This window comes from Streptomyces sp. NBC_01314 (genome assembly GCF_041435215.1).
Classification (GTDB): Bacteria; Actinomycetota; Actinomycetes; order Streptomycetales; family Streptomycetaceae; genus Streptomyces.
In genome coordinates this window covers 2,069,823-2,185,165 of record NZ_CP108394.1, presented here as the reverse complement: position 1 = coordinate 2,185,165, position 115,343 = coordinate 2,069,823, and the positions used below count along the sequence as shown (strand labels likewise).

The following is a 115,343-nucleotide window of genomic DNA, read 5'->3' as shown; positions in this document are numbered from 1 at the left end:
AGCGACTCCGCGTGGATCGGGAGTCCGCCGCTGCCCTGGTTCTTCGGATCCGTGAGCACCGCGTGGCGCGGCTGGTCGGCGTCGTAGAAGTCGCCGACGAACCACTTGCCGTCCCAGTAGGCGGGCCAGCGACCGGAGTTGCCGTCCGAGGCGGTGTACCGGTAGACCGGCCCGTTCATCGTGGCCTGACCGCCGCCCTTGAGCCACGGCAGCAGGTACGTGGCCTCCTCGTTCTTGTACGAGGGGATGCCGTTCGCGTCGCGCGGGAAGTCGGGGGCGCCGCCCTGCGGCGAGTACCAGATGTTGTTGCCGGTCACCGGCGGCAGGTTGACGAGCCCGTCGTTGTTCGGGGACTCGTTCTTCGGGTGGTCGCAGTCGTACCAGCCGAGCGCCTTCGACGGGTCCGGCAGATTGCGGTCCCGGTAGGGCTGCTTGTTGCCCATGCAGTACGGCCACCCCCGGTTGCCCGCCTCGGTGATGGCGGCGAACGTGTCGTACTTCGCGGGGCCCCACGTCGTCGAGGGCGCGCTCGCGTCCGGGCCGACCCAGCCGGCGTAGAGGACGTCCGTCTGTCTGTCGACGAAGATCCGGGCGGGGTTTCTGACGCCCATCACATAGATCTCACCGCGTGTTCTGCCACCCCCCTCGGCGGTCTCCTTGCCGGTGAAGAGGTTGCCCGCGGGCAGGGTGTAGGTGCCGTCGGGCTCCGGATGGACGCGGAGGATCTTGCCGTTGAGGTTGTTGGTGTTGCCGGCGGTGCGGCGCGCGTCGGCGAATGAGACGCCCTTGTAGTTCGGCTCGGGGTTGTTGCCCGAGTAACCGCCGCTGAAGCCGCTGGAGTTGTTGTCGCCGGTCGCGATGTACAGGTTGCCCTTGGAGTCCCAGGTCATCCCGCCGCCCGCGTGGCAGCAACTGTGGATCTGCACCGGCCACTTGAGCAGTACCTTCTCGCTGCCCAGGTCCAGCTTGTTCGTCGCGAGGTCGAGAGTGAAGCGGGAGACCCGGCGCTCGGCCATGCGGGTGTCGCGGTTGATCCGCGAGTGCGGCGTGTAGTGGAGGTACACCCAGCCGTTCTGCTCGAAGCCGGGGTCCAACTCGATGCCCAACAGGCCCTCTTCGACCTTGATGAGCTCGTCGCCGCCGCCCTTGTTGCCGAAGACGGTGAGGGCGCCCGCGAGGGTGACCTTCTTCGTCCTGGGGTCGTAGACGTGTATCTCGCCCTTGCCCTTGCCGATGTCCGGGCTGTTCCAGTCGGTGACCACGGGCTGGGCCGAGTCGGCGCCGCCCCTGCCGATGTAGAGGATCCGCCCGTCGGGCGCGGTGACCAGGCCGTGCGGCTCACCGATCTGGTCGTTCTGCCCCGGCTGGTTGGGCTGGGTCAGCCGTTCCGCCTTGTAGTTGGCGTCGATCGTCGCCTTGCAGTCGGCCCGCGCCAGACGGGACGTCCACAACAGGGCGCCGCGCAGATGTGTACGGAAGTCCGTCTCGTCGTATGCCGAGACCGTCCCGCCCATGCCCGTGTAGAAGGAACGCCCGCCGTCGTAGTCACGACACCAACTCACCGGATGATCCCAGCCGTTGGCGCTCGCACCCGGCTGGTACGTCGACTCGCGCAGCCGGGCCACGGTGTGCACGGTGCCGGACGGGTTCTTCGTCCAGTTGAGCCACTTGTCGGGCCGTTTCCACTGCACGGGCAGGCTCTTGGTGGCCGGATGCCGGCGGTCCCCGACCTCGACGGTCGCGCGCTGTACGGCCGTCGGGCTGGAGGCCGCCGGGCGGGCGCCGATCAGCCCTGTGAACCAGTCCGAATACGGCTCGGCGCGGGCCGCGTCGTGGACGCCGACGAAACCGCCGCCCGACTCCATATAGGTCTCCAGCCCCGCCTCCTGCTCGGGATCCAGGACGTCACCGCCGCCGGTGAGGAAGACGACGGCGTTGAAGCCGCTCAGCCGGGTCTCGTCGGTGAAGACGGAGGCGTCGTCGGTGGCGACGACCCCGAACCGTTCGGACGTCGGCCCGGACAGCCCTATCCTCTCGATCGCCTCGATCCCGGCGTTCACGACGGGCGACTCGTCCCCGGCCGCCGCGGAGCCGTGGAAGATCAGCACCTGGGGGCCGGAGCCGCCCGGCGGCGACTTGATCGACATCGTTGTCAGCGGCGGCTCCGGCGCCGGACCCGCATGGGCCGCGGGCCCCGACAGAAGCCCCGCGGTGACGACCGAGGCGGTCAGCGTGGCCGCCCAGGCCCGTCTCTTCGCGTCGCTCAACCCTCGTAAGTACATGGGCACCTCCTCGGTCACAGCAACAGCGCCAAGGAAGCTAGCCCCCATTTGCGCGGCTCGCCAAGACCTATGACCGGAATGGTGCGAACTTTGTCCTGGGCGTGGAGAAACAGCCGTGCTGTCGCTACCGTCTCACCGGCTGATCGCAGATGCCTCTCCGCAAGGTCCTTATCGGGGTTGGGAGTTCCGCATGGACGGGATGGACAGACGAGGGTTCAACCGGCGGGTGCTGCTGGGCGGCGCGGCGGCCGCGACATCGTTGTCCGTGGCCATCGAGACCGTCAGCGCTCCTGAAGCCGTGAGCGCCGCCACCAAGGCGAGGACGGCCCCGGCGGGCGGCGAGGTCAAGCACATCAAGATGTACGCCGAGAAGCTGCCCGACGGGCAGATGGGCTACGGCTTCGAGAAGGGCAAGGCCTCGATACCGGGCCCGCTGATCGAGCTCGACGAGGGCGACACGCTGCACATCGAGTTCGAGAACACGTTGGACGTGGCGGCGAGCCTCCACGTCCACGGCCTCGACTACGAGATCTCCAGCGACGGCACCAAGCTGAACAAGAGCGACGTCGAGCCCGGCGGCACCCGCACCTACACCTGGCGCACCCACGCCCCCGGCGCCCGCGAGGACGGCACCTGGCGTGCGGGCAGCGCCGGTTACTGGCACTACCACGACCATGTCGTCGGCACCGAACACGGCACGGGCGGCCTTCGCAAGGGTCTCTACGGCCCGGTCGTCGTCCGCCGCAAGGGCGACGTCCTCCCCGACAAGACCATCACCATCGTCTTCAACGACCTGCGCATCAACAACAGGCCCGCCCACTCCGGCCCCGACTTCGACGCCACCGTCGGTGACCGCGTCGAATTCGTCGTCATCACGCACGGCGAGTACTACCACACCTTCCATATGCACGGTCACCGCTGGGCCGACAACCGCACCGGCATGCTCACCGGCCCCGACGACCCCAGCCAGGTCATCGACAACAAGATCGTCGGCCCCGCCGACTCCTTCGGCTTCCAGGTCATCGCGGGCGAAGGCGTCGGGGCGGGCGCCTGGATGTACCACTGTCATGTCCAGAGTCACTCCGACATGGGCATGGCGGGCCTGTTCCTGGTGCGCAGGACGGACGGGACGATCCCGGGGTACGAGCCGCATGAGCCGCATGAGCCGGAGGAGTCCGAAGAGCCCCATGAGCATGGAGGAGTTCAGTGACGGGCACTCGGATCGGGCTGTGTCCGCTCGGCCGTGTCCCGTCGGCCGATGGCCTCGGCCACCTGCTCGATGGCCGTACGGAGAAGGTCGCCGTAGGCGTCCGGGGGGAGGTGCGGGGCGTGCTCCTCAGCAGCTGCGATGTGCCGGGCGGCGGCTTCGAAGGAAGCGAGCCGTCGGTAGCCGTCCGCGAGGTTGAGGTGCAGGGACGGGTAGAAGCCGGCGATGCGCAGACGGGTGTCGTGCTCCTGGACGCGTTGCTGGGTCACGGAGTCGGCGGCGTCCAGGGCCCGCACGTCCCAGGCCAGGGCCTGGGCGGGGTCGGCGCAGAGGTCCGCCAGATAGTGCGCGAGCGTGCACCGGTGCAGCGGGTCGCCGGTGACACCGATCGTGGACCAGAGAGCCAGGAGTTTCCGGCGGGCGGAGGCGACGTCCCCGGCGCGGCCTTCGGTGACGGCCTGGCCGATGGCTTCCATGGTGGGGTCGGTGCTGGTGCTGGTGCTGGTGCTGGTGCTGGTGCTGGTGGGAGTGGGAGTGGGAGTGGGGGGCATGGGTGTGGTCCTTGTCGTCGTTGATCGGACGGAACGGATCGCTCAGGTGGAAGGGGCGGCCTTGACGGGCATGGCCAGGGTGGTGAGGTCGCCGCGGTCGGCCGAGCGGATCGTGACGGGCTGGTCGGGGCCGCGCAGGTCGAGCATCACGTCGGGCCCGACGGCGGTGCTCACGGCTGGGTAGAGCGTCGTCAGCTCGAACCGGATGTCGAGGGCCCGTCCCGTCACGCCGGCTGGAAGCCGCCATCCGGGCCGCTCGTCACCGCCCACCAGGACGTCCGTCCCGTGATCGGCCACGCGCAGGGCGACCCGCTCGGCGCACCGCTCCTCCAGGGTTCGCAGGAGCAGCTGCTTCGAGAGCGTCACGCGAGTGGTGACCTCGGGCAACGTGCCAAGCATCAGCCGGAAGTCGGGGAACTCCTCCGGAAGCAACCGGCAGTACTGGTCCTCCCGGTCCGCCCCGCGCAGCCGGATCCCGTGCGCCGTCGCCTCGACGCGCACCAGCGCGCTGCGACGGACCTCGGCGACCGCCACCCGCAGCTCGTCGCCGCTGACCGTGCCCGCCCACGCCGTCGTCGCAGGCTCGGACGGCACCAGCGTCCGTGTCGAGAGCCGGTAGCGGTCGGTCGCGGTCAGGGTGACCGCCTCCTGGTCCGCCTCGACGCGCAGACCACCGAGGACCGGTAGGTCGGGGTCGCGCGCGGTCGCGGTCAGGATCTGTTCGACAGCGTCGGCCAGCACGGGCCCCTTCAGCGTGACGACCGGCAGACTCGGCACACCACCGAGGGACGACTTGAGGAGAACGGCCGTCCGCTGAGCCGCGACCGCGTCCCCGAGAACCCGTGCGACGTGTTCGTCGATACGCCGGGCGGCCTCCTCGGGCCCGGCATCGAGGACCGCCTCGACAGCGGTGAGCGGCATGGCGATCTCGCGCAGCCGGCGCAGAGCGGTGGCCCGGTCCATCTGCTCGGCGGCGTAGTAGCGGTAGCCCGAGGCGGGGTCCACCTCGGCCGGTCGCAGCAGCCCGGAATCGGCGTAGAACCGCAGCGCGCTGGAGGTCAGACCACTGCGGCGGGCGAAGACGCCGATCGGCATCAGCCCGGAATTCGGAATCGGTTCGGAATGCGGCACCCGGCCATCCTCGGGCTTCGACCTACTTGAAGGTCAACACCGACAGGCTGGGCAGGTCGCAGGTCGCAGGTCGCAGGTCGCGGGGAACGGATCTCAGTGCATGGGTCCCCGGACGCCGGACGCCGGACGCCGGACGCCGGTCGGTGATCCGGGAGCGCTCTCAAAGGCATGTTCCGCAGGGCTATCCTGAGCGCAACCGCCCCGGAGGAGAGTCCCCAAGTGACCGAGACAGCGTCGCGTCCCACGTTGGAGGCCGTGGCCGCGCGGGCCGGGGTGTCCAGGGCGACGGTGTCGCGGGTCGTCAACGGGGGCGAGGGCGTTCGGGAGCCGCTGGTCGAGCGGGTGCGCAGGGCGGTCGAGGAACTCGGGTACGTGCCGAACCAGGCGGCCCGCAGCCTCGTCACCCGACGGCACGACGCCGTGGCCGTGGTGATCGCCGAGCCGGAGACCAGGGTCTTCGCGGATCCCTTCTTCGCGCTCCAACTCCGTGGAATCAGTAAAGAGTTGACGGCGCACGACTCACAGCTCGTCCTGCTGCTCACCGAAGGCCCGGAGGACTACGCGCGCGTGGGACGGTATCTCGCCGGCGGGCACGTCGACGGGGCGCTCGTCTTCTCGCTGCACCTGGACGACCCGCTGCCGGGGCTGATCAGGGGCGCCGGCGTCCCGACCGTGTTCGGCGGCAGGCCCGGCTGGGCGGACGGCACGCGCGGCGACACACCCACCGTGTACGTCGACAGCGACAACCGGGGCGGCGCGCGGGACGCCGTACGCCATCTCGTCGCCCTCGGCCGCACCCGGATCGCCCACATCACCGGCCCCCTCGACCAGACCTCGGCCGTGGACCGGCTCGACGGGTACCGGGACGTCATGGTGGACGCCGACCCCCGGCTGATCGTGGAAGGTGACTTCACCCCGGCGGGTGGGGTGCGCGCGATGCGGGAACTCCTCGACCGCTGCCCGGAGTTGGACGCGGTGTTCGCTGCCAACGACGTGTCCGCGTCGGGCGCGCTGCGCGTGCTGCGGGAGCGGGGGAGGCGGGTTCCCGAGGACGTCGCCGTGGTGGGCTTCGACGACATGCTGCCGGTGGCCGAACAGTCCGATCCACCGTTGACGACAGTCCGTCAGGACATAGAGGACATGGGGCGGTTGATGGCCCGGCTGCTGCTCCGCGGTCTCGAAGGAGCGCCGTCCAGTGTCGTCCTGCCGACCACACTGGTACGACGCGCCTCCGCGTAACCAGCGCCCTGTAAGGGGCGCGGGGAACTGCGGGACCAGCCACGACGTCGCCGCGGACGCCCATCACGGCTTCCTCGGCGGAGCGCTCAGGCGCCCACGGTCACCGTGAACCGGCGCGGGTTGCCGTCGTGGGCCGCGCCCGACACGTCCGGTTGACCGTCGGGGCGTACGTCGTCGTACGGAAACGCGTACCCGATGGGCGAGTTGGCGTGGACCACGCGTGACCAGTGGTTCGTCACGGTCCCCCGGTAGTAGTCGGCCGCCGTCGCCCCGTTCGGCTGTGTGGGGTGGGTGAGCATGATCGAACGGTTGAAGCCGGCGGCGAGACGGGCGAGGAGGGCCTTCTTGTCGTCGGGGTCGCCGGGGTTGTTGGCGAACGGGCCGTGGTTGCAGGTGAAGATGTCCTTCGAGGTCGGCCTGGCGAAGGAGTGGCCGCCGGCGAAGGTGAGCGTGTCGCCGGAGACGCGGCCGGTGAGGACGCCCCGCCCGCCCTGCAGGTCGATCCGCAGATCCGTCCCCCGGTACTTCTCCCACACCTGGTCGACGTAGGAGTCCCAGTAGGTGCGGAACGGCATCCGGTCGGGCTGCCCGAAATACGGTGCCATCAGGTTCTGCGGTGAGACGACCCGCAGCACCTTGCCGTCGCCGCCCCGGATGACGAGCTGGTCCCACGGCTGGCCGTCCCGCGCCGACTGCGCCACCAGATCCGCTGCGATCCGGCCCACCGCCCCGTCGGGCAACGGGGCGACCGTGTGCGTGGAGTCACCCTCCAGCGTCAGCCCGATCGGCAGAGCCGTCACCAGGTCGACGTAACTGATGTTGGCGAACAGCTGGGTGGGGTTGAACGTGAACTCGCAGAACGACCACGTCTTGCCGTAGTTGGGATCGGCGGGGGTCGCGAAGGCGGGCTCGACCAGCGCCGGGCCCGGGTTGAGGAAGAAGTCCAGGGTGCTGTCCCGTACGAAGTAGACACGGGCGCCGAACATCTGAGGCAACGTCAGCACGGTGGGCGCCGAGCCCGCCGCGCCGAGCGGGATGGCGCAGTCGACGGGCAGCGGTGTCTGCGGCGCCGAGGGCGAGGCCGGCCGGTAGACACCTCCGTCGGCCCGCAGCAGCATCCAGGCGCCCGTCGACTGCTCGTGCCCGGTGATGTACGCCCGGACCGTGCCTGGCAACGAGGCGTTCCGCAGAGCGAGTTGGCAGGTCGCGGGCGCGGCCTGGGCGGGCGTGCCGAGGGCGCCGCCGAGGGCGGTCGCGCCGGCGGCGGCGCTTGCGGACAGGAACATACGTCGGGAAATCACGATGGCCTCCTGGGACGTGGGGGAGTGGAGGCACAGCGGATGGGGCCCCTGCTGTGGTGCCTCCACTGTTCCCAGGAGGAGTTGAGGCGTCAAGACTTATGACTGAGAGCGCTCTCAAGAGTTGAGTGGGTTCATGAGGTGGCGACAGACCGAACGGTGTTCGGGCATGCGCGCCGGGCAGCGTGCCCGACACCGACGGCGGAGACCGACGGCCGAGACCGACAGGCCGACACGGCCGCTCCAGGACGGCGGGCTCTGTTCCGGTGGGTTCTGCGTACCGGCCGCGGCGGTGCGGCTGTCGAGCTGGAAGAAGCCGTAGCCGCCCATGTCGGGCCCGGCCGACCGGAACCGCCGGCCGAAGAGGTGGTGGTAGAAGGCGGCGGCGCCTTCGATGTCCGGGGTACCGAGGTCGATCCAGTTCGGTGCGCCGGTGCCATAACGGGTGGTGGGCATTGCCGCGCTCCTCTGAAGGGGTCGGAGGGGCCCGTTGCCTGTACTGCCGAGTCTGGCACCGCCCTCGGACGATCGCCCGCGTTGCTCCCACGGAGGCGCTTCGCCTCCGTGGGCGTCGCTCCGCGCGCCGCCGTGCGTTGCCTCACCGGCCCGAGGAACATTGCGGGCCCGGACCGTCGTGTTGATGTGGCGTTGATCGAACGTTTTTCGGCGCGCGGCACGATGCTGTGCATGCACAACGACACGATCACCCCGCTCGACAGCACCTGGCAGGAGCGGGCGCTGTGTGCGCAGACGGGGGCCGACTTCTTCTTTCCCGAGCCCGGCAGTTCGGTGCGTGAGGCGAAGCGCATCTGCGGCATGTGCGAGATGCGAACCGCATGTCTTGAGTACGCCCTGTCCAACGACGAGCGGTTCGGCGTCTGGGGCGGGCTGTCCGAGAAGGAGAGGCTGCGACTCCGGCGCGGCGACAACGGCTGACCCGACGGGCATCGAAACCGGCTGAGTCGACCTGCACCGGATTCCCTGAGCCGAGGCCCTGAACCGAACACCGCTGAGCCGAGGCCCCGAACCGAACACCGCTGAGCCGAAACCCTCTGAGCCGAACACCGCTGAACCGACACCGTTGACCGTTCGTGAACCGCCCGGCCCCGTAAGCCGGTTCGGGCATAAATCGGTGGGCGCCGCCCAGAGCGGTCGCATAGGATCCGGGAACGCGGTCCGGACGTAGCGCAGAGGCAGGCGCACCGCCTTGTCAGGGCGGAAACGCCGGTTCGAATCCGGTCGTCCGGACCGCGTGTGACTGATTCCGCGGCGCTCGGTGTTCCACGGATCCGAAGGCCGCGCGGGTCGGTCGGGGCAGGGGAACACGGCACGGGACACGCGGGGCGGGGCACGCATGGGCGACGGCGGCGGGATCACCGAGGAAGAGCTGGCGGCCTTCCACCGCACGGTCGGCAGGCTGCGGGCGCTGCCCGTCGACGACCCCGTGCGGCTACGGGCCGAGCAGGTCGCCGCGTCCTTCGCACGCGACGGCCGACAGCGTCGCCGTAAGACCCTCGGCGCCGAGAAGTCCGCCGCGGACGCCGCCGTGATGGCCGCGACCGCCACCGGAGCCCTGGAGCGCCGCGAGGACGCGCCGCTGCCGGCCGCCGCGACGGGCGGCGGGGGAGTCTTCCGCAAGCCGCGCACCTGCTACGTCTGCAAGACGTCCTATCGACAGGTCGACTCCTTCTACCACCGGCTGTGCCCGCGGTGCGCCGCCGACAACACCGCGCGGCGCGGCCTGAGCACCGACCTGAGCGGCCGCCGCGCGCTGCTCACCGGCGGCCGGGTGAAGATCGGCTTCCAGCTGGCGCTGATGATGCTGCGCGACGGCGCCGACCTGCTCGTCACCAGCCGCTTCCCGCACGACACCGTGCGCCGCTTCCGAGCCGAACCCGGCAGCGAGAAGTGGCTCGACCGGCTGACCGTCGTCGCCGTCGACCTGCGGGACCCGCGCCAGGTACTGGGCCTGTGCGAGCAGTTGCGGCAGGAAGGTGAGCCGCTCGACATCCTGGTGAACAACGCGGCCCAGACGGTACGGCGGCCACCGGAGTCGTACGCGCTGCTGGCCGCCGGGGAGTACGACGCGCTGCCCCAAGGGGCGCGGCAGGCACCCGGGTTCACGCCGATGCGGATGCTGGAGGGCGGGGCCGCCGCCCTGCCCGTCGCGTTGCGCGAGGCCGACGAGGCCGGGCTGCTGCCCGACCCCTCACCGGAGAACTCCTGGTCCGCGCGGCTCGGCGAGCTCGACCCGGCGGAGGTCCTGGAGACCCAGTTGGTCAACTCCCTCGCCCCGGCGCTCCTGTGCGACCGGTTGCTGCCGCTGCTGCTCGCCGCGCCCAGCCCTCGCCGTTACGTGGTCAACGTGACCGCCGTCGAGGGCCGTTTCGCCGTGCGCAACAAGACGGCCGGGCATCCGCACACCAACATGGCGAAGGCCGCGCTCAACATGCTCACCCGCACCAGCGCGGCCGAACTCGCCGACCAGGGTGTCCACATGTGCGCCGTCGACACGGGCTGGATCACCGACGAGAACCCCGCCCCGAAGAAACACCGCATGGCCGACGCCGGTTTCCGCACCCCGCTCGACATCGTCGACGGCGCGGCCCGTGTCTACGATCCGATCGTGCGGGGGGAGGCGGGAGACCCGGTGTCGGGAGTGTTCCTCAAGGACTACCGGGAGGGCGAGTGGTGAGGGGGATTCGCGTCCCCCGAAACCGGTCGCCCGGCAGGGCGCCGAGGAACTACCCTTGCCCGCAAGGGCGGGGCTGTAGCGCAGAGGCAGGCGCGCCGGTCTCCAGAACCGGAACACGCTGGTTCGAATCCAGCCGCCCCGCCCCCTGCTCCACCGTGCGGGCCGGTTACGCGCCGGCGGCCCGCGCCGCCATCCGCGCCTTGCGCGCCGCGAGCTTCTCGTCGAACTTGCGGGCCTCCGCGTCGAGGCCGCCCATGTAGAGGCCGAGCTCCTCCTGGGCCTTCATGCCCTCGGGGCCGAGGCCGTCGAGCTCCATGATCTTCAGGAAGCGGATGACGGGCGCGAGGACGTCGTCGTGGTGGATCCGCATGTTGTAGACCTCGCCGATGGCCATCTGCGCGGCGGCACGCTCGAAGCCGGGCATGCCGTGGCCGGGCATACGGAAGTCGACCACGACGTCACGGACCGCCTGCATGGTGAGGTCGGGGGCGAACTCGAACGCGGCCTTCAGCAGGTTCCGGTAGAAGATCATGTGGAGGTTCTCGTCGGTCGCGATGCGCGCCAGCATGCGGTCGCACACGGGGTCACCGGAGTGGTGGCCGGTGTTGCGGTGGGAGACGCGGGTGGCGAGCTCCTGGAAGGCGACGTACGCGACCGTGTGGAGCATCGAGTGCCGGTTGTCCGACTCGAAGCCCTCGCCCATGTGGGACATGCGGAACTCTTCGAGCTTGTCCGGGTCCACCGCGCGCGAGGCGAGCAGGTAGTCGCGCATCACGATGCCGTGCCGGCCCTCCTCCGCGGTCCAGCGGTGCACCCAGGTGCCCCAGGCGCCGTCACGGCCGAAGAGAGTGGCGATCTCGTGGTGGTAGCTGGGCAGGTTGTCCTCGGTCAGCAGGTTCACCACGAGGGCGATCCGGCCGACCTCGGTGACCTTCGACTGCCCCTTCTCCCAGGCCTCGCCGTCCTCGAAGAGGCCGGGGAAGTTGCGGCCGTCGCTCCACGGCACGTACTCGTGCGGCATCCAGTTCTTGGTGACCTTGAGGTGCCGGTTGAGTTCCTGCTCGACGACTTCCTCCAGCGCGTACAGCAGCCGCGTGTCGGTCCATTCGTTGGACGGGCTGCCGAGGTGAGGAGAAGTGATCGACACGAAGACTCCAGAGGGACGAACAGGGGACGATGACTCGGTGGGAGGTCACGGGCGGGTGACCAGAACCTACGGCATCGTAGGCTACGAACCCGTAGGTTACGATGCCGTAGGTTAAGCATGCTGTAAAGAACCGCTGATCAGCGGGGGTCTTGCGCGGGGTCGGCGGGTAGGTCGGGGGCCTCGTGGACCCGCAGGTCCCGGGGCCGAAAACGGTGAGGCAGTCACCCGGTCAGACGTACAGCTCCCGCAGCCGCACCGAGAGGCACGTCACACAGCCCTCCAGCTTCTCGAACTCGCTGATGTCGACCACGACGGGCTCGTACCCGAGGTCGGAGTACAGCTCCGCCGTCTTCGGCGCACTCGCCGCCATCAGCAGTTTGTCACCGCCGAGGAGCACCACATGCGCCCCGGCCTCCTCGGGCACCGGCAGGAAACGACCGAACAGCGACGGCATGTCCATCCTCGGGATGTGCCCGACGACCGTGCCGTCGGGCAGCGCGGTGACCGCCGACTTCAGATGCAGCACCTTGCTCACGGGCGCGGAGACGACCCGTGCCCCGAGCGGCTCGAACGCGGCCCGCAACTGCTGCACCCCGGCCGCGTTGGTGCGCCCGCCCCGGCCCACGAACACGGTGTCGCCGACCTTGAGGACGTCGCCGCCCTCCAGTGTGCCGGGTGCCCAGACCCAGTTCACCGAGCAGCCGAGCGCGGCCACGGCCTCCTCGATCCCTTCGGTCTCGGCCCGCCGGGACTCGGCGCCGGGGCGCGCGATCAAAGCCACGTTCTTGTACATGACCACGGTGTCCTCGACGAACACCGAGTCCGGACAGTCGTCGGCCGGGTCCACCTCGATCGTCTCCCAGCCGTGGTCGCGCAGGGCGTCCCCGTACGCCTCCCACTGTTCGACCGCGAGGTCGACGTCCACCTCCGTGCGTTCGACGTGCGTGACGAGGCCTTCGGCCAGGCGGGGGCCGGGGCGGCGGACGAGGGCTTTCCTGCTGGGCACGTAAGTGACTCCGAATCGGACGACGGCTTTCCGGCGCCCGTGAGGCGACGCCGGTCCGCCATCATGCAGCCCCGGTCCACCAGGACAAAACCCCCGGAGGCAGGCTGTGGCCCTCCTGAAATGCTCGCCGGTGGCCGGATCCCGCGTGGACGCCCTCGAAGGCCGGCCGGGTCAGCCGGTCGCTTCGATCTCCTCCGGCGTGGTCGCCCGCAGCTCTCCCTCCTCCAGCAGCAGCCACCGGGTGATCCCGATCGACTCCAGGAACGGCAGGTCGTGGCTGGCCACGATCAGCGCGCCCTCGTACGACTCCAGCGCGGTCGTCAGCTGCCGCACGCTCGCGATGTCGAGGTTGTTCGTCGGCTCGTCCAGCATCAGCAGCTGCGGGGCGGGCTCGGCGAGCATCAGGGCGGCGAGGGCGGCCCGGAAGCGTTCCCCGCCGGACAGCGTCGCCGCCGGCTGGTCGGCACGGGCGCCCCGGAACAGGAAGCGGGCCAGACGGGCCCGGACCCGGTTGTTGGTGGCGTCCGGCGCGAACCGGGCCACGTTCTCGGCGACGGTCAGCTCGTCGTCGAGGACATCGAGCCGCTGTGGCAGGAACCGCAGCGGGACATGTGCCTTCGTCTCGCCGCTCACCGGCTCCAGCTCGCCCGCGATCGTCCGCAGCAGCGTGGTCTTGCCCGAGCCGTTGCGGCCGATCAGCGCGATCCGCTCCGGGCCGCGCAGGTCGAGTCCGCCGCGCACCCGGGAGCCGTACCTCAGCTCCAGGTCCAGCAGGGTCAGGACGGTACGGCCCGGCGGCACGGCCGTGTACGGCAGCTCGACGCGGATCTCGTCCTCGTCCCGTACGGCCTCCACCGCCTCGTCGAGCCGCTCCTTGGCCCCGGCGAGCCGTTCCTCGTGCAGGATGCGGTGCTTTCCCGCGGACTCCTGGGCCGCGCGCTTGCGCAGGCCCGCGACGATCTTCGGTACCCGCTTCTGATCCTGCATCTTCTGCCCGAACCGCTTACGCCGGGCCAACTTGACCTGGGCGTCCACGAGTTCACGCTTCTGCTTCTTCAGATCGGACTCGGCGACCCGCACCATCCGCTCGGCGGCCTCCTGTTCGCCGGCGAGCGCCTCCTCGTACGCGGAGAAGTTGCCGCCGTACCAGGTGACCTCACCCGCGTGGAGATCCGCGATCTGGTCGACCAGGTCCAGGAGTTCACGGTCGTGGCTGACCACGACCATGACCCCGGACCACGACTCGACGGCGTCGTACAGCCGACGCCGCGCGTACAGGTCGAGATTGTTCGTCGGCTCGTCGAGCAGCAGCACGTCGGGTCGGCGCAGCAGCAGCGCGGCCAGGCGCAGCAGCACCGACTCGCCGCCCGACACCTCGCCGATCGTGCGGTCCAGGTCGACGTGGCCCAGGCCGAGTTGGCCGAGCGTCGCCAGGGCGCGCTCCTCCACGTCCCAGTCGTCGCCGACCGCCGCGAAGTGCTCCTCGGACACGTCACCCGCCTCGATGGCGTGCAGCGCGGCACGGGCGGCGGCGATTCCGAGCGCCTCGTCGACCTTCAGGCCGGTGTCGAGCGTGACGTTCTGCGGGAGGTAGCCGACCTCGCCGGCCACGCGGACGGTGCCGTCGGACGGGGTGAGTTCACCGGCGATCAGCTTCAACAGGGTTGATTTCCCTGACCCGTTGACACCGACCAGCCCGGTGCGGCCGGGTCCGAACGCGATCTGCAGATCGTCGAGGACGGGGGTGCCGTCGGGCCAGGCGAAGGACAGGGACGTACAGGTGAGAGAAAGGGGAGTAGACATGAGGGACCTCGCGAGTGCGGGAAGCGGCCAGGGGCGACGCGTTCGAAACACCGCGAGGGCGACACACGACGGGGGCGAGAGAAAAGCCCGCTGCCGACAGAACGGCTCGTACGCCGAGGTCGCACGCAACGCACACAGGAACGCCGGGAATCGGCAGGGTGTGTGACGCGGTGTCTCAGGACCTCAGACGAGCAACGTCCTTCTCCGATCAACGACAACAGGACCGTGGACCAACGTACGAAGGGGCCGGAAGGCTGTCAACGGATTAACGTGACGCCCGGACGGAGGGGCCCGCGGCGACCGACGTCCGGACCGGCCGCCCCCCGGCGGAGCGGGGCGGCGTCTGGGACGCGTCCTCAGCAGGCGTCGCGCATCAGTTGCGCCAGGTCGTGGTCGAGGTCGACCTGGTGGTGCTCCAGGCCGAGCGGCACCAGGTCGATCGTGCTGTCCAGGAAGCGCCGTACCTCGCCGGCGTGGACGTGCACCACGGCGGTGCCCTCGGGGGCGTGGAACTCCAGGACCAGTCGCTCGTAGCCGTACGGGCGGACGCGTACGTCCCCGTAGCCGACAGACTCCTCCATCCCGGTCACGAGGAGCTCGCGGGCGAAGGTCCAGCAGACCTCGACGCCCTCCAGCGTGGCCGGGGCGGGGAAGGTCATACGGACGGCGAAGGGGTCGCTGCGGTCGTAGTGGAGCGTTGCGGGAATGCTCGGCATCCGCGGCGCGGCGGCGACGAGACGGGCCTCTACGGGCTGCTCGATGACGGTGGACAACGCCTTGCTCCCTTGTGACGGGTGGACGGACTCCGGTGTGACGGGTGGACGGACTCGGATGACTGAGGCCGGGCATATCAGAAGACGCCGGATCGGGCCGATCCGTGCACATGAGGGTCGAGTGACCTCTGTCACCGAGCCCAATCACTGAGGTGATCGATTTCTCATCCCGCGTTCCGGGATATGGGAGAGGACACCGGACGCCGCCCCGCGGTTCCCGGCCGAGGGCATCTGGACGGCACCCGATCGGTGCACTAGCTTCGCCCGCCATGAGGGGCTTGGGGCAGTCGAGACGGATGAGTCGGACGAGTCGGACGATGGCGACGGGCCTGGCGGCGGCGGCACTCGCCGCGGCCCTGGCGGTGCCCGCACAGGCACAGGGGGAAGGTCGGCCACCACACTGGGAACTGAAGGAAACCGGCACTGACGTGCGCTTTCGCGGTCTCGCCGCCGTCAGCCGGAACAGCGCGTGGCTGGCGGGTTCCGCGGGGACCGTGCTGCGTACCGGCGACGGGGGCAGGACCTGGCGCAACGTGTCACCGCCCGGCGCACAGGAACTGCAGTTCCGGGACATCGAGGCATTCGACGCACGCAGGGCGGTCGTGCTGGCCATCGGCGAGGGAGAGGCCTCCCGCGTGTACCGCACGGACGACGGCGGTGCGACGTGGAAGGAGTCGTTCCGGAACACCGATCCGCGCGCCTTCTACGACTGCCTCACCTTCTTCGACGCCCGCCACGGACTCGCCATGAGCGACCCGGTGGACGGGAAGTTCCGCATCCTCTCCACCAAGGACGGCGGCCGTTCCTGGGCGGTCCTGCCGAACGAGGGCATGCCCCCGGCGCTGGAGGGCGAGGCGGGCTTCGCGGCGAGCGGTCAGTGCCTGGTCGGCTCCGGTCCGCGCGATGTGTGGCTGGCGACCGGAGGGGCCGCACGCGCGCGGGTGCTGCACTCGGCCGACCGCGGGCTGACCTGGACGGTCGCCGAGACCACCGTCCCGGCCGGCGACCCGGCCCGAGGTGTCTTCGCGCTCGCCTTCCGCGACCGGGCGCACGGCATCGCCGTCGGCGGCGACTACCGGGCCGACCAGCCGTCCCCGCGGGCCGCGGCCACCACCGGCGACACCGGCCGCACCTGGAAGCCCGCCGCGCAGCCGCCGCCCGCCTACCGCTCCGGGGTCGCCTGGCTCCCGTCCAGCCGCACGACCGCCCTCGCGGTCGGCCCCACCGGCACCGACGTCACCACCGACGGCGGCCGCACCTGGCGCACGGTCGACACCGGCTCGTACGACACCGTCGACTGCACGCCGGACCGGGGCTGCTGGGCGGCGGGGGAGAAGGGACGGGTGGCCCGGCTGGAGAACTGACCGGCAGGGGGTTCTTCCAGCAGGGATGGGTACTTGTGGCGTGTTCGAATCACGAAGGGAGTGATCGGCCATGCCACGCGGTTCGAGCCCCAAGAGGGAACGCCAGTACGAGCACATCAAGGAGAGCGCCGAGGACCGGGGCGAGAGCGAGTCGCGCGCCAAGGAGATCGCCGCCCGGACGGTCAACAAGGAACGCGCCCGGTCCGGCGAGTCGAAGACCGCGAGCCGCACCTCCACGCAGGACATGTCGTCGAGCAGGCGCGGCGGTCAGCGCTCGCACAAGGGATCCGAGGGGCCCACGTACGACCAGCTCTACGAAGAGGCCAAGAAGCGTGGTGTGCAAGGCCGTTCGGACATGAACAAGAGCCGGCTCAAGCGCGCCCTCGGCAACAAGTAGCCCCATCCCCGCGCCCCCGCGCCGGGATGCGTACGCTCGTCAGCACCATGACGACCGTACGCATCCCCGCGGGCTGGCCCGCCACCGAAGAGCAAGCCCTCGCCGTGCAGGACGAGTTGCGGGGCAGGGTGGTCCTCGACGAGACCGGGCCGCCGCCCGGCGCCGGGCATGTCACCGGAGTCGACGTGGCCTACGACGACGAGCGGGACGTCGTCGCGGCGGCGGCCGTGGTGCTGGACGCGGCGACGCTCGACGTGGTCGCGCAGGCCACGGCGATCGGGCAGGTCTCCTTCCCGTACGTCCCCGGACTGCTCGCGTTCCGTGAGGTCCCGACCGTGCTGGCCGCGCTCGACGCGCTGCCGTGCGACCCCGGCCTTGTCGTCTGCGACGGCTACGGCCTCGCCCACCCGCGCCGCTTCGGCCTCGCCGCCCACCTCGGCGTCCTCACCGGACTGCCCACGATCGGCGTCGCCAAGAACCCCTTCACCTTCACCCACGACGAACCCGGCACCCCGCGCGGCAGCGCCGCCCCGCTGCTCGCGGGCACCGAGGAGGTGGGCCGTGCCCTGCGCACCCGCGACGGCGTCAAGCCGGTCTTCGTCTCCGTCGGTCACCGGGTGAGCCTCGACAACGCCTGCGCCCACACCCTCGCCCTCACCCCGGCCTACCGCCTCCCGGAGACCACCCGCCGCGCCGACTCCCTCTGCCGCCGGGTCCTGCGGGACACGACCGGCTGAACCCCCGGAACCGGCCGTGAGGGGCCGCCGCCGGGGCAGCTCTCGGACGTACGCGCGGGCCGGGTACCTGAGTACGAACTGAGTACGCGTACGGATGCCGGGGTGTCGTCCTGATCGGCAGGCTGTGCCGTATGACGACGCACCGAGCCGCGAAGCCCGCCGCCAGCCCCACCCAGTCCGTCGAGCGTGCCGTGACGACCGGACTGCTGCTCGCCGTGATCACCGGACTGGCCTGGATCGCCGGGATGGTCTACACGCTGACGGGGTGGGCCCAGTAGGGCCCACCCCGTCAGCGTGCGGACCCGTCCGCTACTGGGACGCCGCCACCCGGAACGTGATCCCCGCCGCGCGCAGCCGCTCGATCAGCGCGTCGCCCATCGCGACCGCCGTCGTGACCTGCCCCGCCGTGACCGGGAGGTCGTCGAGGGCCAGGCACAGCGCGGACTCGGCGAACATCTTCGCCGTCTCGCCGTAGCCGGGGTCGCCGCCCGAGACCTCCGTGAAGACCCGGCGACCGCCGCCCTCGCCCACGAACCGCACCGAGAACCAGCTCTTCGCCCGCTTCTCCGCGCTCGGCCCCTCACCCGGCTTGAGCCGGTCGCCCAACCAGCGCCGCACCGGCGGCACCTGGGCCGCGGCGACGACAGCGCCGACGAACGCGACGCCGCCCACCGCGAACGGCAGGGTCTTCACGGCCGCGTAGTGGCGGTAGCGGAAGTCCGGACCGTAGCGCCGCAGGGCGCGCGCCGAGCGCTGCACCACCTGCGCGTCGATGGTCGGCAGCGGAAGCGCCCACGCCCCGACCTCCTTGGCGAACCGGGGCGCGCTCACCGGCGCGTACGCTCGCCGCCCCACCACACGCGGCTCGTGCCGCTTGCGGTCCTGCGCGGCGGCCATCGTCTGCCGGGTGCGCGAGAAACCGGTGAGCGCCGAGTTGAACGTCCCGCCGGAGAACATCCCTTCGGCGCGCACGAAGCCGTCCACGGTGATCGGCACGTCCTTCGGGAGCTGCTGCACGGTGAAGTACGCGCCCAGGTCGTGCGGTATCGAGTCGAAGCCGGCCGCGTGCACGATGCGGGCGCCGGTCTCGCGCGCGCGTGCGTCGTGTCTGACGAACGTCAGGTCGACGAACTCGGGTTCACCGGTGAGGTCGAGGTAATCGGTGCCCTCGTCGGCGCAGGCGGCCACCAGTTCCTCGCCGTGCGTGATGTACGGGCCGACGGTCGTGGCCACCACCCGTGCCTGCCGGGCGAGTTCGCGCACCGCCCCCGGATCGGACCCGTCCGCCTGGAGCACGCCGACCTCCGCGCCGCCGGGCAGCCGCTCGCGCAGCGCCGCGAGCTTCTCCGCGTTGCGCCCGGCGATCGCCCAGCGCAGCCCCTCGGGCGCGTTCGCGGCGAGATACTCCGCGGTGAGTTCCCCGACGAACCCCGTGGCCCCGTAGAGCACGATGTCGTACGCCCGATCCGCCCTGCTCTGCCCGCTCATTGAACCCCTCAGCACTCGCCCACGCGCCGTTGTCGGTGGCTGAGGCTAGCGTGAGTGAAGAGCAGCCGAGCGCGCGGGATCCGGAGGTGGCCGTGACCGTAGCCAGGAACGCCCTGAAAAAGTGGGAGAAGGTGCGCGAGTTCGCCCTGGGGATGCCTGGTGCGGCCGAGGATTTCCCGTGGGGCGGGAGTGTCGCGAAGATCAACAAGAAGGTGTTCGTGTTCCTCGGTACGGATGACGGCAGCTATCCGCTGGGCATCACCGTCAAGCTCAGGGACGAGGAGACCCATACCCACGCCCTGACCTGCCCCGGCGCGGAGCCCGCGGGGTACGGCCTGGGCAAGGCCGGGTGGGTGCGCGTCCCGCTGGAGGAGAAGGGCGCCCCGGGCGCGGAGCTGCTGTGCGACTGGGTCGAGGAGAGTTACCGCGTGATCGCCCCGAAGAAGCTGATAGCGGAGCTGGAAGCCCGCTGAGTCCGGCGCCGGGAGCCCGGTGGGGGCGGGCTGACACGTGGCGAGACTCCGGGCACAATGGCTAAGCGTTTGCTCATTCGGGGCTTGTGCGGAGTGGAACACGTTCTTAGCATCACTGGTGTTACATCATGTGTGTCACAGAGCATGGGGGCTCCATGGCAGTGGCGAAGACGCCCGGGCACGGCCCGCTCGCCGGTGTGCGCGTGGTGGAACTCGCGGGCATCGGCCCGGGACCGTTCGCCGCCATGCTCCTCGCCGACCTCGGCGCCGACGTCGTCCGCGTCGACCGGCCGGGCGGCTCGGGCCTCGCCGTGAACCCCCAGTACGACGTCACCAACCGCCACAAGCGCTCGGTGATCGTCGACCTGAAGTCCCCGGACGGCCCCGACATCGTCCTCGACCTGGCCGAACGCGCCGACATCCTGATCGAGGGCTACCGGCCCGGCGTCGCCGAACGGCTCGGCGTCGGCCCCGACACCTGCCACGCGCGCAACCCGCGGCTCGTCTACGGCCGGATGACCGGCTGGGGCCAGCAGGGCCCGCTCGCCCAGCGCGCCGGCCACGACATCGCGTACATCGCCCTGACCGGCACACTCGGCATGATCGGCACCCCGGACACCCCGCCGACCGCCCCCGCCAACCTCCTGGGCGACTACGCGGGCGGCTCCCTCTACCTCGTCGTCGGCGTCCTCGCCGCCCTCCACCACGCCCGCGCCACCGGCGCCGGCCAGATCGTGGACGCGGCCATCGTCGACGGCACCTCGCACCTCTCCGCGATGATCCACGGCATGCTCGCCGCCGGCGGCTGGCAGGACCGCCGCGCCGCCAACCTCCTCGACGGCGGCTGCCCCTTCTACGGCACGTACGAGACGGCCGACGGCCGGTACGTCGCCGTCGGCGCCCTGGAGCGGCAGTTCTACGACGAGTTCGTCGACCTCCTCGGCATCGCTGACCGGGCCCCCGACCGTAAGGACACGGCCGCCTGGGGCGAGCTGCGCGAGACGGTCGCGGCCCGCTTCAGGACCCGTACGAGGGACGAGTGGACGGCCGTCTTCGAGGGCTCCGACGCCTGTGTGGCCCCCGTCCTGTCGCTGCGCGAGGCCCCGCACCACGCTCATCTCGCGGCCCGGGGCACCTTCACCGACTTCGGCGGCATCACCCAGCCCGCCCCCGCGCCCCGCTTCTCCGCCACCCCCACCTCGGTCCGCGGCGGACCCGCCCAGCCGGGCGCCGCCACGGCGGACGTGGCCCATGACTGGGGCATAGCGGGCCTCCTGAAGGACGCCCCCGTCCACGACGCGTTTCCCGAGGACGGCTCCTCGACGGGCGACTCCCTGCCGGACGCCTCCGCGAAGGACACCGACTGACACCGGCCCCCGGGCCGTACCCTCCGCAACTGGAAAGGCCAGACTCGTGAGCACCGAAGCGTATGTGTACGACGCGATCCGCACCCCGCGCGGCCGTGGCAAGGCGAACGGCTCCCTGCACGGCACCAAGCCCATCGACCTGGTCGTCGGGCTGATCCACGAGGTCCGGCGCCGTTTCCCCGGTCTCGACCCGGCCGCCGTCGACGACATCGTGCTCGGCGTGGTGGGCCCGGTGGGCGACCAGGGCTCCGACATCGCCCGGACCGCCGCGATCGCCGCCGGACTGCCGGACACGGTCGCCGGCGTACAGGAGAACCGCTTCTGCGCCTCGGGTCTGGAGGCCGTCAACCTGGCCGCCGCCAAGGTCCGGTCGGGCTGGGAGGACCTGGTGCTCGCGGGCGGCGTCGAGTCGATGTCCCGGGTGCCGATGGGCTCGGACGGCGGGGCCTGGTTCAACGACCCGATGACCAACCTGGCCGTCAACTTCGTGCCGCAGGGCATCGGCGCCGACCTCATCGCCACCGTCGAGGGGTTCTCCCGGCGTGACGTGGACGAGTACGCGGCGCTGTCCCAGGAGCGGGCGGCGGCCGCCTGGAAGGACGGCCGCTTCGACGGGTCCGTCGTCCCCGTCACCGACCGCGCCGGCCTCGTGGTCCTCGACCACGACGAGTACATGCGGCCCGGCACGACCGCCGACTCGCTCGCGAAACTGAAGCCGTCGTTCGCGGACATCGGCGAGCTGGGCGGCTTCGACGCGGTGGCGCTGCAGAAGTACCACTGGGTCGAGGAGATCGACCACGTCCACCACGCGGGCAACTCCTCCGGCATCGTGGACGGCGCGTCGCTCGTCGCCATCGGCACCAAGGAGATCGGCGAGCGCTACGGCCTGCGCCCGCGCGCCCGGATCGTCTCCGCCGCGGTCTCCGGCTCCGAGCCCACCATCATGCTCACCGGCCCCGCGCCCGCGACCCGCAAGGCCCTCGCCAAGGCCGGGCTGACCATCGACGACATCGACCTCGTCGAGATCAACGAGGCATTCGCCGCCGTGGTGCTCCGCTTCGTCAGGGACATGGGCCTCTCGCTCGACAAGGTCAACGTCAACGGTGGCTCGATCGCGCTCGGCCACCCCCTCGGCGCGACCGGCGCGATGATCCTCGGCACCCTCATCGACGAACTGGAGCGGCAGGACAAGCGGTACGGGCTGGCCACGCTCTGCGTGGGCGGCGGCATGGGCATCGCGACCATCGTCGAACGCGTCTGAACGACCGGCGGATCACAAGACTTCTGCGGAAAGACTTCTACGGAGACCCTGTCATGACACAGAGCACCACCATCCGCTGGGAACAGGACCGCACGGGCCTCGTCACCCTCGTCATCGACGACCCGAACCAGTCCGCGAACACCATGAACCAGGCGTTCCGCGACTCCCTCGCGGTGATCACCGACCGCCTGGAGGCCGAGAAGGACACCGTTCGCGGTGTCATCATCACCTCCGCCAAGAAGACCTTCTTCGCCGGCGGCGACCTCCGCGACCTCATCAAGGTCACCCCCGAGACCGCGCAGCAGCTGTTCGACGGCGGCCTGGAGATCAAGCGCAACCTGCGCCGCATCGAGACCCTGGGCAAACCGGTCGTCGCGGCGATCAACGGCGCGGCCCTGGGCGGCGGCTACGAGCTGGCCCTCGCCTGCCACCACCGCATCGCCCTCGACGCCCCCGGCTCGAAGATCGGCTGCCCCGAGGTCACCCTCGGCCTGCTGCCAGGAGGCGGTGGCATCGCCCGCACCGTACGGCTGCTGGGCATCGCCGACGCCCTGCTGAAGGTGCTGCTGCAGGGCACCCAGTACACCCCGCAGCGCGCCCTGCAGAACGGCCTCGTCCACGAAGTGGCCGCCACACAGGACGAGTTGATGGACAAGGCCCGCGCCTTCATCGACGCCAACCCCGAGTCGCGGCAGCCCTGGGACAAGCCCGGCTACCGCATCCCCGGCGGCACCCCCGCCAACCCGAAGTTCGCGGCGAACCTGCCCGCCTTCCCCGCCACCCTGCGCAAGCAGACGAACGGCGCGCCCTACCCGGCCCCGCGCAACATCCTCGCCGCAGCCGTCGAGGGCGCCCAGGTCGACTTCGAGACCGCCCAGGTCATCGAGGCGCGTTACTTCGTGGAGCTGGCGGCGGGCCAGACGTCCAAGAACATGATCCAGGCCTTCTTCTTCGACCTCCAGGCCGTCAACTCCGGAGCGAACCGCCCCCAGGGCGTCGAGCCCCGCCAGGTCCGCAGGGTTGCCGTCCTCGGCGCCGGGATGATGGGTGCGGGCATCGCGTACTCGTGCGCCCGCGCGGGCATCGACGTCGTCCTGAAGGACGTGACGCCCGAAGCCGCCGCGAAGGGCAGGACCTACTCGGAGAAGCTCTGCGCCAAGGCGGTCGCCAAGGGCCGCACCACGCAGGAGAAGGCCGACGCGCTCCTCGCCCGCATCACCCCCACCGCCGATCCGGCCGACCTCGCGGGCTGCGACGCCGTCATCGAGGCCGTGTTCGAGAACGCCGAGCTGAAGCACAAGGTCTTCCAGGAGATCGAGGGGGTCGTGGCACCGGACGCGCTCCTCTGCTCCAACACCTCGACCCTCCCCATCACCGAACTGGCCGGGGGCGTCGTCCGCCGGTCCGACTTCGTCGGCCTGCACTTCTTCTCGCCCGTCGACAAGATGCCGCTCGTCGAGATCATCAAGGGCGAGCAGACCGGGGACGAGGCCCTGGCCCGCGCCTTCGACCTCGTCCGCCAGATCAAGAAGACCCCGATCGTCGTCAACGACTCACGCGGCTTCTTCACCTCCCGGGTCATCGGCCACTTCATCAACGAGGGTGTCGCGATGGTGGGGGAGGGCATCGAGCCCGCGTCGATCGAGCAGGCGGCGGCCCAGGCGGGCTACCCCGCCAAGGTCCTCTCCCTCATGGACGAGCTGACCCTCACCCTGCCCCGCAAGATCCGCGCCGAGTCCCGACGGGCCGTGGAGGAGGCGGGCGGCACCTGGACCGTCCACCCCGCGGAGGCCGTCATCGACCGCATGGTCGACGAGTTCGCCCGCCCGGGCCGCAGCGGCGGCGCCGGCTTCTACCACTACGGCCCCGACGGCCGCCGCGCCAAGCTCTGGCCCGGCCTGCGCGAACACTTCACCAAGCCGGGGTACCGGATCCCCTTCGAGGACATGCAGGAACGCATGCTCTTCTCCGAGGCCCTGGACACCGTGCGCCTGCTGGAGGAAGGCGTCCTCACCTCCGTCGCCGACGCCAACATCGGCTCCATCTTCGGCATCGGCTTCCCCGGCTGGACCGGTGGGGTCCTCCAGTACATCAACGGCTACGAGGGTGGCCTCCCGGGCTTCGTCGCCCGAGCGCGGGAGCTGTCCGACCGCTACGGCGAGCGCTTCACCCCGCCGGCCCTGCTGGTGGAGAAGGCGGAGAAGGGGGAGCGGTTCAGCGACGCGTGAAGCCCCCGGCGAGTCGAGGGCTTCGCTCGCCCCCGCCGCCCCTACCCGTCCCATCCTCAAGGGGCGCTGCCCCTTGAGGATGGGACGGGTAGGGGCGGCGGGGGCGAAGAAGACGTACGCCGAAGGCCCACGCGTCGCACCGCTCAGGACTCCGCCGGCCACTCCCTCAGCTCCGCCGTCAACGACCGCTGAAAGGTCGTCAACAGCGCCTGTACGACCAGTGGTTGCATATGGGCCGACAAGGACTTCACGGCCTGCGGATCGCGTTGCGCCACCGCGTCGCGGAAGAGCCGTGACAGCTCCTGGGCCGCCGCGCGCGAGTGCTCGATCAGCACGTTCCGCGCGGCGAGGATCGACTCCTCGGACAGGGGTACGTCGAGCAGTTCCACCCCGAGCCGCAGCAGCCCGGGATCCACCCGAAGACCTTCGCCGTCCCGCTCGATGACGCCCATGGCGACGAGCCGTTCCACCTCCGCCTCGCCGAGGGGCCGCCCCGCCAGCCGGTCGAACTCCTCCCGCGTGACCGTCTCCACCGCGTCCGGCGCCCAGGACGCCACCACCGCACGCTGCAGCGCGAGGTCGCGCGGGGTGAGGCCCGGCGGCAGCTGTCGCAGATACCGTTCGATGGCGGCGAGGGTCATGCCCTGCCGCCGCAGTTCCTCGATCAGCGCGAGCCGCTCCAGGTGATCCCGCCCGTAGTGACCGACCCGGCGGGGACCGATCGCCGGCGGCGGCAGCAGCCCCCGGGTGCCGTAGAAGCGGACCGTACGCACCGTGACCCCCGACCGCGCGGCCAGCTCGTCGACGGTGAGAACGATCTCTCCGGCGCCCTCCCCGGAGCCGGTGCCGGTGTTCTCTCCGGTGTCGGTGGTCATACAGAGCAGTATCGCTGTCTCACCAGTGCTGTGAAACCTCGGGCGACGGCGGTTGTCAGTGCGGCCCCGTACGGTGGCGTCATGTCGGGGATCACCTACGTCCGGGGGGACGCCACCGTGCCGCTGGGCAAGGGCGTCAAGGTCATCGCCCATGTCTGCAACGACATGGGCGGCTGGGGCAAGGGCTTCGTCCTCGCCCTGTCCCGCCGCTGGCCCGAGCCGGAGGCCGCCTACCGCGCCTGGCACCGCGACCGCGCGCACAACGACTTCGGACTCGGCGCCGCCCGGTTCGTCCAGGTCGGCCCCTACACCTGGGTCGCCAACCTGATAGGCCAGCACGGCACGCGCACCGGCAGCAAGGGAGTACCCGTCCGCTACGAGGCCATCGACACGGCCCTCGGCCTGCTCGCGGACAAGGCCCTGGGGCTGGACGCCTCGGTCCACATGCCCCGCATCGGCTGCGGGCTCGCGGGCGGCAAGTGGTCCCGGGTGGAGCCCCTGATAGCCGGCCGTCTGGTGGGGCGCGGGATATCGGTGACGGTGTACGACCACGGGGGCTGATCCCGGGCCGAGGTGCGGTACTCCGGGGTTCGCGCGGGTAAGGCACCGACATGGAGCTTCTCCCGATGGACATCGGCCCGTTGAACCCCGTGGTCGCGGAACTTGTCGTCGCGGCGGTGCTGTTCGCCCTGGTGTTCCTCTTCTTCGTCCGGCTCGTGCCCCGGATCCAGCGCGTCCTGGACGAACGGGAGGCGGCGACCAAGGGAACCGAGGCGCGGGCCGAAGCTCTGCGGGAGGAGGCCCGGATCAAGAGGGCCGAGGTGGCGGCGGCCCTGGCAGACGCCCGTCACGACGCCGCCCGCATCCGCCAGCGTGCCTACGAGGAGGGTGCCGCTCTGATCACGGAGGCCCGCGCCGACGGCAGCCGCGAGTACACCACCCTCCTCACCGAGGGCCACGCCCATCTCCATGCTGCCCGCGCCGCAGCCGAGGCCGAACTCCGCCTCCATGTCTCGGAGTTGGCCTCGAACCTGGCCGGCAGAATCATCGGCGAACCGATCGAGGCGAAGGTCCACCCGCGCCCTTGAAAGGTCTACGGCCTTTCAAGGGCGCGGGGAACCGCGCGCCGAGCCACGACGAACCAGCAGCCGAGAGCCGACTCACTCCCCCGAGCTCTCAGTGCCCACGCGCATGCTCATGAACGGAGTTCGTCGCCACGATCTTCTTCCAGGACCTCGGCGCCTTGGAAGCAACGCCGTTCGATGCCAATTCCACCCGCTCGGCCGCGGCGGCACTCGGTTTCACCGGCTGGTACAGCCACGTATCGAACAAAGCACCCAACGACTCCCCGGACACCTCCTCGGCATACGCGACGAAGTCGCCGACCGTCGCGTTCCCGTACGCGTACCTCCCCGGCCACCCCTTCAGGATCTCGAAGAACGCCTCGTCCCCGATCTCGTTGCGCAGCGCCTGCAGTGCCAACGCCCCCCGGTCGTACACGGCGAGATGGAACTGGTTCTCCGGCCCGGGGTCACCCGGCTCGACCGTCCAGAAGGGGTCGTCGGCCGGATGCGACGCGTACACATGGTCCGCGATCTCCTGCGCCGTCCCTTCGTTCTCGTGTTCGGACCACAGCCACTGCGCGTACCGTGCGAAGCCCTCGTTGATCCAGATGTCCTTCCATCCGGCGACGGAGACGAGGTCCCCGTACCACTGGTGGGCCAGCTCATGGACGACGACGGACACGTTCGACCCGTTCGCGAACTGCCGCGGGCTGTAGTACGGCCGGGTCTGCGTCTCCAGCGCGTACCCCACCTGGGGGGTGTTGGGCACGTATCCGCCGAGCGCGTTGTACGGATACGGCCCGAAGTACTCCGTCAGCCAGTCGGCGACCTCGCCCGTGCGTTCGACGCTCGCGCGGGCCGCCCCGTAGCTGTCGCCGATGTCCTTGCTGTAGGCGTTGATGATCGGGATGCCGTTCTCGGTCCGCCCGGTCGTGACGTCGAACCTCCCGACCGCGAGGGTCGCGAGATAGGTGGCCTGCGGCTTGTTGGACCGCCAGTTGTAGCGGGTCCAGCCGGCGCGGGAACTCGTCGACTGCAGCGTGCCGTTGGAGATCGCCTGCGAGCCGTCCGGCACGAGCGCGGACACGTCGTACGTCGCCTTGTCGAGCGGATGGTCGTTGCTGGGGAACCACCACCAGGCCGCCTCGGGTTCGCCCGCCGCGACACCGCCGTCGGGGGTGCGGAGCCAGCTGGTGAAGCCGTACGCCTCCTTCGACGACGGGACGCCCGTATAGCGCACCACGACGGCGATCTCCGCGCCCTTGGGCAGCGGGTTCCGCGGCGTGATCTCCAACTCGTGCTCGCCCGACGAGGCGAAGGCCGCCCTGGCGCCGTTGACCCGGACCTCGCTCACATCGAGCAAGAAGTCCAGATTGAAGCGGGACAGGTCCTCGGTGGTCCTGGCGAGCAGGGTCGCCGTGCCCTCCAGCCTGTCCGTCGTCGGCTGGTACTTGAGCCGGAGGTCGTAGTGGGAGACGTCGTATCCGCCGTTGCCGTAGGCCGGGTAGTAGGGATCGCCGATCCCCGCCGCACCGGGCGTGTAGTCGGCCGCCGAGGCCGGGAGCGCCAGCAGCAGGGAGGCCACGAACGCACCCGGGACGATGAGTCTGCGGTGCACGAATCACTCCAAGTCGTGGGGGGAGCGCTTCCGCGTCGGTGGGGGACACGTCCACGCGAATCTGTTCGGAGCCTATTCAGTCCCTGTGGGCCCGGCCGTGTCCACGGCCGCCCCTGTCACACGATCGGCATTCGGCCGACATGAGTGACCCAGTTCCACACTCCTTTCCGGCCACACCGTGGCCGAAGTCCCGCGAGCCCCAAAAGGGCCTCTTTTGCGCGAGAGTTGACCGCAGTACCGTCCGCGCATGCCGATACCTGCGCGACGCATGCGCTTCACGACCTGGAGATCGCTCGCGACGGCGGCCACGGCCGCCGCTCTCACGGCCACGTTCCTCACCCCAGCGGTCGCCGGCACCCCGGCCCCCCGGAAGAGTGAACCGGTCTACTCGTACGACAACGCCGTCCGCGAGGCCGTCTGGGTGGACACCGGGCTAGACGGCGACCGCGACGGGAAGACGGACCGTGTCGCCGTCGACATCGTCCGTCCGAGTGAACCCGACCGACGGGGCCGCAAGATCCCCGTGATCATGGACGCCAGCCCGTACTACTCCTGCTGTGGACGCGGCAACGAGAGTCAGCGCAAGACGTACGACGCGAACGGGAACGTCGACCAGATGCCGCTGTTCTACGACAACTACTTCGTGCCCCGCGGCTACGCCTTCGTCGCCGTCGACCTCGCCGGAACCAACCGCTCCGACGGCTGTGTCGACGTCGGCGGCCGCTCCGACATCCAGTCCGCCAAGGCGGTCGTCGACTGGCTCAACGGCCGCGGCAGGGCGTACACCACCCGCACGGGCACCACGAAGGCCAAGGCCCGCTGGACCAACGGCAGGACCGGCATGATCGGCAAGAGCTACGACGGCACGATCGCCAACGGCGTGGCCGCCACGGGAGTCGAGGGCCTGGAGACCATCGTCCCGATCGGCGCGATCTCCTCCTGGTACGACTACTACTTCGCCAAGGGCGCCCCCCTCTACGACTCCGGCCCAGAGTGGCTCTCCGACTACGTGGAGAGTCCGGATGCCCGCGCCAAGTGCGGGGCCGTCCAACAGGAACTGGTCGACGGCGCCCCGCGCACCGGCGACCGGACCCCGCTCTGGACCGAGCGCGACTACGTCAAGGACGTCCGGAAGATCGACGCCAGCGTCTTCGTCATCCACGGCGGCCAGGACCTGAACGTCCGCCCCAAGCACTTCGGCCAGTGGTGGGACGCCCTCGCCAAGCACGGCGTCGAGCGCAAGATCTGGCTCTCCCAGGCCGGCCACGTCGACCCGTTCGACTTCCGCCGCGCGGAGTGGGTCGACACCCTGCACCGCTGGTTCGACCACGAACTCCTCGGCTACGACAACGGCGTCGACGACGAGCCCATGGCCGACGTCGAACGCCACCCGAACCAGTGGGAGACGTCCAAGGTCTGGCCGCCGCGCACCACGAAGGCCACGACCCTCCGTCCGGCCGGGGGAAGTGAGCCGGGCGTCGGCACGCTCGGCCTTCGCAAGCGGTCCGGCACCGAGACCTTCACCGACAACCCGGCGCTGAACGAGACCGACTGGGCGGCGTACGTCGACAGGTCCACCCCCGACAAGGCGGGCTTCGTCACTCCGCCGCTCACCGGGGACCTGCGCCTGTCCGGCTCCTCCAAGGTGACCGTCACCGCCACGCCCACCACCTCCGCCGCCCACCTCTCGGCGGTCCTCGTGGACCTCGGCCCGGACACCATCCGCGACTACTCCGCAGCGGGCGAGGGCATCACCACCCTCACCGAACGCACCTGCTGGGGCCCGAGCACCAGCGGCGACAGCTCCTGCTTCCGGCAGACCCGGGCCAGGACGGCCGACGTCGACTACACGATCTTCAGCCGCGGCTGGGCCGACCTCGGCAACCACTCGTCCGGCACCGGAGCCCCGCTCACACCCGGCACCCCGTACACGATCACCCTCGACCTGCACGCGAGCGACCACGTCGTCCCGGCGGGCCACCGGCTCGCGCTGATCATCGCGGGCACGGACCAGGACCTCATCGACCCGCCGTCCGGCACGCCCACACTGACCATCGACCTCGGGCGCACCTCCGCCAAGGTCCCGCTGGTCGGCGGTGGTTCCGCCTTCAAGAAGGCGACCACGGGCGCCACCGGCACCCCCGCGGCCTCCGTCCTCGACGGCGTACGCGACCCGAGCCGGGCCGCCCGCGTGCCGGGCGATGGAGCATGAGGGCCCGTGTCGCGGCGCTGATCGCCACGGCGCTCGCCGCGCCCCTGCTGTCGACGCCCGCGTACGCGACGGACACCACCCCGCCACGCACCGGATTCGAGCGGTCGGGCGGCGCCCGCTGGACCAGCCAGTCCGAGGAGCAGGAGTTCCTCGCCGCCGTGGACCGGGGAAGCGATCGCGTGTCGATCACCCGTATCGGCACGACCGGGCAGGACCGCCCGCTTCAACTCGTCCGCATCGGCACCCGCCCCACCACGCGCACGGTCCTGCTCATCTGCAGCCAGCACGGCGACGAGCCCTCGGGCCGCGACGCCTGCCTCACCACGATCCGCGACCTCGCCCACGCCAGGGACAGGCGGACCGAGCGGCTGCTGAAATCCACTACCGTCCTCGTCGTGCCCACCGCCAACCCCGACGGCCGGGCCGCCGACACCCGGGGCAACAGCGACGGCGTCGACATCAACCGTGACCACCTCGCCCTCCGGACGGCCGAGGCACGGGCGCTCGCCGCCGCCATACGCGACCGCGAACCCGACGTCGTCTACGACCTGCACGAGTACGGGGCCACACCCCGGTACTACGACAAGGATCTCTTCGACCTCTGGCCCCGCAACCTCAACACCGACGCGGCCGTCCACACCGAGGCCCGCACCCTGTCCCTGGACCACGTACGCCCGGCCGCGGGGGCCGCCGGATACTCGACCGGCACGTACGGCATCTGGACCGACCCGGACACCGGCGACCCGATCCGCCAGGTCGCGGGTGACGGCCAGGAACGCATCCTGCGGAACATGTCCGGAATCAAGCACTCCGTCGGACTGCTGATCGAGAGCCGGGTGGAACCGCCGACGGCCGGCACCGAGGAGCCCGTCAACAACCGGCGCCGGGTGAACTCCCAGCTCGCCGCCCTGAAAGGCCTGTTCGGCTTCGCCGGTGAACGCGGCAGACAGGTCGACCGGGCGACCGGTGCGGCCCGTCTCGCCGGCCTCCGCGACACCGGCCCGGTCTACGTCGGCGGCGCCGACAACGATCCGGCCGAACCCGCCGAGGTGATCCAGGACCCACCCTGCGGCTACCGGCTCACCGCACAGCAGTACGAGGAGTTCGGGGACGAGCTGGCCCTGCACGGCGTCCGCGTACGGCCCCGGAACGACGGCAACGGCAACGGCGACGGCGACGGCGTCCTCGTACCGTCGCGCCAGCAACTGCGCGCGCTCGTCCCGCTGCTGCTCGACGAGCGGGCGCCGTACCGCCTGACGGCGGGAGAGCCCGACACCACCTGTTGAACAAGAAAGGACCGAGGTCACATGTGGTAGGGGTTCCTGGGCAGGAGAGGGTCAGTTCCAGCCACTCTCGAAAGGTTCCACCTGTGACGCACGATCATCACACCACCCACCACGGGGGAGGCGCGCTTCCAGGCTCGGAGGCGGGTCTCCCCGGCGGCGGGCGGCCCCGGACGGACCGCGTCGTGTTCGGCGTGACGGCGGCTCTCACCCTGGGCTTCGTGCTCTGGGGCGCCATCTGGACGGACTCGCTCGAAACCGCCTCCGGCAAGTTGCTGACCGGCCTGATCCACAATGGTGGCTGGGCGTTCATGCTGGCCGCCTCCTGCTTCGTCGTCTTCGCCCTGTGGCTCGCGGTCAGCCGCTACGGCCGCATCCACCTCGGGGTCGAGGGCGAGAAGCCCGAGTTCCGCACGGTCTCCTGGGTCGCCATGATGTTCAGCGCCGGCATGGGCATCGGCCTGATGTTCTACGGCGTCAGCGAGCCGCTCGCCCACTACGCCTCGCCCCCGCCGGGCACGAACCCCGAGGGCTCCGGCGAGCGCATGGAAACGGCGATGGCGACCACCCTCTTCCACTGGACGCTGCACCCCTGGGCGATCTACGCGGTGGTCGGCCTCGCCATCGCCTACAGCACGTTCCGCAAGCAGCGCCGTCAGACCATCAGCGCCGTCTTCACCCCGCTGATCGGCGAGAAGCACGCGAACGGCACCGGCGGCCGGGTCATCGACATCCTCGCGATCGTCGCCACGATCTTCGGCTCGGCGGCCTCCCTCGGCCTCGGCGCCCTCCAGATCGGTTCCGGTTTCACGGAGCTGGGCTGGATGAACAAGGTCAGCACCGGCCTGCTCGTCGCCATCATCGCGGTCCTGACCCTGGCCTTCGTCGCCTCCGCCGTATCCGGTGTGGAGAAGGGCATCCAGTGGCTGTCCAACACCAACATGGTGCTGGCCCTGGTGCTGGCGGTCTTCGTCTTCGTCGCCGGCCCGACCATCCTGGTCCTCGACCTCCTGCCCACCTCGGTCTTCGCCTACCTCGGTGACCTGCCCCAGCTCGCGGGCCGCACCGAGGCGTCCGGCGGCGAGGGCGTGGCCGACTGGCTCGGCAGCTGGACCGTCTTCTACTGGGCGTGGTGGATCTCCTGGACGCCCTTCGTCGGCATGTTCATCGCCCGCATCAGCCGCGGCCGCACCATCCGCCAGTTCATCGGCGGCGTCATACTCGTCCCCAGCTCGGTCAGCCTCGTCTGGTTCGCGGTCTTCGGCGGTACGGCGATGAAACTGCAGGAGCAGGGCCGCATCGGTGAGGAGGCCACGCCGGAGGGCCAGCTCTTCGCCGTCCTCCACGAGTTCCCCGTCGCCACCGTCTCCAGCCTGCTGGTGATGATCCTCGTCGGTATCTTCTTCGTCTCCGGCGCCGACGCCGCGTCCATCGTCATGGGCACGCTCTCCCAGCGCGGCGCGCTCGAACCCGGCCGCTTCGTCGTCGTCTTCTGGGGTGTCGTCACCGGAGCCGTCGCCGCGATCATGCTCCTCGTCGGCAGCGGTCAGGGCGACGCCCTCACGGGCCTGCAGAACCTCACGATCCTGGCCGCCGCGCCGTTCGTGCTCGTGATGATCGGCATGTGCGTCGCCCTGATGCGCGACCTGCGCCGGGACCACGTGATCGTCCGCGAGGAGATGGCCTCCGAGGCGGTCGAACTCGCCGTCATCGAGGGCCACAAGCGGTACGACGGCGAGTTCGAGATCAGGGTCGGGCCGGGGCAGGGCACGGAGACCGAGGGAGACCCGATCGGCCGTCGCGCGGAGTAGCCGGTCGCGAGGGTCGCCGTTGGGGCTGCGGGGAGTGGGCGGCCGCGAGTCCGTCCGTGGCTGGTCGCGCCCACGCGGCGGAGCCGCACGATGACACGACCCCGCGCCCCTGATGGTCATCCGGCAGCGAGTTGTGCTGCCTCCCCCGCGCATCCCCACGCCACCGTGACCCCGGCCCCACCATGCCCGTAGTTGTGCACCAACACCCGCCCACCCGGCAGGAGTTCCCGCTCCAGACGCACTGCCGGGCGGGTGGGCCGCAGCCCCACCCGGTGCTCGATGATCCGCGCCCCCTCGATCTCGGGCCGAACCGCCGCACACCGCTTCACGATCTTCTCCGCGATCACCGGATCCGGCGTCAACGACCAGGCGTCCTCCTCCGCCGTACCGCCCAGGATCAACCCACCCGGCTGCGGCATGAAGTACGTGCTCTCGGCCCCGAAGTGATTCACCGACGTGAGCCAGGTGTCGACCCCGGGGTTCTCCACGACGACCAGCTGCCCCCGCACCGGCCGTACGGAAGGATCCGGCACCAGTTCCCGCGCGCCGAGCCCCGTGCAGTTGACGACGACGGGCGCGTCGACCGCCGCGAGGTCCGTGACCGTACGCTCTTCCACCGTCCCGCCCGCCGCGACGAACCGCTCGCGCAGCCACCGCAGATGGACCGGCATGTCGATCAGCGGCAGACGCGCCCACAGCCCGACGCCCGGGTACTCCTCGGCGGTCACCGTCCGCAGCCCGGCCACCCGCGAGGCCCACTCACCGAGCGCGTCCAGCGCGGTCCCGCGGTGTACGCCCTCGACCATGCGTACGCCCGTCTCGTCGGACCGGGCCGCCAACTCCTCGTACACGGCCAGGGTGACGAGCGCCCACTCGCCGGCGAGTTCCTCCGGTTCGATCCGGTAGGGCCACCACAGTCCGCCCGCGACGGCGGACGTCGTCCGCTCCGCGGGCTCCCGTGCCCAGATCCGAACCCGTCTGCCGCTCTCCGCCAGAACGACGGCCGTCGTGAGACCGGCGACCCCGCCACCGACCACGATCACATCACTGTTCGATTCATGGGTCATGCGGGGACGTTAACGGAATATGGCATGCTGTGCTCACAAGTCTGACTTTGTGGGGATACTCACACCATGTCTGCCGAGTACGCGACCTTCGGCCTGGCACCGGCGATCCGAGCCGGTGGCGTCCTCGCCAACGGTGACTACCAAGTGCACCGGGACTTCGTGGACTTCATCGTCGACGGACGCCCGCTGCTGTTCCAGCTCTCCGACCTCGATGCCGTCTCCCCACTCGCCTCCGACGTTCCGCCCTCGATCTTCACCGCCCAGGTGCGCAGCCTGCTCCTCGAAGCCGAAGCACCACTGACGCGCGGCCGCTACGTCATCTACGGCTGCCCCGAATGCGCCGACCTCGCCTGCGGAGCCGTGACCGCGGTCATAGAGCGGGACGGCGAGGACTACGTGTGGCGGGACTTCGCCTGGCAGACGGAGGAGGAGGCCGACCTCAAGCTGAACGGCTACACGGGCATCGGTCCTTTCCGGTTCCACGGCGCCGACTACCGCAGCGCACTGCAGTCCCTGCTGCGCGAGTCCGCCGCCGAGCCGTCGGCCCGCCGCCGGGTCCTCCTCATCGGTGCCCGTGTCGCCGTCCTCGCCAAACTCGCCGCCGCCCTGCGTGCCATCGGAATCGGCGCCGACATAGCGCACGACGCCACCGGCGTGTCCGCCGAGGAACTGCGCGCCTACGGTGTCGTGGCCTTCGGCCGGTCCGTCGGCGAGGCGGACCGCGGTGCCGTACGGCTGGCCTTCGACCGCGCGGGGGTCCAGGTCGCGTACGTCGACGGGCTCGCCCCCATCATTCCGCTCCTCGTCGCCCAGATCGAACACGCCCTCGACCGCAGCCCGGCGGAACAGCGGCGCCTGACCCGTCTCGTCGCCGCCGGAGGACAGGCCGGCATCGAGATCACCTCCACCTGCCGGGTGGAGCTCACCGCCTACCGCCTCGACCGGCTGTACCGCCCTCACACCTACCGCTTCTTCGACGGGATCCTCCCGGCGGGCCAGCACCGCATCGGCCTGGACCCCAAGGCCGTGAAGGGAGAGTCGTTCATCGTGGCCCGCACCTCGGGAACGGTGCTGGTGGAGCCGATGGCGGGGTGAGGGACTTCTCGCGCGGTTCCCCGCACCGCTGAAAGGGGCGCGGGGAACCGCGCGAACGGGGTCTGGGGCAGAGCCCCGGGGAGGGGACGGGTAGGGGCGGCGGGGGCGAGAAGAAGAAGGACACGAAGCCACCGGAGCCCGCCCCGCCGCGCACCACGGCAACGGCCGCGGCCGAAGCCGACCGCATCGTGTGGCAGCACCGCCTCGCAGCGGGAGGCCGCCGCAGTCCCGGCTCCGGACGCGGCTCGATGGGCGGCCGCGGCCCCCACATCGACGCCGCTAGGAGGACCCGCCCCCCTGTCGTTAGGATCGCCCCTCGTGACCGCCACCCTCGTCGTCAAGAACCTCGCCGCCGGCCACGGCGACCGCTCTCTCTTCTCCGGGCTCGACCTCGTCGTCGCCCCCGGTGATGTGATCGGGCTCGTCGGTGCCAATGGCGCGGGCAAGTCCACGCTGCTCCGGCTGCTCGCCGGCCTGCTCCCGCCGGAGGAGGGCGAGCTGCGGCTCTCCCCGCCGACAGCGACCGTCGGTCACCTGCCGCAGGAGCCGGAGCGCCGGGAGGGCGAGACCGTACGGGACTTCCTCGCCCGGCGCACGGGCGTGGCGGAGGCCCAGCGGGTGATGGACGAGGCCACCCAGGCGCTGGTGGACGGCGCCCCCGGTGCCGACGACGCGTACTCGGTGAGCCTGGAGCGCTGGCTCGACCTGGGCGGCGCCGACCTCGACGAGCGGGCGGAGGAGGTCGCCGACTCCCTCGGCCTCGGCGTCGACCTGGACCAGCTGATGACCGGCCTCTCCGGCGGCCAGGCAGCCCGCGCCGGACTCGCCTCCCTCCTCCTCTCCCGCTACGACGTCTTCCTCCTGGACGAGCCCACCAACGACCTCGACCTGGACGGACTGGAACGACTCGAACGCTTCGTCTCCGGCCTGCGCGCGGGCACGGTGGTCGTCAGCCACGACCGCGAGTTCCTCACCCGCACCGTCACCAAGGTTCTCGAACTCGACCTCGCCCAGAACCAGATCAACCTCTACGGCGGCGGCTACGAGGCCTACCTGGAGGAGCGCGAGACCGCCCGCCGGCACGCCCGTGACGACTTCGATGAGTACGCCGACAAGAAGTCCGCCCTCCAGGACCGCGCCCAGATGCAGCGCTCCTGGATGGACAAGGGTGTCAAGAACGCGCGGCGCAAGGCGAACAACGACAACGACAAGATCGGCCGCAAGTTCCGCAGCGAGGCGAGCGAGAAGCAGGCAGCGAAGGCCCGGCAGACCCAGCGCATGATCGAACGGCTGGACGTCGTCGACGAGCCGCGCAAGGAGTGGGAGCTGCGGATGGAGATCGCGTCGGCTCCGCGCTCCGGCGCCGTGGTCGCCACCATGCGTGACGCCGAGGTACGGCGGGGGGACTTCGGCTTCGGTCCGGTGTCCCTGCAGATCGACTGGGCGGACCGCATCGCCATCACGGGCGCGAACGGCGCCGGCAAGTCGACCCTCCTGGGCGCGCTGCTCGGCCGGGTCCCCCTGGACTCGGGCCATGCCGCGCTCGGCTCGGGCGTCCTCGTCGGCGAGGTCGACCAGGCCCGTGGCCTCTTCCTCGGCCCCGAATCCCTCCTCGACGCCTTCTGCGCGGCCGTCCCCGACACCGAACCCGCCGAGGTGCGCACGCTCCTCGCCAAGTTCGGCCTCAAGTCCACCCATGTCCTCCGCCCGGCGGTGACCCTCTCCCCGGGCGAACGCACCCGAGCGGCTCTCGCGCTGCTCCAGGGCCGAGGCGTCAACCTCCTGATCCTCGACGAGCCCACGAACCACCTGGACCTCCCCGCGATCGAGCAGCTGGAATCGGCCCTGGACGCCTACGAGGGCACGCTCCTGCTGGTCACTCACGACCGCCGCATGCTGGACGCGGTACGGGTGACACGCCGCTTCGCGGTGGAGGCGGGCAAGATGACGGAGAGCTGAGGGCGCCGTCTCGGGCGGGGACGGGTTCTGCGTGCCGAGGAAAAAGCAGGGGGCGCAGCCCCTGCTTTTTCAGGGGCGCGGGGAACTGCGCGAGCAGCCCCCACCGGACCCGCGGATGGGGGTTGGTCGAAGGGGCGCAGCCCTTGGACGGGGACGGGTAGGGGCGGCGGGGGCGAGAAACCCCCGCCGAACCACTCAGCGCCGCTTCTTGTCCACCAGCCCCGCCCGCCGCAACGCATCCGCCATCGCACTGTTCGAAGGAGCCGCAGCCGCACCCCCCTGCCGGGAAGCACCGCCCCCACCCCCACGCGCCTGCTGCCGAGGCGGCTGCGATCCACGAGCCCCCCGCTGAGGCCGAGAACCCCCACCCGACTGCCCCGGACCGCCCTGCCCCTTCGGCGCGGCCTCGTCGTCCAGCCGCAGTGTCAGGGAGATCCGCTTCCGGGGAATGTCGATGTCGAGGACCTTCACCTTGACGATGTCCCCGGGCTTGACCACGTCACGCGGGTCCTTGACGAACGTCTTCGACAGCGCGGAGACATGCGCCAGCCCGTCCTGGTGGACACCGACGTCGATGAACGCCCCGAAGGCCGCCACGTTCGTCACGACGCCCTCCAGGACCATCCCGGAGACCAGGTCGGAGATCTTCTCGACGCCGTCCTTGAACGTGGCCGTCTTGAAGGCGGGCCGAGGGTCACGCCCCGGCTTCTCCAGCTCCTTCAGGATGTCCGACACGGTCGGCAGACCGAACGTCTCGTCCACGAACTCCCCGGGCCTGAGCGACCGCAGGACCCCCGTGTTGCCGATGAGCGCCGCCACCTCCTGCCCGGAGGTCTTCACCATCCGCCGCACCACGGGGTACGCCTCCGGGTGCACGCTGGACGCGTCCAGCGGGTCGTCGCCGTCCCGGATCCGCAGGAACCCCGCGCACTGCTCGTACGCCTTGGGGCCGAGCCGCGCCACACCCTTCAGCTGGGACCGCGACCTGAAGGGACCGTTGGTGTCCCGGTGGGCCACGATGTTCTCGGCGAGCCCGGAGGAGATGCCGGAGACACGGGCAAGCAGCGGGGCGGACGCCGTGTTCACGTCGACGCCGACGCCGTTCACGCAGTCCTCGACCACCGCGTCCAGCGAACGCGACAGCTTCACCTCGGACAGGTCGTGCTGGTACTGCCCGACACCGATGGACTTCGGATCGATCTTCACCAGTTCGGCGAGGGGGTCCTGGAGACGGCGCGCGATGGAGACGGCGCCGCGCAGCGACACGTCCATGTCCGGCAGCTCCTGCGAGGCGAACGCCGACGCCGAGTACACGGACGCGCCCGCCTCCGACACCATCACCTTGGTGAGCTGCAACTCCGGGTGCTTGGTGATCAGTTCACCGGCGAGCTTGTCGGTCTCGCGGGAGGCCGTGCCGTTGCCGATGGCGATCAGGTCGACCGTGTGCTCCTTGGCGAGGCGCGCCAGCTTGGCGATGGCCTCGTCCCACTTGTTGGCCGGGACGTGCGGGTAGATCACGTCCGTGGCGACGACCTTGCCGGTCGCGTCCACCACGGCGACCTTCACGCCCGTCCGGAAACCGGGGTCGAGGCCGAGCGTCGCGCGGGTCCCGGCGGGGGCGGCGAGGAGCAGGTCGCGCAGGTTCGCCGCGAAGACGTTCACTGCCTCGTCCTCGGCGGCCGTCCGCAGCCGCAGCCGCATGTCGATGCCGAGGTGGACGAGAATGCGGGTCCGCCAGGCCCAACGGACCGTGTCCGTCAGCCACTTGTCGCCGGGGCGCCCACGGTCGGCGATCTGGAAACGATGGGCGACGATCCCCTCGTACGACGAAGGGCCGGGCCGCTCGGAGGGCTCCTCCGGCTCCAGGACGAGGTCGAGGACGTCCTCCTTCTCGCCGCGCAGCATCGCCAGGATGCGGTGGGAGGGCAGGTCGGTGAACGGCTCGGCGAAGTCGAAGTAGTCGGCGAACTTGGCGCCCGCCTCCTCCTTGCCGTCCTTCACCCTGGCGGCCAGCCGCCCCCGCACCCACATGCGCTCACGCAGCTCGCCGATCAGGTCGGCGTCCTCCGAGAACCGCTCGGTGAGGATCGCGCGCGCGCCGTCCAGCGCGGCCTGCGGATCGGCGATGCCCTTGTCGGCGTCCACGAACGCCGCGGCGGCGGCCTGCGGCTCGACGGTCGGGTCGCCGAGCAGGCCCTCGGCCAGTGGCTCCAGGCCCGCCTCGCGGGCGATCTGCGCCTTCGTGCGCCGCTTCGGCTTGAAGGGGAGGTAGATGTCCTCCAGCCGTGCCTTGGTCTCGGCGGCGCGGATCCGCTCCTCGACCTCGGGCGTCAGCTTGCCCTGCTCGCGCACGGACTCGAGGATCGCCGTCCGCCGTTCCTCCAGCTCCCGCAGATAGCGCAGCCGCTCCTCGAGCGTGCGCAGCTGCGCGTCGTCGAGCATCTCGGTCGCTTCCTTGCGGTAGCGGGCGATGAAGGGCACGGTCGATCCGCCGTCGAGCAGCTCCACCGCGGCTCTGACCTGCCGCTCCCGTACGCCGAGCTCCTCGGCGATCCTGCCTTCGATGGACCCTACGAGGGGTGTCGTCACGATCCCGTACCGCCTTCTCCACTGGGGTTGCGCGGCAATTGTGGCAGGTGGCACCGACAGCGGGGGCCCAGGGCGTGAGACTCGCAGGGGCGGGCCGGGACGGACGGGGAGCCGGACGCGTGGTCGCGCCCGGCTCCGAAGGTCGACGGCCCGTCGTGCTCAGGCCCGACGGGCCCGCCCGGTGCGGTGAGTCGAACTCGACGCACCGCCGAAGAGCCGGGCCACGGCCCGGAACGGCAGCGTGACCACTGTCGCGATGGCCCCACCGATCTGCCGCAACACGTCTGCGATCGCACGGAACACGGACTTCCCCTTTCGTCTCCCGGTTGGCTGGGTCAGGAATGATCGGGTACCGCGCCCCGCGCCGTTCATGCCTGGACCGATCCGGTCAGCGCTTGCCGATCATCCCCGCCGGGAACGCCCCCGAGGAGAGCATGGTCGTCACCAGTCCGGTCATCAGCTCGGTGAGCCGCTGCACCCCGGCCGCGCCCAGGTGCTCGTACGGCGCGAGGTCGAGGCGGTCCGTCGCGTCCTCGACGTCCCTGCGGAAGGCCACGCCCGCCTCCGTCAGTTCGCCCTCGGTGCCGAGCAGTCCGCGCCCGTGGAGCCGGGCGGTCGCGGCGTCCCACTCGTCCTGGGTCCAGCCGCGCGTGCCGACGGCCCACTTCGGGGACATCCCCTTGCCGGTCGCGGTGTGGCTGGCCAGTGCCTCGACCGGGTCGAGGCCCGCGTCGAGGAGCACCATGAGATGTCCGTCGCCCCGGTGCTCGCGCAGCAGCGTGGCGGCGTGCCAGAGCGCGAGGTGAGGGCGCTCGGGTACGGGGAGATCGGCGTGCGCCGCATACAGGGGGCGTGCGGTCCTCGCGCACGCCTCTGTGGCGCGGAGTGCCAGCTCCGCCGCCTCGGCGATCTCCGCGGAGGCGATCAACTCCTCGCCGAGCAGCCGCCGCAGCGTGGCGTCGACGGCGCGCTCACGGGCCGCCAGCACCACCGGGGGTGCGGCGGCCTCCCACACGGCGGGAACGTGCTCCGCCACCAGTCCGTGGCGGAAGTTGAAGAACGTCGCCGTCACCACGCCCGCCCCGACCCCGCCCATGGCCGCCGCCCGCACCGCGAAGTACGCCGCCTGCGGGTCCGCCACCCCCGCGGCGGCCAGCTCCCGGCCGAGGTCCGGCGAGAAGTAGTGCGCGGAGTGGAACGGATTGAGGAAGCCGTGGCAGCGCCGCCCGGCGCGCTCCGGCAGAGATGAGGTCATGCCCGGCATGTTACCGACCGGTTGGTAGGTGAGACAGGGGGCGTCCTCGGCCGGTCAGCGGCCCCGGTCGGCGGGCGGCGATCCGACCCAGCCGGTGGCAGAAAAGGTGGGGTACTCGTCATTGCGGTCATGGTCCGGCCACCCAAGAATCGATGACATGCGAACAGTCCTGGTCGTCCTCTTCGACGGCGTGCAGAGCCTCGACGTCACCGGCCCGGTGGAGGTCTTCGCCGGCGCGGAACAGCACACACCGGGCACGTACCGCATCAGCACGGCCTCCCTGGACGGCACGCCCGTGCGCACCTCCAGCGGCCTCACGCTCGTCCCCGACCACTCCCTCGCCACCGCACCCGCCCCGCACACCCTGCTCGTCCCCGGCGGCCACGGCACGCGGAGCCCCGCCCCCGAGGTCGTCGCCTGGCTGCGCGAGCACGGCCCGCGCGCGGAGCGCCTGGTCTCGGTCTGCACCGGCGCGATCCTGCTCGCCGAGGCGGGCGTCCTGGACGGCCGCCGGGTCACCACCCACTGGGCGTACTGCGACACGCTGGCCCGCCGGCACCCGGCGATCGAGGTCGACCCGGACCCCATCTTCGTCCGCGACGGGCACGTCGCCACCTCCGCCGGTGTCACCTCCGGCATCGACCTGGCCCTCGCGCTGGTCGAGGAGGACATCGGCCGCGAGGCCGCCCTCGCCATCGCCCGCCATCTCGTCGTCTTCCTGCGCCGCCCGGGGAACCAGGCTCAGTTCAGCGCCCAGCTCGCCGCCCAGACGGCCCAGCGGGAACCGCTCCGCGAGGTCCAACAGTGGATCACCGAGCACCCCGGCGACGACCTCAGCGTCGAGCACCTGGCCGCCCGCGCCCGGCTCTCACCCCGCCACTTCGCCCGCGCCTTCCTGGCCGAGACGGGCATGGCCCCGGGCCGGTACGTCGACCGGGTCCGCCTCGAACACGCCCGCCGCCTCCTGGAGGACACCGCCGACGGAGTCGAGGAGATCTCCCGCACCTGCGGCTACGGCACCTCCGAGGCCATGCGCCGCGCCTTCGTGAAGACCCTCGCCACGTCCCCGGCGGAGTACCGCCGCCGCTTCCGCCCGGCCTCCGCGCCCACCCACTGAACCCGGCCGCCGCGCCCACCCACCGAAAAGGGAACCCATGCAGATCGCCATCGTCCTCTTCGACCGCTTCACCGCCCTCGACGCGGTGGGCCCGTACGAGACCCTCGGCCGTGCCCCGGACGCGGAACTGCTCTTTGTCGCCGAGGAGACCGGCCCGGTCCGTACCGACCAGGGAACCCTGGCGATCACCGCCGACAAGACCCTGGCCGAGGTGCCGAACCCCGACATCGTGATCGTTCCCGGTGGCCCTGGCCAGAGCGCGCAGATGGAGAACGAGGCCCTTCTGGGCTGGCTGCGTACAGCCGACACCACCAGTACCTGGACGACCTCCGTGTGCACCGGCTCCCTGCTGCTCGCCGCCGCAGGCCTTCTGAAGGGCCGCCGCGCCACCTCGCACTGGCTTGCCCTCGACGCGCTGAAGCGGTTCGGCGCGGAGTCGACGGGGGAGCGGGTGGTGTTCGACGGCAAGTACGTCACCGCGGCCGGCGTCTCCTCCGGCATCGACATGGGTCTGACCCTGCTCGGCAGGATCGCGGGCGACGACCATGCCCAGGCAATCCAGCTGGCGACGGAGTACGACCCGCAGCCGCCGTACGACGCGGGCTCACCGGAGAAGGCGCCCGACCACCTCGTCGAATGGTTCCGCGAGAACAGCCGTCACGTTCTGCGGTGAGTTCAGGGGGAGTTCAGACGCTCCAGGTGAACCGGGGCGGTCTGCGCTCCAGGAACGCAGCGACGCCCTCCGCGGTGTCGCCGCTGCCACGGGCCTGCTCGGCCCAGTGGGCGTCGCGGTCGGTGCGGCCGTCCGCGAACTCCTTGGCCGCCGCCTGCGTCAGCTGCGAGCGTGAGACCAGTACCGCGCTGAACTCCGCCACCCGGTCGGAGAGTTCGCCCACGCGCAGCACCTCGTCCACCAGTCCCGTGCGCAGCGCGCGCTCCGCGTCGATCAACTCGCCGGAGAACAGCAGGTACTTGGCGGTGCCCGGCCCGACCAGCGACACCAGCCGCCGGGTGGAGGAGGCCGCGTAGACGAGCCCCAGCTTCGCGGGAGTGATCCCGAACAGCGACCCCTCCTCCGCGAACCGCAGATCGCAGGCCGCCGCCAGCTGTGAGCCACCCCCCACGCAGTGCCCGCGGATCGCCGCGAGGGTCGGCTTCGGGAAGGCGGCCAGTGCCTCCTCGGCGAGGACCGCCAACCCCTGGGCCTCACCCGGGGACCCCCGTAGCGTGGAGATGTCGGCCCCCGCGCAGAACGTCCCGCCCTCCCCGGTGAGCACCAGAGCCCGTACGCCGGGGTCGGTGGCCAGCCGGTCGAGCAGCGGCGGCAGCGCGCGCCACATCCCGGCCGTCATGGCGTTGCGCTTGGCCGGGTGGTGGACGACGACGGTGGCGACCCCGTCGGCGACGGTGTCCAGCAGCTGAGGCTCCATGCACCGGATGCTAGCCACCCCCGCGCCCGAGCGATCAAGAAGGGGCCCGTAGGGCGAGGAGGACCCCGAGGCGCGGATCCAGGAACAGCAACGGGTCCGGCGGTAAACCCGTACAACCCGAATAGTTCCGAAATGGGCAAGCCCCGAACAAGGGCAGGCGTACGGCTGGCCAACTCGCTCACAGGTGATCCGAATGTCGTCGATACGCGCTGACTTCTGTTCAGTCCACCGTGCACAGCGCTGAGTTACCAACACTCGACATGTGGTGACAGTCGAGCGCAAGGGTGGCGACCGGACAATGGACGACCAAGGGCGCGGGAGCGACCCACGCCCTGAAGGCGGCGGGCCCGGACCCGACGACCCGAGGCCGCCGGAGCCACTGCCCTACGAAGGGGTCTGGCGGTTCACCGCCGCCGCCGTCGACGTCTCGGTGCCGCAGGCGCGGCGCGCCGTCCGGGAGCTGCTCGCCCGCCAAGGTGTGCCGGTCTCGGACGACCTCGTCCAAGGACTGCTGCTGATCGTCTCCGAGTTGGTGACGAACGCCGTGAAACACGCGGCGCTGCTGTCGCCCACGCTCGCCGTCGAGGTTGCCGTCGGAGCGGAGTGGGTGCGGGTCTCGGTGGAGGACAATCACCCCTACCGCCCGACCGCCCTGGAGACCGACCACGGCCGGCTCGGCGGCCGTGGTCTGCTCCTGGTGCGCGAGATCACGCTGGAGGCGGGCGGGGTCTGCGACGTCGAGCACACCGCGAGTGGCGGCAAGGTGATCTGGGCCACCCTGCCGCTCAAACCCGCACACCCGTTCCAGGGGTGAGGGATCGCCGGTCCACGGATCAGTCCACTGATCCGGGGGCCGTCACCAGCCCGCGGCCGGGCCCGTCAGCTCCCTGACCGCCGGCCGGGCCGCGTCCAGGACCGTCATGAACCAGGACGAGAAGAGGTCCTTGGCATGCCGCTCCGCCAGCTCGTCCGGGGTGACGAACGCGGTGGCCCCGACCTCCTCGGGGTCCGGCCGGAGCGGGGCCTGCAGCAGCCCCACGAACAGGTGGTTGAACTCCTGCTCCACCAGGCCGGAGGCCGGGTCCGGGTGGTTGTAGCGGACCGTGCCCGCCTCGCCGAGCAGCGCGGGGGAGACCCCCAGCTCCTCGTGGGTCCGCCGCGCGGCCGCCGCGAAGGGGGACTCGCCCGGGTAGGGGTGCCCGCAGCAGGTGTTCGACCAGACGCCGGGGGAGTGGTACTTGCCGAGGGCGCGCTGCTGCAGCAACAGCCGCCCGCGCTCGTCGAAGAGGAAGACGGAGAACGCCCGGTGCAGTTGACCGGGCGGTTGATGAGCCGCCAGCTTCTCCGCGGTGCCGATCGTGGTGCCGTTCTCGTCGACCAGCTCCAGCAGGATCGCTTCCATGGTCCCGTTCTGCGAACTCTGCACCGCGGTGGCAGGTGTGATCGGCATGCCCATCCTTCGCCTCGTTCTTCGAGCCTCAAGTTTGCCGCACGAAACCGGCACACCCGGCACTTCGCGCCAACCTGCATGTCCTACCCGCGCACCCCGCCCGAAGACACATGCGGACCGCGTCTCAGACTCCGAAGGCGGCCGGATACCTGATGGTGCCGGATGCCACCGACGTGGAACCGTCCAGCACCAGCGCCATCATCGCCGCGTCCGGAACGTCGAAACCCGGCCGGATGCCGTACTCGGATGCACGTACGAAGCCGAAGCGCGGGTAGTACTCCGGATGCCCCAGGACGAGGACGAGCCGCTCCCCACACGCGCGTGCCGCCTCCAGCGCCGCGCGTACGACGGCCGCTCCCGCCCCCTGCCGCTGCTGCTCCGGCAGCACCGCGACGGGGGCCAGCGCCAGCGCGGGGACCTCGTCCACATGGCAGCGCGTGATCAGCGCGTACGCCGCGATCGTGCCGTCCGCCGCCTCGGCCACGTACGACAGCCCAGGCAGCCACGCCCCGGGGTCCTCGCGGAGCGCGTCCACGAGCCCGGCCTCCGCGTCCGTCCCGAACGCGGAGGCGTTGACGCCGTACACCTGCTCCCGGTCGGCGGACGTCTCCGGTCGTGTCGTCCAGTCGGTCGTCAGTGACACAGCTTCGCCTCGTGCTCCGCGTGGCCGCCCGGCTCCAGCTGGAAGGTGCAGTGCTCGACGTCGAAGTGGTCGCCGACGCAACCCTGGAGGTCGTGCAGCATCTTCTCGTGGCCTATGGAGTCCAGCGTGTCGGAGCCGACCACCACATGGGCGGAGAGCACCGGCATACCGGAGGTGATCGTCCAGGCGTGCAGGTCGTGGACGTCCTCCACACCCGGCAGCGCCAGTATGTGGGCTCGCACCTCGGCCATGTCGACGTTCTTCGGCGCCGCCTCCAGCAGGACGTCGAGGGTCTCGCGCAGCAGCTTCACCGTGCGCGGGACGATCATCAGACCGATGACCAGTGAGGCGATCGGGTCGGCGGCCTGCCAGCCGGTGAGCAGGATGACCGTCGCGGAGATGATCACGGCCAACGAGCCGAGCGCGTCCGCGGCCACCTCCAGGAAGGCACCCCGTACGTTCAGGCTCTCCTTCTGGCCGCGCATCAGCAGGGTCAGCGAGATCATGTTCGCGACCAGACCGATCGCGCCGAACACGACGGTCAGCCCGCCCTGGGTCCCGACCGGCGTGACGAAGCGCTGGATCGCCTCGTACAGCACATAGCCGCCGACGCAGAGCAGCAGCAGACAGTTCGCGAGCGCCGCGAGTATCTCGGCGCGGGCGTAACCGAAGGTGCGGTTGCCGCTCGGCGGGCGGTTCGCGAAGTGGATCGCGAGGAGCGCCATGCCCAGGCCCACCGCGTCCGTCGCCATGTGGGCCGCGTCCGCGATGAGCGCGAGCGAATCGGCGAGAACACCGCCGACGATCTCGACCACCATGACGGTGAGCGTGATCGACAGCGCGATCCGCAGCCGTCCGCGGTACGCCGCTGCCGCCGTACCACTGGTCGGCGCGTGCTGCGCGTGCCCGTGATCGTGCCCAGCCCCCATGGGGTCCGCCTTTCAAATGCGTCCGTGTGTTCGGCTCCGGATCACAGTGAACTACGGGTGGGGGGTATCCGGCAACGCGGCACTGAACACCGTTGTCATGTGCTCTGACCTGCGGAAACGATACGCAGGTCAGAGCACTGTCATGATCGTGGGGCGGTCAGAGGCCGCGGTGCAGTCGCCAGCCCGCCCAGGCCGATTCGACCATCTCGCGTACCTCCCGCCGGGCCGTCCAGCCGAGCTCCCGTTCGGCGCGCGCGGCCGAGGCGACCGCGCGCGGCGCGTCGCCGGGGCGGCGCGGCTCGACGAGTGCGGGCCGGCGGTCGCCGGTCACCTCGCCGACGAGATCGATGAGTTCGCGGACCGAAACGCCTTCGCCGCGGCCGATGTTCACGGTGAGGTCGCCCGTGGCGCCTCCGGTGAGGCGTCGGGCCGCCGCGAGGTGCGCGTCGGCGAGGTCGGCGACATGGATGTAGTCCCGGACGCAGGTGCCGTCCGGGGTCGGGTAGTCGTCGCCGAAGATCCGCGGGGCGTCGTCGCGGGTGAGGCGGTCGAAGACCATCGGGATGACGTTGAAGACGCCGGTGTCGGCCAGGGCCGGGTCGGAGGCGCCCGCCACGTTGAAGTAGCGCAGACACACGGTCGCGATGCCGTGCGCCCGGCCCGCGGCCCGGACCAGCCATTCGCCGGCGAGCTTGGTCTCGCCGTACGGGCTCATCGGGGCGCACGGGGTGTCCTCGGTGATGAGGTCCACGTCCGGGTTGCCGTAGACGGCGGCGGAGGAGGAGAAGAGGAAGCGCTCGACCCCGGCTCCGGCCGCCGCCTCCAGGAGGGTGGCGAGCCCGCCGACGTTCTCCTGGTAGTAGCGGGTGGGCTGGGCGACGGATTCGCCGACCTGCTTGCGGGCGGCGAGGTGCACCACGCCGGTCACGGTGTGCTCGGCGAGGACGCGCTTGAGGAGGCCGCCGTCCAGGGCCGAGCCGTGGATCAGGGGGATGTGCTCGGGGAGGCGGCCGCGGACCCCCGCGGAGAGGTCGTCCAGCGCGATGACCTGTTCGCCGGCGTCGGTCATGACCTTCGCCACGTGTGCGCCGATGTAGCCCGCCCCGCCTGTGATCAGCCATGTCATGGGGTCACCTTATTCGGGGCCGTCCCGGGGGCTGTGTTGTGCCCGTTCGCCGCAGGAGGCGTGCAGGGTTGGTGGGTGCGGCCGGGTTCGCGGCTGGTCGCGCCCACGCGGCGGAGCCGCACATGTCACGGCCTCGCCGCCCTTGGGGGGCGCGGCACGCGGCCTCCACCGGGGAGTGACCCCTACCCGTTCGCCCCCTATGGGCCGATATCCGCACCGGAGTTTGTGGCGCGACCCCCGCATCCCCGATGATGATCGCGACAGAGGGCCGACGGCGTGATCAGGTCGAACTGATCGAGCCGTGAACGGGCGGTGAACGTCCGCTTCTCTTCATCCGATAACCTCTGCCGACACGCCGCCGGCCCCCAGGGCCAGGGCGCCTCCACCACGTACATGTCCGGCGCGGTCGCGTCGGCACCCAGGGAGTGAGTTCCTCTGTCGACCGCCATCCTCACCGGTCAGCCGGTGCCCGGATCGTCGCTGGAGGGCGATCTGCGGTCGCTCGGCTTCGACGTGCGGGTCGCCTCCGACAACGGTGACGTCGAGACGCTCCTGGCGACGGTGCCCGCGGACCAGCGGGTCGCGCTCGTCGACGCACGGTTCGTGGGCCATGTCCACGCGCTGCGCCTGGGACTCACCGACCCCCGCTTCGACGCGGCCGCCCTGCCGGGCGCCGTGACCGTGCGGCCCGCCGCCCGCCGGGCGCTGACCGGGGCTCTGGCCCGCGAGAACGCCACCGTGAGCGGCAGCACCGCTGTCGCCGTCGACAGTGTCGCCGACCGGGTCGTCGCCGCTCTCGACGCGGACGGCGTCAGCCCGTACCGGCCCGAGCTCGGCACCCTGGTCGCCGTCGTCCCCGCCGACCCGCAGGCCCGCAACGAGGCCCGTCAGGCGGTCGACGCCGTCGACGACGAGGCCGTGAGGCTGCGCACGGCGGTGAAGTCCCGCGACGGCTTCTTCACCACCTACTGCGTCAGCCCGTACTCCCGCTACCTCGCCCGCTGGTGCGCCCGCCGGGGCCTGACCCCGAACCAGGTCACCACGGCCTCGCTGGTCACCGCCCTGATCGCGGCGGGCTGCGCGGCCACCGGCACCCGCGGCGGCTTCGTCGCGGCCGGCCTGCTGCTGATCTTCTCCTTCGTCCTCGACTGCACCGACGGCCAGCTGGCCCGCTACTCGCTGCAGTACTCCACGCTCGGCGCCTGGCTCGACGCCACCTTCGACCGTGCCAAGGAGTACGCCTACTACGCGGGCCTCGCCCTCGGCGCCGCGCGGGGTGGTGACGACGTATGGGCGCTCGCCCTCGGCGCGATGGTCCTGCAGACCTGCCGCCACGTCGTCGACTTCTCCTTCAACGAGGCAAACGCCGGGGATACCGCCGCCACCGCCAACACCAGCCCCACCGCCGCTCTTTCGGACAAGCTCGACAGCGTCGGCTGGACGGTCTGGATCCGCCGGATGATCGTCCTGCCCATCGGCGAGCGCTGGGCGATGATCGCGATCCTCACGGCGGCCACCACACCCCGTATCACCTTCTACGCGCTGCTCGTCGGCTGCGCCTTCGCCGCGACCTACACCACGGCGGGGCGTGTACTGCGCTCGCTGACGCGCGAGGCGCGGCGCACGGACCGGGCGGCGCAGGCGTTGGCGGACCTCGCGGACAGCGGGCCGCTCGCCCAGGCGCTGGCATCGCTCCTGCCGGGCCCGCCGCGCAAGACGGCGCTGCTCAGCGCGGCCCTCGGAGCCGTGGCCGTGGTGACCGCGGCCTGGGTCTGGGGCCCGGCCTGGCAGGTCGTCCTCGCGGCCGGCCTGTACGTCCTGCTGTCGGCGGAAGCCGTCGAGCGCCCCCTCAAGGGCGCCCTGGACTGGCTGATCCCGCCGCTCTTCAGGGCCGCCGAATACGGCACCGTTCTGGTACTGGCGGTCAAGGCCGATGTGAACGGCGCCCTTCCCGCGGCTTTCGGGCTGGTGGCCGCGGTCGCCTACCATCACTACGACACGGTGTACCGCATCCGCGGCGACGCCGACGCGCCACCGCAGTGGCTGGTGCGGGCGATCGGCGGTCACGAAGGCAGGACCCTGCTGGTCACCGTCCTGGCCGCGCTGCTCGCGCCCACAGAGTTCAAGGTCGCGCTCACGGCTCTCGCCGTGGCCGTGGCGCTGCTGGTGCTCGTCGAGAGCATCCGCTTCTGGGTGACCGCCCATAAAACAGGCGCACCCGCCGTACACGATGAAGGAGAACCCGCATGATCGGCCTCGTGCTGGCGGCCGGCGCCGGACGGCGTCTTCGCCCCTACACCGACACCCTGCCCAAGGCACTGGTGCCGGTCGGCCCCGAAGGCGACGAAGAGAGCCTCACGGTTCTCGACCTCACCCTCGGCAACTTCGCCGAGATCGGCCTGACCGAGGTCGCGGTCATCGTCGGGTACCGCAAGGAGGCCGTGTACGAGCGCCGCGAGGCGCTGGAGCAGAAGTACGGCGTCAAGATCACCCTGATCGACAACGACAAGGCCGAGGAGTGGAACAACGCCTACTCCCTGTGGTGCGGCCGGGACGCCATCAAGCACTCGGTGATCCTCGCCAACGGCGACACCGTGCACCCGGTCTCCGTCGAGAAGACGCTGCTCGCCGCCCGCGGTGACGGCAAGAAGATCATCCTCGCCCTCGACACGGTGAAGTCCCTCGCCGACGAGGAGATGAAGGTCGTCGTCGGCCCCGAGGGCGGCATGACGAAGATCACCAAGCTGATGGACCCGGCCGAGGCGACCGGTGAGTACATCGGCGTCACCCTCATCGAGGGCGAGGCCGCCGACGAGCTGGCCGACGCCCTGAAGACGGTCTTCGAGACGGACCCGCAGCAGTTCTACGAGCACGGCTACCAGGAGCTCGTGAACCGCGGCTTCCGTATCGACGTGGCCCCCATCGGCGACGTCAAGTGGGTCGAGATCGACAACCACGAGGACCTCGCCAAGGGGCGTGAGATCGCGTGCCAGTACTGACGAGGCTCATCCCCTCGCCGATCGTCGTGGACATCCGTCCCGGCGCGCTCGATGATCTGGCGACGATCCTGTCGGACCAGCGCATCGCGCCGTCGGGCCGGCTGGCCTTCGCGATCAGCGCCGGCTCCGGCAAGGCGCTGCAGGAGCGGTTCGCCCCCGCGTTCCCGGAGGCGGACTGGTTCTGCGACGCCGACGGCACCATCGACGGCGCGGTACGGCTCGCCGACTCGATCAAGAAGGGCGGTCACTACGACGCGGTGGTCGGGCTCGGCGGCGGCAAGGTCATCGACTGCGCCAAGTACGCGGCAGCCCGGGTCGGCCTGCCGCTGGTCGCCGTCGCCACGAACCTCGCCAACGACGGTCTGTGCTCCCCGGTCGCCACCCTCGACAACGACGCGGGCCGCGGCTCCTACGGTGTGCCGAACCCGATCGGGATCGTCATCGACCTCGACGTCATCCGTGAGGCCCCGGTGCGCTTCGTGCGGGCCGGCATCGGCGATGTGATCTGCAAGATCTCCGCCGTGGCCGACTGGGAGCTGTCCAGCCGTGAGACGGGCGAGAAGGTGGACGGCCTGGCCGCCGCCATGGCCCGACAGGCCGCCGAGGCGGTCCTGCGCCACCCCGGCGGGGTCGGTGACGACGAGTTCCTGACGACGCTGTCCGAGTCCCTCGTCCTGTGCGGGATCTCCATGTCCGTGGCCGGCGACAGCCGTCCCGCCTCGGGCGCCTGCCACGAGATCAGCCACGCGTTCGACCTGACCTTCCCCAAGCGCAACGCCCTGCACGGCGAACAGTGCGGTCTGGGCGGCGCGTTCGCCACGTTCCTGCGCGGCAACCACGAGGTCGCGGGCCAGATGGTCGAGGTCCTGCGCCACCACGGGCTGCCCGTCCTGCCGGACGAGATCGGCTTCACCGTGGACGAGTTCGTCCAGGTCGTGGAGTTCGCCCCGCAGACCCGGCCGGGCCGCTACACCATTCTTGAGCACCTCGAACTGAGCACCGACCAGATCAAGGACGCATACGCCGACTATGCCAAAGCCATCGGTAGCTGAACTCCGCCCGGTCGTTCACCCCCCGGGTGTGAAGGACCGGCGGAGCGGTGAGCACTGGGCCGGCCGGCTCTACATGCGCGAGATCTCGCTGCGCATAGACCGGCACCTGGTGAACACCCGGGTCACGCCCAACCAGCTGACCTACCTGATGACCGTCTTCGGCGTCCTCGCCGCCCCGGCCCTGCTGGTGCCGGGCATCCCGGGCGCCGTCCTCGGTGTGGTGATGGTCCAGCTGTACCTGCTGTTCGACTGCGTCGACGGCGAGATCGCCCGCTGGCGCAAGCAGTACTCGATGGCCGGCATCTACGTGGACCGGGTCGGCGCCTACCTGTGCGACGCCGCCGTGCTCGTCGGCTTCGGTCTGCGCGCCGCCGACCTGTGGGGCACCGGCCGGATCGACTGGCTGTGGGCCTTCCTCGGCACCCTCGCCGCCCTCGGCGCCATCCTCATCAAGGCCGAGACGGACCTCGTCGGAGTCGCCCGTCACCAGCAGGGGAAGGCCCCGGTCCAGGAGTCGGCCTCCGAGCCGCGCTCCTCCGGCATGGCGCTGGCCCGCAAGGCCGCCGCCGCGCTGAAGTTCCACCGGCTCATCCTCGGCGTCGAGGCCTCCCTGCTGATCCTGGTGTTCGCGGTCCTGGACCAGGCCCGGGGCGACCTCTTCTTCTCCCGGCTCGGCGTCGCCGTACTCGCCGGCATCGCGCTGCTCCAGACCCTGTTGCACCTGGTGTCCATCCTGGCCTCCAGCAGGCTGAAGTGAGCGGCGGCATGAAGGTCGGCGCGGTGATCATCACCATGGGCAACCGCCCCGACGAACTCCGCGCCCTCCTCGACTCGGTCGCCAAGCAGGAGGGCGACCGGGTCGAGGCGGTCGTCGTCGGCAACGGCTCGCCCGTCCCGGACGTCCCCGAGGGTGTACGGACGGTCGAGCTGCCCGAGAACCTCGGCATCCCCGGGGGCCGCAACATAGGCATAGAGGCGTTCGGCCCCAGCGGCCGGGACGTCGACGTCCTCCTCTTCCTCGACGACGACGGCCTGCTCGCGCACCACGACACCGCCGAACTCTGCCGCCGGGCCTTCGACGCCGACCCGAAGCTCGGCATCGTCAGCTTCCGGATCGCCGACCCGGACAGCGGTGAGACCCAGCGCCGCCATGTGCCGCGGCTGCGGGCCGCCGATCCGATGCGCTCCTCGCGGGTCACCACCTTCCTCGGCGGCGCCAACGCCGTACGCACCCAGGTCTTCGCCGAAGTCGGCGCCCTCCCGGACGAGTTCTTCTACGCGCACGAGGAGACCGACCTGGCATGGCGGGCCCTCGACGCGGGCTGGATGATCGACTACCGGTCCGACATGGTGCTGTACCACCCCACGACCGCGCCCTCCCGGCACGCGGTCTACCACCGCATGGTCGCGCGCAACCGCGTCTGGCTCGCGCGCCGTAATCTCCCGGCCCCGCTCGTCCCGGTCTACCTGGGCGTCTGGCTGCTGCTGACGCTGCTCCGCAAGCCCTCCGGCCCGGCCCTGAAGGCCTGGTTCGGCGGTTTCAAGGAGGGCTGGACGAGCCCCTGCGGCCCCCGCCGGCCCATGAAGTGGCGTACGGTGTGGCGGCTGACCCGACTGGGCCGACCTCCCGTCATCTGACACGCTCGATATCTGAGAGCATTCGGCCGTACCCGGTCCAGGCTTCTGCCTCGGCCCGACCAGGCTGCGCACTTTGAGGACGAAAGTTTCCACTTGTGAGTGAGACAACGCATGACGGCAGGGTTGTGGTGAGCGACCGTCCGTCGCCCGACGACGGGCTCTCCGCGACGGAACTGGCCGCCAAGTACGGGCTCGCCGTGAGCGGCGCCAGGCCCGGACTCGTCGAGTACGTCCGCCAGATGTGGGGGCGACGTCACTTCATCCTCGCCTTCTCCCAGGCGAAGCTCACCGCGCAGTACAGCCAGGCCAAGCTCGGCCAGCTGTGGCAGGTGGCCACGCCGCTGCTCAACGCGCTGGTGTACTTCCTGATCTTCGGCCTGATCCTCAACGCCGACCGGGGCATGTCGCGCGAGGTGTACATCCCGTTCCTGGTCACGGGCGTGTTCGTGTTCACCTTCACGCAGAGCTCGGTGATGGCGGGAGTCCGCGCGATCTCCGGCAACCTCGGTCTGGTGCGCGCCCTGCACTTCCCGCGTGCCTCGCTGCCCATCTCGTTCGCGCTCCAGCAGCTCCAGCAGCTGCTGTTCTCGATGATCGTGCTGTTCTGCGTGGCGGTCGGCTTCGGCAGCTACCCGAAGCTGTCGTGGCTGCTGATCGTGCCCGTGCTGGTGCTGCAGTTCCTGTTCAACACCGGCCTCGCGCTGATCATGGCCCGCATGGGCTCCAAGACCCCGGACCTCGCGCAGCTGATGCCGTTCGTGATGCGGACCTGGATGTACGCCTCCGGCGTCATGTTCTCCATCCCGGTGATGCTCGCCGACCACCCCAAGTGGATCGCCAGCGTCCTGCAGTGGAACCCGGCCGCGATCTACATGGACCTGATGCGCTTCGCGCTGATCGACGGCTACGGTCGCGAGAACCTGCCCCCGCACGTGTGGGCGGTCGCCGGCGGCTGGGCCCTACTGATCGCGCTCGGCGGCTTCGTGTACTTCTGGAAGGCCGAAGAGAGGTACGGCCGTGGCTGAGTCACACATTCCCACCGTCATCGCGGACGAACTGCACATCGTCTACCGCGTGAACGGCGCCAAGACCGGCAAGGGCAGCGCCACCTCCGCCCTCAGTCGCATCGTCAAGCGCGGCGAGGAGCGCGGGGTGCGCAAGGTGCACGCCGTCAAGGGTGTCTCCTTCATGGCCTACCGCGGCGAGGCCATCGGTCTGATCGGCTCCAACGGCTCGGGCAAGTCCACTCTGCTGCGCGCGATCGCGGGTCTGCTCCCGGCGGAGCAGGGCAAGGTCTTCACCGACGGCCAGCCCTCCCTGCTCGGCGTCAACGCCGCCCTGATGAACGACCTCACGGGCGAGCGGAACGTCATATTGGGCGGCCTCGCGATGGGCATGTCCCGCGAGCAGATCAGGGAGCGCTACCAGGGGATCGTCGACTTCTCGGGCATCAACGAGAAGGGCGACTTCATCACCCTGCCGATGCGTACCTACTCGTCCGGCATGGCGGCCCGCCTGCGCTTCTCCATCGCGGCGGCCAAGGACCACGACGTGCTGATGATCGACGAGGCCCTCGCCACCGGTGACCGCGCCTTCCAGAAACGCTCCGAGGCCCGCATCCGTGAGCTGCGCAAGGAGGCCGGCACGGTCTTCCTGGTCAGCCACAACAACAAGTCCATCCGCGACACCTGCGACCGTGTCCTGTGGCTGGAACGCGGCGAACTGCGCATGGACGGCCCGACGGACGAGGTCCTGAAGGAATACGAGAAGTTCACGGGCAAGTAGGGCAGGCCCCCGGCCCGCAACGACCTGGGCCCCACCGGAACTGTTCCGGTGGGGCCCGGCGTCTGCGAGGGATAGCGGGGAACGGCGTCCGCAAAGGAAACGCCAACTTCGGCAAGGAAGCGTCAACTCCGGTCGCCCATAGGAATCTTGGGGGCAATCGGTGCGTTCTTGTGATGTGCAGGACACCCCGACGGAGCCTGGTGCGTTGTACAACGTAAGCTGTAACGGTGCCGAATCGCGGCAAGTGGGTCCATAATGCGCGACATCCGGCATCAGCCGCAGACGCCGCCCACTGGGCGGCGTGTCCGAAATAGTGGGTATTGGGTCGGCAGTGTAGAACGGGAGATGTGACGGCCATGGCTACGGAGACTCCCCAGCTCAACCACGCTTCTGCCGTTCCCGTGCCAGGTGACGAGCGGTGACCGAGAGCGGGACGGCGCGCGCCGGGGACCCGGAGCGCGACACCCTCGACAAGGCCGGGTCCGAGAACTTTCCCGTCGCCCCGCTCTTCCTGCCCAGGGCCTGGCGCGACGACCTCATGGCCGTCTACGGCTTCGCCCGCCTCGTCGACGACATCGGTGACGGCGACCTCGCCCCCGGCGGCGCCGACGCCCGCCTCCTCGGCATCGGTCCGCAGGAGGCCGAGGACCGGCTCCTCCTCCTCGACGCCTTCGAGGCCGATCTCGCCAGGGTCTTCGACGGCACCCCCGGCCATCCGCTGCTGCGCCGGCTCCAGCGCACGGTCCGCGGCCGCTCCCTCACCCCCGAGCCGTTCCTCGCCCTGATCGCCGCCAACCGCCAGGACCAACTGGTCAAGCGGTACGAGACCTACGACGACCTGCTCGCCTACTGCGCGCTCTCCGCGAACCCCGTCGGCCACCTGGTCCTCGCCGTCACCGGCGCCACCACCCCCGAGCGGGTCCGGCACTCCGACGCGATCTGCACCGCGCTGCAGATCGTCGAACACCTCCAGGACGTGGCCGAGGACCTGGGCCGCGACCGTGTCTATCTGCCCGCCGCCGACATGAAGCGCTTCCACGTCCAGGAGGCGGACCTCGCCGCGCCCACCGCGGGCGCATCGGTGCGCGCGCTGGTCGCGTACGAGACCGAACGCGCCCGGAATCTCCTGAATGACGGCACCCCCCTCGTGGGTAGCGTCCACGGCAGGCTGAGGCTGCTCCTCGCGGGGTTCGTGGCGGGAGGACGGGCGGCCGTACACGCGATCACGGCCGCCGAATTCGACGTACTTCCCGGCCCGCCCAAGCCCGGCAAGCTCCGGCTGCTGCGCGAGGTGGGCGCGACCCTGCGAGGAGAGGGGTGATCCGGACCGTGGAGTCGGAACCGCACGCGGCCGCGCCGGTACTCGCCGCCTACAGCTACTGCGAGGCCGTCACCGGACAGCAGGCCCGCAACTTCGCCTACGGCATCAGGCTGCTGCCGACGCCCAAGCGCCGCGCGATGTCCGCGCTGTACGCGTTCTCCCGGCGCGTCGACGACATCGGTGACGGCGCGCTCGCGGTCGAGGTCAAGGCGGCCCGGCTGGAGGAGACAAGGGCGCTGCTCACCCGGGTCCGGGACGGCTCCGTCGACGAGGACGACACGGACCCCGTCGCGGTCGCCCTCGCCCACGCCGGGACGGCCTTCCCGATCCCGCTCGACGCCCTCGACGAACTCATCGGCGGTGTCCTCATGGACGTACGCGGCGAGCACTACGAGACCTGGGACGACCTGAAGGTCTACTGCCGCTGTGTCGCCGGTTCCATCGGACGGCTCTCGCTCGGTGTCTTCGGCACGGAACCGGGGGCGCGCGGCGCCGAACGCGCACCGGAGTACGCCGACACTCTCGGACTCGCGCTCCAACTGACCAACATCCTCAGGGACGTTCGCGAGGACGCGGAGAGCGGGCGCACCTACCTGCCCGCCGACGACCTCGCGAAATTCGGCTGCTCGGCCGGGTTCGCCGCCGGGCCTCTCCCACCGGCCGACTCCGACTTCGCGGGTCTGGTGCACTTCGAAGTGCGCCGGGCCCGCGCCCTGTTCGCCGAGGGCTACCGGCTGCTGCCGATGCTCGACCGCCGCAGCGGCGCCTGCGTCGCCGCCATGGCCGGCATCTACCGGCGGCTGCTCGACCGCATCGAGCGCGAGCCGGAGGCCGTACTGCGCGGACGGGTCTCGCTGCCCGGCCGAGAGAAGGCGTACGTGGCCGTACGCGGACTCTCGGGTCTGGACGCCCGCCACGCGTCGCGCCGTACGGTCAGGAGACGCGTCTGATGGACAATTCGCTCCAAGGTGAACCCACCGGGGAAAAGTGGTACGCAACCCTCCGCGACGCCGGGGCGTCCCTGACTGCGACGGCCGGCCGCGGACCGCTCCAGCACCCCGGCGGACCGGCAGGGGAGGGTGCACGATGACCGACGGCGCACAGTCCGAGGGGCTGCGGGACGCGGACCGGACGGGCCGCCCCCGGAGCACGGCCGTCGTGGTCGGCGGGGGGCTGGCGGGCATCACCGCCGCGCTCTCGCTCGCCGACGCCGGCGTCCACGTCACGCTCCTGGAAGGGCGGCCCCGCCTCGGCGGACTCGCCTTCTCCTTCCGGCGCGGCGAGCTGACCGTCGACAACGGACAGCATGTGTACATGCGGTGCTGCACCGCCTACCGCTGGTTCCTCGACCGCGTCGACGGAGCCGCCCTCGCACCCCTGCAGGACCGTCTCGACGTGCCGGTTCTCGACGCCGAGGGCACATCCGGGCGACGGCTCGGCAGACTGCGGCGCGACGCGCTGCCCGTCCCCCTGCATCTGGGGCGCAGCCTCGCCACGTACCCCCACCTCTCGCTCGCCGAGCGCGCCGGCGTGGGGCGCGCCGCACTGGCGCTCAAGGCGCTCGACCTCGCCGATCCCGCGCTGGACGAACGGGACTTCGGCAGCTGGCTGGCCGAGCACGGTCAGTCGCCGCGGGCCGTCGAGGCGCTGTGGGACCTCGTGGGGGTCGCCACCCTCAACGCGGTGGCCCGGGACGCCTCCCTCGGGCTCGCCGCGATGGTGTTCAAGACGGGTCTGCTGTCCGAACCGGGAGCGGCCGACATCGGCTGGGCCCATGTCCCGCTGGGCGAACTGCACGACCGGCTGGCACGCAAGGCGCTCGACTCGGCGGGTGTCCGTACCGGGCTCCGTACCCGCGTCACCTCCGTCTCCCCCCTGGGGAACGGGAAGTGGCGGGTCGAGGTGCCCGGCGAGAGCATCGACGCCGACACGGTCGTCCTCGCCGTACCGCAGCGCGAGACGTACGACCTGCTGCCCGCGGGAGCGCTCGACCAGCCCGGTCGGCTGCTGGAGATCGGCACCGCGCCGATCCTCAACGTCCATGTGGTGTACGACCGGAAGGTGCTGACCAAGCCGTTCTTCGCGGCGCTCGGCTCGCCCGTGCAGTGGGTCTTCGACCGGACCGGGGCGTCCGGGCTGCGCGAGGGCCAGTACCTGGCACTGTCGCAGTCGGCCGCGCAGGACGAGATCGACACGCCCGTGTCCGAGCTGCGGCAGCGGTATCTGCCCGAGCTGGAAAGGCTGTTGCCCTCCACTCGCGGCGCGCGGGTGAAGGACTTCTTCGTGACCCGGGAGCGCACCGCGACGTTCGCTCCCACCCCCGGCGTCGGACGGCTCAGGCCCGGCGCCCGCACCAAGGCACCCGGCCTGTACCTGGCCGGAGCGTGGACCGCCACCGGGTGGCCCGCGACCATGGAGAGTGCGGTCCGCAGCGGCATCGGAGCGGCGGACACCGCCCTCGCCGCTCTGGGCCGGTCCCGGGACCATCTCCTGGACCACGAGGAGGCGGCGTGACGCTCGAAGCGCACCGGACCGGTTCCCGCACTCTCGGTACCGCGAACACTTCTACATCTGGAGAGACTGTGCCCACTGTGCCCCCGGCCGTGACGGCCGCTGCGAGGACCGCGGTGGACGTGACCGCGCTCCTGGAGCGCGGGCGGACCCTGGCCACACCCGTGCTGCGGGCGGCCGTCGATCGGCTGGCGCCCCCCATGGACACCGTCGCCGCCTACCACTTCGGCTGGATCGACGCCCACGGCAACCCGGCGGACGGCGACGGCGGCAAGGCCGTACGTCCCGCGCTCGCCGTCATGTCCGCCGAGGTCACCGGCGCCGCACCCGAGGTCGGCATCCCCGGCGCGGTCGCGGTGGAACTGGTGCACAACTTCTCGCTGTTGCACGACGACCTGATGGACGGCGACGAACAGCGCCGCCATCGCGACACCGTCTGGAAGGTCCACGGCCCCGCCCAGGCCATCCTCGTCGGCGACGCACTGATGGTCCTCGCCAACGAGATCCTCCTCGAACTGGGCACCGCCGAGGCGGCCCGCGCCACCCGCCGTGTCACCACGGCGACCCGCGCGCTCATCGACGGGCAGGCCCAGGACATCTCCTACGAGCACCGCGAGCGGGTCACCGTCGAGGAGTGTCTGGAGATGGAGGGCAACAAGACCGGCGCCCTGCTCGCCTGCGCCTGCTCCATCGGCGCGGTCCTCGGCGGCGCGGACGACCGCACCGCCGACACGCTGGAGAAGTACGGCTACCACCTGGGTCTCGCCTTCCAGGCCGTCGACGACCTGCTGGGCATCTGGGGCGACCCGGTCTCCACGGGCAAGCAGACCTGGAGCGATCTGCGCCAGCGCAAGAAGTCCCTGCCGGTCGTGGCCGCGCTCGCGGCGGGCGGCCCGGCCTCCGAGCAGCTCGGTGAGCTCCTCGCCGCCGACGCCAAGAGCAGCGACTTCGAGAGCTTCTCCGAGGAGGAGTTCGCCGTGCGCGCCGCCCTCATCGAGGAGGCGGGCGGCCGGCGGTGGACCGCCGAGGAAGCCCGCCGCCAGCACACGATCGCCATCGAGGCGCTGGACTCGATCCGGATGCCCGAGCGGGTGCGGGACCAGTTCGCGGCGCTCGCCGACTTCGTCGTCGTACGGAAGAGATGACCGCGACCCCCCAGGAGTCGACCGCCATCGGTCGAATAGCCCTCGCGTAGTCGCCGGCCGGTGCTCGTCACCGGACACGCACCGGCCGACGGCTGACCCACCGCAGAGAGATCCGTCCACTGCACGAAGGGGAAGCCATGACAGCGACGACCGACGGAAGCACCGGGGCACTCCCGCCCCGCGCGCCCTCGGCCAGCGACTCCGAACGCGACACCCCGGTGACGGCAGGGGTCCAGGATGCCGCCGCGCACGCCGTACGGCGCGCCACCGACCTCCTGCTGTCCCGGCAGGACGCCCAGGGCTGGTGGAAGGGCGACCTGGAGACCAACGTCACCATGGACGCCGAGGACCTGCTGCTCCGTCAGTTCCTGGGCATCCGCGACGAGAAGACCACGCAGGCCGCCGCGCTCTTCATCAGAGGCGAGCAACGCCCGGACGGAACCTGGGTCACCTTCTACGGCGGCCCGCCCGATCTCTCCGCCACCGTCGAGGCGTACGTCGCGCTACGGCTGGCCGGGGACGACCCGGCCGAGCCGCACATGGCGAAGGCGTCCGCGTGGATCCGGGGGCGGGGCGGCATCGCCGCCGCCCGGGTCTTCACCCGCATCTGGCTGGCGCTGTTCGGCTGGTGGAAATGGGACGACCTGCCCGAGATGCCGCCGGAGATCGTCTACTTCCCCAAGTGGATGCCACTGAACATCTACGACTTCGGCTGCTGGGCCCGACAGACGATCGTGCCGCTGACCGTGGTCTCGGCGAAGCGCCCGGTGCGGCCCGCGCCGTTCCCGCTCGACGAGCTGCACACCGACCCGGAGCGGCCGAACCCTCCCAGGCCCGCTGATCCGCTGGGCAGTTGGGAAGGCGCTTTCCAGCGCCTCGACAAGGTCCTGCACGGCTACCACAAGGTGGCGCTGAAGCGGCTGCGCGGGGCGGCCATGAACAGAGCGGCCCGCTGGATCGTCGAGCGGCAGGAGAACGACGGCTGCTGGGGTGGCATCCAGCCGCCGGCCGTCTACTCGGTCATCGCGCTGCACCTGCTCGGCTACGACCTCCGACACCCCGTGATGCGGGCCGGGTTGGAGTCCCTCGACCGGTTCGCCGTGTGGCGGGAGGACGGGGCCCGCATGATCGAGGCGTGCCAGTCCCCGGTGTGGGACACCTGCCTCGCCGCCATCGCGCTCGCCGACGCGGGCCTGCCCGCCGACCATCCCCAACTCGTCAAGGCCGCCGACTGGATGCTCGGTGAGGAGATCGTCCGCCCCGGCGACTGGTCGGTGAAGCGCCCCCGACTCGCGCCGGGCGGCTGGGCCTTCGAGTTCCACAACGACAACTACCCCGACATCGACGACACCGCCGAGGTCGTCCTCGCGCTGCGCCGGGTCAGGCACCCCGACCCGGAGCGGGTGGAGAAGGCCATCCGGCGCGGGGTGCGCTGGACCGTGGGCATGCAGTCGAGGAACGGGGCATGGGCCGCCTTCGACGCCGACAACACCAGCCCGTTCCCCAACCGGCTGCCGTTCTGCGACTTCGGCGAGGTGATCGACCCGCCGTCCGCCGACGTCACCGCGCATGTGGTGGAGATGCTCGCGGTCGAGGGCCTGTCCCACGATCCGCGCACCCGGCGCGGCATCGAATGGCTGCTCGCCGAACAGGAGCCGAACGGCGCGTGGTTCGGCCGCTGGGGCGTCAACTACGTCTACGGCACAGGGTCGGTGGTCCCCGCCCTCATGACGGCCGGGCTGCCCGCCGCGCACCCCGCGATCCGCAGGGCCGTGGCCTGGCTGGAGACCGTGCAGAACGACGACGGCGGCTGGGGCGAGGACCTGCGCTCCTACCCCGACCCCGCCGAGTGGGGCGGCAAGGGCGCCTCCACCGCCTCCCAGACCGCGTGGGCCCTGCTCGCGCTGCTGGCGGCGGGGGAGCGGGACACCAAGGCCACCGAGCGCGGCGTCGAGTGGCTGGCCCGGACCCAGCGGGAGGACGGGTCCTGGGACGAGCCGTACTTCACCGGGACCGGCTTCCCCTGGGACTTCTCGATCAACTACCACCTCTACCGCCAGGTCTTCCCGCTCACGGCGCTCGGACGGTACGTCAACGGCGAGCCGGCCGTCCTGAAAGCCCCGGCCGCCTCGAAAGCCAAGGGGAGCTGATGAACCCGCCCGCCGCCCCGGCCCCGCTGCTGATCGCCTGTGCGCTCGGCATCGAGCAGCTCGCCCTGCGCAGCGGCGACCGGGGCGGCGCCGGGGGCCCGGTCACCGTACTGCGCACCGGCATGGGGCCGAGGGCCGCCGAGCGGTCGGTCACCCGGCTGCTCGCCGACCCGGGGCTGCGTGACGCGGCCGTGCTGGCCACCGGGTTCTGCGCCGGACTCGCGCCGGGCATGCACCCCGGCGACCTGGTCGTCGCCGAGGAGACCCGAGGGCCCGACGGTGCTGTCACGCCCTGTGTGGGCACCGAACTGCTGGTCAAGGAGCTGACGAGGGCTGTGCCCGGACGCACGGTCCACACCGGCCCGCTCACCGGATCCGACCACGTCGTACGCGGTCGGGAACGGTCCGACCTGTACGCGACCGGCGCGCTCGCGGTCGACATGGAATCGGCGGTGACGCTCCACTGCGCCGTGAGATCGGGCGTACGCCCGGTTGCGGCCGTCCGGGTGGTCGTGGACGCTCCAGAGCATGAACTGGTCCGGATTGGCACGGTACGCGGTGGAATATCAGCCTTCCGCGTCCTTCGTGCCGTCCTTCCCGCTTATTACGAATGGCACCGTTCCTTGCTGCTCCCCAGGAGGTGAGCCAGATGGCCATGCCGCTCCGCCAGTCCATCAAGGTGGCGACGTATCTCGCCGAACAGAAGCTCCGCAAGCGGGACAAGTTCCCGCTGATCGTCGAGCTGGAACCGCTCTACGCCTGCAATCTGAAGTGCGAGGGCTGCGGCAAGATCCAGCACCCGGCGGGCGTGCTCAAGCAGCGCATGCCGGTGGCGCAGGCCGTGGGCGCCGTCCTGGAGTCCGGTGCGCCGATGGTGTCGATCGCCGGCGGCGAACCCCTGATGCACCCGCAGATCGACGAGATCGTGCGGCAGTTGGTGGCCAGGAAGAAGTTCGTCTTCCTGTGCACCAACGCCCTGCTGCTGCGCAAGAAGATGGAGAAGTTCAAGCCCTCGCCGTACTTCGCGTTCGCCGTGCACATCGACGGGCTGCGGGAGCGGCACGACGAGTCGGTGGCGAAGGAGGGGGTGTTCGACGAGGCCGTGGCGGCCATGAAGGAGGCCAAGAAGCGCGGCTTCCGAGTGACCACCAACTCGACCTTCTTCAACACCGACACCCCGCAGACCATCATCGAGGTCCTGAACTACCTCAACGACGACCTCCAGGTCGACGAGATGATGATCTCGCCCGCCTACGCCTACGAGAAGGCGCCCGACCAGGAGCACTTCCTCGGCGTCGAGCAGACCCGTGAACTGTTCAAGAAGGCCTTCTCGGGCGGTAACCGTCGTCGCTGGCGGCTGAACCACTCGCCCCTGTTCCTCGACTTCCTGGAGGGCAAGGTCGACTTCCCGTGCACGGCGTGGGCGATCCCCAACTACTCGCTCTTCGGCTGGCAGAAGCCCTGCTATCTGATGAGCGACGGGTACGTCACGACGTACCGGGAGCTGATCGAGGACACCGACTGGGACGCGTACGGCCGGGGCAAGGACCCGCGTTGCGCCAACTGCATGGCGCACTGCGGCTACGAGCCGACCGCCGTTCTCGCCACCATGGGATCGCTCAAGGAGTCCTTGCGCGCCCTGCGCGACACGGTCTCCGGGAACAACGGGTGAGGCCATGACGACCGTCTCCCTGGGCGTTCCCGAGGTACCGGTCCGGCCGATCGCCGAGCGGCGCGTGTCGCGAGCGATCCAGGTCGGGTCGGTGGCGGTCGGGGGCGGGGCCCCGGTCTCGGTGCAGTCGATGACGACGACCCGTACGTCGGACGTCGGCGCCACCCTGCAGCAGATCGCGGAACTCACCGCGTCCGGCTGCCAGATCGTCCGCGTCGCCTGCCCCACGCAGGACGACGCGGACGCCCTGGCCACCATCGCCCGCAAGTCACAGATCCCGGTGATCGCGGACATCCACTTCCAGCCGAAGTACGTGTTCGCGGCGATCGAGGCCGGCTGTGCGGCGGTGCGGGTGAACCCCGGCAACATCAAGCAGTTCGACGACAAGGTCAAGGAGATCGCGCGAGCGGCGAAGGACCGCGCGACCCCGATCCGGATCGGGGTCAACGCCGGCTCGCTCGACAAACGGCTGTTGCAGAAGTACGGAAGGGCGACGCCCGAGGCGCTGGTGGAGTCCGCGCTGTGGGAGTCCTCGCTGTTCGAGGAGCACGGCTTCCGGGACATCAAGATCTCGGTCAAGCACAACGACCCGGTCGTGATGATCGAGGCTTACCGGCAGCTGGCCGCCCAGTGCGACTACCCGCTGCATCTGGGCGTGACCGAGGCGGGTCCGGCCTTCCAGGGCACGATCAAGTCAGCCGTCGCCTTCGGGGCGCTGCTCAGCGAGGGGATCGGCGACACGATCCGGGTCTCGCTGAGCGCTCCGCCGGTCGAGGAGATCAAGGTCGGCATCCAGATCCTGGAGTCGCTGAACCTGCGGCAGCGGCGGCTGGAGATCGTCTCGTGCCCCTCGTGCGGGCGGGCGCAGGTCGATGTGTACCGGCTGGCGGACGAGGTGACCGCAGGTCTGGAAGGTATGGAGGTGCCGTTGCGGGTGGCCGTCATGGGCTGCGTCGTCAACGGACCCGGGGAGGCGCGGGAGGCGGACCTGGGGGTCGCCTCCGGCAACGGCAAGGGGCAGATCTTCGTGAAGGGCGAGGTCATCAAGACCGTGCCCGAGTCGAAGATCGTGGAGACCCTCATCGACGAGGCGATGAAGATCGCCGAGCAGATGGAGCGGGACGGCGTCGCGTCGGGGGAACCGGCGGTCACCGTGAGCTGACAACACGGGCTGAGAGAGCACGGATCGAGAGGGGGCCCGACGTGACGATTCTGGAGAGCATCCGGCAACCGCGCGACCTGAAGGCGCTGACCGAGGCGGAACTCGGTGAACTGGCCGAAGAAATCCGGGAGTTCCTGGTGCACGCGGTCGCCAGGACCGGCGGTCACCTGGGGCCCAATCTGGGGGTGGTGGAACTCTCCATCGCGCTCCACCGGGTCTTCGAGTCACCGGTCGACCGCATCGTCTGGGACACCGGTCACCAGAGCTATGTGCACAAGCTGCTGACCGGGCGTCAGGACTTCTCCAAACTGCGTGGCAAGGGCGGCCTGTCCGGCTACCCCTCGCGTGAGGAGTCCGAGCACGACATCGTCGAGAACAGCCACGCCTCCACCGCCCTCGGCTGGGCGGACGGCCTCGCCAAGGCCCGCCAGGTGCGAGGGGAGGAGGGCCATGTGGTCGCGGTCATCGGCGACGGCGCGCTGACCGGCGGCATGGCCTGGGAAGCACTCAACAACATCGCGGCCGCCAAGGACCGGCCGCTGATCATCGTCGTCAACGACAACGAGCGCTCGTACTCCCCGACCATCGGCGGCCTCGCCAACCACCTCGCGACCCTGCGCACCACCGACGGCTACGAACAGTTCCTCGCCTGGGGCAAGGAGGTCCTGCTGCGCACCCCGGTCGTCGGCAAGGAGGTCTACGAGGCGCTGCACGGCGCCAAGAAGGGCTTCAAGGACGCGTTCGCGCCGCAGGGCATGTTCGAGGACCTGGGCCTGAAGTACGTCGGTCCGATCGACGGGCACGACACCAAGGCGGTCGAGTCGGCACTGCGCCGCGCCAAGCGCTTCCACGGGCCGGTCCTGGTGCACTGCCTGACGCAGAAGGGCCGCGGGTACGAGCCCGCCCTCGCCAACGAGGAGGACCACTTCCACACGGTCGGCGTGATGGATCCACTGACGTGCGAACCGCTCACCCCCGCCGGCGGACCGTCCTGGACCTCGGTCTTCGGCGACGAGATCGTACGGATCGGGGACGAGCGCGAGGACGTCGTGGCGATCACGGCGGCCATGCTGCACCCGGTCGGGCTCGGCAGGTTCGCGGAGAAGTTCCCCGACCGGGTGTGGGATGTCGGGATCGCCGAGCAGCACGCGGCGGTGTCGGCGGCCGGCCTCGCCACCGGTGGCCTCCACCCGGTCGTGGCGGTCTACGCGACCTTCCTCAACCGGGCCTTCGACCAGTTGCTGATGGACGTGGCGCTGCACCGGTGCGGGGTCACCTTCGTCCTGGACCGGGCCGGCGTGACGGGTGTCGACGGCGCGTCGCACAACGGTATGTGGGACATGTCCATCCTCCAGGTCGTACCCGGGCTGCGGATCGCCGCGCCGCGCGACGCGGAGCAGTTGCGGACACAGCTGCGGGAGGCGGTCACCGTGGACGACGCCCCCACGCTGATCCGGTTTCCGAAGGAGTCGGTGGGCCCGGAGATCCCGTCCCTGGAGCGGGTGGGCGGCATGGACGTCCTGCACCGCTCCCCGTCCTCGGACCGTCCGGCCGTGCTGCTGGTCGCCGTCGGCGTCATGGCGTCGGTGTGCCTGCAGGCCGCCGAGCTGCTGGAGGCGCGGGGTATCGGCTGCACCGTCGTCGACCCGCGCTGGGTGAAGCCGGTCGATCCGGCGCTGCCGTGGCTCGCCGACGAACACCGGCTGGTGGCCGTGGTGGAGGACAACAGCCGGGCGGCCGGCGTCGGTTCGGCGGTCGCACTGGCGTTGGGGGACGCCGAGGTCGATGTGCCCGTACGACGGTTCGGGATTCCGGAGCAGTTCCTTCCGCACGCCAAGCGCGGGGAGGTGCTGGCGGACATAGGTCTGACGCCGGTCGAGATCGCCGGACGGATCAGCGCCTCGTCGGCCGTCAGGGACGAGTGGGCGAAGGGGGACCTGTCCGAGGCCGAGCTTTCCGAGGAGAAACCGAAATGACCACCGTGGACTCCGCCGCCGATGCCGAGGAGTTCGACCTCGGCAGGCTCCTGGCCGAGCGCGGCGCCGAGCGCTACGAGCTCCACGCCCGGCACCTCAACCACCAACTCCCGCGCATGCTGCACACCATCGGCTTCGACAAGGTCTACGAGCGGGCGGAGGGCGCGTACTTCTGGGACGCGGACGGCAACGACTACCTGGACATGCTCGCCGGGTTCGGGGTGATGGGGCTCGGCCGTCACCACCCCGTGGTCCGCAAGGCGCTGCACGACGTGCTCGACGCGAACCTCGCCGACCTGACCCGCTTCGACTGCCAGCCCCTGCCCGGACTGCTCGCCGAGAAGCTGCTCGCCCACAGTCCGCACCTGGACCGGGTGTTCTTCGGCAACAGCGGCACGGAGGCCGTCGAGACGGCGCTGAAGTTCGCCCGGTACGCCACCGGCAGACCGCGCGTCCTCTACTGCGACCACGCCTTCCACGGGCTGACCACCGGCTCCCTCTCCGTGAACGGCGAGGACGGCTTCCGCGACGGCTTCGCGCCGCTGCTGCCCGACACGGCCGTACCGCTCGGTGATCTCGACGCGCTGGCACGGGAGTTGAAGAAGGGCGATGTCGCCGCCCTCGTCGTCGAGCCCATCCAGGGCAAGGGCGTGCACGAGGCGCCGCCCGGATATCTGCGCGCCGCGCAGGAGTTGCTGCACCGGCACAAGGCGCTGCTGATCGTCGACGAGGTGCAGACCGGGCTAGGGCGGACCGGGGACTTCTACGCCTACCAGCACGAGGACGGGGTCGAGCCGGACCTGGTGTGTGTGGCGAAGGCGCTCTCCGGCGGTTATGTCCCCGTCGGCGCGACCCTCGGCAAGGAGTGGATCTTCAAGAAGGTCTACTCGTCCATGGACCGCGTCCTCGTCCACTCGGCGAGCTTCGGCTCCAACGCCCAGGCCATGGCCGCCGGGCTCGCCGTCCTGTCGGTCATGGAGAACGAGGAGATCGTGGCGGGCGCCCGGGCCACGGGTGAGCTGCTGAGAGCCCGGCTCGCGGCCCTGGTCGACAAGTACGAGCTGCTCAGCGACGTACGCGGCCGGGGGCTGATGATCGGCATCGAGTTCGGCCGGCCCAAGTCGCTGAAGCTGCGCAGTCGTTGGGCGATGCTCCAGGCGGCCCGCAAGGGACTGTTCGCGCAGATGGTCGTCGTACCGCTGCTGCGACGGCACCGCATCCTCACCCAGGTCTCCGGCGACCATCTGGAGGTGATCAAGCTGATCCCGCCGCTGGTCATCGGGGAACGGGAGGTGGACCGGTTCGTCGAGGCGTTCACCGAGGTGATGGACGACGCGCATGGCGGGGGCGGACTGATGTGGGACTTCGGCACGACACTGGTGAAGCAGGCGGTGGCCCACCGATAGAGGGGCCCGTTGGGAGCGACTTCGCGGGCACCACGCGGCTTTGCCTCAGAGGCAAGAAATTTGCCGCAGAGGCAAGGCTCGGGCTGAATGGAGGGCATGAGCCCCTCCGAGGGTACGGACCCTCCCGAGCCTCCGCCGGGCGGGAAACTGCCCGCTGTCGCCCCGCAGTTGCGGGCCCTGCGCCGCAGGGCCGCCCTCACCCTGGAGGCCGCGGCCCGTGCCGCCGGGCTGTCGCCCGCACACCTCTCCCGGCTGGAGACCGGGCAGCGTCAGCCCTCGCTGCCGATGCTGCTCGCGCTGGCCCGTATCTACGGTACGACCGTCTCCGAACTGCTCGGTGAGACCGTGGCCGAGCGGGACGCCGTGCTGCGCGCGCCCGACATGGAGCCCACCCGGGCCGGCGGCTGGACGTACTGGCAGGCGGGCGCGTCCGGGCGCGGGATGCAGGCGCTGCGCGTCCATGTGCCGTACGGCTCGCAGGGCGACATCGTGCGGGTGCATCCCGGTGAGGAGTGGCTCTACGTCCTCAAGGGGCGGCTGCGGCTGCGCCTCGGGGACACCGCGCATCAGCTGGCGCCGGGGGACAGTGCGCACTTCGACTCCCTGACCCCGCACCGCATCGCCGCCGCCGACCACGACGGCGCCGACCTCCTGTTCGTCCACACCCTTCTGCAGAGCCCGACCGCCGCGCTGTGCCTCGGGCCGATCCCACCCGGAGAGACCCCATGACCGACCTGGAAGAGAAGTTCCCCCGTGCCCTGTGGGTGCGGCTCATCATCTACATCGCGGTCGGCCATGTCTTCGCGGCCTTCGTCTACCTGCTGTTCGAGGTGGGCGCCAAGCAGTAGCCGTGTCCGGTGGCTCGGTCTTCTGCTGGTCGGGGGCAGTCATGTTCTAGTCGAGCAGACGTTCGCTCAACCGGCCCCGGATCTCCGGAGTCACTTTCAGGCCCTTCTCCAGATAGGTGTCCACATCGCCCCAGGTCTCGTCGATCGTTTCGAAGGCCGCCTGGAGGTACTCGGCGCGGGCGTCGAAGAGCGGGCTCAGCAGCTCCATGATCTCCGGGGACCAGGCGCTCGCGGAGGTGCTGCTGCGGTGCACCCTGTAACGGCGGTGCTTGGCGTTCGACTCCAGATAGTCGGTGACGATGGCCTCGCGCTCGACGCCCAAAGCTAGGAGCGTGATGGCTATGGAGAGGCCCGCGCGGTCCTTGCCCGCCGCGCAGTGCATCAGCGCGGGCACGCTGTCCTCGGCCAGCGCGTGCAGCACACGGGAGTGTTCGGCCGTGCGGTGTTTGATGATCGTCCGGTAGGAGGCGATCATCCGGCCGGCGCCCTTGCCGTCGTCCAGCAGAGCGCGCAGTTGGTCCAGGTCGCCGTCGCGGACCATCTTCCAGAACTCGGCGCCGTCCGCCGGGTCGCTCAGCGGCAGGTTCACATTGAGCACGCCGGGCAACTCGACGTCCGGGCCCTCCAGCTTCTGGTCGGCCGCGTTACGGAAGTCGAAGACCGTGTGCAGATCCAGGGAGGCCAGGAACGCGGTGTCCTCGTCGGTCGCGTGCGCGAGATGGCCACTGCGGAACAGCACCCCATGACGCACCCGACGGCCGTCCACGGTCGGCAGACCGCCCACATCGCGGAAATTGCGCACTCCGGTCAGCTCGGGCTCGGTCGACGGGATCTGCTGCGTCACTGGGGCTCCCCTCCCATCCGCCGTCGGCGCCGAGCGTCGACGGGCACGCACTCGACACCGAGGCGCGCACTCGACGATACGACATGGGTGCGTACGCCAATGAGTTGTCCACAGGGGGCGCGGTGGGGCCGGGAGCGCTTGTCCACAGGCGGTTCGGCCGACGCGTCGGCAGTTGTCCACAGGCGCCGCCGAACGCCTGCGGCGACCTGCGATGATGTTGAAGCCCGATTACGCCTGTTCGAATCTGTGGGGTCTTGATGTTGGAAATCGGCGCAGACGGCCGGACCTGGCTTCTCACCGGGCCCAGAAGCGGCTATGCCCTGCGGCTCACGGAGAACGACGAGCTGCTGCATCTGCACTGGGGTCCCCGGATCGCGCTCGCCGACGCCGAGGAGCTGGCCGCCCGGCAGCAGTTGCCGTACTGGCCGTTCGAGGCCCCGGTCGACGGACACGAGGAGTACCCCGTCGAGGGCGGTCCCCGGTTCGCCCGTCCCGCCCTCTCCGTACGCACGGACGAGCGGCGCGGCACCGAGTGGACCTTCCGCGAGTACGAGGCCGACGGCGACGAGCTGCGGCTGCGGTTCGCCGACGACGGACTCGGGATCACGCTGCACTACCGGATGCGCGACGACGTGATCGAGCGCTGGGTGACCCTCGCCAACGACGGGCCCGAGGTGGAACTGCTGCGGGCCGACTCGGCGACCTGGACGCTGCCACCGCGCGCCGAGGAGGCCGCCTGGCGGCTGTCCCAGCTGCACGGGCGATGGGCGGCCGAGTCCCGGCTCGTGCGCGGGGACCTCACCTACGGCGAGAAGGTCATCGGCAGCCGGCGCGGACACACCGGGCACCAGCACCTGCCCTGGGTCGCCCTGGACACCGACGCCACCGAGGAGCGCGGCGAGGTCTACGGCTGCGCCCTCGGCTGGTCGGGGTCCTGGCGGATCGCGGTCGCCCAACTCCCGGACGCGCGCGTACAGATCACCGGCGGCGCCGGATACGACGAGTCCGGTCTGCTGCGGCTGGACACGGGGGAGACGTTCACCACGCCCGTCTTCGCCGGCCTGTGGAGCGACGGCGGCCACGGCGGGGCCAGCCGCGCCTGGCACGCGTACCAGCGGACGTACGTCATCCCGGACGCGGACCAGGACCGGCCGGTGCTCTTCAACTCCTGGGAGGCCACCGAGTTCGACATCTCCGAGGAACAGCAGGGGACGCTCGCCCGGCGGGCGGCTGCCATCGGGGTCGAGCTGTTCGTCGTGGACGACGGCTGGTTCGGGGCGCGTACGAGCGACCGGGCCGGCCTCGGCGACTGGACACCCAATCCGGACCGCTTCCCGAAGGGGCTGAAGCCGCTCGCCGACTATGTGCGCACCCTCGGTATGCAGTTCGGCATCTGGGTCGAGCCCGAGATGATCAACCCGGACAGTGAGCTGTACCGGGCGCATCCCGAATGGGCACAGTTCCAACCAGGACGAAAGCGGACGGAGCTGCGTAATCAGCTCGTACTCAACCTCGCGCGCGAGGACGTCCAGGAATACCTCTGGGAACGGCTGGACACACTCCTGTCCAGCGCGCCGATCGACTATGTGAAGTGGGACTTCAATCGCTGCTTCACGGACGCCGGCTGGCCCGGGGAGCCGTACCCGCAGAAGCTGTGGGTGGAGCACGTGCGCGCCTTCTACGCCCTGCTGGACCGGCTGCGTGCCGCGCACCCGGGGGTGGCGTTCGAGTCGTGCTCGGGCGGCGGCGGCCGGATCGACCTCGGGGTGATGGCCCGGACGGATCAGGTGTGGACGTCCGACAACACCGATCCGCTCGACCGGCTCGCCATCCAGCACGGCTTCAGCCAGATCCACCCGGCCCGGACCATGGCCGCGTGGGTCACCGACAGCCCGAACAACCAGCTCAACGGCCGGGTCAGCACGTTGCGGTTCCGCTTCGTCAGCGCCATGGCGGGTGTGCTCGGCGTCGGCGGCGACCTCACCGAGTGGACGGAGGAGGAGCTGGCCGAGGCGGGGAGCTGGGTCGAGCTGTACAAGGAGATCCGGCCGGTCGTGCAGCGAGGGGACCTCTACCGGCTGCGGCCGCCGACAGGCGGACTGAGTGCCGTGCAGTACGTCCACGGCGACGAGATCGTCGTCCTCGCCTGGCTCCAGGCCCAGCACTACGGCGAGGCGCCGGCCCCGCTCCGGCTGCGCGGACTCGACCCGACAGAAACGTACGAGTGCCGCGAAACGGGCGAATCGCATCGAGGTGCCGTGCTGTTGCATCACGGATTGCGGACGGGGCTGCGCGGTGACTTCGATGCGACGGTTATCCGCCTGCGTCGCACTTGAGTGATCTGTCCGAAATACAGCCGTAATTCCAACAAGCCCTGAAATGAGCTCTACTGGCGCGTAGGTGCGTGAGCAGCGTCATATTCGTGACGTTCCGCTGTCGCCATGTGCACGTAATTCGTATGTGCTTGCAGGGCCGTTGGTGAATGCTCAAGACCGGCCTTTTACGGAGTGTAATCGTGAATTGATGTAAGGATCAGGTAGGAAGACGCACAGGAAGTCCCAATAGTTGTCTCTGTGGGCACAAGTCGCTTACGTTCGGCGTCAATCCGGACGGACGCCCAATCCTGCCGCCGACCGGAGCCGCAAACCGACCTGATCCACGGCAGGAGCGGGGGACCCACAGGTATTACCGCCTGTTCCGGTCTCCGGAACGGCTAGGGGTAAAGCCGTGCGCAAGCACGGCCGGACATCTCCAGTCCGCACCCGACAGCTCACCTCGCAGGCGCCGGAGAGGAATGCACCATGCCCGCGAAGGGTAAGCACCGCCGTCCGAAGTCCCAACGTCTCACCCGCTCGATCGCCGCCGCCGGGACCGGTGGCGCGGCGCTCGCGCTGCCGCTGATCGGAGCTGCCGGCGCCCACGCCGCGACCCCGACGGCCGCCGTTTCCGGTGCGTCCGAGAAGACGGCCACGATCGCCACCGAGAAGGCCGTGGCCGAGGCCGGCGCACGGTTCGAGCAGGCAGAGAAGGCCGCGCAGGCGGAGAAGAGCGCCACCAAGAAGGCGGCGACGAAGACCTATTCGGTGAAGGTCGGCGACTACCTCGCGAAGATCGCGGACGAGCAGGACGTCGAGGGGGGCTGGAAGCAGCTCTACTCGGACAACCGCGAGGCGGTCGGCTCCGACCCCTCGCTCATCCACCCGGGCCTCAGGCTCAGCATCGGTGGCCAGGCCGCGTCGGGCGGTACGTCGCAGTCGTCGACGAAGCCCCAGCTGTCGCAGTCCTCGAAGTCGTCGAAGTCCGCCGAGTCGTCCGAGTCGTCGAAGCCCTCAGGCTCGTCGACGCAGGAGTCGAAGGACACGCAGGCGTCGACCTCCACGTCGAACGGCCAGTCCTCGTCGTCCAGCAGCTCCGGCTTCAGCCTGCCCCTCCAGGGCGCCACCATCGGCACCGCGTACAAGACCGCGGGCAGCATGTGGTCCAGCGGCTACCACACGGGCGTCGACTTCGTCGCCCCGACCGGGACCACCCTCAAGGCCGTGGGCGCGGGCACCGTCGTCTCCGCCGGCTGGGGCGGCGCGTACGGCAACCAGGTCGTCATCAAGCTCGCCGACGGCTACTACGCCCAGTACGCCCACCTGTCCTCGATCTCCGTCTCCGCGGGGCAGTCCGTGAGCGGCGGCCAGCAGATCGGCCTCTCGGGCGCGACCGGCAACGTCACCGGGCCGCACCTCCACTTCGAGATCCGCACCACCCCCGACTACGGCTCGGACATCGACCCGCTGGCCTACCTCCGCTCGAAGGGCGTCAGCGTCTGAGGCTCCGCCGCCCGACCGCGCCGAAGGCCGGCCCCCGTGACCAGGGGGCCGGCCTTCGGCGTTCCTGGAGGGCCGGCCCTCCTCCGCGTCGGCTGCTCTCGTTCCGGCCCGCGGCGATGCGCGATCACCGTATTGCGGTCTTGTGGCATGGCTGATCGAAGACTCGACAGGGGTGCGCGTGTGCGGACACAGTGATCTCTGTAAGCGCTTTCTGTGTCTTCGGAGGTCTCCGTGTCCGGCGTCGACCGACGCACTGCCGTCGAAAGCCGCGTCCTCGTGAGCGGCGCGTTGGCCGTGGGGCTTCCAGCCGGGGCCTTTCCGCCCGCGCTCGCCTCCAATGAGCCGGGCCTGGTGCGTCCCGATGGCCGACGGCTCGTCCACGAGGGGCACGGGAGCCGCACCGTCGAGGCCGCCGTCACCGTCAACTCCGGCTCCCGGCCGCGCTTCCGCTTCACCGGTGGCAGCGTCCGCGCCCCGTTCGACGTCACGTCCGTCACCTCGCCCGCGCAGATCCACGTGTCGGTGGACGGCGGCCCGAAACGGCTGTACGCCGTCGACCGGAGCGGCCTCGACCGGAGCGGCCTCGCGCCCGGCGCGCGCGTCTGCAACGTCCAGGACGGCAAGGTCGCCACGACCACCCCTGGCGTCGACTTCTCCATCCGGTGGGACGGCGACAGGGGTTCGGAACTCCTGGACCACACCCACGTCTCCGAGTGGGACCCGGCGACGGAGTCCGGCACGAAGACCTGCGACCCGGCCGGTGTCGACTCCGCGGCCCGCGACGCGACCCCGTTCTACGACGGCGACATCGTCGGCGACCGGCGCGAGGAGACCCTCGCCGAGACCGCCGACCACACAGCCATGCGGCTCTGCACCACCACCGAACCGACGAGGACCCGCGACCACCCGCTCGCCCACAACGCCGCGTACCGGCTGGGCCGGACCGTCCGCGGCCACCTCCAGTCGACGTACACGGACCACCGCCTCGGCTCCGAGACCCGCCGGATACCGCGGCCCGCCATCGCCCGCACTTCCCGTACGGCACCAACACAAGGAGCGTCATGACCACCCGTAGAGCTTTCGGAGCCATCGCCGCCGGTGCCGCCCTCGTGGCGTTCGGTCCGGCGGGGGCGGTGTCCGCGAACGCGCGTCGGCGTCGCGGTCGGCTGATCGCCGCCGACGACTTCCGGCACGGTCTCGGGCAGTGGGCCGTGGAACTGGAGAGGGGCGGCGCGGTCACGGCCTCGCGCGGTGTGCTGGACGTCGACGTGCCGGCCGGGGCCACGGTCTGGTTCAGGCGGAAGCTGGAAGGGCCGTACGTCGCCGAGTACACGGCCACGCCGGTTTCCGCGGGCGGGGTCAACGACCGGGTTTCCGACCTCAACAACTTCTGGAACGCCGTCGATGCGCGGTCGCCCGGTGATCTTTTCGCCACTCCGCGTGGGGGAGCGCTCGCCGAGTACGACCATCTGAAGACGTACTACGCCGGGTTCGGCGCCAACACGAATACGACGACGCGGCTGCGTCGGTATGTCGGCGAGGCGGGTGTGCGGCCGTTGATCTACGACTACACCGAGCCGCTGCTCGTCGCGAACGAGCCGAACCATGTCCGGATCGTCTCCGACGGTTCGAAGGTCCAGTGGTGGAACAACGGGCGACTCGTGTTCGACTACGTCGATCCCGCGCCGTACACAGGTGGGCATTTCGCCTTCCGCACCACCTGGAGTCACTTCCGGATCGAGGACTTCCGGGTGTGGAGGTCGGGCGGCCGGCACTGAGTGGTCGGACGGATCGTGACGGTGGGACGGACCGTGAGGGTCGGGGTGGTGGGAGCCGCCATCCCGGCCTGGCGTATTCCGGGTTGACCAACACTTGACCCGTGGCCTATCTCACCGACCGTCAAGCATTTAATACGGTCGCGTAGGTCACATCCGACGGTGAATCATGGGGCGATGTGGCAGACGATTCGAATGACAGCAGATCGATGATCGGGTCGTACGTGGCGGTGGGGGACAGCTTCACCGAGGGCGTCGGCGATCCCGGACCCGACGGGCGGTTCGTCGGCTGGGCCGACCGGTTCGCGGTGCTCCTCGCGGACCGGGTGCCCGAGGGCGACTTCGACTACACCAACCTGGCGGTGCGGGGGAAACTGCTCGATCAGATCGTGGTGGATCAGGTGCCGCGGGCTCTGGAGCTCGCGCCGGATCTCATTTCCTTCAGCGCGGGCGGCAACGACATCATCCGGCCGGGCACCGATCCCGACGAGGTCGCCGAGCGGTTCGAGCGGGCGGTGTCCAGGCTCACTTCGGCTGTCGGCACGGTCATGGTGACGACCGGCTTCGACACCCGTGACGTACCGGTGCTGAAGCATCTGCGGGGCAAGATCGCCACGTACAACCTGCATGTGCGGGCCATCGCCGACCGGTACGGGTGTCCCGTGCTGGACCTGTGGTCCCTGAAGACGGTGCAGGACCGGCGGGCCTGGGACCTCGACCGGCTGCATCTGTCACCGGAGGGGCACACGCGGGTCGCTCTGCGGGCCGGAAAGGCGCTGGGCGTCGACATTCCGGCCGATCCCGATCAGCCGTGGCCTCCGCTGCCGCCGCGCGGCACGCTCGAGATTCGGCGCGACAACATCCACTGGGCACGGGAGTATCTGGTGCCGTGGATCGGGCGGCGGCTGCGGGGGGAGTCGTCCGGGGATCATGTGTCGGCGAAGGGGCAGTTGTCGCCGGACGACATCAGGACGCGGATCGGGGCGGTGGCCTGAGCGGATTGCCTCCTGCGGTTGGCCGGTTCGCGTGCGTGGCCCCGGTTTGGGGCCGTCGGCCCCGGTGCGGGTGGGTACCTTTTCGCTGTGGGGGCGTGTGCTGTGGGGCGGGTCCGCGTGGGGTGCGGTTGTTCGCGGGGTTCCCCGCGCCCCTGTTGGGGCGCTTGTGGCCCGGTGGGTGGGGGAGTCGGGGCCGTGACGGTGCGTAGAGCCCGTCGTCCGGCGCCCTACTGCCCGTGGGCGGGGAGCCGTTCTCCGGGCCGCTGTATGTGTGGGGGTGCTCCGCACCGGCACGGCCCCTTCCGTCGTCGGGTGGCTTCGCGCCGTCGAGGCAGGGGATCGCGCGGCGTGGCGGTGGTCTGTCAGCGGGTCGTCGCTGTCAGGGTTTCGCGGGTCAGGCCCAGTTCGTGGGCCAGGGCCTCGTCGGCCCAGGTCCGGGCTCGGGCGCGGGAGACGGCTCCGTCGTAGGTCGTCAGCTGGACGGCCAGGCCGTCCAGGAGGGCGGTGAGGCGCAGGGCCGTCGCCGCGGGGTCCGGGCACTCGAACTCGTCGGCCGCCACGCCGGCTTCGATGACCTCGGTGAGGGCGGCCTTCCACTGTCTGTCCAGGTCGCGGGTGACCTCACGGAGGGCGGGTTCGCGGAGGGCGGCCGCCCAGCCCTCGATCCACAGGCGCCAGCCCTTGGCCTGGCCTGTCGGGGCGTACCAGCGGACGGCCGCGCGGAGTCGGCGCAGTGCTGTGGTGCGGCGGCCCAGCAGTTTGCGGAGGTGGGCGAGGTCGTCCTCGGCGGCGTACCGGAAGGCCTCGGCCACCAGTCTTTCCTTGGTCGAGAAGTGGTAGAGCACCAAGGCGTTGCTCACCCCGAGGACGGCGGCCACGTCGGCGATCCGTACCGCCGCGACGCCCCGCTCCCCGATCTGCTCGATGGCGGCCCGGAGCAGTTCCGCCCGCCGCTCGGCCACACTCAACCGCACCCTGCCCACGCGGCAACCCTACCCAGGGCCGGGACGGCCGCCGCAGCGTTCGAGCCACCTCGGGTCGGGCCGGTGACCGCCGGGTGTGTGTGATCGAGGGTGCCGGTCGTTCGCTGCCGGTCAGCGGTGTCGGCCGAATCGGTCCGTGATCGCCGGGACCCGGTCGGCGGCGATGGCGTGGGCGGCGGCGCGGGGGGTCGTGCCGTCGGTCTCGGCTCGGGTGAGTGTCAGGTCGACGAGGGCGCGCATGGAGCGGCGGACATGGGTGAACGCCTCGTCGGCGGTGGGGCCGATGTCGCCGAACAGGGTCCACCACCACCAGGCGTTCGTCCCGGAGTTGACCACGACGTCGGGCAGGACGGTGACCCCGCGGGCGGCGAGCGGTTCCTCGGCCGCCGGGAGGACGGGCATGTTGGCCGCCTCGACGATCAGCCGGGCGGTGATGTGGTGCTGGTTGGTGGTGTCGATCGCGTAGGAGACGGCCGCGGGGACCAGGACGTCCGCTTCGGTGGCGAGCCAGGCGTCGGCCGGAGCCTCGTGGTCGGTGGCGCGGAGTGCTGAGCGGTCGACCGTGCCGTGCGGGTCGCGGGCGGCGAGCAGGGCCTCGACGTCCAGGCCCGCCGGGTTCGTGATGGTGCCCTTGATGTCGGCCACGGCCACGATCGTGAGGCCGGCGCGGGCGAGGAAGCGGGCGGTGGCCCCGCCCATGGTGCCCAGGCCCTGCACGGCGACCCGCGTCCCGGCGTGCGGCGCGCCTGCCCGGTCCAGGGCGGTGAGCACGGACTCGGCGACGCCGCAGCCGCCGACCAGCTCGTCGAGGCCGATGCCGTCCACCTGGACCGCGAAGGCGTCCGCGAGGCGTCGCCGGGCCGTCTCCTCGTCGTCGAGGAGCGGGTACACCGCCTGGATCGTCGACACGAGGCCCGCCTCCGCGGCCGCTCGGTCCATCAGGTCCTGGGTGAGACCGAGGTCCTCGCCGGTGGTCCAGAAGTTCTCGATGTACGGGCGCAGCGCACGCAGGTAGCGGACGAGGACGCCGTACGCCTCCGGGTCGCGGGGGTCGCAGTCGATGCCGCCCTTGGCGCCGCCGAGCGGGACGTAACGGCTCTCGGGGGCGTAGTGCAGCGCCTCCTTCATGGTCATGCCGCGGGCGAGTCCGGCGACCTCGTCGAGCGTGCAGCCCGGCCGCATCCGCAGCCCGCCGCTGGAGACCCCGCGCACCAGCCGGTCCACGACGAGGAAGCCCCGCCGACCGGTGACATGGTCGGTCCAGGTGAGGGACACGAAGGGGGGCGTGGTCATGGGGCTCCTCGGGTGGCCTGGGGGGCGGGAAGGGGGTGCGATCGCGGGTGTGGGTGGGTGAGGGCGGCGGGAACAAAGGGAGCCACCGGACAGTTGGCCAGTGTTACATCGTGCGGCTACGGGTTGGACCCGGCGCTGTCACAGGGGCTGCCCACAATGGAATGCCTGAGCGATTCCACCAGGAGGTGCCGTGTCCGGTTCCGGATCCCGTTCTCTCAGCTCGGTGCTGCGCGCAGCGCAGCCCGCCGCCTTCGGCGCGGACCCGAGTGGTGCCCGGCTGGAGCGGATCCGTAGATCCCCGCACTTCGCGAACGGGGTCTTCGTGAACCCCGAGGGTGCCAATATCCGTCCCTCCGGCGGTGCCGCCATGGAGATGGCGAAGAGCTACTTCCGCAAGGACGAGAGGGTGCGGCGCGCTCCGGAGGGTCTGATCCCCGTGCACTCCACGACCCTCGCCGACCTGGTGAGACCCCCGGCGAGCGGACTGCGGATCACATGGATGGGCCATTCCAGTGTGCTCGCCGAGATCGACGGGCACCGGGTGCTCTTCGACCCCGTCTGGGGCGAGCGCTGTTCCCCGTTCCCCTTCGCCGGGCCCAAGCGGCTGCACCCCGTGCCGGTCCCGCTGGCCGCGCTCGGCCCGGTCGACGTCGTCGTCATCTCGCACGACCACTACGACCACCTGGACATGCCCTCGATCAAGGAGCTGGCCGGTACGGACACGGTCTTCGCCGTGCCGCTCGGCGTCGGCGCGCATCTGGAGCACTGGGGCGTCTCCGCGGACCGCATCCGTGAGCTGGACTGGCAGGAGTCGACGAAGGTCGGCGGCCTCACCCTGACCGCCACCCCCGCCCGGCACTTCTGCGGCCGGGGTCTGCGCAACACCCAGCACACGCTGTGGGCCTCCTGGGCCGTCGCCGGTGACGAGCACCGGATCTACCACAGCGGTGACACCGGCTACTTCGGGGGTTTCAGGGACATCGGCGCCGAGCACGGCCCGTTCGACATCACCATGATCCAGGTCGGCGCCTATTCGGAGTTCTGGCCCGACATCCACATGACTCCCGACGAGGGACTGCAGGCCCACCTCGACCTGCAGGGCGGCGAGCCCAGCGGCGTGATGATGCCGATCCACTGGGCGACGTTCAACCTGGCGATGCACGCCTGGGCCGAGCCGGGCGAGCGCATGATGTGGGCCACGCACGGGGCGGGGGTCACGATGGCCGCGCCGCGGCCGGGGGAGCCGTTCGAGCCGCAGAGCACACCGCCGGTGAACCCGTGGTGGCGCGCCGTGTCCCAGCAGCCGGTCGGCGGCTGGTCCGCCTGGCCACTCGTGGGGGAGCGGCTGGACCTGGTGGCGGAGAGCTGAGAATCCGATCGGGAATTCTCCCGACAGGGTGATTTTTGGATTGACGTCGAGGGCCGGGGAGCACATTGCTCCCCGGCCCTCGACGTTTGTTCTCGACCTTTTCCGACCAGCTCTGATCGAAACTGGGGCGCAAAAAGAATTCGACAGGAACAAGCGCCCGAAGATTTATCGGACTGTCGCACGAAGCCTCATACCAGAGCGGGACGCAATGCGGAGGTCTTTGTCAACTGCGCACCGCACATGACGCGTTGGCGACTACTGTGAGTTGCCGTCGGGCGACGCAGGGCTGAATTCTTCGACTCTCGCGACCGACACGCGATGGCGCATGCCCAAGTCGCCCAACCGCGGCACCCCCCCCACGCCCAGACGGACCAGTACGAGGACGCTGATGTCTCACCTTCGCGCACCGGCCGCACGCGCAGACCGCCGTGAGGGCGGGCGACACGGGCGATCGGCCACCCGAGCCGTCCCCTCGCTGCCCGGGATCCACATACGGCCACAGCTGGTGCGCCTCGCGGTCCTGCCCCCCACCGCGGTCGCCCTCAGCGCCTGCGCCGCCGTCCTCTTCACGTTCCGCGCCGGCGGCGCCCGCCCCAGCCTCACCCTGTGGGCGGTCCTCGCCGGAGCCGCCGCGGTGGCCCTCGCCGGCATCGGGATCGCCGCCGTGGCCGCCGGCCGCGCCGCCAGGTCCGTCCACGAACGCCTCGACGCCCTGCGGCAGGTCAGCACCAAGAGCGAGGACGACCTGCGCGTCCTCGTCGACGCGCTCCGGCGCGGCGACCAGCCGCCCGCGCGCGGGGCGCGAGCCAAACCCGCCGCGGACACCGACGAATTCGAACTGCTCTCCGCCGACCTGGCCCGCGCCCACGACAGCGCCGTCACCGCCGTCGTCCAGGCCTCCCAGCTCTCCAGCCACGCGGGCAGCGAACAGAAGCTCGAAGTCTTCGTGAACCTGGCGCGCCGGCTGCAGTCCCTCGTACAGCGCGAGATCACCATCCTCGACGACCTCGAGAACGAGATCGAGGACCCGGATCTCCTCAAGGGCCTCTTCCACGTCGACCACCTCGCCACCCGCATCCGCCGCCACGCCGAGAACCTCGCCGTCCTCGGTGGCGCCGTCTCCCGCCGTCAGTGGAGCAACCCCGTCTCCATGACCGAGGTGCTGCGCTCCGCGATCGCCGAGGTCGAGCAGTACTCCCGGGTCAAACTGGTGCCCCCGGTCGACGGCACCCTGCGCGGCCACGCCGTCGCCGACGTCATCCACCTCCTCGCCGAACTGGTCGAGAACGCCACGGTGTTCTCGGCCCCGCACACCCAGGTCCTGCTCCGCGCCAACCTCGTCACCTCCGGGCTGGCCGTCGAGGTCGAGGACCGCGGCCTCGGCATGCCCGTCACCGAGCAGAACAAGATGAACGCCCTGCTCGCCGACCCCGATCAGGTCAACGTCGCCAGCCTCCTCCAGGACGGCCGTATCGGCCTCTTCGTGGTCTCCCAGCTGGCCCGCCGCCACGGCATCCAGGTCCGTCTGCAGACCAACATCTACGGCGGTGTCCAGGCCGCGTTCGTCGTTCCCCAGGGCCTGCTCGGCAACGACCCGAGTGACCTGCCGGGGACCCGGCCCCAGACCCACACCGAGCAGAGCAGCGGCGTACGCCGCCCCGACGTGCCCCGCCACGCGCAGCCCGCCACTCCCCAGCGGGCGTCCGCGCCCGGCCCCGCCGACCGTCCGGCGACCGGCCGGCCCACCCCCGGCAGGCCCGTCCCCGCGCAGCCGGGTCGCCCGTCACACGCACAGCCCGCGCGCTCCGAGTCCGGCCACCGCTCCGCCCCGGGTCCGGCGCGGGCCTCCGTGCCGCGACAGCAGGGACCCGGCCGGACCGGCGGCCAGCAGGGACCGGGCAGAGGCAGCGGCGGACCGGCCCCGCTGCCGGTGCGCGGCGCCCGGGACGAGCGGCCCAACCCGGCCGAGGCCGTACCCGGCGTCCGTCCCGACGACCGGCGGACCGTCGCCGAGAACACCGGCGCACCGCCGACCCCCCGCGTCGGCGGCGCCGTACGCGGCACCATGGGCAAGCCCCAACTGCCTCGCCGCCGCGCCCAGCAGCACATCGTGCCCCAGCTCCGCGGCGGCCCCGCGCCCGCGCCCCGCCAGGACCCCGATCACTACATCGGCCACGACCCCGGGCTGATGGCCGCCTTCCAGCGTGGCATCGGACTCGCCGAGGCCCGCCAGATGGAGACCGACTGGGACACCTCCACGCTGGACACGTCCGCCGTCGACCTCGCGCCCCCCGCCCCCGACGCCGCGTCCCGCATCGACACGGGACAGCTGAACACGGGCCACCTCGCCTCGACGCCACCCGGTGGCACTGGCCGTACGGACGCACTCCACATGGAGCTGGCCCACATGGACGCGCCCCACAGGGACGCCGTCCAGCCCCTGGGCGGGCACCCCAGGGGAGCCGCCCCCATAGCCGTACCGCCGTCGGCCCTCGACGCGGCACACGACCGCACGTCCCGGCAGGACGGGAGCACACCGGCCGGATGACCACTCCCCTCACCACCCCTACCACGGTCCCCACCCCCTCCGCTCCCGCAGACCTTCGTACCCCAAGGAGTCGATCCACCATGGCGAGCGATGCGCCGACCGGCCATGTATCCGATCTCGACTGGCTGATGAGCGGCCTCGTCCAGCGCGTACCGCACACCACGAGCGCGGTGCTGCTCTCCTGCGACGGGCTCGTGAAGTCGGTCCACGGCCTCGATCCGGACAGCGCCGACCACATGGCCGCCCTGGCCTCCGGCCTGTACTCCCTCGGACGCAGCGCGGGCGTCCGCTTCGGCGACGGCGGCGACGTCCGTCAGGTCGTCGTCGAACTCGCCTCGACCCTGCTGTTCGTCTCCACCGCGGGCTCCGGCACCTGCCTCGCCGTGCTCGCCGGACGCGAGGCCGACGCCGCGGTCCTCGGCTACGAGATGGCGATGCTCGTCAAGAGCGTCCGCCCGTACCTGGTCACCCAGCCCCGTCAAGCCGTCGAACCCTCCGCGATGAGGCCTTGAACGTGCCCGCGGCCGGCGACGGACCTCTGTACGACGACGCCGCCGGGCGTCTGGTACGCCCCTACAGCGTCATCAACGGCCGGACCCGGCCGACCACCGCGCTAGATCTCCTCTCACAGGTGATGGCCACCGGGGCGACCCCCCTCGGCTATCTCGGCCCCGAGCACGCACAGGCACTCGACCTGTGCCGGGCACCCGTCTCGGTCGCCGAGGTCGCCGCTCACCTCACGTTGCCGGCGGCGGTCACCAAGGTGTTGCTGTCCGACCTCGTCGACTGCGGCGCACTCACCACCAAGCCCCCGGTTTTCCACCACAACCCGACAGACCGGTCTCTTCTGGAGGCAGTGCTCGATGGACTACGACGACAGCTCTGACCCCTTTCCCACCGCACTCAAAATCCTGGTGGCGGGAGGGTTCGGGGTCGGCAAGACGACCTTCGTCGGCGCGGTGAGCGAGATCGCGCCGCTGAGCACGGAGGAACTGCTCACCACAGTGAGCGCCGCCACCGACAATCTCGACGGCATCGAGAACAAGGTCGAGACGACCGTCGCGATGGACTTCGGCCGCATCACCCTCGATCAGCGCCATGTGCTCTATCTGTTCGGCACCCCCGGGCAGCAGCGGTTCTGGTTCATGTGGGACGAACTCTCCGAGGGCGCCCTCGGCGCGGTCATCCTCGCCGACACCCGCCGCCTGGAGGACTGCTTCGCGGCCGTCGACTTCTTCGAGCAGCGTGGCCTCGGCTTCATCGTCGCCATCAACGAGTTCGACGGCTCCTTCCGCTACGACGCCGACGAGGTGCGCGCGGCCCTCGACCTCGACCCGGAGATCCCCGTCGTCTGCTGCGACGCCCGCATCTCCAGCTCGGGCGTCCAGACCCTGCTCACCCTCGTACGGCACCTCCTCGCCCACACCCCGTCCCAGCTCCCGAGCCGCGGAGCCCACACGTGACGTACGACCCGCCGCGTCCGGTCGGCCGGCTGCTGCTCACCCCCGAGGACCGGGACGCCCCCGAGCGGGTGGAGCGGCTGCGGCTGCTGGGGCTCGGCGAGTACGCCGAACCGGCCTTCGACGTCTTCGCGGACCGGCTGGCCGAGGTCGCCTCGGTGCCGTACGCGATGGTCAACTTCATCGACGAGTACCGGCAGTTCTTCGCCGGCCTGCATGTGTCGGCCGAGCCCACGGCGGACACCACGGTGCTCGGAGTCGATCGTCGCCTCGCCCGTGACCACGGCTTCTGCCCCTATGTGGTGGTCCGCCGCAAAGGGCTCGTCCTCGAAGACGTGCGCGAATACCCGAAGTTCGCCGGGAACCCCGTCGTCGACGACCACGGCATCCGCTCCTACCTCGGCGCCCCGCTGCTCGACCGTACGGGCATCGCCCTGGGCACGGTCTGCGTCCTGGACGTCCGGCCCCGCCCCTGGGGCAGGGCCGGCCTGGAGACCATCAAGTCGATGGCCGCGGAACTGGCCGCCCGGATCGAGGCGCGGGAGGCCTTCCCGTGACCGGGGAAGCGGGTGGCACATCATGGCGGATCCGATGGCCCGGCGGGGTGTGAAGGAAAGCTGCGGCGGAGGTTAAGAAAACCTCGATGGACCCGGGGTACCGCCGTACGGCAGATTGATCGGCGATCCCACCCCTCTCCCCGGTACGGGCCTGTTCGCCATGCCCGGCACCGGGGGCGCACCCACAGGAGCCGTAGCGTGAAGGCGCTGGTCAAGGAGAAGGCGGAGCCCGGACTGTGGCTCGTCGACGTCCCGGAGCCCGAGATCGGCCCCGGCGACGTACTGATCAAGGTCCTGCGGACCGGGATCTGCGGCACCGACCTGCACATCCGGTCCTGGGACGGCTGGGCCCGGCAGGCCATCCGCACCCCGCTCGTGGCCGGCCACGAATTCGTCGGCGAGGTCGTGGACACCGGCCGTGACGTCACCGACATCCGGGCCGGCGACCGGGTCAGCGGCGAGGGCCACCTCGTGTGCGGCAGGTGCCGCAACTGTCTCGCCGGGCGCCGCCACCTGTGCCGCGCCACCGTCGGCCTCGGAGTCGGACGCGACGGCGCCTTCGCGGAGTACGTGGCGCTGCCCGCGACCAACGTCTGGGTGCACCGCGTCCCCGTCGATCTGGACGTCGCGGCCATCTTCGACCCGTTCGGCAACGCCGTGCACACCACGCTGTCCTTCCCGCTGGTCGGCGAGGACGTCCTGATCACCGGCGCCGGACCCATCGGCCTGATGGCGGCGGCCGTGGCCCGGCACGCGGGTGCCCGCAACGTCGTGATCACCGACGTCAGCGAGGAACGCCTGGAGCTGGCCCGCAAGATGGGCGTCAGCCTGGCACTGAACGTGTCGGAGGCCCGGATCACCGACGGACAGCGGGAGTTGGGGCTCCGCGAGGGCTTCGACGTCGGTCTGGAGATGTCCGGACGTCCCGAGGCCATGCGCGACATGATCGCCAACATGACGCACGGCGGCCGGATCGCCGTGCTGGGCCTGCCGGCCGAGGAGTTCGCGGTCGACTGGGCCCGGATCGTCACGTCGATGATCACGATCAAGGGCATCTACGGCCGTGAGATGTTCGAGACCTGGTACGCGATGTCGGTCCTCCTGGAGGGTGGTCTCGACCTCGCTCCCGTGATCACCGGCCGCTACGGCTACCGCGACCACGAGACGGCCTTCGCCGACGCGGCGAGCGGCAGAGGCGGCAAGGTCATCCTCGACTGGAGCGCGTGAGCGTCCATGCGATCGGCGTAACTCCCCTTCCGCGTAAGCACCCTAGGAGCTTTCGATGTTCGACTCCGTGCGCGACGACCTCCGCGCCACCCTCGACGAGATCCGCGCCGCCGGCCTGTACAAGCCCGAGCGGGTCATCGGCACCCCGCAGTCCGCGACCGTCGCCGTCACCGCCGGCGGCCGTCCCGGCGAGGTCCTCAACTTCTGCGCGAACAACTACCTCGGCCTCGCCGACCACCCCGAGGTGATCGCCGCCGCCCACGAGGCCCTCGACCGCTGGGGCTACGGCATGGCCTCCGTCCGCTTCATCTGCGGTACGCAGGAGGTGCACAAGGAGCTGGAGGCGCGGCTGTCGGCGTTCCTCGGCCAGGAGGACACCATCCTGTACTCCTCCTGCTTCGACGCCAACGGCGGTGTCTTCGAGACCCTCCTCGGCCCGGAGGACGCGGTGATCTCCGACGCCCTCAACCACGCCTCGATCATCGACGGCATCCGGCTGTCCAAGGCCCGCCGCTTCCGCTACGCCAACCGCGATCTGGCCGACCTGGAACGGCAGTTGAAGGAAGCCACGGAGGGCGGCGCCCGCCGGAAGCTGATCGTCACCGACGGCGTCTTCTCCATGGACGGCTATGTGGCCCCGCTCCGCGAGATCTGCGACCTCGCCGACCGCCACGACGCCATGGTCATGGTCGACGACTCCCACGCCGTCGGCTTCACCGGCCCCGGCGGCCGTGGCACCCCCGAGCTGCACGGCGTCATGGACCGCGTCGACATCATCACCGGCACCCTCGGCAAGGCCCTCGGCGGCGCCTCCGGCGGTTACGTCGCCGCCCGCGCCGAGATCGTCGCCCTGCTGCGCCAGCGCTCCCGTCCGTACCTCTTCTCGAACACGCTCGCCCCGGTGATCGCGGCGGCCTCGCTGAAGGTGCTCGACCTCCTGGAAGCGGCCGACGACCTGCGGATCCGCCTCGCCGAGAACACCGCGCTGTTCCGGAGCCGGATGACCGAGGAGGGCTTCGACCTCCTCCCCGGCGACCACCCCATCGCCCCTGTCATGATCGGCGACGCGTCGAAGGCCGGCCGTCTCGCCGAGCTGCTCCTGGAACGCGGTGTGTACGTGATCGGCTTCTCCTACCCGGTCGTCCCGCAGGACCGGGCCCGCATCCGTGTCCAGCTCTCCGCCGCGCACTCGACGGCGGACGTCAACCGGGCGGTGGACGCGTTCGTGGCGGCGCGGGCCGAGCTGGAGGCCTGAGCGGAGCGGTTCGGCCGAGCCGGCGGCCCGGGGCGAGCGGCCCAGGGGGAAAGCGGGCATTTGAGAGAATCGATCCATGATCGAAGCGCGGCGGCTCCACATCCTTCGCGCGGTGGCCGACCACCGCACGGTGACGGCGGCTGCCGCCGCGCTGTACCTCACCCCGTCCGCGGTCTCCCAGCAGCTGACCGCCCTGGAACAGGAGACGGGCCACCGCCTGGTCGAACGAGGCGCGAAGGGCGTACGGCTCACCCCGGCCGGCGAGATCCTGCTCGGCCACACCAACGCGGTCCTCGCCCAGCTGGAGCAGGCGGCGGCGGAACTGGCCGCGTACAGCTCGGGCGCGGCCGGCACCGTCACGGTCGCCTCCTTCGCCACCGGCATCGCCCAGGTCGTCGCGCCCGCGCTGGCCCGCCTCGCTGCGTCCGCGCCCGGCATCCGCCTCCGCGTCCAGGACGCCGAGGGCGACGCCAGCCTTCCGATGGTCCTGGACCGGCAGGTCGACATCGCCGTCGCCGTCGAGTACCGGGGCGCCCCGGCCGCCGACGACCCCCGCCTCACCCACGTCCCGCTGTACGCCGAGCCCTTCGACGCGGTCGTGCCCGTCAGCCACCGCCTCGCCGACGCGGCCGAGGTGCCGCTCGCCGAACTCGCCAAGGACAGCTGGATCGGCCCCTACCCCGGCAACCCCTGTCATGACGTCGTCGTCCTGGCCTGCGAGAACGCCGGCTTTCAGCCCCGCCTCGAACACTCCTCCGACGACTTCCGCGCCGTCGTCGCCCTCGCCTCCGCCGACGCGGGCGTCGCCCTCGTACCCCGCTCGGCGCTGCGCGGCATGGATCTCACGGGCGTGGTCGTACGCCCCGTGGACGGAGTGGCCCCCACACGCCGCGTCTTCGCCGCCGTACGCCGTGGCGCGGAGGGACACCCGCTGATCCGGCCCGTGCTGGAGGCGCTGGGCGAGGCGGCGGAGTGAGACGGCGGAGTGAGGCGGCGCACACCGAAGGAGAGGTGAGGTGTCCCATATTCGGGATAGCATCCCGAATATGGGAAGCGTCGAGGAGGTGGCAGTACTGGACCCCGTCGATCTCCGCCTGGCCGCACGGCTGGCCGAGCTGCGGGCCGAACACGGCTGGTCCCTGGGGGAGTTGGCGGACCGCAGTGGTGTGAGCCGGTCGACCCTCTCCCGGGCCGAGCGGGCGGAGACCAGCCCCACGGCCGCCCTCCTGAACCGCCTCTGCCATGTGTACGGCCGGACGATGTCCCAGCTCCTCAGCGAGGTCGAGTCCGAGCCGGTCTCCGTCGTGCGCGCGGGGGAGCAGGCCGTCTGGGAGGACAGGGCCTCCGGGTTCGTGCGGCGTTCCGTGTCGCCACCGGCGGCCGGGCTGCGCGGCGAACTCGTCGAGGGGTGGCTCGCGGCGGGCGCGGACATCGCCTACGACGGGCCGTCCGTGCCCGGTCTCGAACAGCACATCTGGGTCCAGGACGGCACCCTCCACGTCACGGACCGGGATGTCGAGCACCGGTTGGCCGCCGGGGACTGTCTGCGGATGCGGGTGTGGGGGCCGACGCGGTTCCGGTGCCCGGGGCCCGAGGACGTGCGGTACGCGCTGGTGGTGGTGAAGCCGTGAGCGGGCCGGTGACCGATCCCGAGTCTGCCATCGAGTCCGCCTTCGAGTCCGCGACCGGGCCCTCGCCGGTGCTCAGGGCCGTGATCTCCCGGACCGATGGCCGCCAACTCCCCGCGCTCGTCGAGAAGTTGGCGGACCTGTTGGCCGACACCGTGAACGGCGGTGCCTCGATCGGCTTCCTCGCGCCGCTCGACCGGGCGGCGGCCGTCGCCTGGTGGAAGGCACGCGTCGAGGCGGTGTCGGCCGGTGGTCTCGCCGTATGGGTGGCGCGCGACGGTGACCGGGTGGTCGGCACGGTCGGTCTTCTCTTCCCGGACAAGCCCAACAGCCGTCACCGGGCCGAGCTCGTCAAGCTGATGGTCCATCAGGAAGGCCGTGGACAGGGCCTCGGCCGCGCGCTCCTCGCGACGGCCGAGCGGGCCGCCGCCGACGCGGGCATCACCCTGCTCCACCTGGACACCGAGACCGACAGCCCCGCCGAGCGCCTCTACGGCAGGGCCGGCTGGACCCGGATCGGGGCGATCCCGGACTACGCGGCGGACCCGCAGGGAACGCTGCGGCCGACGTCGATCTACTACAAGCGGGTGGGTGCCGGCGTCTCCGCCTAGACGTGCCGCCCGGCCTCGTCGGAGTGTCGCGGCACCGGCTCCCACCGGGTGATTGTCAGTGGTGACCGCTACGGTGCGTCTCATGCCGGATGCCGAAGACGTACGACGTGTCGCCCTCTCCCTGCCCGACACCACGGAGAAGGTCGCCTGGAACATGCCCACCTTCCGGGTGGCGGCGAAGATGTTCGCGACCCTGCCGGAGGACGAGACGTCCATGGCCGTGCGCTGCCCGAAGGAGGAGCGCGACGAGTTGGTCCTCGCCGAGCCCGGCAAGTTCTGGATCGCCGACCACGAGGCGGGGTTCGCCTGGGTGCGGGTGCGGCTCTCCGCTCTGGAGGGCGAGCCCGAGCTGCGGGACATCCTCGCCGACTCCTGGCGCCAGGCGGCCCCGACCGGACTCCTCGACAGCCACCCGGAGTTGGGGCTCCCGGCGGCCGACTGACGCGGCTCGGCGCGCTCGGGAGCGCAGAGCGTCGGTCACCTCGGGCGGCCCGGCTCGTGGACGCCGTCCGCGCGGGCGACGCGGGGTCCGCTGCGGAAGAGACGACCGGCCACCTCCGTCGGGCCTGCTCAGGCCTCCGGCCGCTACCACAGGAACGTCGCGATCCGCTCCCGCAAAGAGGCCGCGTCCAGCCCGTGCGCGGCCACGTGCTCCTCCAGTTGCCCGTACCGCCGCAGCTCCCGCCGGCCCACCCCCAGTCCGAGCACCCGGTGCGGCACAGCGGCGAGCGCCTCGTTCACGGCGGCCGTGGAGGTGCCCGCCAGAAAGGGCTCGACGAGGACGATGTCCGTACCCGCCGACACGGTGGCCCGGCGCAGCGCTGCCGCGTCGAAGGGGCGGACGGTGGTCGCGTACAGCACGCTCACGTCGAGCCCCTCCGTGGCCGCGAGAACGGAGTCGAGCATCGGCCCGACGGCGACGACCACCCCGCGCCGCCCCTCACGCACGGTGTGCAGCCGCTGCCCGTCCACCGCGAACGCCCGCCCGTTGGACTGCGCGGACAGCCGTACGTACACCTTGTCGTCCTTGTCCTCGCCCGCGCCGACCGCGTGCCGGAGCAGGGTCTCGGCCTCGTCGGGGTGGCCCGGCACGTGCACGGTCCAGCCGTCGAGCGTGTCGAGGAGGGCCACGTCGCCGGGTGCCATGTGGGTGTAGCCGCCCGCGGGCCAGTCGTAGGAGGCGGCGGCGCTGACCAACACCGCGCCCACGTCCTGGTGCCCGAGATCCAGCTTGAGTTGCTCGAAGGGCCGCTCCACCAGGAAGCTCGCGAAGGTGTGCAGCACGGGCCGAATCCCGGTCAGGGCCAGACCGGCACCCGCGCCGACCAGCAACTGCTCCCGGATGCCCACGTTGATCACCCGGTCGGGATGCCTGCGCGACGCCTCCGTGAAGCCGTCCCTGCCGATCTCGGCGAGGACCACGGCGATCCGGGGGTCCTCGTCCAGCAGCCGGGAGACGACGGGGGCGAAACGGTCACGCATGGTGTCCATGAAGTCTGCGTCCTATCCGTGGAGTTGGGGAAGCCGGGGGTCAGGCGTTCTTCGGCTCGACGCGGGCCACCACGACCCGCGGCCGACCCGGATGCGGCGCGGTGAAGGCGGCGTACAGCGCCTCGTGGTCGCGCCCGTCCACGGTCTGCGCGGACCAGCCCGCCGCCTCGAACCGCGCGGCGATCCCACCCGGCAGGGCATGACTGGCGGAGGAGTTGTCGATCACGACGGTGTGCAGCCGGTCGAGTCCCGCCGGTCCGGCGTACGCGATCGCCTCGTGATTGCTGCCCTCGTCCAGCTCGGCGTCCCCGGTCAGTACCCACACAGCCGGGTCGGCCCGCCCCTGGGCCCGCAGCCCGAGCGCCGTCCCGACCGCGATCGGCAGCCCGTGCCCGAGCGACCCGCTGCCGATCTCCGCGCCCGGCACGAGCACCCGGTCCGGGTGATGGCCGAGCGGCGAGTCGTACGAGCCGAAGCCGGGCAGCCAGTCGACGGGCACGAACCCCTTCGCCGCGAGCACCGCGTAGTACGCCATCGGCCCGTGCCCCTTCGACAACAGGAACCGGTCCCGCTCCGGATCGTCCGTCCGCCCCGGCCCCACCCGTAGCACCCGGTCGTAGAGCACCCACAGCACGTCCAGCGTGGACGTGGCCGCCGGCCCGTGCTTCTCGGCCCCCGTCATCTGCCCCATCAGCCCGGGAAGATCCGCGAACCCGTAGGTACGTTCCGCTGTCGTCGTCATACCGACGATCCTGCAACCTCAACCAAGCTTCAGGTCAAGCGGCGACGTGGCGGCTCCTGGCCCCGATAAAGGGGTGCGCGACCACCGGCCCGAGTGCGGTATTGTTTCCGTGCACGTTCAGACAGGGGAAACCCCAGGTCAGACGGGCAACGGGACGTGGCGCAGCTTGGTAGCGCACTTGACTGGGGGTCAAGGGGTCGCAGGTTCAAATCCTGTCGTCCCGACTTGCTGAGTAGCAGGTCGGAGGTCATTTCCGGTTCACCGGAAATGACCTCTTCGTCGTTCTGTCGCACACGCGGGTCCGCGAGAAACGTGCCACGAACACCGAAATAGCCGAAGGTCGCTCCCCTCTCGTGTCAGCAGGTCACCGAGTCGGTTCCCTGGCAGTCGATGGGCGATTCAGTGCCTTATGTGCTTGATGTTGCCTTATGTGGTCTTTAGTGTTCGCCGGGGAGAAACGCTGCCAGGTCCGAGTCCCGTGCCATCGTCCGGAAGCGAGGTGTGGAGCGCGTGCACGCGAGGTGCGGCTGCCGACCGGTTTCGGGTCGGAAGGGACGTCCTGGAGGGACGCGATGGCTGCGGGCGTTCGCCGTACTGCCGTTGCTGGCGTCGGTGCTCGCCGCTTGTGGCAGCGACGAGGGCTCCGGTAGACCCACCCTCAACTGGTACAACTTCCCGGACGACTCCGGTGCGCTGCAGAAGGCGGCCGACCGGTGCAGCCAGGCGTCGGGCGGCCGCTACAGGATCAGCTACAACAAGCTCCCGCGTGCCGCGGACGGCCAGCGTCAGCAGCTCGTCCGCAGACTCGCCGCCGAGGACGACTCGCTCGACATCCTGGGCCTGGACGTCACCTGGGCGGCGGAGTTCGCCGAGGCACGCTGGATCCGGGAGTGGACGGGAGCGGCGAAACAGCAGGCCACCGAAGGCACCCTGCGCGTACCGCTGGAGACCTCGACCTGGAAGGACAAGCTGTACGCCGTCCCGTACAACACCAACACCCAACTCCTTTGGTATCGCAAGGATTTGGTGCCCACCCCACCCAGGACCTGGGCCGAGATGCTGGACATGGCGGGCGCCCTCGCCCGGCAGGGCAAACCACACTTCGTGGAGATCCAGGGTGCCCAGTACGAGGGTCTGACCGTCTGGTTCAACACGCTGATCAACAGTGCGGGCGGCTCCATCCTCAACGCGAGCGCGACCGAGCCCTCCCTCGGTCCTCCTGCCGTGCGGGCCGCCGGGATCATGCGTGATCTGGCGAAGTCCCCGGCCGCGGACCCCTCCCTGCCCAACCAGATGGAGGACCAGAACCGCCTCGCCATGGAGTCGGGGACGGCGGCGTTCGAACTCAACTACCCGTTCGTCTATCCGTCGATGAAGGCGAACAACCCGCAGCTGTTCAAGAACTTTCGCTGGGCGCCGTACCCCCGGGTCGACCCGAACCGCCCGGCACGGCCCACCATCGGCGGCATCGATCTGGCGGTGAGCGCCTACTCGCGCCACCCCGACCTGGCCTTCGAGGCGGCGCTGTGCCTGCGCAACCGGGAGAACCAGCTCACCGCCGCGCTCGAGGGCGGTCTGCCGCCCACCCTGCGCGCCCTGTACGACGAGCCCGCGTTCATGAAGGAGTACCCCTTCTCCCAGGACGTGCTGGCCGCGCTGGAGTCGGCGAGCGTGCGCCCGATCACTCCGGTCTACCAGAACGTGTCGATCGCGGTCTCCCACACGCTGTCTCCGCCGTCCGGGATCGAACCGGAGAGCTCCGTCGACACCATCAGGGAGCAGATCGACGATGCCCTGCGATCCGAGGGTGTGATCCCGTGAACGACTTCCTCCCGCACCACCTGGTCAGCCGGCGCCGCGGCGCGCGGGCCTCGTCCACGGAAGGCCCGAGATGAGCACGCGGGCGCGACCGGCCGGAACCCCGCCGCCGCCCCCCGAGGCGGAGACGGAGCAGACGGGTCCGGACCGCGCGGCACTCTCGGCGGGCGCCCGGCAGGAGCGCCGGCTCGGCTGGCTGCTCTGCGCGCCCGCGGTCGTCGTCATGATCGCCGTGACCGCCTACCCCATCGGGTACGCCGTCTATCTGTCCCTCCAGCGGTACGACCTGCGCTTTCCCGGACGGGCGGAGTTCGTGGGCCTGAGCAACTACGGGGCGGTGCTGTCCTCCCCGTTCTGGTGGGACGCCTTCTGGGTCACGCTGTTCATCACCGCCGTCTCCGTGGCGATCGAACTCGTCCTCGGAATGGGGCTCGCCCTGGTGATGCACCGCACGATCTTCTGGCGCGGCGTCGTCCGTACGTCGGTCCTCGTCCCCTATGGGATCGTCACCGTGGTCGCCGCCTTCTCCTGGCAGTACGCCTGGACCCCGGAGCTCGGGTACCTCGCCGAGTTGTTGCCCAGCGGGGAGGCCCCGCTGACCGAGCACTGGCCCGCACTCTGGCTGATCATCCTCGCCGAGGTGTGGAAGACGACACCGTTCATGGCCCTGCTGCTGCTCGCGGGCCTCGCGCTGGTCCCCGAGGAGACCCTGAAGGCGGCCATGGTCGACGGTGCCACCGCCTGGCAGCGCTTCACCAAGGTCATGCTGCCGCTGATGAAACCGGCCATCCTGGTGGCACTGCTGTTCCGGACCCTGGACGCGTTCCGGATCTTCGACAACATCTACATCCTGACCGCGGGCGCCCAGGGAACCGGCTCTCTGTCGATCCTCGGGTACGACAACCTGTTCACGGCGCTGAACCTGGGCATCGGGTCGGCGATCTCGGTCCTGATCTTCATCTGCGTCGGGATCATCGCCTTCACCTTCGTCAAGCTGTTCGGCACCGCCGCACCCGGCGCGGAGGTGAAGCGCTGATGGCCGCGGCGGGAAAGACGCATGCCGCCCGATGGGGCGTCATCAACGTGGTGGTGGTGCTGTACGCCCTGTTCCCGGTGTGGTGGATCGCCGCGCTGTCGTTCAAGGACCCCACCACCCTGACGGACGGCAACTACATCCCCACCGACTGGACCTGGGAGAACTACCGGGGCATCTTCGAGACCGCCGAGTTCACCCGAGCGCTGGTCAACTCGATCGGTATCGCACTGATCGCCACGGTGATCGCGGTGGCGCTGGGCACCATGGCCGCCTACGCGGTGGCCAGGCTGCGCTTCCCCGGTAAACGGGTCCTCATCGGCATGTCGCTGCTGATCGCCATGTTCCCCCCGATCTCCCTGGTGTCACCGCTGTTCAACATCGAGCGGATCATCGGGATCTTCGACACCTGGGTCGGGCTGATCATCCCGTACATGACCTTCTCCCTGCCGCTCGCGATCTACACCCTGTCGGCGTTCTTCCGGGAGATCCCCTGGGATCTGGAGAAGGCCGCCAAGGTCGACGGGGCGACGCCCGCGCAGGCCTTCCGGATGGTCATCGTGCCGCTGGCCGCACCAGGCGTGTTCACCACGGCCATTCTCGTGTTCATCTTCTGCTGGAACGACTTCCTGTTCGCGATCTCGCTGACGTCCACCGAGTCCGCGCGCACCGTGCCCGCCGCGATCGCGTTCTTCACCGGGAGCTCCCAGTTCCAACAGCCCACCGGGTCGATCGCCGCCGCCGCCGTGGTCATCACCATCCCGATCATCGTTTTCGTCCTGCTCTTCCAGCGGCGGATCGTCGCGGGACTGACCTCCGGGGCAGTCAAAGGCTGAGCGGGGAAGGCAAGGAGGCACCATCCATGGCCGAGATCATCCTCGAGGGAGTCACCAAGCGCTTTCCCGACGGGGCCCTCGCCGTGAAGGACGTGGATCTCGAGATCGCCGACGGCGAGTTCGTGATCCTGGTCGGTCCGTCGGGATGCGGCAAGTCCACGACCCTGAACATGATCGCCGGACTCGAGGACATCACCGAGGGCACCCTGCGCATCGGGGACCGGGTCGTCAACGACCTCGCTCCCAAGGAGCGCGACGTCGCCATGGTGTTCCAGAGCTATGCCCTGTACCCGCACATGAACGTCCGGGAGAACATGGGCTTCCCCCTGCGCCTGGCCAAGGTGGACAAGGCCACCATCGAAGCCAAGGTGACGGAGGCTGCCCGGATCCTCGACCTCACCGAGCACCTGGACCGCAAGCCCGCCAACCTCTCCGGCGGGCAGCGTCAGCGGGTGGCCATGGGGCGGGCGATCGTCCGTGACCCCAAGGCGTTCCTGATGGACGAGCCGCTGTCCAACCTGGACGCCAAACTCCGGGTGCAGATGCGCACCCAGATCTCCCGGCTGCAGCGGCGCCTCGCCACGACCACCGTGTACGTCACCCACGACCAGACCGAGGCGATGACGCTCGGCGACCGGGTCGTGGTCATGAGACAGGGCCTGGTCCAGCAGATCGGAACACCCGCCGAGTTGTACGACCTGCCGCGCAACATCTTCGTCGCGGGCTTCATCGGCTCCCCGGCGATGAACTTCGTGAACGCCACTCTGGAGGACGGCGCCCTGCGCTCACCCCTGGGCGACCTGACGCTCGACGACCGTACGAGGCAGGCGCTGGAACGGCAGAACGCGCCCCGCGAGGTCATCGTCGGACTGCGACCGGAAGCTTTCGAGGACGCGGCCCTGGCACATGACCGGGACCGGACGGGCCCGGTCTTCACCGCCACCGTGGAGGTCCTGGAGTCGCTGGGCTCCGATGTGTATGTCTACTTCACCGCGGAGGGCGGGCCCGCGACGACCACCGAACTGGAGGAGCTCGCCAAGGACTCGGGCCTGCGCGACACCGGCGCCGACACCCAGCACATCGTGGCCCGCCTGGACGCGGCGACGCGTGCCCGCGAGGGCGAACCGGTGGAGCTGCAGGTCGACATGGCCAAGGCTCATGTGTTCGACCCGGCGACCGGGGCGAACCTCACGCATCCGATGAGGGCGGACTGACGATGCGGCACACAGGAGGTGGTGCGGGGCGGCAGGCACCGCCGTCTGCCGGCGCAAGGCGCTCTTCTGGAACGGCCCTTTCTCGCGGGTCGAGGATGATCACTCTGCGTGTCGGGTCGTCGTCCGCGACCGCTTCGCCCGAAGGTCTTTCGGATGAATACGAAGAGGGTCCCCTGCCCACCGCCCTCGTGTGTATTTCACGTGACCACCATGTGTAAATCTCGTGATTGCCTCAACTCCCTTGATCGGCCATTCTGTTGCTCCTGTGTGAAAGCCCAGTTCAGCAGAGGGAGAACGTGGCGCTCCGGATACATTTCACCGAAATAGACCTCGCGAGAACACGCGTGGCGTCGCGGGTCGACCCCCTGTGGGAGCTCGCGGCGAGCCTGCACCGACTGCAGTCGCGCCGAGGTCGGTGGGCCTACGCCGAGTGGTACCGCGGGGCCCGGGTGGCGATGCGTGAGCAGGGCTTGGAGCGGGCGCTGCGCACCACCCTGCTGCCGCTGTACCCGAGGGCCGCCTACTTTCCCGACTTCCTCACGCCCCCGCAGACGCTCGGCGACCTGAACGGCGGGCTCGCCGAGCTGATCGCCACCCCGCCGAGCCGCGTCGGCGAGGAGATCGCCCTGCTCGACCAGGCCGTCGGAGCACCCTCCTGGGCACCCCGGCTCGCGGAGCGGGCGGAACGGGAGGCGCTGGTCCAGGTGTTACGCACCTACTACAACGCCGTCGTCGCCCCCTACCAGGACCGGATGGCGGCCCGGATCGAGGCGGAGCGGGCGGTGCGATGTCGCGGGATCATGGACGGGGGCATCGAGGGCATGCTCGCCGGGCTCGGTCCCACGATGCGGTGGCGGCGGCCCGTGCTGCACGTGCGCTACCCCGCGATGGAACGGGACCTGTATCTCAACGGACGGGGCATCACCCTCGTGCCCTCCTACTTCTGCTGGGACGCCCCGGTCAGCCTCGCCGATCCGGAACTGCCGCCCGTCCTGTACTACCCGCTTCTCCATGAACAGCCGGCGCCGGCCGATGCCCTGGGGGGTGCCCCCGCCGAGCGGCCGCTGACAGACCTGCTGGGGCGGGCGCGCGCCGCCGCCTTCCACGCCACGGCGGTCGGAGCCACGACCGGCGAGCTCGCCCGTGCCGCCGATGTGTCCGCGTCCTCCGCCAGCCGGCACGCGACCGCACTGCGCAACGCCGGTCTGATCACCACCATCCGGCAGGGCGCGACGGTACTGCACACCCTCACCCCGCTCGGCGCGTCCGTGCTCCGTGCCACGACCGGCGCGTCGACTCCCTGTGCGGAGCCGGTACCGCCGTGACCGCCGCGCGGGCGCACCCTCCCCTCTTTCCGGCCTGACCGCGCATCGACTCGCCCTGCGGACCTCGGCGCAGCCCACGACACGCTCCGAGCACTGACAACTCGGCGTCGACCTGCGCTTTTGCGGTGGGACGCAAAGGCATGGCCCGAGGCCGCGCCGCAGGGGATCGTATGCGCCACGCCCCGCCACAGGGGCACCAGCCGAAGCAGCCGTACCAGAGGGGGACAGGCATGAAGCGAGCGTTCGCCATCGCCTTCGCCGGTGCGATGGTCGTCGCTGTCACATCGGCCGGCTGCACCACGAGCGGGCGTCACGACAGCGGCCGGGACTCGGGCAGTGCCCGGACGGACACGGTCGGCGCGGCGTCCGGTGCCGGGGCCGACAGCCGCGAACTCACCGACGCCGAGCAGATCCTCGTAGAGCGTGCCGAAGCCCGGCTCGTGAAGAAGTGCATGGAGGGCAAGGGCTTCAAGTACTGGGCGTGGTCGGTGCTGACCGTCGACGACCTCAAGGGCGGCGGCTACGTGCTCACCGACCTCGCGTGGGCCAAGAAGCACGGCTACGGCAGCCGGCTCTCGGACAGGCTCCAGAACATACAGAGCGACGACCCGAACCACCTCTACGCCAACGCGCTCTCCCGGCAGGAAAGCATCCGCTACAGCCAGGCGCTCGAAGGCGACACGTCGGGCGGGATACTCACCGCCCGACTGCCCGCCGGCGGTACCGTCCGCACGCCGCGGCACAGCTGCCAGACCGAAGCCAAGAACCAGCTCTACGGCGACTTCGAGACCTGGTTCCGGGTGGAGAAGACCGCCACGAACCTGTCACCCCTGTATGTGCCCGCCCTCATCGAGGACAGCCGCTTCACCCACGCGGTCGAGCAGTGGTCCACCTGCATGCGCCGGGCCGGGCACGACTACGCCGATCCACCGAGCGTCCGCGAGGAACTCCCCTCGCTCACCGAGGGGTTGTCGTCCGAGCAGGCCCACGCCGCCGAGGTCGAAGTGGCGGTCGCGGAGGTCACCTGCGCGACCGGGACACCGCTGGCCGAGACCGCTCGTGCGCTCGACGCCGAGTACCGCGACAAGCGGCTCGGCCGGTACGCCGCGGACATCGCCACCTACCGGAGCATGGCCCTCGCCGGGCTGGCCCGCGCGGAGGACATCACCGGTTCCACCGCCTGACGACGCGGCGGCCGGAGCCCCACACACGTCCGCAGCGTTTCGGCTGCGGAGCACACCCCCCACCACATCAGCGGAACAAGGAGTGATCCCTCATGCGCAAGACCCTGGCCGTAGCTGCCACTCTGGGCCTCGCCGGCCTCGCGGTGATCGTACCCACCAGTGGCGCCCAGGCGGCCACCGCCTGCGACAACGCGTGGAACAGCGCCTCCTCGGGCTACTTCTACGCCTATGCGAACGACAACTGCAGCGGCTACCTCGGCAGCGCCGACGGGTCGGACTCGAACTGGGGCAACGACCAGGGCTCGTTCCAGGGCGACGACACCAACAACGCGGAGTCCATCCTCCACAAGGGGAGCTCCGGACTCGCCGTGCAGGTCTTCAACGGCACCGGTACGGACTGGGCCGGCGGCCACACCTGCATCAAGAAGTCCGAGCTGTACATGAGCAGCCTCAACGGCTTCTCGTTCACCAGCGGTTACGACGTGGACAACGAGATCAGCTCCCACCGCTGGGTGGCCAACGCCGACTGCGGGAAGTTCCTGGACTCCTGACCACCCGGCAGCCGGTCACGGCACCGCGGTTCAACTCCGGTGGCCCACCACACCCGTGGTGGGCCACCGGCACGTCCCGGCCCCGCCGGGCGCTCGCCGCCTGCCGGGACGCGGACCACGACGGAAGGTCCGCGTACGCGATCCCGCGGCGCACAGTGGTGATTCGGGGTGTGTCGGGGGTGCTCGGTGGACCGGGGGGAGTGCCGGTCGCTTTGATGGGGGCGCGGGGTGATCCGTGCAGCCACGGGTCGACGATCGCAGGCCGACCACACTCGACACGCGCCGGAGATGAGCTGCCATGGTGACCGACCGGTACGGCAACCGCCTGTACGAGTGCACCGCCGAAGGGGCGGGGCACCTGGACCGGGCCGTGGAGGGGCTGTTGTTCTTCCGGCCCGAGTTCCCGAACGCCGTCGCGGCCGCGGTGGCCGCGTGTCCGACCTCGCCGCTGGCCCAGTCGTTCGCCGCCTACCTCGGGGTGCTGGGGACCGAGTCCCGTGACGCCACGGAGGCCGGCCGTCGCTTCGCGGACTTCAGCGCCGGGCTGGACCGTTCATCGCTGCCCCCGCGGGAGCGGATGCACCTGGCGGCGGCGGAGGCCTGGCTCGGGGGTGACCTGGGGCGGGCCGGGCAGGTGCTGGAGGAGCTGGTCGTGGAGTGCCCGCGTGATCCGCTAGCCCTGGCGGTGGGCCATCAGCTCGACTTCTTCACCGGGGACGCCACCCGCCTGCGGGACCGGATCGGCGGGGCCCTGCCCGCGTGGGACGCGGACGACCCCCACCGCGGGCCACTGATGGGCATGTACGCCTTCGGCCTGGAGGAGTCGGGACACTACGGCCGGGCCCAGGAAGTGGGCAGGGCCGCCGTCGAACAGAACGCCCGTGACATCTGGGCCATCCACGCGGTCGTGCACGTGCACGAGATGCAGGGGCGGTTCGCCGAGGGGATCGACTTCCTCGACGCGCGACTCGACGACTGGGCGAGCGGCAGTCTGCTGACGGTCCACAGCTGGTGGCACTACGCCCTGTACGCGCTGGAGGCGGGTGACACCGCGACGGCCCTGCGGATCCACGACGCCGTACTGCACCACGAGGACTCGACCGGGTTCGTCATGGAACTCCTCGACGCCGCCTCGCTGCTGTGGCGGTTCCTCCTGGACGGCTCGGACCAGGACGCCCGCTGGCAGGCCCTGGCCGACGCGTGGGCCGCGCGCGAGGACCCGCCGTTCTACGCCTTCAACGACGTGCACGCCGTCATGGCCTTCGCGGGAGCGGGGCGGCTGGACACGGCGGACGAGTTCGTGGCCGACCGACGGCGCTGGCTGCGGGCGGCCCGGCAGGGCGGGCGGCCCCACACCAATCGTGTGATGACCGGCGAGATCGGCCTGCCCGTGTGCGAGGCGCTGGTGGCGTACGCCCGCGAGGACTACCCGGCGGTGGTGGAACTGCTCTGGCCCATCCGCCGCCGACTGCACACCTTCGGCGGCAGCCACGCCCAGCGGGACGCCATCCAGCGCACCCTTCTGGAGGCGGCCCTCCGCGCCCGCCGGGACGACCTGGCGCGGCTCCTGCTCGGCGAACGCACCGGCCTGAGCCCCCACAGCCCCTACAACTGGCTCGGCCAGGCCCGTCTCGCCGACGCACTCGGCGAAGCGGGCCGGGCAGCCCTCGCCCGCGACTCGGCGACCGAGCTGGCGGCGCCCGCAGCGGAGAGGCTGAGCCGGAACCCGCGCCACACGTATCTCGAACGGAGGCCCTGAGCCCCGGCCGCCACGCCCCGCTCCCGGTCAGGACAGACAGCCCACGTGCGCCAGGGCCTGCTTCAGCAGGACTCCCTGGCCGCCCGGCATCTCGCTCTGGACCGACTCCGACGCCGCCTCCTGAGGGCTGAACCACACCAGGTCGAGGGCGTCCTGCCGGGGGCGGCAGTCGCCGGACACCGGGACGATGTAGGCGAGGGACACCGCGTGCTGACGCGGGTCGTGGAACGGGGTGACGCCCTGCGTCGGGAAGTACTCGGCGACGGTGAAGGGCTGCAGGGCCGACGGTACGCGCGGCAGCGCCACCGGTCCGAGGTCCTTCTCCAGGTGCCGCAGGAGCGCGTCGCGCACCCGCTCGTGGTGCATCACGCGGCCGGAGACCAGATTGCGGCTGACCGTCCCGTCCGGGCCGATGCGCAGCAGCAGCCCGATGCTGGTGACTTCGCCGCTGTCGTCGACGCGTACGGGCACGGCCTCGACGTACAGGATCGGCATCCGGGCCCGCGCCGATTCGAGTTCGTCGGACGGCAGCCAGCCCGGCGTGGTTTCGGTCATGTCAGACATTGGCCGATCATACTTTCAACCTCAGCCGGAGCGCGCGTCGCTCCGATCACATTCGTCAGAGATGCCCCCGGCAGTCCCTTCGCATGCACGGCGAGGGCGATCAGTCGTCTCGTTCGTACGTGGCGTGCGGGTACTCAGTCGTCTCGTCCGTACGCGGCGCGTGGGTGCTCAGTCGGGTGCGGCCCACATTCCGCGCACATGGCCGAGGTGGCGGGTCATCACCGCGTGCACGGCTGCCTCGTCGCGGTCGAGGAGGGCGTCCAGGAGTTCCAGGTGCTCCTGTGCCGAGGAGAGCAGGCGACCGGACTCGGCGAGCGCGGTCAGACCGTACAGGCGGGCGCGTTTGCGCAGGTCGCCGACCACCTCGACGAGGTGCGCATTGCCCGCGAGGGCCAGCAGACCGAGGTGGAAGCGGGTGTCGGCCTCGACGTACGCGATGAGGTCCCCGGCGGCCGCGGCGGCGACGATCTCCCGGGCGGCGGGCCGCAGCGCCTCCAGGGAGACCGGGTCGGCGGTCCGGGCCAGACCGACGGTGGTCGGGATCTCGATGAGCGAGCGGACGTGGGTGTACTCGTCGAGCTGCCTCTCCGTGACGGCGGTGACCCGGAACCCCTTGTTGGGCACGGTGTCGACCAGGCCCTCCTTGACCAGATCCAGCATGGCCTCGCGCACCGGCGTCGCCGAGACACCGAAGCGGGCGGCGAGGCCGGGCGCGGAGTGCACCTCGCCCGGCCGCAGCTCACCGGCGATCAGCGCGGCCCGCAGCGCGTCGGCGACCCGCTCGCGGTAGCTGCTCTTCTTGCCGCCGAGCACGGGCAGGGCGGGGGCCGGGGGAGCGGCGGCGACAGCGGCGGACGGGGCGCCTGTGCGCCGCGAGGCCATGGGGGGCATGAGGTCTCTCCTGGAGTCCTGAAGTCCCGGAATCCTAGAGGACGAATCCGGACGGGAACGGGTCGGACGGGTCGAGCAGATACTGGGCCGTGCCGGTGATCCAGGCACGGCCGGTGAAGCTGGGCAGCACGGCCGGGACACCGGCCACCTCGGTCTCGCCGAGCAGCCGCCCCGTGAACCGGGTGCCGATGAAGGACTCGTTCACGAACTCGGTGTGCAGCGGCAGTTCACCCCGCGCGTGCAGTTGCGCCATGCGCGCGCTGGTGCCCGTACCGCAGGGTGAGCGGTCGAACCAGCCGGGGTGGATGGCCATCGCGTGGCGCGAGTGCCGGGCGGTGGCGCCGGGGGCGTACAGGTGGACGTGGTGGAGGCCGCGGATCGACGGGTCCTCCGGGTGGACGGGTTCCTCCTCGGCGTTGACGGCGTCCATCAGAGCGAGGCCGGCCTTGAGGATGTCGTCCTTGCGGTCGCGGTCGAAGGGCAGCCCGAACTGCTCCAGCGGCAGGATGGCGTAGAAGTTGCCGCCGTACGCGAGGTCGTAGGTCACCGTCCGCCCGTCGGCGAGAGCGATCTCGCGGTCGAGGCCGGCGGAGAACGACGGCACGTTCCGCAGGGTGACCGCCTTCGCCGCGCCGTCCTCCACCGCCACCTCGGCGACGACGAGCCCCGCCGGGGTGTCGAGACGGATGGTGGTGACCGGCTCGACGACCTCGACCATGCCGGTCTCCACGAGCACGGTCGCGACACCGATCGTGCCGTGGCCACACATGGGCAGATAGCCGGAGACCTCGATGTAGACCACGCCGTAGTCGCAGTCGGGGCGGGTCGGCGGCTGCAGGATCGCGCCGCTCATCGCCGCGTGGCCGCGCGGCTCGTTCATCAGCAACTGCTTGACGTCGTCGCGGTGTTCACGGAACCACAGTCGTCGTTCGTTCATGGTCGCGCCGGGGATCGTGCCGATCCCGCCGGTGATCACCCGGGTGGGCATGCCCTCGGTGTGCGAGTCGACGGCGTGCAGGACGAGTTTGCTGCGCATGACCGGTCCTACCTTTCTGACGTGGGTTACGCGAGGCCCGCCGCGACGGCCTTCTCGGTGGCCGCCCGGATCGCGGCCTCCTGCTCCGGCAGCAGCTCCACCCGGGGCGGACGGCAGCGTCCGCCGTGCCGGCCCACGATGTCCATGGACAACTTGATGGCCTGCACGAACTCGACCTTGGAGTCCCAGCGCAGCAGCGGGTGCAACTGCTCGTACAGCCCCTTGGCCGTCGCGAGGTCGCCGTCCAGCGCCGCGTGGTACAGCTCGACCGTCGCGGCGGGCAGCGCGTTCGGATAGCCCGCCACCCAGCCCTTGGCGCCCGCGAGCGCCAGCTCCAGCAGCACGTCGTCCGCGCCGATCAACAGGTCCAGTTCCGGGGCGAGTTCGGCGAGCTGGTACGCCCGGCGGACATCGCCGGAGAACTCCTTGACGGCCCCGATGTACCCCTCGCCGTGCAGCTTGGTGAGCAGTTCGGGGACGAGGTCGACCTTGGTGTCGATCGGGTTGTTGTACGCCACGACCGGGACGCCCGCCTTCGCGACCTCCGCGTAGTGCGCGAGCACGGACCGCTCGTCGGCGCGGTACGCGTTCGGCGGCAGCAGCATCACCGAGGCGCAGCCCGCGTCCCGCGCCTGCTCGGCCCAGCGCCGGGACTCGGCGGACCCGTACGCCGCGACCCCCGGCATCACGCGCGCGCCGCCGATCGCGGCGACGGCCGTCTCGACGACCTTGGCGCGCTCCTCGGGTGTCAGCACCTGGTACTCGCCGAGCGAGCCGTTCGGTACGACACCGTCACAGCCGTTCTCGACCAGCCAGGCGCAGTGCTCGGCGTACTTGTCGTGGTCGACGGAGAGATCGTCGCGGAGGGGGAGCGCGGTGGCGACGAGGACGCCGCGCCAGGGGCGGTTCTCGGTGGTGGGCATTCGGGATTCCCTCTCAATGGGGTGTGACATATTACTGACGGTCGGCCGGCCCGAGATGGTGGTGGAGGGGCCGGGGGGCTTACCGGTGCCGGCGGAGGGGTTCACCCCGCGTCGGCGGACGGGTTCAGGGGTGCCGGTGGACGGGTTCAGGGGATGCCATCACCCTCCTCGGCGGTCTCGCCCGCCCGGGCCAGCACGCCCAGCGGCACCGGTCGCGCGAACGGCCGCCGGGCCACGGTCTCCGCGCATCCGGCGATCCCCGCGACCGCCGGCCCGCACATCCGGCCCTGGCACCAGCCCATCCCGGCACGGGTGAGGAGCTTCACCGTCCGGACGTCCCCGGCGCCCAGTTCCCCGACGGCCTCGCGGACGGCCCCGGCTGTGACCTCCTCGCACCGGCAGACGACCGTGTCGTCGGTGACCTGCTCGGTCCAGTGCGTCGGCGGAACGTACACGGCGTCGAGCACACCGAAGAACTCCCGCAGCTTTCCACGGGACTTGGCGGCCTCCGCCCATTCGCCCGGGTCCGGGGCCCGGCCCAGGAGGCGGGCGGCGGCCGACCGTCCGGCGATGTGCCCCTCCGCGAGGGAGAGGGCCGCGCCGCCGATCCCGGTGGTCTCGCCCGCCGCCCAGACCCCCGGCACATCGGTGCGCTGCTCGTCGTCGGCCCACACACCCGCACCGGTGGGCTCGACGCGGCAACCGAGCGTCTCGGCGAGGTCGGTGTGCGGGAGCATGCCGTGTCCGACGGCGAGGGTGTCGCAGGGGATGCGCCGCTCGGTGCCGGGCCGGACGCGCCCCTCGGCGTCGAGCGCGACCACGGTCACGGCCTCCAGCCGGTCGTCGCCGTGCGCCTCGACGACGGTGTGGCGTACGAGGGTCCGTACCCGGCGGCGCAGCAACTCCACCGCGTACCCGGCCCCTTCGGCGAGCTTGTCCGCCCGGCCCACCAGCGCGCCGGTACGCCGCACCAGGGCCTTCGGGTCCGCCGACTCCACCAGCGCGGCCACCGTGACGCCCGCCGCCGCGAGTCCGGTCGCCACCGGCAGCAGCAGCGGCCCGGTCCCGGCGACGACCGCCGTACGGCCGGACACCACGAGCCCGCCCTTCAGCATGGCCTGCGCGCCCCCGGCGGTGACCACGCCGGGCAGGGTCCAGCCGGGGAAGGGCAGCACCTTCTCGTAGCCGCCGGTCGCGAGCAGGACGGCGTCCGCGCGCACTTCGACGGGGGTTTCCTGGTCGGGGCCGAGCAGGGCGTGGACGGTGAAGGGCCGGGGGGCGTCGGGGCGCCGCTCCACACACCAGACATGGTGGTCAGGGAGGTGGGTGACGTGCCCGGCGGCGACCTGCCGTTCGAGGCCGTCGCGCAGCCGCTGCCAGGTGCGCCACCGGTGGTGCAGGGCCTGCGGCCGCCGCGCGCCGAGGGCGGCGGCGGGCTGCCGGTAGAACTGGCCGCCGGGCGCCTCCGCCGAGTCGACCACCGTGACCCGTACGCCCTGACCGGCCGCCGCCAGAGCCGCGGCGAGGCCTGCGGGGCCGGCGCCGACGATCGTCAGACGGGGCAGTCCGGGTTCAGCGCCCATGGCCCGTCCCCTCCTGAGTGCTGATGGCATCCCCCGGCCGGACCCGGACCAGACAAGCCCGTTGGTTGGGGCGGTCGTTGACGGTGACCAGGCAGTCGAAGCACACGCCGATGCCGCAGAAGATCCCGCGTGGCCGGCCCTCGCCCCGGGTGGTGCGCCAGGACGTGACCCCGGCGGCCCAGAGCGCGGCCGCGACCGTCTGGCCGGGCAGGGCCTCCAGGTCACGGCCGTCGAGGGTGATGGTGAAGGCGGGTCCCGGTACGGCCCGCGCCAGCTCCAGCGGGTTCATGCCGCGTCCCCCTCGTACTCTGCGAACCGGTCCGGACGGAACGGCGTGAGGTCCAGATCGGGCGACCTGCCGCCGAGTACCTGGGCGATCAGGTGTCCGGTGCCGGTGGCCAGCCCGATCCCGGCGCCCTCGTGGCCACAGGCGTGGAACAGACCCGGGACACGGGGGTCGGGCCCGATCGCGGGCAGATGGTCCGGCATGTACGGCCGGAAGCCGGCGTACGTCCGCATCGCGTGCACCCCCTCCATGAACGGGAACAGCCGGATCGCGCCCGCCGCCAACGCCCGTACGACGGGCAGCGAGAACGACCGGTCGAAGCCGACCCGTTCGCGGCTGGCGCCGATCAGTACGGGCCCGGCGGCCGTGCCCTCGACGACCGGGGAGGTCTGGAGCGCCGCCGAGTCGCTGGCCACGTCGGCCACGTAGTCGGCGGCGTACACCTTGTGCCGCACCATCGGCGGCAGCGGTTCGGTGACGAGGACGAAGCCGCGCCGGGGGAGGACGGGGAGGGTCACTCCGGCGAGCGCGGCCAGTTCGCCGCCCCAGGTCCCGGCGGCGTTCACGACCGCCGGAGCGTGGATGTCGCCCCGGTCGGTGCGTAGGCCGCGTACGGCACCGTCCGGTGTGCGCAGCACCTCGGTCACGGTCCGGCCGGTGAGCAGCCGGGCGCCGGAGGCCCGTACGGCATGGGCGGCGGCCAGGGTGGGCATGACCTGGGCGTCCTGCGGGTAGTACACGCCACCCGCGAGGCCGGGCGCCAAGTGGGGTTCCAGGTGAGGGAGTTGGTGTGCGCAGACGGTCACCGCCGCGACGCCGGCGGCGCGTTGCCCGGCCGCGAACCGCTCCAGCGCGTTGAGCCCCTCCGGCGCGGAGGCGACGACGAGCCCGCCCTTCGCCTCGTACTCGAACGCCGTTCCCAGGCCCGGTTCGGCGGCCAGCTCCGCCCACAGGCGGTTGGACAGCAGGGCGAGTTCGAGCTCGGGGCCGGGTTCCTTGTCGGAGACCAGGAGGTTGCCCTCACCGGCTCCGGTCGTGCCGCCGGCGACCGGGCCGCGGTCCACCACTGCGACGCTCAGACCCGCTCGGGCCGCGTACAGGGCGCAGGCCGCGCCCACCATTCCCGCTCCGACAACCACGACGTCGCAGGTCAGTCGCTCGGTCACGCCAGTACTATGTCACATGGCGCTGTGCGGCGGAATACCCCGGCCGGGCGTCCGGGGCGAGTCTCGGGCTACTGCGCAGGCCGACTTCCCATCCCTTCTTTCTTCCTCTCTTCGGCAAGGGCGGGCGCGGGGTTGGTCGTGGCCGTCGCGGTCAGGTGCCCCTCGACGGCCGCTGGACCGCCCTGACCCGGCGGTCGAACTCGCGGTTGAGCAGCGGCATGAGCACGCTGCCGAAGCGGGCCAGTGCCCGGGTGCCCGTGTCCGGGCAGATCGTGAAGCGCCGCCGGTCGATGCCCTGCACGATCGCCGCCGCGACCTTCTCCGCCGTGAGGGGCTTGATCGTGCCGCCGACCACGCGGGTCTCCCGCGGCTTCCACCGGTTCTCCTCGGCGAGCTGTGGGGTGTCCACGTCCGGCGGGAACACGACCCCGACGTGCACTCCGCGCGGGGTCAGCTCGGCCCGAACCGACTCCATCAGGCCACGTACGGCGAACTTGGCCGGTCCGTACGCGCTGTAGCCGAAGATGCCGAGCAGCCCGGCGGCGGACGACACGGCGACCACGCTGCCGTGCCCGCGCTCCACCATGCCGGGGGCGACGGCACGGATGGCGTGGAGCGTGCCGAAGTAGTCGACCTCGATCATCTGCCGGAACACATCGTCGGGCAGTTCGAGGAAGTGCCCCGGCCGGGCGAGTCCGGCCGAGGTGATCAGGATGTCGCAGGGCTGTGCCTGTTCGGCCTCCAGTTCGGCGATGGCTCGGACGAGGGCCGCCTGATCGGCCACGTCTACGGCCCGTGAGGCAACCGGCGCCTGCTGTCCGGCAACCGGCGTCCGGTGCGCGGCAACCGACGACCGCCGCGTGGCGGTCGGCGTCCCCTCCGGCGAGGCCGGTGGGTCCGTCGCGGCGGCCGACACCTCCTTCGCCGCCGTCTCCAGCCGCTCCGCGCCCCGCGCGATGAGGGAGAGCTTCGCGCCGCGTGCCGCCAGCAGTCGGGCCGTGGCCAGGCCGATGCCGCTCGACCCGCCGGTGACGATGACATGGGCCGAACCGAGGTCCATGGGGCGGGTGTTCCGCAGTCTCATGGTGGGGAGCGTAGCGGTCGTCGTCGCGGGAGCGGAGGCCGTCGGTCCAGCCGGTCAGAGGCCGAGCCCCTGCAACATCTCGTCCACGACGACCCGGCACCGGGGCAACGGGCGCCGGTCCGCCCGCGGAGGGACCGGGTCGTTGTCGGCCTCGGCCGCTCGGGCCGCCCGGTCCGTCAGAAGTTCACCCTCTCGGCCGAGTACCGGATTGCTCCCTGAGCAGTCCTCCCGCGCACACGACAACCGCACCGCGTTGCCTTGACAGCGAGGCCCCCGGCAGCGCCCCGTCAGAGGCGCGGGGAACTGCGCGACCAGCCGCGTACGACCAGTACCTGACAACGCAGCCGCATACGACCAGTACCCGACAACGCAGCCGCATACGACCGGCACGCGACAACGCACCGAAGCCCCACGGCGGCAACTCGAACGCCCCGCCCCACATGCCCGCACCCGAGAACCCCCTGACACTGACCCCATGCCAGGACCCGCCCCCGACCCCCGCACCAAACCCAGCCGCATCGAGGACTACGCCCTCATCGGCGACCTCCTCTCCGCCGCCCTCGTCGGCATGGACGGCAGCGTCGACTGGCTCTGCCTCCCCCGGTTCGACTCACCCGCCTGCTTCGCCGCCCTCCTCGGCGACGAGGACAACGGCCGCTGGCGCATCGCCCCCGCCGACGAGAACGGCCCGTACGCCCGCCGTCGCTACCGGGACGACACGCTGATCCTGGAGACGGAGTGGGAGACAGCCGGCGGCCAGGTCCTGGTCACCGACTTCATGCCGTGCCGGAAGACCGGCGCCCCCAGCGTCGTACGCATCGTCGAAGGCCTCTCGGGCACCGTCGACATGCGCATGGACCTGCGGCTCCGCTTCGACTACGGCCGGGTCCTGCCCTGGATGCGCCGCCGGAACGGGCATCTGACGGGGATCGCGGGGCCCGAGTCGGTGTGGCTGCGCACCCCCGTCCGGCCGGTCGCCCACGGCAGCGCCCACACCGCCATGTTCCCCGTCACCGCGGGCGAACGGATCCCCTTCGTGCTGACCTGGCACCCCTCCCATCTGCCCGCCCCGGATGAGGTGGACGCGTTCGAGGCGCTGCGCACCACGGAGACGTACTGGCGCCGCTGGCTGCGCAGGCTCACGTACCAGGGGCCGTACCGCGACGCCGTCGCCCGCTCGCTGATCACTCTCAAGGCCCTGACGTACCAGCCGACCGGCGGCATCGTCGCCGCCCCGACCACGTCACTGCCGGAGGAGATCGGCGGCGTGCGGAACTGGGACTACCGCTTCTGCTGGCTACGGGACGCGGGCATGACGCTGGAGGCGTTGCTGCGCAGCGGCTTCAAGGCCGAGGCGGACGCCTGGCGGGGCTGGTTGGAGCGGGCGGTGGCCGGGCGGCCCGAGGACGTGCAGATCATGTACGGCATCGCGGGGGAGCGGCGGCTCACCGAGTGGGAGGCCGACTGGCTGCCGGGGTACGAGGGGTCGCGCCCGGTACGGATCGGCAACGCGGCCGCCGGGCAACGGCAGCTCGACGTACCCGGTGAGGTGATGGAGGCCATCCACCTGGCCATCGGCTGCGGTCTGCGCCCGCGCCAGCACCTGGTCTCCCTGCAGGCGGTCTTCCTGGAACACCTGGAACAGGTCTGGACCGAGCCCGACCAGGGGCTGTGGGAGATGCGCGGCGCCCCCCGCCACTACACGCACTCCAAGGTGATGTGCTGGGTCGCCTTCGACCGGGCGGTCCGGCTGGCCGAGGCGCACTCCCGGCCCGGCCCGGTGGAGAAGTGGCGTGCGGTCCGCGACCGTATCCACCGCGACGTCTGTGAGAAGGCCTTCGACCCGGAACGGGGCACCTTCACCCAGTCGTACGGCTCCCGCGAGCTCGACGCCGCGCTGTTGCAGATCCCGCAGACCGGGTTCCTGCCGCCGGACGACCCCCGGGTGATCGGCACCATCGAGGCGGTACAGCGCGAACTCCTCACCGACGGGCTGGTGGCCCGTTACTCGGCGGGCGCCGCCGACTCGCCGGACGGCCTCAGCGGCGGCGAGGGCGCCTTCCTCGCCTGCTCCTTCTGGCTCGCGGACGCCCTGCGGCTGATCGGCCGCGCGGACGAGGCCCGAGCCCTGTACGAGCGACTGCTGGAGCTGCGCAACGACGTCGGGCTGCTCGCCGAGGAGTACGACCCCCGCGCCCGCCGCCAACTGGGCAACTTCCCACAGGCGTTCACGCACGTCCCGCTGATCCGGGTCGCCTACGAACTCGACCGCCACGCCCTCCACGCCCGCCGGGAGGACCCGAAGGCGCCGCCCGGGGCGGCCTCCGGGGCGAAGGAGGAGTGAGACGTGCTGCCCGGATTCCTCACCAGGGCCGTCGAGTTGCTGCTCGGCCGGGAAGGGGGCCGGCCCCTCCATCTGAAGGCGGCGGGCGGTGCCACCGCCGTGCTCGCCGTGGTGATGCTCCTCGGCTCCTGGGCCGCGCTCGCCGCCGAGCACGGCGCACCGCGCGCCAACCTGACCTCGTATCCGAGGGCCCTGTGGTGGTCCATCGAGACGGCCACGACCGTCGGCTACGGCGACTTCTACCCGGTGACGTTCTGGGGCCGTGTCGTCGGCGCGGTCGTCATGGTCGTCGGCATCACCACGTACGGCATGGTGACCGCAGCCATCGCCACCTGGTTCGTGGGCCGGGAGCAGAGGCGTCACCAACTCACCCACCGGGCGCATGAGATGGCCGACGAGGCCGCGCTCGCCCTGCACGAGCGGTTCGACCGGCTGGAGCGGATGCTCGGCGTCAAGGGGGACGACGACTGACCACCGGTGCTCGATGTCACGTGGGACGCCGCCCCGTCCTCCCGATGTCCACCCCTCGGACGGCGGGCCCATTTCGCGGACACCCTCTTGACGCGCGACGTGGTCGGCTCGACACTCCTGGTGGGGTATTTCCTAGTGAACAGGTAGGGAATGATGGGGCGCCTGGAGCCGGTGGTCACTCGTGTGCCGCGCGCACGCCGGCAGTCCCTCTTCCTGACCTCCCGCCGTCACATCGATCTGCTGCGCGTCTGCAGCGCGAGACGGCCCCTGAGCTGACCCGACCCGAGCCGCCGACGTGGCACGCCACAGCGCTCGCGCGTCCGTGTACTCGCGTAACCACCGTTCCAACGCGTCACCGCGCCACCGCGCGGTCCGCATCAGAACCCCCGGGGAGACACATGTCCGCCATGCCCGTCCACGCCCTGAACGCCGTCCCGTCGCCGCGGCCCCTGCCCGCCTTCCGGGGCCGGATCGGCTGCGACGCCCGCAGCGGCCACTACGCCGTGCCGCGCCGCTACCGGCTCCATCTCTCGCTGTCCTGTCCGGGCGCCCTGCGCATCGCCGTCGTCCACAGCCTCCTCGGGCTGGCGGACGTCTGCCCCGTGACCCTCCTGCCCGCCGTGCCCGACGGCCCGAACGGCGAGCACTCCGAGCTGCGCCCGCTGTACGAGGCGAGCGCTCACCGCTACCCCGGAGCGGCCGTGGCGCCGGTCCTCAGCGACGACTGGTCCGGACGCATCGTCAGCACCCATGCTCCCGACATCATGCGCGACCTCGCCCGGCGCTTCGGCGGTGGCCGCGCGGAGCTGTACCCGGAGGGCGCGGAGGCCGAGATCGAGGGTGTCGCGCGCCTCTGCGAGCAGGGCATGGACGGCACCGCCCAACGCGCCGGCCGCGCCGACGCCGACGACCTGGAACGCCGTGACGCGCTCGGCTCCCTGCTGCGCACCCTGCGCTCGCTGGACGCCCGGCTCGCCGGACAGGAGTACGTCCTCGGGGACCGACTCACCGTCGCCGACGTCGAGTTGTGGGTCGCCCTGGTGCGGCTCGACACCGTGCACCGCTGGCACCTGGACGCCTCCGCCGTGCACCGCGTGGCCGACCACCCGCACCTGTGGGCGTACGCGCGCCGCCTGGCCGCCCACCCCGCGTTCGGCCCTCACCTCGACCTCGACGGCATCGCCCACCGCCACCACGCCCACTGCCGGGGCCTGGAGGCCGCCGGTGCCGCCGTACAGATCCTGGACTGGGCCTCCCATGTCCCGGACCAGGCCGTATCGACAGGCGGACAGGCGTCCCATGTGCTGGATTGACGTTGACAGCGGCCCGTTGCGCCTGAGTTACTTACGGCCACCCGCAGAGCACGAGGCCCACCGGGCCGGAAGAACGATGGTGACGGACATGTACGCAACCCCGAGGCCGGCCGTATGGCGCCGCCACGGTTGCGTGCCGCTCTGCGCCGACCGCGCCGTCGATCTGCTCCGGGTCAACAGCGCACTGTGTAGCGCACGCTAGCGCGGTCCGGGCTCCGACCCGGCGCCGCGCTCCCGTCGAGGCTGACGGTTCCCTGAACCCCTGAGGCACCGCACCAGCGGTCCGCCTCTCTCCGCCAGCCCCGGTGTCGTGCGCATCCGTGTGTCTTCCGTGTCCGCCGTCCGGCGAGTGCCCTCGTCCGCCGGACGGCCGAAGTCACCTGCGTCGCCTGGGGTTTCGACACTCTTCCGGAGCCCTTGATGAGTGAACCCCCAGGCACCACCGTGTCCTTGACCGAGGCGCCGCCGCCCGCCGACACCCCGTCGAAGCGACTCACCGCCCAGCAGGTGCTGCCGCTGCGCCGCCCCGGCCGCTGGATCGCCACCGCGGTCGTGCTGGTCCTCGCGGCCCAGTTCGTCCACGGACTGATCTCCAACCCGTTCTACCAGTGGGACCGCTTCGCCTACTGGTTCCTGCGGCCGACGATCCTCGACGGACTGCTCATCACCCTCGAAGTCGCCGCCTACAGCGCGGTGTTGGGCCTCGTCGGCGGTGTCCTCCTCGCCCTCGCCCGGCTCTCGAAGAGTCCCGTTCTGCGCTCCGTCAGCTGGGTCTACATCTGGGCCCTGCGCTCGGTCCCGCTGATCGTCGTCCTGCTCTTCCTCTACAACTTCAGCGCCCTGTACCAGACGCTCAGTCTCGGCGTCCCCTTCGGCCCGGCGTTCTTCACCTTCGACGAGTCCCGCCTGGCCACCGACATGGCCGTCGCCGTCATCGGCCTCAGCCTCAACGAGGCGGCCTACGCGGCCGAGGTCGTCCGCGGCGGCATCCTCTCCGTCGACCAGGGCCAGCACGAGGCGGCCTCCGCACTCGGTCTGCCGAAGGGTTACCAGTTCCGCAGGATCGTCTTCCCGCAGGCCCTGCGCTCGATCACCCCGAACTACGTCAACCAGCTGATCGGCCTGATCAAGAGCACCTCGCTGGTCTTCTACGTCTCACTGCTCGACCTCTTCGGCACCGCGCAGGCCATGGGCTCCACCTATCCCGGCGACATCGTGCCGCTGCTGCTGGTCTCCACCGTCTGGTACCTGATCCTCACCAGCGTCGTCTCGATCATCCAGTTCTACGTCGAGCGGTACTACGCCCGGGGCGCCACCCGCACCCTGCCGCCGACGCCGTTGCAGAAACTGCGGTCCGGTGCCACCGACCTCCGGGCCCGCATCCGCAAGGAGGCCGCCGTATGACCGCCGGGACGCTCGACAACGCCGCTGCCACCGTCGAGGTGCACGACGTGCACAAGTGGTACGGCACCCACCGGGTCCTGAACGGCGTCGACCTGACCATTCGGCCCGGCGAGGTCACCGTGATCCTCGGCCCGTCCGGCTCCGGCAAGTCCACGCTGCTCAGGGTCGTCAACCACCTGGAGAAGCCCGAGATCGGCCACGTCAGCGTCAACGGCGAGCTGATCGGCGTACGCCGGCACGGCGACCGTCTGAAGGAGCTGAGCGAGCGGGCGATCCTCACCCAGCGCGGCCGGATCGGCTTCGTCTTCCAGAACTTCAACCTCTTCC

At 70.9% G+C, this 115,343-nt stretch carries 105 protein-coding genes, 3 tRNA genes, 1 pseudogene and 1 riboswitch (2 of these 110 cut by a window edge); of the genes and pseudogenes, 75 read left to right on the top strand and 34 right to left on the bottom strand.

Annotated elements, in window-relative coordinates:
• A protein-coding gene (locus OG622_RS09725) for a ThuA domain-containing protein (RefSeq protein ID WP_371574883.1) crosses the window boundary here: on the bottom strand, window positions 1–2,282 show its 5' portion. Its footprint begins 199 nt before the window's first position; only the first 2,282 of its 2,481 coding nucleotides appear in the window; its start codon is at window positions 2,280–2,282; its stop codon lies beyond the left edge, outside the window.
• A 199-nt stretch (window positions 2,283–2,481) separates the two neighbouring features.
• Between OG622_RS09725 and OG622_RS09720 the strand changes: the two genes are divergently transcribed.
• Window positions 2,482–3,492 carry a multicopper oxidase domain-containing protein gene (locus OG622_RS09720; protein ID WP_371584048.1) on the top strand — a complete coding sequence of 337 codons (1,011 nt, stop codon included), beginning with the start codon at window positions 2,482–2,484 and terminating at the stop codon, window positions 3,490–3,492.
• Here the strand turns inward: OG622_RS09720 and OG622_RS09715 are convergent.
• Together OG622_RS09715 and OG622_RS09710 are read right to left on the bottom strand one after the other, a co-directional pair.
• Complete coding sequence (locus OG622_RS09715; protein WP_371574882.1) at window positions 3,486–4,040, bottom strand: hypothetical protein; 555 nt, start codon at window positions 4,038–4,040, stop codon at window positions 3,486–3,488. The two genes, OG622_RS09720 and OG622_RS09715, sit on opposite strands and share 7 nt — an antisense overlap.
• 42 nt (window positions 4,041–4,082) lie before the next feature.
• Window positions 4,083–5,153 (bottom strand): MerR family transcriptional regulator, encoded by a 1,071-nt coding sequence (locus tag OG622_RS09710; RefSeq protein ID WP_371584047.1) that lies wholly within the window; start codon window positions 5,151–5,153, stop codon window positions 4,083–4,085.
• Window positions 5,154–5,390: 237 nt separating this feature from the next.
• Here OG622_RS09710 and OG622_RS09705 point away from each other — a divergent pair, with 237 nt between their 5' ends.
• Complete coding sequence (locus OG622_RS09705) at window positions 5,391–6,410, top strand: LacI family DNA-binding transcriptional regulator (RefSeq protein WP_371574880.1); 1,020 nt, start codon at window positions 5,391–5,393, stop codon at window positions 6,408–6,410.
• 86 nt (window positions 6,411–6,496) lie between these two features.
• Here OG622_RS09705 and OG622_RS09700 read toward each other — a convergent pair whose 3' ends face one another.
• Together OG622_RS09700 and OG622_RS09695 are read right to left on the bottom strand one after the other, a co-directional pair.
• Window positions 6,497–7,711 (bottom strand): glycoside hydrolase family 64 protein, encoded by a 1,215-nt coding sequence (locus OG622_RS09700; protein WP_371574878.1) that lies wholly within the window; start codon window positions 7,709–7,711, stop codon window positions 6,497–6,499.
• 237 nt (window positions 7,712–7,948) lie between these two features.
• Window positions 7,949–8,164: pseudogene (locus OG622_RS09695) on the bottom strand (VOC family protein); the annotation flags it as partial.
• A gap of 231 nt (window positions 8,165–8,395) precedes the next feature.
• On the opposite strand from OG622_RS09695, the gene OG622_RS09690 reads away from it, so the two are divergent.
• The 4 genes from OG622_RS09690 to OG622_RS09675 all read left to right on the top strand — a co-directional run bounded on the left by OG622_RS09690 (window position 8,396) and on the right by OG622_RS09675 (window position 10,546).
• Complete coding sequence (locus OG622_RS09690; RefSeq protein ID WP_371574876.1) at window positions 8,396–8,644, top strand: WhiB family transcriptional regulator; 249 nt, start codon at window positions 8,396–8,398, stop codon at window positions 8,642–8,644.
• 240 nt (window positions 8,645–8,884) lie between these two features.
• Window positions 8,885–8,956: transfer RNA gene (locus OG622_RS09685), tRNA-Asp, on the top strand.
• 106 nt (window positions 8,957–9,062) lie between these two features.
• Window positions 9,063–10,403, top strand: a complete 1,341-nt coding sequence (locus tag OG622_RS09680; RefSeq protein ID WP_371574875.1) for an SDR family NAD(P)-dependent oxidoreductase — start codon at window positions 9,063–9,065, stop codon at window positions 10,401–10,403.
• Window positions 10,404–10,470: 67 nt separating this feature from the next.
• Window positions 10,471–10,546, top strand: a tRNA-Trp gene (locus OG622_RS09675).
• Between the two features lie 23 nt (window positions 10,547–10,569).
• Here the strand turns inward: OG622_RS09675 and OG622_RS09670 are convergent.
• The 4 genes from OG622_RS09670 to OG622_RS09655 form a co-directional block, all read right to left on the bottom strand.
• The gene (locus OG622_RS09670; protein ID WP_371574873.1) at window positions 10,570–11,550 is read right to left on the bottom strand and encodes an acyl-ACP desaturase; all 981 of its coding nucleotides are present in this window, start codon (window positions 11,548–11,550) and stop codon (window positions 10,570–10,572) included.
• Window positions 11,551–11,779: 229 nt separating this feature from the next.
• Window positions 11,780–12,556, bottom strand: coding sequence for a dimethylargininase (gene ddaH / locus OG622_RS09665; RefSeq protein ID WP_371574872.1), 777 nt, complete (start codon window positions 12,554–12,556; stop codon window positions 11,780–11,782).
• 171 nt (window positions 12,557–12,727) lie between these two features.
• Complete coding sequence (locus OG622_RS09660) at window positions 12,728–14,359, bottom strand: ABC-F family ATP-binding cassette domain-containing protein (protein ID WP_371574870.1); 1,632 nt, start codon at window positions 14,357–14,359, stop codon at window positions 12,728–12,730.
• Between the two features lie 356 nt (window positions 14,360–14,715).
• A complete protein-coding gene (locus OG622_RS09655) occupies window positions 14,716–15,132 on the bottom strand; it encodes an SsgA family sporulation/cell division regulator (RefSeq protein ID WP_371574868.1) in 417 nt (138 codons plus the stop codon).
• Window positions 15,133–15,449: 317 nt separating this feature from the next.
• Here OG622_RS09655 and OG622_RS09650 point away from each other — a divergent pair, with 317 nt between their 5' ends.
• The 4 genes from OG622_RS09650 (at window position 15,450) to mmpA (ending at window position 17,908) form a co-directional block, all read left to right on the top strand.
• Window positions 15,450–16,496 carry a WD40/YVTN/BNR-like repeat-containing protein gene (locus OG622_RS09650; protein ID WP_371574866.1) on the top strand — a complete coding sequence of 349 codons (1,047 nt, stop codon included), beginning with the start codon at window positions 15,450–15,452 and terminating at the stop codon, window positions 16,494–16,496.
• A 70-nt stretch (window positions 16,497–16,566) separates the two neighbouring features.
• Window positions 16,567–16,893, top strand: a complete 327-nt coding sequence (locus tag OG622_RS09645) for a plasmid stabilization protein (protein WP_371574865.1) — start codon at window positions 16,567–16,569, stop codon at window positions 16,891–16,893.
• 47 nt (window positions 16,894–16,940) lie between these two features.
• Entirely contained in the window at window positions 16,941–17,630 is a 690-nt protein-coding gene (locus OG622_RS09640; RefSeq protein ID WP_371574863.1) for an endonuclease V, read from the top strand.
• Window positions 17,631–17,761: 131 nt separating this feature from the next.
• Entirely contained in the window at window positions 17,762–17,908 is a 147-nt protein-coding gene (gene mmpA, locus OG622_RS09635; protein WP_371574861.1) for a morphogenic membrane protein MmpA, read from the top strand.
• 31 nt (window positions 17,909–17,939) lie between these two features.
• Here the strand turns inward: mmpA and OG622_RS09630 are convergent, their stop codons facing one another.
• Entirely contained in the window at window positions 17,940–19,118 is a 1,179-nt protein-coding gene (locus OG622_RS09630) for a trans-acting enoyl reductase family protein (protein WP_371574859.1), read from the bottom strand.
• Between the two features lie 92 nt (window positions 19,119–19,210).
• Between OG622_RS09630 and OG622_RS09625 the strand changes: the two genes are divergently transcribed.
• From OG622_RS09625 to OG622_RS09610, 4 genes are all read left to right on the top strand, one after another.
• A complete protein-coding gene (locus tag OG622_RS09625; RefSeq protein WP_371574857.1) occupies window positions 19,211–19,591 on the top strand; it encodes an MmcQ/YjbR family DNA-binding protein in 381 nt (126 codons plus the stop codon).
• Window positions 19,592–19,746: 155 nt separating this feature from the next.
• On the top strand, window positions 19,747–20,958 hold the full coding sequence (locus tag OG622_RS09620) for a CaiB/BaiF CoA transferase family protein (RefSeq protein ID WP_371574855.1): 1,212 nt from the start codon (window positions 19,747–19,749) through the stop codon (window positions 20,956–20,958).
• Window positions 20,959–21,004: 46 nt separating this feature from the next.
• Window positions 21,005–22,219, top strand: coding sequence for an acetyl-CoA C-acetyltransferase (locus OG622_RS09615; protein ID WP_371574853.1), 1,215 nt, complete (start codon window positions 21,005–21,007; stop codon window positions 22,217–22,219).
• Window positions 22,220–22,272: 53 nt separating this feature from the next.
• The gene (locus tag OG622_RS09610) at window positions 22,273–24,447 is read left to right on the top strand and encodes a 3-hydroxyacyl-CoA dehydrogenase NAD-binding domain-containing protein (RefSeq protein WP_371574851.1); all 2,175 of its coding nucleotides are present in this window, start codon (window positions 22,273–22,275) and stop codon (window positions 24,445–24,447) included.
• Window positions 24,448–24,590: 143 nt separating this feature from the next.
• On the opposite strand, the gene OG622_RS09605 is transcribed toward OG622_RS09610, so the two are convergent.
• Window positions 24,591–25,322: a MerR family transcriptional regulator gene (locus tag OG622_RS09605; protein ID WP_371574849.1), complete on the bottom strand. Its 732-nt coding sequence runs from the start codon at window positions 25,320–25,322 to the stop codon at window positions 24,591–24,593.
• Between the two features lie 81 nt (window positions 25,323–25,403).
• On the opposite strand from OG622_RS09605, the gene OG622_RS09600 reads away from it, so the two are divergent.
• Window positions 25,404–25,883: a macro domain-containing protein gene (locus OG622_RS09600; RefSeq protein ID WP_371574847.1), complete on the top strand. Its 480-nt coding sequence runs from the start codon at window positions 25,404–25,406 to the stop codon at window positions 25,881–25,883.
• Between the two features lie 50 nt (window positions 25,884–25,933).
• Entirely contained in the window at window positions 25,934–26,410 is a 477-nt protein-coding gene (locus OG622_RS09595) for a hypothetical protein (RefSeq protein WP_371574845.1), read from the top strand.
• Between the two features lie 88 nt (window positions 26,411–26,498).
• On the opposite strand, the gene OG622_RS09590 is transcribed toward OG622_RS09595, so the two are convergent.
• The gene (locus OG622_RS09590; protein WP_371574843.1) at window positions 26,499–28,004 is read right to left on the bottom strand and encodes a M1 family metallopeptidase; all 1,506 of its coding nucleotides are present in this window, start codon (window positions 28,002–28,004) and stop codon (window positions 26,499–26,501) included.
• A 247-nt stretch (window positions 28,005–28,251) separates the two neighbouring features.
• Here OG622_RS09590 and OG622_RS09585 point away from each other — a divergent pair, with 247 nt between their 5' ends.
• The 3 genes from OG622_RS09585 (at window position 28,252) to OG622_RS09575 (ending at window position 33,310) form a co-directional block, all read left to right on the top strand.
• Window positions 28,252–30,216, top strand: a complete 1,965-nt coding sequence (locus OG622_RS09585) for a Xaa-Pro dipeptidyl-peptidase (RefSeq protein ID WP_371574841.1) — start codon at window positions 28,252–28,254, stop codon at window positions 30,214–30,216.
• A complete protein-coding gene (locus tag OG622_RS09580; RefSeq protein WP_371574839.1) occupies window positions 30,213–31,502 on the top strand; it encodes a DUF2817 domain-containing protein in 1,290 nt (429 codons plus the stop codon). The genes OG622_RS09585 and OG622_RS09580 overlap by 4 nt, the downstream gene beginning before the upstream one ends.
• Before the next feature lie 83 nt (window positions 31,503–31,585).
• Complete coding sequence (locus OG622_RS09575; protein WP_371574837.1) at window positions 31,586–33,310, top strand: BCCT family transporter; 1,725 nt, start codon at window positions 31,586–31,588, stop codon at window positions 33,308–33,310.
• Between the two features lie 116 nt (window positions 33,311–33,426).
• Here OG622_RS09575 and OG622_RS09570 read toward each other — a convergent pair whose 3' ends face one another.
• Complete coding sequence (locus OG622_RS09570; protein WP_371574834.1) at window positions 33,427–34,377, bottom strand: FAD-dependent oxidoreductase; 951 nt, start codon at window positions 34,375–34,377, stop codon at window positions 33,427–33,429.
• 66 nt (window positions 34,378–34,443) lie between these two features.
• On the opposite strand from OG622_RS09570, the gene OG622_RS09565 reads away from it, so the two are divergent.
• Both OG622_RS09565 and OG622_RS09560 read left to right on the top strand, forming a co-directional pair.
• Entirely contained in the window at window positions 34,444–35,472 is a 1,029-nt protein-coding gene (locus tag OG622_RS09565) for an oxidoreductase (protein WP_371574832.1), read from the top strand.
• A 318-nt stretch (window positions 35,473–35,790) separates the two neighbouring features.
• The gene (locus OG622_RS09560) at window positions 35,791–37,431 is read left to right on the top strand and encodes an ABC-F family ATP-binding cassette domain-containing protein (RefSeq protein WP_371574830.1); all 1,641 of its coding nucleotides are present in this window, start codon (window positions 35,791–35,793) and stop codon (window positions 37,429–37,431) included.
• A gap of 195 nt (window positions 37,432–37,626) precedes the next feature.
• Here the strand turns inward: OG622_RS09560 and OG622_RS09555 are convergent, their stop codons facing one another.
• The 3 genes from OG622_RS09555 to OG622_RS09545 form a co-directional block, all read right to left on the bottom strand.
• Window positions 37,627–40,020: a Tex family protein gene (locus OG622_RS09555; protein WP_371574828.1), complete on the bottom strand. Its 2,394-nt coding sequence runs from the start codon at window positions 40,018–40,020 to the stop codon at window positions 37,627–37,629.
• A gap of 159 nt (window positions 40,021–40,179) precedes the next feature.
• A complete protein-coding gene (locus OG622_RS09550) occupies window positions 40,180–40,323 on the bottom strand; it encodes an LPFR motif small protein (RefSeq protein ID WP_371574826.1) in 144 nt (47 codons plus the stop codon).
• 85 nt (window positions 40,324–40,408) lie between these two features.
• Window positions 40,409–41,275 (bottom strand): hypothetical protein, encoded by an 867-nt coding sequence (locus OG622_RS09545; protein ID WP_371574824.1) that lies wholly within the window; start codon window positions 41,273–41,275, stop codon window positions 40,409–40,411.
• A gap of 157 nt (window positions 41,276–41,432) precedes the next feature.
• Between OG622_RS09545 and OG622_RS09540 the strand changes: the two genes are divergently transcribed.
• Window positions 41,433–42,392, top strand: a complete 960-nt coding sequence (locus tag OG622_RS09540; protein ID WP_371574822.1) for a GlxA family transcriptional regulator — start codon at window positions 41,433–41,435, stop codon at window positions 42,390–42,392.
• Between the two features lie 37 nt (window positions 42,393–42,429).
• Window positions 42,430–43,065, top strand: coding sequence for a DJ-1/PfpI family protein (locus OG622_RS09535; RefSeq protein ID WP_371574820.1), 636 nt, complete (start codon window positions 42,430–42,432; stop codon window positions 43,063–43,065).
• 13 nt (window positions 43,066–43,078) lie between these two features.
• Here the strand turns inward: OG622_RS09535 and OG622_RS09530 are convergent, their stop codons facing one another.
• On the bottom strand, window positions 43,079–43,822 hold the full coding sequence (locus tag OG622_RS09530) for an enoyl-CoA hydratase/isomerase family protein (RefSeq protein WP_371574818.1): 744 nt from the start codon (window positions 43,820–43,822) through the stop codon (window positions 43,079–43,081).
• A 298-nt stretch (window positions 43,823–44,120) separates the two neighbouring features.
• Here OG622_RS09530 and OG622_RS09525 point away from each other — a divergent pair, with 298 nt between their 5' ends.
• On the top strand, window positions 44,121–44,636 hold the full coding sequence (locus OG622_RS09525) for an ATP-binding protein (protein WP_371584046.1): 516 nt from the start codon (window positions 44,121–44,123) through the stop codon (window positions 44,634–44,636).
• A gap of 42 nt (window positions 44,637–44,678) precedes the next feature.
• Here OG622_RS09525 and idi read toward each other — a convergent pair whose 3' ends face one another.
• The 4 genes from idi to galE form a co-directional block, all read right to left on the bottom strand.
• Entirely contained in the window at window positions 44,679–45,272 is a 594-nt protein-coding gene (gene idi / locus OG622_RS09520) for an isopentenyl-diphosphate Delta-isomerase (RefSeq protein WP_371574816.1), read from the bottom strand.
• A 124-nt stretch (window positions 45,273–45,396) separates the two neighbouring features.
• Window positions 45,397–45,915 (bottom strand): GNAT family N-acetyltransferase, encoded by a 519-nt coding sequence (locus tag OG622_RS09515; protein ID WP_371574814.1) that lies wholly within the window; start codon window positions 45,913–45,915, stop codon window positions 45,397–45,399.
• Complete coding sequence (locus OG622_RS09510; RefSeq protein ID WP_371574812.1) at window positions 45,906–46,844, bottom strand: cation diffusion facilitator family transporter; 939 nt, start codon at window positions 46,842–46,844, stop codon at window positions 45,906–45,908. Before OG622_RS09510 ends, OG622_RS09515 begins: the two co-directional genes overlap by 10 nt.
• Window positions 46,845–47,001: 157 nt before the next feature.
• Complete coding sequence (galE, locus tag OG622_RS09505; protein WP_371574810.1) at window positions 47,002–47,970, bottom strand: UDP-glucose 4-epimerase GalE; 969 nt, start codon at window positions 47,968–47,970, stop codon at window positions 47,002–47,004.
• Window positions 47,971–48,405: 435 nt separating this feature from the next.
• Here galE and OG622_RS09500 point away from each other — a divergent pair, with 435 nt between their 5' ends.
• The 20 genes from OG622_RS09500 to OG622_RS09405 all read left to right on the top strand — a co-directional run bounded on the left by OG622_RS09500 (window position 48,406) and on the right by OG622_RS09405 (window position 69,635).
• On the top strand, window positions 48,406–50,220 hold the full coding sequence (locus tag OG622_RS09500; protein ID WP_371584045.1) for a DUF5941 domain-containing protein: 1,815 nt from the start codon (window positions 48,406–48,408) through the stop codon (window positions 50,218–50,220).
• Window positions 50,217–50,969 (top strand): sugar phosphate nucleotidyltransferase, encoded by a 753-nt coding sequence (locus OG622_RS09495; RefSeq protein ID WP_371574808.1) that lies wholly within the window; start codon window positions 50,217–50,219, stop codon window positions 50,967–50,969. Before OG622_RS09500 ends, OG622_RS09495 begins: the two co-directional genes overlap by 4 nt.
• Window positions 50,957–52,021: an iron-containing alcohol dehydrogenase family protein gene (locus OG622_RS09490; protein ID WP_371574806.1), complete on the top strand. Its 1,065-nt coding sequence runs from the start codon at window positions 50,957–50,959 to the stop codon at window positions 52,019–52,021. The genes OG622_RS09495 and OG622_RS09490 overlap by 13 nt, the downstream gene beginning before the upstream one ends.
• A gap of 28 nt (window positions 52,022–52,049) precedes the next feature.
• Complete coding sequence (locus OG622_RS09485) at window positions 52,050–52,778, top strand: CDP-alcohol phosphatidyltransferase family protein (RefSeq protein WP_371574804.1); 729 nt, start codon at window positions 52,050–52,052, stop codon at window positions 52,776–52,778.
• Window positions 52,779–52,786: 8 nt separating this feature from the next.
• Window positions 52,787–53,659, top strand: coding sequence for a glycosyltransferase family 2 protein (locus OG622_RS09480; RefSeq protein ID WP_371584044.1), 873 nt, complete (start codon window positions 52,787–52,789; stop codon window positions 53,657–53,659).
• A gap of 95 nt (window positions 53,660–53,754) precedes the next feature.
• Window positions 53,755–54,684, top strand: coding sequence for an ABC transporter permease (locus OG622_RS09475; protein WP_371574803.1), 930 nt, complete (start codon window positions 53,755–53,757; stop codon window positions 54,682–54,684).
• The gene (locus OG622_RS09470) at window positions 54,677–55,444 is read left to right on the top strand and encodes an ABC transporter ATP-binding protein (protein ID WP_371574802.1); all 768 of its coding nucleotides are present in this window, start codon (window positions 54,677–54,679) and stop codon (window positions 55,442–55,444) included. The genes OG622_RS09475 and OG622_RS09470 overlap by 8 nt, the downstream gene beginning before the upstream one ends.
• Before the next feature lie 418 nt (window positions 55,445–55,862).
• Window positions 55,863–56,765 carry a squalene synthase HpnC gene (hpnC, locus tag OG622_RS09465; RefSeq protein ID WP_371574800.1) on the top strand — a complete coding sequence of 301 codons (903 nt, stop codon included), beginning with the start codon at window positions 55,863–55,865 and terminating at the stop codon, window positions 56,763–56,765.
• Window positions 56,762–57,715: a presqualene diphosphate synthase HpnD gene (gene hpnD, locus OG622_RS09460; RefSeq protein WP_371574798.1), complete on the top strand. Its 954-nt coding sequence runs from the start codon at window positions 56,762–56,764 to the stop codon at window positions 57,713–57,715. Before hpnC ends, hpnD begins: the two co-directional genes overlap by 4 nt.
• Window positions 57,715–57,855, top strand: coding sequence for a DUF6380 family protein (locus tag OG622_RS09455; RefSeq protein ID WP_371574796.1), 141 nt, complete (start codon window positions 57,715–57,717; stop codon window positions 57,853–57,855). Before hpnD ends, OG622_RS09455 begins: the two co-directional genes overlap by 1 nt.
• Window positions 57,852–59,279, top strand: a complete 1,428-nt coding sequence (gene hpnE / locus OG622_RS09450) for a hydroxysqualene dehydroxylase HpnE (protein ID WP_371574794.1) — start codon at window positions 57,852–57,854, stop codon at window positions 59,277–59,279. Before OG622_RS09455 ends, hpnE begins: the two co-directional genes overlap by 4 nt.
• 68 nt (window positions 59,280–59,347) lie before the next feature.
• On the top strand, window positions 59,348–60,421 hold the full coding sequence (locus OG622_RS09445) for a polyprenyl synthetase family protein (RefSeq protein WP_371574792.1): 1,074 nt from the start codon (window positions 59,348–59,350) through the stop codon (window positions 60,419–60,421).
• Window positions 60,422–60,558: 137 nt separating this feature from the next.
• Window positions 60,559–62,571, top strand: a complete 2,013-nt coding sequence (shc, locus tag OG622_RS09440; RefSeq protein ID WP_371574791.1) for a squalene--hopene cyclase — start codon at window positions 60,559–60,561, stop codon at window positions 62,569–62,571.
• Entirely contained in the window at window positions 62,571–63,215 is a 645-nt protein-coding gene (locus OG622_RS09435; protein ID WP_371574789.1) for a 1-hydroxy-2-methyl-2-butenyl 4-diphosphate reductase, read from the top strand. The genes shc and OG622_RS09435 overlap by 1 nt, the downstream gene beginning before the upstream one ends.
• Window positions 63,216–63,220: 5 nt before the next feature.
• Window positions 63,221–64,243, top strand: a complete 1,023-nt coding sequence (gene hpnH / locus OG622_RS09430; RefSeq protein ID WP_371574788.1) for an adenosyl-hopene transferase HpnH — start codon at window positions 63,221–63,223, stop codon at window positions 64,241–64,243.
• 4 nt (window positions 64,244–64,247) lie between these two features.
• Window positions 64,248–65,405 (top strand): flavodoxin-dependent (E)-4-hydroxy-3-methylbut-2-enyl-diphosphate synthase, encoded by a 1,158-nt coding sequence (ispG, locus tag OG622_RS09425; protein WP_371574787.1) that lies wholly within the window; start codon window positions 64,248–64,250, stop codon window positions 65,403–65,405.
• A 41-nt stretch (window positions 65,406–65,446) separates the two neighbouring features.
• Complete coding sequence (gene dxs / locus OG622_RS09420) at window positions 65,447–67,381, top strand: 1-deoxy-D-xylulose-5-phosphate synthase (protein WP_371574786.1); 1,935 nt, start codon at window positions 65,447–65,449, stop codon at window positions 67,379–67,381.
• On the top strand, window positions 67,378–68,787 hold the full coding sequence (locus OG622_RS09415) for an aspartate aminotransferase family protein (RefSeq protein ID WP_371574784.1): 1,410 nt from the start codon (window positions 67,378–67,380) through the stop codon (window positions 68,785–68,787). The genes dxs and OG622_RS09415 overlap by 4 nt, the downstream gene beginning before the upstream one ends.
• Before the next feature lie 96 nt (window positions 68,788–68,883).
• On the top strand, window positions 68,884–69,516 hold the full coding sequence (locus OG622_RS09410) for a helix-turn-helix domain-containing protein (protein WP_371574782.1): 633 nt from the start codon (window positions 68,884–68,886) through the stop codon (window positions 69,514–69,516).
• Window positions 69,513–69,635: a DUF6126 family protein gene (locus tag OG622_RS09405; RefSeq protein WP_326574524.1), complete on the top strand. Its 123-nt coding sequence runs from the start codon at window positions 69,513–69,515 to the stop codon at window positions 69,633–69,635. Before OG622_RS09410 ends, OG622_RS09405 begins: the two co-directional genes overlap by 4 nt.
• A gap of 46 nt (window positions 69,636–69,681) precedes the next feature.
• Here OG622_RS09405 and OG622_RS09400 read toward each other — a convergent pair whose 3' ends face one another.
• Entirely contained in the window at window positions 69,682–70,479 is a 798-nt protein-coding gene (locus OG622_RS09400) for a tyrosine-protein phosphatase (RefSeq protein ID WP_371574780.1), read from the bottom strand.
• A gap of 257 nt (window positions 70,480–70,736) precedes the next feature.
• Between OG622_RS09400 and OG622_RS09395 the strand changes: the two genes are divergently transcribed.
• The 5 genes from OG622_RS09395 (at window position 70,737) to OG622_RS09375 (ending at window position 77,067) form a co-directional block, all read left to right on the top strand.
• A complete protein-coding gene (locus OG622_RS09395; RefSeq protein WP_371574778.1) occupies window positions 70,737–72,815 on the top strand; it encodes an alpha-galactosidase in 2,079 nt (692 codons plus the stop codon).
• Between the two features lie 302 nt (window positions 72,816–73,117).
• A riboswitch (cyclic di-AMP (ydaO/yuaA leader) is annotated at window positions 73,118–73,276 on the top strand.
• A 4-nt stretch (window positions 73,277–73,280) separates the two neighbouring features.
• On the top strand, window positions 73,281–74,297 hold the full coding sequence (locus tag OG622_RS09390; protein ID WP_371574776.1) for a M23 family metallopeptidase: 1,017 nt from the start codon (window positions 73,281–73,283) through the stop codon (window positions 74,295–74,297).
• 231 nt (window positions 74,298–74,528) lie between these two features.
• Entirely contained in the window at window positions 74,529–75,362 is an 834-nt protein-coding gene (locus tag OG622_RS09385; RefSeq protein WP_371574774.1) for a hypothetical protein, read from the top strand.
• Window positions 75,359–76,075 carry a DUF6250 domain-containing protein gene (locus OG622_RS09380; protein ID WP_371574772.1) on the top strand — a complete coding sequence of 239 codons (717 nt, stop codon included), beginning with the start codon at window positions 75,359–75,361 and terminating at the stop codon, window positions 76,073–76,075. The genes OG622_RS09385 and OG622_RS09380 overlap by 4 nt, the downstream gene beginning before the upstream one ends.
• A gap of 206 nt (window positions 76,076–76,281) precedes the next feature.
• Window positions 76,282–77,067 (top strand): SGNH/GDSL hydrolase family protein, encoded by a 786-nt coding sequence (locus OG622_RS09375; RefSeq protein ID WP_371574771.1) that lies wholly within the window; start codon window positions 76,282–76,284, stop codon window positions 77,065–77,067.
• A gap of 362 nt (window positions 77,068–77,429) precedes the next feature.
• Here OG622_RS09375 and OG622_RS09370 read toward each other — a convergent pair whose 3' ends face one another.
• Both OG622_RS09370 and OG622_RS09365 read right to left on the bottom strand, forming a co-directional pair.
• Window positions 77,430–78,050, bottom strand: a complete 621-nt coding sequence (locus tag OG622_RS09370; protein ID WP_371574769.1) for a TetR/AcrR family transcriptional regulator — start codon at window positions 78,048–78,050, stop codon at window positions 77,430–77,432.
• Between the two features lie 111 nt (window positions 78,051–78,161).
• Window positions 78,162–79,343, bottom strand: coding sequence for a Glu/Leu/Phe/Val dehydrogenase dimerization domain-containing protein (locus tag OG622_RS09365; protein ID WP_371574767.1), 1,182 nt, complete (start codon window positions 79,341–79,343; stop codon window positions 78,162–78,164).
• Window positions 79,344–79,533: 190 nt separating this feature from the next.
• Here OG622_RS09365 and OG622_RS09360 point away from each other — a divergent pair, with 190 nt between their 5' ends.
• The 12 genes from OG622_RS09360 (at window position 79,534) to OG622_RS09305 (ending at window position 90,440) form a co-directional block, all read left to right on the top strand.
• Window positions 79,534–80,712: an MBL fold metallo-hydrolase gene (locus OG622_RS09360; protein ID WP_371574765.1), complete on the top strand. Its 1,179-nt coding sequence runs from the start codon at window positions 79,534–79,536 to the stop codon at window positions 80,710–80,712.
• Between the two features lie 388 nt (window positions 80,713–81,100).
• Entirely contained in the window at window positions 81,101–83,260 is a 2,160-nt protein-coding gene (locus OG622_RS09355; protein ID WP_371574763.1) for an ATP-binding protein, read from the top strand.
• A gap of 80 nt (window positions 83,261–83,340) precedes the next feature.
• On the top strand, window positions 83,341–83,772 hold the full coding sequence (locus tag OG622_RS09350; RefSeq protein WP_184902050.1) for a roadblock/LC7 domain-containing protein: 432 nt from the start codon (window positions 83,341–83,343) through the stop codon (window positions 83,770–83,772).
• A gap of 2 nt (window positions 83,773–83,774) precedes the next feature.
• Window positions 83,775–84,146 carry a DUF742 domain-containing protein gene (locus tag OG622_RS09345; protein WP_371584043.1) on the top strand — a complete coding sequence of 124 codons (372 nt, stop codon included), beginning with the start codon at window positions 83,775–83,777 and terminating at the stop codon, window positions 84,144–84,146.
• Entirely contained in the window at window positions 84,124–84,723 is a 600-nt protein-coding gene (locus OG622_RS09340; RefSeq protein ID WP_371574762.1) for an ATP/GTP-binding protein, read from the top strand. The genes OG622_RS09345 and OG622_RS09340 overlap by 23 nt, the downstream gene beginning before the upstream one ends.
• Window positions 84,720–85,277, top strand: coding sequence for a GAF domain-containing protein (locus tag OG622_RS09335; RefSeq protein WP_371574760.1), 558 nt, complete (start codon window positions 84,720–84,722; stop codon window positions 85,275–85,277). The genes OG622_RS09340 and OG622_RS09335 overlap by 4 nt, the downstream gene beginning before the upstream one ends.
• A 198-nt stretch (window positions 85,278–85,475) precedes the next feature.
• Window positions 85,476–86,504, top strand: a complete 1,029-nt coding sequence (gene tdh, locus OG622_RS09330; protein ID WP_371574758.1) for an L-threonine 3-dehydrogenase — start codon at window positions 85,476–85,478, stop codon at window positions 86,502–86,504.
• Between the two features lie 55 nt (window positions 86,505–86,559).
• Window positions 86,560–87,759, top strand: a complete 1,200-nt coding sequence (locus tag OG622_RS09325) for a glycine C-acetyltransferase (RefSeq protein ID WP_371574757.1) — start codon at window positions 86,560–86,562, stop codon at window positions 87,757–87,759.
• Window positions 87,760–87,835: 76 nt separating this feature from the next.
• Complete coding sequence (locus OG622_RS09320; RefSeq protein WP_371574756.1) at window positions 87,836–88,735, top strand: LysR family transcriptional regulator; 900 nt, start codon at window positions 87,836–87,838, stop codon at window positions 88,733–88,735.
• Window positions 88,736–88,805: 70 nt separating this feature from the next.
• Entirely contained in the window at window positions 88,806–89,390 is a 585-nt protein-coding gene (locus tag OG622_RS09315; RefSeq protein ID WP_371574754.1) for a helix-turn-helix domain-containing protein, read from the top strand.
• Window positions 89,391–89,470: 80 nt separating this feature from the next.
• A complete protein-coding gene (locus OG622_RS09310) occupies window positions 89,471–89,998 on the top strand; it encodes an N-acetyltransferase family protein (RefSeq protein WP_371584042.1) in 528 nt (175 codons plus the stop codon).
• Window positions 89,999–90,080: 82 nt separating this feature from the next.
• Window positions 90,081–90,440 (top strand): MmcQ/YjbR family DNA-binding protein, encoded by a 360-nt coding sequence (locus tag OG622_RS09305; protein ID WP_371574752.1) that lies wholly within the window; start codon window positions 90,081–90,083, stop codon window positions 90,438–90,440.
• Between the two features lie 143 nt (window positions 90,441–90,583).
• Here OG622_RS09305 and OG622_RS09300 read toward each other — a convergent pair whose 3' ends face one another.
• Both OG622_RS09300 and OG622_RS09295 read right to left on the bottom strand, forming a co-directional pair.
• Window positions 90,584–91,489, bottom strand: coding sequence for a transketolase family protein (locus OG622_RS09300; protein ID WP_371574751.1), 906 nt, complete (start codon window positions 91,487–91,489; stop codon window positions 90,584–90,586).
• A gap of 40 nt (window positions 91,490–91,529) precedes the next feature.
• Window positions 91,530–92,231: a transketolase gene (locus tag OG622_RS09295; protein WP_371574750.1), complete on the bottom strand. Its 702-nt coding sequence runs from the start codon at window positions 92,229–92,231 to the stop codon at window positions 91,530–91,532.
• A gap of 150 nt (window positions 92,232–92,381) precedes the next feature.
• Between OG622_RS09295 and OG622_RS09290 the strand changes: the two genes are divergently transcribed.
• The 9 genes from OG622_RS09290 (at window position 92,382) to OG622_RS09250 (ending at window position 101,951) form a co-directional block, all read left to right on the top strand.
• Window positions 92,382–92,455 (top strand) — tRNA-Pro (locus OG622_RS09290).
• A gap of 388 nt (window positions 92,456–92,843) precedes the next feature.
• Complete coding sequence (locus OG622_RS09285) at window positions 92,844–94,052, top strand: ABC transporter substrate-binding protein (protein WP_371574748.1); 1,209 nt, start codon at window positions 92,844–92,846, stop codon at window positions 94,050–94,052.
• Between the two features lie 70 nt (window positions 94,053–94,122).
• Window positions 94,123–95,085 (top strand): carbohydrate ABC transporter permease, encoded by a 963-nt coding sequence (locus OG622_RS09280; protein ID WP_371574746.1) that lies wholly within the window; start codon window positions 94,123–94,125, stop codon window positions 95,083–95,085.
• Window positions 95,085–95,918 carry a carbohydrate ABC transporter permease gene (locus OG622_RS09275; protein ID WP_371574744.1) on the top strand — a complete coding sequence of 278 codons (834 nt, stop codon included), beginning with the start codon at window positions 95,085–95,087 and terminating at the stop codon, window positions 95,916–95,918. Before OG622_RS09280 ends, OG622_RS09275 begins: the two co-directional genes overlap by 1 nt.
• 26 nt (window positions 95,919–95,944) lie before the next feature.
• On the top strand, window positions 95,945–97,132 hold the full coding sequence (locus tag OG622_RS09270; protein ID WP_371574742.1) for an ABC transporter ATP-binding protein: 1,188 nt from the start codon (window positions 95,945–95,947) through the stop codon (window positions 97,130–97,132).
• Window positions 97,133–97,428: 296 nt separating this feature from the next.
• Window positions 97,429–98,457 (top strand): ArsR family transcriptional regulator, encoded by a 1,029-nt coding sequence (locus OG622_RS09265; protein WP_371574741.1) that lies wholly within the window; start codon window positions 97,429–97,431, stop codon window positions 98,455–98,457.
• A 230-nt stretch (window positions 98,458–98,687) separates the two neighbouring features.
• Entirely contained in the window at window positions 98,688–99,641 is a 954-nt protein-coding gene (locus tag OG622_RS09260) for a hypothetical protein (RefSeq protein ID WP_371574739.1), read from the top strand.
• Window positions 99,642–99,733: 92 nt separating this feature from the next.
• Window positions 99,734–100,192 carry a hypothetical protein gene (locus OG622_RS09255; protein WP_371574737.1) on the top strand — a complete coding sequence of 153 codons (459 nt, stop codon included), beginning with the start codon at window positions 99,734–99,736 and terminating at the stop codon, window positions 100,190–100,192.
• A 298-nt stretch (window positions 100,193–100,490) separates the two neighbouring features.
• A complete protein-coding gene (locus tag OG622_RS09250; RefSeq protein WP_371574735.1) occupies window positions 100,491–101,951 on the top strand; it encodes a tetratricopeptide repeat protein in 1,461 nt (486 codons plus the stop codon).
• Window positions 101,952–101,978: 27 nt separating this feature from the next.
• Here OG622_RS09250 and OG622_RS09245 read toward each other — a convergent pair whose 3' ends face one another.
• The 8 genes from OG622_RS09245 to OG622_RS09210 all read right to left on the bottom strand — a co-directional run bounded on the left by OG622_RS09245 (window position 101,979) and on the right by OG622_RS09210 (window position 109,484).
• Window positions 101,979–102,506, bottom strand: a complete 528-nt coding sequence (locus tag OG622_RS09245) for an NUDIX hydrolase family protein (RefSeq protein WP_371584041.1) — start codon at window positions 102,504–102,506, stop codon at window positions 101,979–101,981.
• A 177-nt stretch (window positions 102,507–102,683) separates the two neighbouring features.
• Window positions 102,684–103,397, bottom strand: coding sequence for a GntR family transcriptional regulator (locus OG622_RS09240; RefSeq protein WP_371584040.1), 714 nt, complete (start codon window positions 103,395–103,397; stop codon window positions 102,684–102,686).
• Window positions 103,398–103,440: 43 nt separating this feature from the next.
• On the bottom strand, window positions 103,441–104,442 hold the full coding sequence (locus OG622_RS09235) for a proline racemase family protein (protein ID WP_371574733.1): 1,002 nt from the start codon (window positions 104,440–104,442) through the stop codon (window positions 103,441–103,443).
• Window positions 104,443–104,468: 26 nt separating this feature from the next.
• The gene (locus tag OG622_RS09230) at window positions 104,469–105,365 is read right to left on the bottom strand and encodes a dihydrodipicolinate synthase family protein (RefSeq protein ID WP_371574731.1); all 897 of its coding nucleotides are present in this window, start codon (window positions 105,363–105,365) and stop codon (window positions 104,469–104,471) included.
• A gap of 146 nt (window positions 105,366–105,511) precedes the next feature.
• Window positions 105,512–106,948, bottom strand: a complete 1,437-nt coding sequence (locus OG622_RS09225) for an FAD-dependent oxidoreductase (protein ID WP_371574729.1) — start codon at window positions 106,946–106,948, stop codon at window positions 105,512–105,514.
• Entirely contained in the window at window positions 106,938–107,237 is a 300-nt protein-coding gene (locus OG622_RS09220; RefSeq protein ID WP_371574727.1) for a (2Fe-2S)-binding protein, read from the bottom strand. The genes OG622_RS09225 and OG622_RS09220 overlap by 11 nt, the downstream gene beginning before the upstream one ends.
• Complete coding sequence (locus OG622_RS09215) at window positions 107,234–108,400, bottom strand: NAD(P)/FAD-dependent oxidoreductase (RefSeq protein ID WP_371574725.1); 1,167 nt, start codon at window positions 108,398–108,400, stop codon at window positions 107,234–107,236. Before OG622_RS09215 ends, OG622_RS09220 begins: the two co-directional genes overlap by 4 nt.
• Window positions 108,401–108,551: 151 nt before the next feature.
• The gene (locus OG622_RS09210) at window positions 108,552–109,484 is read right to left on the bottom strand and encodes an SDR family oxidoreductase (RefSeq protein WP_371574723.1); all 933 of its coding nucleotides are present in this window, start codon (window positions 109,482–109,484) and stop codon (window positions 108,552–108,554) included.
• A gap of 475 nt (window positions 109,485–109,959) precedes the next feature.
• Here OG622_RS09210 and OG622_RS09205 point away from each other — a divergent pair, with 475 nt between their 5' ends.
• From OG622_RS09205 to OG622_RS09185, 5 genes are all read left to right on the top strand, one after another.
• Window positions 109,960–111,828: a glycoside hydrolase family 15 protein gene (locus tag OG622_RS09205; RefSeq protein ID WP_371574721.1), complete on the top strand. Its 1,869-nt coding sequence runs from the start codon at window positions 109,960–109,962 to the stop codon at window positions 111,826–111,828.
• 3 nt (window positions 111,829–111,831) lie between these two features.
• A complete protein-coding gene (locus OG622_RS09200; protein ID WP_371574719.1) occupies window positions 111,832–112,299 on the top strand; it encodes a potassium channel family protein in 468 nt (155 codons plus the stop codon).
• A gap of 398 nt (window positions 112,300–112,697) precedes the next feature.
• The gene (locus OG622_RS09195; RefSeq protein ID WP_371574717.1) at window positions 112,698–113,612 is read left to right on the top strand and encodes a glutathione S-transferase C-terminal domain-containing protein; all 915 of its coding nucleotides are present in this window, start codon (window positions 112,698–112,700) and stop codon (window positions 113,610–113,612) included.
• 420 nt (window positions 113,613–114,032) lie between these two features.
• On the top strand, window positions 114,033–115,016 hold the full coding sequence (locus OG622_RS09190) for an amino acid ABC transporter permease (protein ID WP_371574715.1): 984 nt from the start codon (window positions 114,033–114,035) through the stop codon (window positions 115,014–115,016).
• Window positions 115,013–115,343: the 5' end (the start) of an amino acid ABC transporter ATP-binding protein gene (locus OG622_RS09185; RefSeq protein ID WP_371574712.1), read on the top strand. Its footprint extends 455 nt past the window's final position; the window shows 331 of its 786 coding nt (coding positions 1–331); its start codon is at window positions 115,013–115,015; its stop codon lies beyond the right edge, outside the window. Before OG622_RS09190 ends, OG622_RS09185 begins: the two co-directional genes overlap by 4 nt.

Coding starts and splice junctions, on each gene's coding strand:
- OG622_RS09415 (WP_371574784.1), top strand. CDS start 67,378: ATGACCACCGTGGACTCCGCCGCCGATGCCGAGGAGTTCGACCTCGGC.
- OG622_RS09305 (WP_371574752.1), top strand. CDS start 90,081: ATGCCGGATGCCGAAGACGTACGACGTGTCGCCCTCTCCCTGCCCGAC.
- OG622_RS09720 (WP_371584048.1), top strand. CDS start 2,482: ATGGACAGACGAGGGTTCAACCGGCGGGTGCTGCTGGGCGGCGCGGCG.
- OG622_RS09295 (WP_371574750.1), bottom strand. CDS start 92,231: ATGACGACGACAGCGGAACGTACCTACGGGTTCGCGGATCTTCCCGGG.
- OG622_RS09660 (WP_371574870.1), bottom strand. CDS start 14,359: ATGTCTACTCCCCTTTCTCTCACCTGTACGTCCCTGTCCTTCGCCTGG.
- OG622_RS09570 (WP_371574834.1), bottom strand. CDS start 34,377: ATGACCCATGAATCGAACAGTGATGTGATCGTGGTCGGTGGCGGGGTC.
- OG622_RS09495 (WP_371574808.1), top strand. CDS start 50,217: ATGATCGGCCTCGTGCTGGCGGCCGGCGCCGGACGGCGTCTTCGCCCC.
- ispG (WP_371574787.1), top strand. CDS start 64,248: ATGACGACCGTCTCCCTGGGCGTTCCCGAGGTACCGGTCCGGCCGATC.
- OG622_RS09410 (WP_371574782.1), top strand. CDS start 68,884: ATGAGCCCCTCCGAGGGTACGGACCCTCCCGAGCCTCCGCCGGGCGGG.
- galE (WP_371574810.1), bottom strand. CDS start 47,970: ATGACATGGCTGATCACAGGCGGGGCGGGCTACATCGGCGCACACGTG.
- OG622_RS09320 (WP_371574756.1), top strand. CDS start 87,836: ATGATCGAAGCGCGGCGGCTCCACATCCTTCGCGCGGTGGCCGACCAC.
- OG622_RS09405 (WP_326574524.1), top strand. CDS start 69,513: ATGACCGACCTGGAAGAGAAGTTCCCCCGTGCCCTGTGGGTGCGGCTC.
- OG622_RS09510 (WP_371574812.1), bottom strand. CDS start 46,844: ATGGGGGCTGGGCACGATCACGGGCACGCGCAGCACGCGCCGACCAGT.
- OG622_RS09240 (WP_371584040.1), bottom strand. CDS start 103,397: ATGGCCTCGCGGCGCACAGGCGCCCCGTCCGCCGCTGTCGCCGCCGCT.
- OG622_RS09300 (WP_371574751.1), bottom strand. CDS start 91,489: ATGGACACCATGCGTGACCGTTTCGCCCCCGTCGTCTCCCGGCTGCTG.
- OG622_RS09375 (WP_371574771.1), top strand. CDS start 76,282: ATGATCGGGTCGTACGTGGCGGTGGGGGACAGCTTCACCGAGGGCGTC.
- OG622_RS09280 (WP_371574746.1), top strand. CDS start 94,123: ATGAGCACGCGGGCGCGACCGGCCGGAACCCCGCCGCCGCCCCCCGAG.
- OG622_RS09210 (WP_371574723.1), bottom strand. CDS start 109,484: ATGAGACTGCGGAACACCCGCCCCATGGACCTCGGTTCGGCCCATGTC.
- OG622_RS09600 (WP_371574847.1), top strand. CDS start 25,404: ATGTCGGGGATCACCTACGTCCGGGGGGACGCCACCGTGCCGCTGGGC.
- OG622_RS09545 (WP_371574824.1), bottom strand. CDS start 41,275: ATGACCTCATCTCTGCCGGAGCGCGCCGGGCGGCGCTGCCACGGCTTC.
- OG622_RS09525 (WP_371584046.1), top strand. CDS start 44,121: ATGGACGACCAAGGGCGCGGGAGCGACCCACGCCCTGAAGGCGGCGGG.
- OG622_RS09680 (WP_371574875.1), top strand. CDS start 9,063: ATGGGCGACGGCGGCGGGATCACCGAGGAAGAGCTGGCGGCCTTCCAC.
- OG622_RS09480 (WP_371584044.1), top strand. CDS start 52,787: ATGAAGGTCGGCGCGGTGATCATCACCATGGGCAACCGCCCCGACGAA.
- idi (WP_371574816.1), bottom strand. CDS start 45,272: ATGCCGATCACACCTGCCACCGCGGTGCAGAGTTCGCAGAACGGGACC.
- mmpA (WP_371574861.1), top strand. CDS start 17,762: ATGACGACGCACCGAGCCGCGAAGCCCGCCGCCAGCCCCACCCAGTCC.
- OG622_RS09595 (WP_371574845.1), top strand. CDS start 25,934: ATGGAGCTTCTCCCGATGGACATCGGCCCGTTGAACCCCGTGGTCGCG.
- OG622_RS09690 (WP_371574876.1), top strand. CDS start 8,396: ATGCACAACGACACGATCACCCCGCTCGACAGCACCTGGCAGGAGCGG.
- OG622_RS09235 (WP_371574733.1), bottom strand. CDS start 104,442: ATGCGCAGCAAACTCGTCCTGCACGCCGTCGACTCGCACACCGAGGGC.
- OG622_RS09395 (WP_371574778.1), top strand. CDS start 70,737: ATGTTGGAAATCGGCGCAGACGGCCGGACCTGGCTTCTCACCGGGCCC.
- OG622_RS09315 (WP_371574754.1), top strand. CDS start 88,806: ATGGGAAGCGTCGAGGAGGTGGCAGTACTGGACCCCGTCGATCTCCGC.
- OG622_RS09390 (WP_371574776.1), top strand. CDS start 73,281: ATGCCCGCGAAGGGTAAGCACCGCCGTCCGAAGTCCCAACGTCTCACC.
- OG622_RS09540 (WP_371574822.1), top strand. CDS start 41,433: ATGCGAACAGTCCTGGTCGTCCTCTTCGACGGCGTGCAGAGCCTCGAC.
- OG622_RS09355 (WP_371574763.1), top strand. CDS start 81,101: ATGTCTCACCTTCGCGCACCGGCCGCACGCGCAGACCGCCGTGAGGGC.
- OG622_RS09260 (WP_371574739.1), top strand. CDS start 98,688: ATGAAGCGAGCGTTCGCCATCGCCTTCGCCGGTGCGATGGTCGTCGCT.
- OG622_RS09365 (WP_371574767.1), bottom strand. CDS start 79,343: ATGACCACGCCCCCCTTCGTGTCCCTCACCTGGACCGACCATGTCACC.
- OG622_RS09455 (WP_371574796.1), top strand. CDS start 57,715: ATGGACAATTCGCTCCAAGGTGAACCCACCGGGGAAAAGTGGTACGCA.
- OG622_RS09230 (WP_371574731.1), bottom strand. CDS start 105,365: ATGCCCACCACCGAGAACCGCCCCTGGCGCGGCGTCCTCGTCGCCACC.
- OG622_RS09530 (WP_371574818.1), bottom strand. CDS start 43,822: ATGGAGCCTCAGCTGCTGGACACCGTCGCCGACGGGGTCGCCACCGTC.
- OG622_RS09195 (WP_371574717.1), top strand. CDS start 112,698: ATGTCCGCCATGCCCGTCCACGCCCTGAACGCCGTCCCGTCGCCGCGG.
- OG622_RS09190 (WP_371574715.1), top strand. CDS start 114,033: ATGAGTGAACCCCCAGGCACCACCGTGTCCTTGACCGAGGCGCCGCCG.
- OG622_RS09250 (WP_371574735.1), top strand. CDS start 100,491: ATGGTGACCGACCGGTACGGCAACCGCCTGTACGAGTGCACCGCCGAA.
- OG622_RS09435 (WP_371574789.1), top strand. CDS start 62,571: ATGAACCCGCCCGCCGCCCCGGCCCCGCTGCTGATCGCCTGTGCGCTC.
- hpnE (WP_371574794.1), top strand. CDS start 57,852: ATGACCGACGGCGCACAGTCCGAGGGGCTGCGGGACGCGGACCGGACG.
- OG622_RS09585 (WP_371574841.1), top strand. CDS start 28,252: ATGCCGATACCTGCGCGACGCATGCGCTTCACGACCTGGAGATCGCTC.
- OG622_RS09610 (WP_371574851.1), top strand. CDS start 22,273: ATGACACAGAGCACCACCATCCGCTGGGAACAGGACCGCACGGGCCTC.
- OG622_RS09715 (WP_371574882.1), bottom strand. CDS start 4,040: ATGCCCCCCACTCCCACTCCCACTCCCACCAGCACCAGCACCAGCACC.
- OG622_RS09630 (WP_371574859.1), bottom strand. CDS start 19,118: ATGAGCGGGCAGAGCAGGGCGGATCGGGCGTACGACATCGTGCTCTAC.
- OG622_RS09275 (WP_371574744.1), top strand. CDS start 95,085: ATGGCCGCGGCGGGAAAGACGCATGCCGCCCGATGGGGCGTCATCAAC.
- OG622_RS09245 (WP_371584041.1), bottom strand. CDS start 102,506: ATGACCGAAACCACGCCGGGCTGGCTGCCGTCCGACGAACTCGAATCG.
- OG622_RS09605 (WP_371574849.1), bottom strand. CDS start 25,322: ATGACCACCGACACCGGAGAGAACACCGGCACCGGCTCCGGGGAGGGC.
- OG622_RS09340 (WP_371574762.1), top strand. CDS start 84,124: ATGGACTACGACGACAGCTCTGACCCCTTTCCCACCGCACTCAAAATC.
- OG622_RS09205 (WP_371574721.1), top strand. CDS start 109,960: ATGCCAGGACCCGCCCCCGACCCCCGCACCAAACCCAGCCGCATCGAG.
- hpnH (WP_371574788.1), top strand. CDS start 63,221: ATGGCCATGCCGCTCCGCCAGTCCATCAAGGTGGCGACGTATCTCGCC.
- OG622_RS09270 (WP_371574742.1), top strand. CDS start 95,945: ATGGCCGAGATCATCCTCGAGGGAGTCACCAAGCGCTTTCCCGACGGG.
- OG622_RS09620 (WP_371574855.1), top strand. CDS start 19,747: ATGGCAGTGGCGAAGACGCCCGGGCACGGCCCGCTCGCCGGTGTGCGC.
- OG622_RS09325 (WP_371574757.1), top strand. CDS start 86,560: ATGTTCGACTCCGTGCGCGACGACCTCCGCGCCACCCTCGACGAGATC.
- OG622_RS09650 (WP_371574866.1), top strand. CDS start 15,450: ATGGCGACGGGCCTGGCGGCGGCGGCACTCGCCGCGGCCCTGGCGGTG.
- OG622_RS09645 (WP_371574865.1), top strand. CDS start 16,567: ATGCCACGCGGTTCGAGCCCCAAGAGGGAACGCCAGTACGAGCACATC.
- OG622_RS09580 (WP_371574839.1), top strand. CDS start 30,213: ATGAGGGCCCGTGTCGCGGCGCTGATCGCCACGGCGCTCGCCGCGCCC.
- OG622_RS09565 (WP_371574832.1), top strand. CDS start 34,444: ATGTCTGCCGAGTACGCGACCTTCGGCCTGGCACCGGCGATCCGAGCC.
- OG622_RS09255 (WP_371574737.1), top strand. CDS start 99,734: ATGCGCAAGACCCTGGCCGTAGCTGCCACTCTGGGCCTCGCCGGCCTC.
- OG622_RS09380 (WP_371574772.1), top strand. CDS start 75,359: ATGACCACCCGTAGAGCTTTCGGAGCCATCGCCGCCGGTGCCGCCCTC.
- shc (WP_371574791.1), top strand. CDS start 60,559: ATGACAGCGACGACCGACGGAAGCACCGGGGCACTCCCGCCCCGCGCG.
- OG622_RS09350 (WP_184902050.1), top strand. CDS start 83,341: ATGGCGAGCGATGCGCCGACCGGCCATGTATCCGATCTCGACTGGCTG.
- OG622_RS09640 (WP_371574863.1), top strand. CDS start 16,941: ATGACGACCGTACGCATCCCCGCGGGCTGGCCCGCCACCGAAGAGCAA.
- OG622_RS09535 (WP_371574820.1), top strand. CDS start 42,430: ATGCAGATCGCCATCGTCCTCTTCGACCGCTTCACCGCCCTCGACGCG.
- OG622_RS09220 (WP_371574727.1), bottom strand. CDS start 107,237: ATGAACCCGCTGGAGCTGGCGCGGGCCGTACCGGGACCCGCCTTCACC.
- OG622_RS09225 (WP_371574729.1), bottom strand. CDS start 106,948: ATGGGCGCTGAACCCGGACTGCCCCGTCTGACGATCGTCGGCGCCGGC.